At 45.2% G+C, this 115,343-nt stretch carries 79 protein-coding genes (1 of these 79 running past the window's edge); 63 read left to right on the top strand and 16 right to left on the bottom strand.

What is annotated here, in order from left to right; translation table 11 throughout:
- The 5 genes from JZY04_RS06460 to JZY04_RS06480 all read left to right on the top strand — a co-directional run.
- Positions 1–3,103: TonB-dependent receptor (locus JZY04_RS06460; RefSeq protein ID WP_220577421.1), on the top strand; the 3,103-nt coding region annotated here is incomplete at its 5' end.
- A gap of 21 nt (positions 3,104–3,124) precedes the next feature.
- Positions 3,125–4,762, top strand: a complete 1,638-nt coding sequence (locus JZY04_RS06465) for a RagB/SusD family nutrient uptake outer membrane protein (RefSeq protein WP_005810142.1) — start codon at positions 3,125–3,127, stop codon at positions 4,760–4,762.
- Between the two features lie 75 nt (positions 4,763–4,837).
- Positions 4,838–6,313, top strand: coding sequence for a DUF6057 family protein (locus JZY04_RS06470; protein ID WP_122141673.1), 1,476 nt, complete (start codon positions 4,838–4,840; stop codon positions 6,311–6,313).
- Positions 6,314–6,324: 11 nt separating this feature from the next.
- Positions 6,325–7,761, top strand: a complete 1,437-nt coding sequence (locus JZY04_RS06475; protein WP_122141672.1) for a PD40 domain-containing protein — start codon at positions 6,325–6,327, stop codon at positions 7,759–7,761.
- Between the two features lie 106 nt (positions 7,762–7,867).
- Positions 7,868–10,519: a glycoside hydrolase family 3 protein gene (locus JZY04_RS06480; protein ID WP_122141671.1), complete on the top strand. Its 2,652-nt coding sequence runs from the start codon at positions 7,868–7,870 to the stop codon at positions 10,517–10,519.
- A 58-nt stretch (positions 10,520–10,577) separates the two neighbouring features.
- Here the strand turns inward: JZY04_RS06480 and JZY04_RS06485 are convergent, their stop codons facing one another.
- Complete coding sequence (locus JZY04_RS06485) at positions 10,578–11,474, bottom strand: AraC family transcriptional regulator (protein WP_005810151.1); 897 nt, start codon at positions 11,472–11,474, stop codon at positions 10,578–10,580.
- A gap of 137 nt (positions 11,475–11,611) precedes the next feature.
- Between JZY04_RS06485 and JZY04_RS06490 the strand changes: the two genes are divergently transcribed.
- From JZY04_RS06490 to JZY04_RS06525, 8 genes are all read left to right on the top strand, one after another.
- Positions 11,612–12,991 (top strand): sugar porter family MFS transporter, encoded by a 1,380-nt coding sequence (locus JZY04_RS06490; RefSeq protein ID WP_005810153.1) that lies wholly within the window; start codon positions 11,612–11,614, stop codon positions 12,989–12,991.
- 13 nt (positions 12,992–13,004) lie between these two features.
- Positions 13,005–16,298, top strand: coding sequence for a DUF5107 domain-containing protein (locus JZY04_RS06495; protein ID WP_122141670.1), 3,294 nt, complete (start codon positions 13,005–13,007; stop codon positions 16,296–16,298).
- Positions 16,299–16,424: 126 nt separating this feature from the next.
- A complete protein-coding gene (locus tag JZY04_RS06500; protein ID WP_220577422.1) occupies positions 16,425–19,196 on the top strand; it encodes a glycoside hydrolase family 2 protein in 2,772 nt (923 codons plus the stop codon).
- Between the two features lie 181 nt (positions 19,197–19,377).
- The gene (locus JZY04_RS06505; protein WP_122141668.1) at positions 19,378–21,645 is read left to right on the top strand and encodes a glycoside hydrolase family 95-like protein; all 2,268 of its coding nucleotides are present in this window, start codon (positions 19,378–19,380) and stop codon (positions 21,643–21,645) included.
- Between the two features lie 1,102 nt (positions 21,646–22,747).
- Positions 22,748–24,142 (top strand): Gfo/Idh/MocA family protein, encoded by a 1,395-nt coding sequence (locus tag JZY04_RS06510; protein WP_122141666.1) that lies wholly within the window; start codon positions 22,748–22,750, stop codon positions 24,140–24,142.
- Between the two features lie 111 nt (positions 24,143–24,253).
- Complete coding sequence (locus JZY04_RS06515) at positions 24,254–25,144, top strand: YitT family protein (protein WP_122141665.1); 891 nt, start codon at positions 24,254–24,256, stop codon at positions 25,142–25,144.
- A 25-nt stretch (positions 25,145–25,169) separates the two neighbouring features.
- On the top strand, positions 25,170–28,505 hold the full coding sequence (locus JZY04_RS06520; protein ID WP_122141664.1) for a glycoside hydrolase family 2 TIM barrel-domain containing protein: 3,336 nt from the start codon (positions 25,170–25,172) through the stop codon (positions 28,503–28,505).
- Positions 28,506–28,526: 21 nt separating this feature from the next.
- Entirely contained in the window at positions 28,527–29,612 is a 1,086-nt protein-coding gene (locus JZY04_RS06525; protein ID WP_122141663.1) for a phosphotransferase enzyme family protein, read from the top strand.
- Here JZY04_RS06525 and JZY04_RS06530 read toward each other — a convergent pair.
- The 5 genes from JZY04_RS06530 to glaB all read right to left on the bottom strand — a co-directional run bounded on the left by JZY04_RS06530 (position 29,593) and on the right by glaB (position 35,009).
- The gene (locus JZY04_RS06530; RefSeq protein ID WP_005775655.1) at positions 29,593–30,246 is read right to left on the bottom strand and encodes a DUF3256 family protein; all 654 of its coding nucleotides are present in this window, start codon (positions 30,244–30,246) and stop codon (positions 29,593–29,595) included. The two genes, JZY04_RS06525 and JZY04_RS06530, sit on opposite strands and share 20 nt — an antisense overlap.
- A gap of 27 nt (positions 30,247–30,273) precedes the next feature.
- Positions 30,274–31,173, bottom strand: coding sequence for a DMT family transporter (locus JZY04_RS06535; RefSeq protein WP_005775654.1), 900 nt, complete (start codon positions 31,171–31,173; stop codon positions 30,274–30,276).
- A gap of 23 nt (positions 31,174–31,196) precedes the next feature.
- Positions 31,197–31,955 carry a tRNA pseudouridine(38-40) synthase TruA gene (gene truA / locus JZY04_RS06540; RefSeq protein ID WP_122141662.1) on the bottom strand — a complete coding sequence of 253 codons (759 nt, stop codon included), beginning with the start codon at positions 31,953–31,955 and terminating at the stop codon, positions 31,197–31,199.
- An 80-nt stretch (positions 31,956–32,035) separates the two neighbouring features.
- Positions 32,036–33,190, bottom strand: coding sequence for a DUF4468 domain-containing protein (locus JZY04_RS06545; protein ID WP_122141661.1), 1,155 nt, complete (start codon positions 33,188–33,190; stop codon positions 32,036–32,038).
- A gap of 31 nt (positions 33,191–33,221) precedes the next feature.
- Positions 33,222–35,009: an alpha-1,3-galactosidase gene (gene glaB / locus JZY04_RS06550; RefSeq protein WP_122141660.1), complete on the bottom strand. Its 1,788-nt coding sequence runs from the start codon at positions 35,007–35,009 to the stop codon at positions 33,222–33,224.
- A 153-nt stretch (positions 35,010–35,162) separates the two neighbouring features.
- Between glaB and JZY04_RS06555 the strand changes: the two genes are divergently transcribed.
- Together JZY04_RS06555 and JZY04_RS06560 are read left to right on the top strand one after the other, a co-directional pair.
- A complete protein-coding gene (locus JZY04_RS06555) occupies positions 35,163–35,660 on the top strand; it encodes a hypothetical protein (protein WP_005810180.1) in 498 nt (165 codons plus the stop codon).
- A gap of 23 nt (positions 35,661–35,683) precedes the next feature.
- Complete coding sequence (locus JZY04_RS06560; RefSeq protein WP_005810181.1) at positions 35,684–37,321, top strand: flotillin family protein; 1,638 nt, start codon at positions 35,684–35,686, stop codon at positions 37,319–37,321.
- A gap of 75 nt (positions 37,322–37,396) precedes the next feature.
- On the opposite strand, the gene JZY04_RS06565 is transcribed toward JZY04_RS06560, so the two are convergent.
- Positions 37,397–38,077 (bottom strand): DUF5715 family protein, encoded by a 681-nt coding sequence (locus JZY04_RS06565; RefSeq protein WP_044300028.1) that lies wholly within the window; start codon positions 38,075–38,077, stop codon positions 37,397–37,399.
- A 163-nt stretch (positions 38,078–38,240) separates the two neighbouring features.
- On the opposite strand from JZY04_RS06565, the gene JZY04_RS06570 reads away from it, so the two are divergent.
- From JZY04_RS06570 to JZY04_RS06600, 7 genes are all read left to right on the top strand, one after another.
- Entirely contained in the window at positions 38,241–39,254 is a 1,014-nt protein-coding gene (locus JZY04_RS06570; protein ID WP_005810185.1) for a PhoH family protein, read from the top strand.
- A gap of 19 nt (positions 39,255–39,273) precedes the next feature.
- Complete coding sequence (locus tag JZY04_RS06575; RefSeq protein ID WP_122141659.1) at positions 39,274–40,215, top strand: phosphoribosylaminoimidazolesuccinocarboxamide synthase; 942 nt, start codon at positions 39,274–39,276, stop codon at positions 40,213–40,215.
- Between the two features lie 122 nt (positions 40,216–40,337).
- Positions 40,338–41,075 (top strand): bifunctional demethylmenaquinone methyltransferase/2-methoxy-6-polyprenyl-1,4-benzoquinol methylase UbiE, encoded by a 738-nt coding sequence (gene ubiE / locus JZY04_RS06580; protein WP_122141658.1) that lies wholly within the window; start codon positions 40,338–40,340, stop codon positions 41,073–41,075.
- Positions 41,076–41,101: 26 nt separating this feature from the next.
- Entirely contained in the window at positions 41,102–41,845 is a 744-nt protein-coding gene (locus JZY04_RS06585; protein ID WP_005775642.1) for a shikimate dehydrogenase, read from the top strand.
- Entirely contained in the window at positions 41,845–42,795 is a 951-nt protein-coding gene (locus JZY04_RS06590; RefSeq protein WP_122141657.1) for an alpha/beta hydrolase, read from the top strand. The genes JZY04_RS06585 and JZY04_RS06590 overlap by 1 nt, the downstream gene beginning before the upstream one ends.
- A 1-nt stretch (position 42,796) precedes the next feature.
- On the top strand, positions 42,797–43,720 hold the full coding sequence (locus JZY04_RS06595; protein WP_122141656.1) for a TPM domain-containing protein: 924 nt from the start codon (positions 42,797–42,799) through the stop codon (positions 43,718–43,720).
- Positions 43,721–43,770: 50 nt separating this feature from the next.
- Positions 43,771–44,352 (top strand): LemA family protein, encoded by a 582-nt coding sequence (locus tag JZY04_RS06600; RefSeq protein ID WP_122141655.1) that lies wholly within the window; start codon positions 43,771–43,773, stop codon positions 44,350–44,352.
- 334 nt (positions 44,353–44,686) lie between these two features.
- Here the strand turns inward: JZY04_RS06600 and JZY04_RS06605 are convergent, their stop codons facing one another.
- Complete coding sequence (locus tag JZY04_RS06605) at positions 44,687–44,992, bottom strand: hypothetical protein (RefSeq protein WP_181996245.1); 306 nt, start codon at positions 44,990–44,992, stop codon at positions 44,687–44,689.
- A gap of 7 nt (positions 44,993–44,999) precedes the next feature.
- Between JZY04_RS06605 and JZY04_RS06610 the strand changes: the two genes are divergently transcribed.
- From JZY04_RS06610 to JZY04_RS06660, 11 genes are all read left to right on the top strand, one after another.
- Complete coding sequence (locus JZY04_RS06610; RefSeq protein WP_122141654.1) at positions 45,000–46,166, top strand: AIR synthase related protein; 1,167 nt, start codon at positions 45,000–45,002, stop codon at positions 46,164–46,166.
- Positions 46,167–46,287: 121 nt separating this feature from the next.
- Positions 46,288–47,400, top strand: a complete 1,113-nt coding sequence (gene prfA, locus JZY04_RS06615; RefSeq protein WP_005775635.1) for a peptide chain release factor 1 — start codon at positions 46,288–46,290, stop codon at positions 47,398–47,400.
- 48 nt (positions 47,401–47,448) lie between these two features.
- Positions 47,449–48,273 (top strand): orotidine-5'-phosphate decarboxylase, encoded by an 825-nt coding sequence (gene pyrF, locus JZY04_RS06620; RefSeq protein WP_005775634.1) that lies wholly within the window; start codon positions 47,449–47,451, stop codon positions 48,271–48,273.
- Entirely contained in the window at positions 48,273–49,502 is a 1,230-nt protein-coding gene (locus JZY04_RS06625) for an HD domain-containing protein (protein WP_005775632.1), read from the top strand. Before pyrF ends, JZY04_RS06625 begins: the two co-directional genes overlap by 1 nt.
- Positions 49,503–49,584: 82 nt before the next feature.
- A complete protein-coding gene (gene lpxD / locus JZY04_RS06630) occupies positions 49,585–50,625 on the top strand; it encodes a UDP-3-O-(3-hydroxymyristoyl)glucosamine N-acyltransferase (protein ID WP_005775631.1) in 1,041 nt (346 codons plus the stop codon).
- Between the two features lie 3 nt (positions 50,626–50,628).
- Positions 50,629–52,014, top strand: coding sequence for a bifunctional UDP-3-O-[3-hydroxymyristoyl] N-acetylglucosamine deacetylase/3-hydroxyacyl-ACP dehydratase (locus JZY04_RS06635; RefSeq protein ID WP_005775630.1), 1,386 nt, complete (start codon positions 50,629–50,631; stop codon positions 52,012–52,014).
- 9 nt (positions 52,015–52,023) lie between these two features.
- Positions 52,024–52,791, top strand: a complete 768-nt coding sequence (lpxA, locus tag JZY04_RS06640; protein ID WP_005775629.1) for an acyl-ACP--UDP-N-acetylglucosamine O-acyltransferase — start codon at positions 52,024–52,026, stop codon at positions 52,789–52,791.
- Positions 52,792–52,925: 134 nt separating this feature from the next.
- The gene (locus JZY04_RS06645) at positions 52,926–53,489 is read left to right on the top strand and encodes a hypothetical protein (RefSeq protein WP_005775628.1); all 564 of its coding nucleotides are present in this window, start codon (positions 52,926–52,928) and stop codon (positions 53,487–53,489) included.
- Positions 53,490–53,589: 100 nt separating this feature from the next.
- Positions 53,590–54,504, top strand: a complete 915-nt coding sequence (gene miaA, locus JZY04_RS06650) for a tRNA (adenosine(37)-N6)-dimethylallyltransferase MiaA (protein WP_122141653.1) — start codon at positions 53,590–53,592, stop codon at positions 54,502–54,504.
- A 135-nt stretch (positions 54,505–54,639) separates the two neighbouring features.
- Positions 54,640–54,966: a hypothetical protein gene (locus JZY04_RS06655; RefSeq protein ID WP_032540845.1), complete on the top strand. Its 327-nt coding sequence runs from the start codon at positions 54,640–54,642 to the stop codon at positions 54,964–54,966.
- Positions 54,929–56,104: a 6-bladed beta-propeller gene (locus tag JZY04_RS06660; RefSeq protein WP_181996243.1), complete on the top strand. Its 1,176-nt coding sequence runs from the start codon at positions 54,929–54,931 to the stop codon at positions 56,102–56,104. The genes JZY04_RS06655 and JZY04_RS06660 overlap by 38 nt, the downstream gene beginning before the upstream one ends.
- A 91-nt stretch (positions 56,105–56,195) precedes the next feature.
- Here the strand turns inward: JZY04_RS06660 and JZY04_RS06665 are convergent, their stop codons facing one another.
- The 3 genes from JZY04_RS06665 to JZY04_RS06675 all read right to left on the bottom strand — a co-directional run bounded on the left by JZY04_RS06665 (position 56,196) and on the right by JZY04_RS06675 (position 60,427).
- The gene (locus tag JZY04_RS06665; protein ID WP_122141651.1) at positions 56,196–58,238 is read right to left on the bottom strand and encodes a sensor histidine kinase; all 2,043 of its coding nucleotides are present in this window, start codon (positions 58,236–58,238) and stop codon (positions 56,196–56,198) included.
- A gap of 225 nt (positions 58,239–58,463) precedes the next feature.
- Positions 58,464–60,026, bottom strand: a complete 1,563-nt coding sequence (locus tag JZY04_RS06670) for a carboxypeptidase-like regulatory domain-containing protein (protein ID WP_122141650.1) — start codon at positions 60,024–60,026, stop codon at positions 58,464–58,466.
- 35 nt (positions 60,027–60,061) lie between these two features.
- Positions 60,062–60,427: a BlaI/MecI/CopY family transcriptional regulator gene (locus tag JZY04_RS06675; RefSeq protein ID WP_005775621.1), complete on the bottom strand. Its 366-nt coding sequence runs from the start codon at positions 60,425–60,427 to the stop codon at positions 60,062–60,064.
- 423 nt (positions 60,428–60,850) lie between these two features.
- Here JZY04_RS06675 and JZY04_RS06680 point away from each other — a divergent pair, with 423 nt between their 5' ends.
- The 5 genes from JZY04_RS06680 to JZY04_RS06700 all read left to right on the top strand — a co-directional run bounded on the left by JZY04_RS06680 (position 60,851) and on the right by JZY04_RS06700 (position 69,272).
- A complete protein-coding gene (locus JZY04_RS06680; protein ID WP_122141649.1) occupies positions 60,851–61,837 on the top strand; it encodes a GSCFA domain-containing protein in 987 nt (328 codons plus the stop codon).
- A 29-nt stretch (positions 61,838–61,866) separates the two neighbouring features.
- Complete coding sequence (locus tag JZY04_RS06685; RefSeq protein ID WP_181996241.1) at positions 61,867–64,362, top strand: bifunctional UDP-N-acetylmuramoyl-tripeptide:D-alanyl-D-alanine ligase/alanine racemase; 2,496 nt, start codon at positions 61,867–61,869, stop codon at positions 64,360–64,362.
- A 299-nt stretch (positions 64,363–64,661) separates the two neighbouring features.
- The gene (locus tag JZY04_RS06690) at positions 64,662–64,889 is read left to right on the top strand and encodes a twin-arginine translocase TatA/TatE family subunit (protein WP_005775616.1); all 228 of its coding nucleotides are present in this window, start codon (positions 64,662–64,664) and stop codon (positions 64,887–64,889) included.
- Between the two features lie 33 nt (positions 64,890–64,922).
- Positions 64,923–65,723, top strand: a complete 801-nt coding sequence (tatC, locus tag JZY04_RS06695) for a twin-arginine translocase subunit TatC (protein ID WP_005775615.1) — start codon at positions 64,923–64,925, stop codon at positions 65,721–65,723.
- Between the two features lie 81 nt (positions 65,724–65,804).
- Entirely contained in the window at positions 65,805–69,272 is a 3,468-nt protein-coding gene (locus tag JZY04_RS06700) for an AAA domain-containing protein (protein WP_122141647.1), read from the top strand.
- A 392-nt stretch (positions 69,273–69,664) separates the two neighbouring features.
- Here the strand turns inward: JZY04_RS06700 and JZY04_RS06705 are convergent, their stop codons facing one another.
- Together JZY04_RS06705 and JZY04_RS06710 are read right to left on the bottom strand one after the other, a co-directional pair.
- Positions 69,665–70,912, bottom strand: a complete 1,248-nt coding sequence (locus JZY04_RS06705; RefSeq protein WP_122141646.1) for a PNGase F N-terminal domain-containing protein — start codon at positions 70,910–70,912, stop codon at positions 69,665–69,667.
- A 13-nt stretch (positions 70,913–70,925) separates the two neighbouring features.
- Positions 70,926–72,275 carry an alpha-L-fucosidase gene (locus tag JZY04_RS06710; protein ID WP_044300043.1) on the bottom strand — a complete coding sequence of 450 codons (1,350 nt, stop codon included), beginning with the start codon at positions 72,273–72,275 and terminating at the stop codon, positions 70,926–70,928.
- Between the two features lie 456 nt (positions 72,276–72,731).
- On the opposite strand from JZY04_RS06710, the gene JZY04_RS06715 reads away from it, so the two are divergent.
- Positions 72,732–74,177 carry an MFS transporter gene (locus tag JZY04_RS06715; RefSeq protein ID WP_122141645.1) on the top strand — a complete coding sequence of 482 codons (1,446 nt, stop codon included), beginning with the start codon at positions 72,732–72,734 and terminating at the stop codon, positions 74,175–74,177.
- A gap of 75 nt (positions 74,178–74,252) precedes the next feature.
- Here JZY04_RS06715 and JZY04_RS06720 read toward each other — a convergent pair whose 3' ends face one another.
- Positions 74,253–78,338: a two-component regulator propeller domain-containing protein gene (locus JZY04_RS06720; protein WP_181996253.1), complete on the bottom strand. Its 4,086-nt coding sequence runs from the start codon at positions 78,336–78,338 to the stop codon at positions 74,253–74,255.
- Between the two features lie 184 nt (positions 78,339–78,522).
- Between JZY04_RS06720 and JZY04_RS06725 the strand changes: the two genes are divergently transcribed.
- The 6 genes from JZY04_RS06725 (at position 78,523) to JZY04_RS06750 (ending at position 90,318) form a co-directional block, all read left to right on the top strand.
- Positions 78,523–81,708, top strand: coding sequence for a TonB-dependent receptor (locus JZY04_RS06725; protein WP_122141644.1), 3,186 nt, complete (start codon positions 78,523–78,525; stop codon positions 81,706–81,708).
- Positions 81,709–81,720: 12 nt separating this feature from the next.
- Positions 81,721–83,703, top strand: a complete 1,983-nt coding sequence (locus JZY04_RS06730) for a RagB/SusD family nutrient uptake outer membrane protein (RefSeq protein ID WP_005775605.1) — start codon at positions 81,721–81,723, stop codon at positions 83,701–83,703.
- A gap of 117 nt (positions 83,704–83,820) precedes the next feature.
- Entirely contained in the window at positions 83,821–85,266 is a 1,446-nt protein-coding gene (locus JZY04_RS06735; RefSeq protein WP_122141643.1) for a sulfatase, read from the top strand.
- 5 nt (positions 85,267–85,271) lie between these two features.
- Positions 85,272–86,654 (top strand): alpha-L-fucosidase, encoded by a 1,383-nt coding sequence (locus JZY04_RS06740; protein ID WP_122141642.1) that lies wholly within the window; start codon positions 85,272–85,274, stop codon positions 86,652–86,654.
- A gap of 8 nt (positions 86,655–86,662) precedes the next feature.
- Positions 86,663–88,741: a Sip1-related alpha-galactosidase gene (locus JZY04_RS06745; RefSeq protein WP_122141641.1), complete on the top strand. Its 2,079-nt coding sequence runs from the start codon at positions 86,663–86,665 to the stop codon at positions 88,739–88,741.
- A gap of 20 nt (positions 88,742–88,761) precedes the next feature.
- Positions 88,762–90,318 carry a sulfatase gene (locus JZY04_RS06750; protein ID WP_122141640.1) on the top strand — a complete coding sequence of 519 codons (1,557 nt, stop codon included), beginning with the start codon at positions 88,762–88,764 and terminating at the stop codon, positions 90,316–90,318.
- 75 nt (positions 90,319–90,393) lie between these two features.
- Here JZY04_RS06750 and JZY04_RS06755 read toward each other — a convergent pair whose 3' ends face one another.
- A complete protein-coding gene (locus JZY04_RS06755) occupies positions 90,394–91,041 on the bottom strand; it encodes an HAD family hydrolase (RefSeq protein WP_032543494.1) in 648 nt (215 codons plus the stop codon).
- Positions 91,042–91,245: 204 nt separating this feature from the next.
- Here JZY04_RS06755 and JZY04_RS06760 point away from each other — a divergent pair, with 204 nt between their 5' ends.
- From JZY04_RS06760 to JZY04_RS06835, 16 genes are all read left to right on the top strand, one after another.
- Positions 91,246–91,542 (top strand): hypothetical protein, encoded by a 297-nt coding sequence (locus tag JZY04_RS06760; RefSeq protein ID WP_032531193.1) that lies wholly within the window; start codon positions 91,246–91,248, stop codon positions 91,540–91,542.
- Positions 91,539–92,879: an alpha/beta fold hydrolase gene (locus JZY04_RS06765; protein WP_122141639.1), complete on the top strand. Its 1,341-nt coding sequence runs from the start codon at positions 91,539–91,541 to the stop codon at positions 92,877–92,879. Before JZY04_RS06760 ends, JZY04_RS06765 begins: the two co-directional genes overlap by 4 nt.
- Positions 92,880–93,528: 649 nt before the next feature.
- The gene (gene dxs / locus JZY04_RS06770; RefSeq protein WP_122141686.1) at positions 93,529–95,475 is read left to right on the top strand and encodes a 1-deoxy-D-xylulose-5-phosphate synthase; all 1,947 of its coding nucleotides are present in this window, start codon (positions 93,529–93,531) and stop codon (positions 95,473–95,475) included.
- Positions 95,476–95,515: 40 nt separating this feature from the next.
- Positions 95,516–96,856, top strand: a complete 1,341-nt coding sequence (gene trkA, locus JZY04_RS06775; protein ID WP_122141638.1) for a Trk system potassium transporter TrkA — start codon at positions 95,516–95,518, stop codon at positions 96,854–96,856.
- Positions 96,857–96,860: 4 nt separating this feature from the next.
- Positions 96,861–98,312, top strand: coding sequence for a TrkH family potassium uptake protein (locus JZY04_RS06780; protein WP_122141637.1), 1,452 nt, complete (start codon positions 96,861–96,863; stop codon positions 98,310–98,312).
- A 133-nt stretch (positions 98,313–98,445) separates the two neighbouring features.
- Positions 98,446–98,823 (top strand): hypothetical protein, encoded by a 378-nt coding sequence (locus JZY04_RS06785; protein ID WP_005775587.1) that lies wholly within the window; start codon positions 98,446–98,448, stop codon positions 98,821–98,823.
- A gap of 151 nt (positions 98,824–98,974) precedes the next feature.
- Positions 98,975–99,325, top strand: a complete 351-nt coding sequence (locus JZY04_RS06790) for an NADH-quinone oxidoreductase subunit A (protein ID WP_005775585.1) — start codon at positions 98,975–98,977, stop codon at positions 99,323–99,325.
- The gene (locus JZY04_RS06795; RefSeq protein ID WP_032531159.1) at positions 99,316–99,906 is read left to right on the top strand and encodes an NADH-quinone oxidoreductase subunit B; all 591 of its coding nucleotides are present in this window, start codon (positions 99,316–99,318) and stop codon (positions 99,904–99,906) included. Before JZY04_RS06790 ends, JZY04_RS06795 begins: the two co-directional genes overlap by 10 nt.
- Before the next feature lie 38 nt (positions 99,907–99,944).
- The gene (locus JZY04_RS06800) at positions 99,945–101,537 is read left to right on the top strand and encodes an NADH-quinone oxidoreductase subunit D (protein WP_122141636.1); all 1,593 of its coding nucleotides are present in this window, start codon (positions 99,945–99,947) and stop codon (positions 101,535–101,537) included.
- A gap of 35 nt (positions 101,538–101,572) precedes the next feature.
- Positions 101,573–102,649: an NADH-quinone oxidoreductase subunit NuoH gene (gene nuoH / locus JZY04_RS06805; protein WP_122141635.1), complete on the top strand. Its 1,077-nt coding sequence runs from the start codon at positions 101,573–101,575 to the stop codon at positions 102,647–102,649.
- A 16-nt stretch (positions 102,650–102,665) separates the two neighbouring features.
- Positions 102,666–103,145 carry an NADH-quinone oxidoreductase subunit I gene (locus JZY04_RS06810; protein ID WP_005775581.1) on the top strand — a complete coding sequence of 160 codons (480 nt, stop codon included), beginning with the start codon at positions 102,666–102,668 and terminating at the stop codon, positions 103,143–103,145.
- 6 nt (positions 103,146–103,151) lie between these two features.
- Positions 103,152–103,664 (top strand): NADH-quinone oxidoreductase subunit J, encoded by a 513-nt coding sequence (locus JZY04_RS06815; protein WP_005775580.1) that lies wholly within the window; start codon positions 103,152–103,154, stop codon positions 103,662–103,664.
- 9 nt (positions 103,665–103,673) lie between these two features.
- The gene (gene nuoK / locus JZY04_RS06820; protein WP_005775579.1) at positions 103,674–103,982 is read left to right on the top strand and encodes an NADH-quinone oxidoreductase subunit NuoK; all 309 of its coding nucleotides are present in this window, start codon (positions 103,674–103,676) and stop codon (positions 103,980–103,982) included.
- A gap of 56 nt (positions 103,983–104,038) precedes the next feature.
- Positions 104,039–105,949 carry an NADH-quinone oxidoreductase subunit L gene (gene nuoL, locus JZY04_RS06825; protein ID WP_122141634.1) on the top strand — a complete coding sequence of 637 codons (1,911 nt, stop codon included), beginning with the start codon at positions 104,039–104,041 and terminating at the stop codon, positions 105,947–105,949.
- A 12-nt stretch (positions 105,950–105,961) separates the two neighbouring features.
- Entirely contained in the window at positions 105,962–107,446 is a 1,485-nt protein-coding gene (locus tag JZY04_RS06830) for a NuoM family protein (protein WP_122141633.1), read from the top strand.
- Positions 107,447–107,453: 7 nt separating this feature from the next.
- A complete protein-coding gene (locus tag JZY04_RS06835; RefSeq protein WP_122141632.1) occupies positions 107,454–108,890 on the top strand; it encodes an NADH-quinone oxidoreductase subunit N in 1,437 nt (478 codons plus the stop codon).
- Positions 108,891–109,028: 138 nt separating this feature from the next.
- Here the strand turns inward: JZY04_RS06835 and JZY04_RS06840 are convergent, their stop codons facing one another.
- A complete protein-coding gene (locus JZY04_RS06840; RefSeq protein ID WP_122141631.1) occupies positions 109,029–111,788 on the bottom strand; it encodes an ATP-binding protein in 2,760 nt (919 codons plus the stop codon).
- Between the two features lie 238 nt (positions 111,789–112,026).
- Between JZY04_RS06840 and JZY04_RS06845 the strand changes: the two genes are divergently transcribed.
- Both JZY04_RS06845 and JZY04_RS06850 read left to right on the top strand, forming a co-directional pair.
- Positions 112,027–114,726, top strand: a complete 2,700-nt coding sequence (locus JZY04_RS06845) for a TonB-dependent receptor (protein ID WP_122141630.1) — start codon at positions 112,027–112,029, stop codon at positions 114,724–114,726.
- A gap of 78 nt (positions 114,727–114,804) precedes the next feature.
- On the top strand, positions 114,805–115,343 hold the 5' portion of the coding sequence (locus tag JZY04_RS06850) for a hypothetical protein (RefSeq protein WP_032540833.1). 736 nt of this gene lie beyond the right edge of the window; only the first 539 of its 1,275 coding nucleotides appear in the window; its start codon is at positions 114,805–114,807; its stop codon lies off the right edge, out of view.

A 115,343-nucleotide genomic window follows, 5' to 3' on the forward strand; every position in this document is an offset into this window, starting at 1 on the left:
AAAGCTGAACAAGAAAGTATCCATCAATGTGTCGGATGCCCCGATCGAAACTGTACTGAACGAAGTATTCAAGAATTCGGGATACACTTATAAGATCGTGGATAATCAGATCGTAGTATCTGCGACGAAAGAAGCGACAAAAGACGTACAGACAACTCAGCAACAAAAGCAGAGAAAAGTTTCGGGAGTTGTAAAAGATGCAATGGGTGAAGCCATCATTGGAGCATCAGTAGTAGAAAAAGGAGCTCCTTCTAATGGTACTATAACAGATATTAACGGACAATTCAGTCTGACAGTAGGCGGCAACGAATTACAAATTACCTATATCGGTTATATGCCTGAAACAGTATCGTTGAAACCAGGTGTTACTTCTTACAATGTTACCATGAAAGAAGATACAAAGACCCTTGACGAGGTAGTTGTAGTAGGTTACGGCGTACAGAAAAAAGCAAATTTAACAGGTGCAGTATCATCCATTAATGCTGAAGCACTGGAATCTCGTTCTGTATCAAGTGTCTCTGCAGCAATGGCCGGAACAATGCCGGGTGTAACAGCTATCCAATCTTCCGGTGCTCCGGGATTACAAACCGGAACAATTACCGTACGTGGTAAAAACTCGGTGAATGCGGCCAATCCGTTAGTCATCGTAGACGGTGTACCGGGTAGTATGAATACCATTGACCCACAGGATATCGAAAGTTTGACAGTATTGAAAGATGCTGCTTCTGCCGCAATCTACGGTGTACAGGCTGCCAACGGTGTAATCTTGATTACAACTAAAAAAGGTAAGAAAGGACAAGATGCCAAAGTATCCTATTCGGGTAGTGTAGCATGGGCAACTCCTACGACAAAACTAAACTTCCTTGGTTCGGCAGACTATGCTATGCTGTACAATGAAGCTGTAAAAAATGAAAATCCCAATGCCGCCCTTCCGTATAGCGATGAAGATATCGAGCTTTTCCGGAATGGAACTGATCCAATCGGACACCCCAATACAGACTGGTATAAAGAGACATTTAAAAATTTTGCATTTGAACAACAACACAATTTCTCAATCAATGGTGGCTCTGAAAAAACAAATTACAGTGCATCGGTTGGTTATCTCTATCAAGGTGGTTTAACAAACGAAAATGATTATAATCGTTTCACCGGTCGTATCAACGTTGAATCAGAAATCAGCAAATGGTTTTCTGCCGGACTGAATGTATCCGGATATAGAGGAACACGTGAAGATGGAGCTGTCGGATTTGCTACACTGATGAGTGAAGTGACCCGTAACAGCCCGACACTACCGGTTTACAATGAAGATGGTACATTTAATTATAGTGGAAAAGCCAATCCGGTAGCAGAATTAGGAAGAACCGGTTTTTATCGTCAGATGGACCAGCAGTTGAATGCTATCCTACATGCAACCGTACACATTTTACCGGAATTGAGCGTTAAGGGATTATTCTCTGTACGTAATGATATTCGTAACATCGATTACTTCAAGAAACATTATTCATATGGTACCGGATCAAATATTTCTGATTCCGGTTTGAGAGAAGGATACGATAAATATTATATCTGGAACGAATATACATCTCAGCTATTGGTGAACTATAACAAAACGTTCAAGCAACATACTATCGGTGCATTGTTTGGCTTTGAGCAGTGGGAACAACTTTATAAATATACAGAAGCCACACGTAAGGGTGGTGGTAGCGATGAACTAACAGAGTCATTGAATACACTGGATAAATCATCTCAAACCAATTCTGATGGTGGCACGGAGTTAGCCCGTCGTTCATACTTTGGGCGTATCCAATACGATTACGCTGACAAATATTTATTTGAAGCGAATCTGCGTGCAGATGCTTCTTCACGTTTCCCGAAAGATAATCGTTGGGGTGTATTCCCTGCATTCTCTGCCGGATGGAGAATCTCAGAGGAAAACTTTATTAAAGACAATCTGAACTGGATGAGTAACTTGAAGTTACGTTTAGGTTGGGGGCATACCGGTAACGAAGAATTGAGCGATATCTACCCTGCAGTAGCGACTTATGCTTATGGTTCTTATATGTTTGGTAATACATTGAACACAACTGCCTATGAAGCGAGATATGTAAACAGTGCACTTCAGTGGGCCACAGTTACTAATTACGAAGTTGGATTAGACGCAGGATTCTTAGATAATAAACTTGGATTTGAACTGTCTGTATACAAGAAAAAAACAGATGACATGCTATTGAAACTTCCGGTACAGGGCATTTTAGGTATGTCAGCACCGGTTCAGAATGCAGGTAGTGTAGAAAATACAGGTTTCGATTTGAACATTTTCCACAATAACCGTATCAATAAAGATTTCAGCTATGCTGTAAATTTAAATCTGGCTTATGTAAAAAACCGTATCACAAACCTTGAAGGTACTGAAGGAGAAGATCCTGACAACAATAAATTATGGCGTTTAGAAGGTTATCCCATCGGTTCATTCTATGGTTACAAAGCAATCGGTTATTTCAATACTGAAGAGGAACTGGCCAACGAACCGAAACGTACAGGAACAGAAAAATTGGGTGATATCAAATATGCTGATTTGAATGGTGATGGTAAAATTGATGCTGCGAATGACCGTACAGTGATCGGTCAAAACTTCCCGAGCTGGACAGGTGGTTTAAGCATTAACCTGTATTGGAAAGACTTCGACTTCTCTGCTCTGTTCCAAGGTGCATTCGATGTCGATAAATACTGTGAAGCCGAATCTTCATACGCATTCTATAATGGTGGTAAAGTGCTGAAAAAACACTTAGATCGATGGACTCCGGAAAATCATAATGCCAGCTATCCTCGTATCACAAAAGATTCACAAACTAACTTCGTAACTTCTTCTTTCTGGTTGGAAGACGCGTCTTATGTACGTTTGAAGAATGTGTCATTAGGCTACAATCTGCCTAAGAGTTGGCTGAACAGAATTGGCGTTAGCAGAATCAAAGTCTATGTAGCTGGTGAAAACTTACTGACATTCTGTGGTCTTGAAGACATTGACCCGGAAGAATCAAGTACACGCGGATGGTCATATACCAACGTGAAGAAAGTTTCATTAGGCCTAAAAGTTTCATTCTAAATCCCTCAATACTATAAAAATATGAAAAAGAATTACTTATATATATTTGCAACAGCCCTTATAGTAGGGTTCAGCTCTTGTAGCGACTTTCTGGATCGCTATCCTCAGGAAGAGCTTTCTGATGGTAGCTTCTGGAAAACGCCGGATGACGCAAACAAAGTAGTCTCAGACCTCTATGGCTATCTGTCTACATGGGATCAAGACAACGACATTAATTCAGACAATGCCACAATGGGTATCAAATGGGCTGCAGGTAATATTTCCAAAGGAATTTATGACCCGGCAGACCAAGGTTGGAGCGGTGATTATGCAAATGTCCGTCAGTGTAACCTGATTCTTTCAAAAATAGATGAGATTCCTGATTATCCTGAAGCAGATAAAACCAAAGCACTCGGACAGGTATATTTCTTCAGAGCGTATATTTACTTTAATCTGATCCGTTCATTCGGAGACGTTCCATACATTGATAAACCTCTGGACTTAAAAGACATGGAAGGAATCACACGTATGCCAAGAGCAGAAGTATATGAGAAAGTCATGGCTGATTTTGACAGAGCAATTGCTGCCCTTCCAACAGAATGGCCTGCTTCTGACTATGGACGAATTACTAAAGGAGCCGCTATGGCAATGAAAGCAAGAGCTGCTTTATACTACGGAAATTGGGATGTAGCTGCCAAAGAAGCCAAAAATGTAATGGATTTAGGCTTGTATGAACTTTATGATAAAGACAATACAGGCAAATATGCTGAACTTTTCTGGGAAAAAGCCGATGGTTGTGACGAATTCATACTTGTTACCCAATTTAACTACCCGGACAAAACTCACTACCTGATGGGTTGGGAATGTTTCCCTACAAAAGGTTGGGGTGGCATGAACCCCACTCAAAGTCTGGTGGACGCATTCGAAGATAGTGAAGGCGCTCCGATCAGTAAATCTAAAATATACGATTCAACAGATCCATTCAAAAACCGTGACCCACGTTTGGAGGTAGACATTTTGCACGATGGTGAGGAAATGTATGGCGTAACAATAAAAGTCGCTCCTTTGGCTTCAAGCGGTAGCACAGGCATCAACCAACATAATGATGCTACAGAAACCGGATATTATGGTCAGAAATGGCTGGACCCAAGTTTAGATCCTCAGTCTGATGGCTGGAACATGGGTAAGGACTGGGTACATATCCGTTATGCTGAAGTACTCTTAACTTATGCTGAAGCCATGAACGAACTTAAGGGGTTGGATCCGGCTGCATTTGATGCTGTCAACCAGGTAAGACGTCGTGTAGGTATGCCTGAACTTCAGAATACGGATGCCAGCAAGCCTACTTATTGTGCTACTCAGGATGATCTCCGTCAACGTATCCGTAACGAATGGCGTGTAGAATTTTGTCTGGAAGGCGGAAAACGTATGTGGGATATCCGTCGTTGGGGAATTGCCAAAGACGTATTGAATGCACCATTCGAAGGATTGAAATATAAGATTGTAGACAACCCGAATGATCCCGACAAAAAAGTAGATGGTGGAAAAATGTGTATCCTTTATCAGGGAGAACCGATTAAGTTGGTAGGAAGCAGATACTCGGACAATAACTATTTGTTCCCTGTACCGCAAAGCGAAATTGACTTGAATCCTGCTCTGACACAGAATCCGGGTTATTAATAATAGTGTTTAGACAATGGGGGCATTCCAATCAGGGAGTGCCCTCATTTCTCTTATTATCTTGCATCTATACTTATGAAGCGGTTACCATACCTACTGTTTTTACTACTTTTCATTACCTATTTCCTTTGTTACCAAGGGGTACTTTCACATGTGATTTATTATCACGAACAACACCATTTGTTCCTGTTCTCTAAAGAATACTTCTTCAAACAAATTCATACGGAAGGGTTGATCGCATATCTGAATGATTTCATCGTTCAATTCTTTTATATACCCATATTGGGGAGTGCTATATTATCCGGGATATTGGCGGGAATATATCTGTTGACGCACTATTCTTTCAAAAAAATAACAGGACAAACAGACCTGTTACAATTATCCTTAATTCCCTCTATATGTCTTTTCATTTATACAATGCCTGTAGATCATTCATTAACACCTGTCGTGGGAGTTTTCTTGGGGCTTTTGTTACTTGCCGGAATTAATCTCTTCATAACCAAACAATGGAAATGTTTCATCCGCATTCCATGGATTAATGTTCATGGAAATAAAAAGAATATGGCAATTTCCACAATTTCTACAATCATATATGCCATTGCCGCATGTTATATATTCGTACAATCATATAATATGCCGGAACGCATCATGTTGATGGCTGAGAAAAGCGTAAAAGAGAGAAATTGGGAAAACACATTGACACAAACAGAAAAATATATAAATTCAGGGAGAACCAATCAACTGATCTCCTATTTTCACAACCTGGCTTTATATCACACAGGAAAACTACCTTACCACCTATTCGATTATCCACAAAAATTAGGAGTCAAAAGTCTGTACTTCCCATGGAACAGTGACAGCCGTGAAAGCGAATATGGACATTTCATTTATGAAGACCTGGGATATATCAACGAGGCACAACGGTGGGAATTCGAATCGATGGTTGTCTGGGGAGAGACCGCTCCGCACCTGATTAACTTGGCACGGTATAACATAGCCAATAAACGTCCCAAAGTGGCACAGAGGTTTATCAACCTGCTTAAACAATCTCTTTTCTACAAGAAAGAGGCCGAAGCATTGGAGAAATGGCTACCGACAGGAAATGTTCCCGGGTTGAAAGTATCACCCGGCAAGACCTCCAACACACCTGTACGATTCGCGAATGTTATAAATATAGGACCGGAACTGCAATATCTGTGCGAACAAGACTCAACAAACCGGATGGCTTTCGAATATCTGATGGGTAACTTACTGTTGAGCAACAATGTCATACGTTTTGTGAATAACCTGAAGTTCATACATAATTTCGATTATCCTCAAATGCCACCCGCCTACGAAGAGGCACTCTATATCTATAAATTAGGAGTAGGCGAAGAAACTTTTTCAAAATCAGGTTTCACTGTAAGCGAACAAACCGAAAAACGATTCCAACAATATTATGGCTTATATAAAAACAGAGAAATGCAAAGGTTGAAATCCGAGTTTGGAAACACCTATTGGTACTATCTGAACTTCATCAGTCCCTATGGAGATAAAATCATTAAGAATTAATCTGCACTGATATGAAAACTACCTATATTCTTTTTATGATGGCTCTTGCCTGGATACTACAAGCCTGCACAGAGCAATGTCAAAGGCCGGACTTATATACAGATAGTATTCCCTGTATATACCCGGATTATACAGGAGTCACCTTCCCGGTTAATATTGCTCCGCCAAATTTCATTATCAAAGAAGAAGCTGATGTTTTTCAAACAGAAATTGGTGTAGAAAAAGTGACAGATATCCTATATACCAGCAAGCAACCGGAAGTGATTATCCCATCCAAAGCCTGGAAAAAACTTCTCCAAAAGGCAGCCGGAAAGGAAATCTTTATTCGAATCACTCTCCTGAAAGATGGAAAATGGACACGCTTCGCAGATATTACAGATACCGTTTCTAATGAAATGATAGATCCATACCTCGCCTACCGGCTACTCTACCCGGGATATGAACTCTGGAACGAGATGGGAATCTATCAACGAAACCTGACTAATTATGAGGAAACTCCCATAGCGGAGAATAAAGCATTTGAAAAACAATGCATAAATTGCCATACGTTCAACCGGAACTCACCCGAAACCATGATGATACATGTACGTGGAAAATCGGGAGGAACACTGATATCAAAAAATGGAAAAGTAGAAAAAGTTAATACAAAACCGGAAGGGGCCAAGAATGGGGGAACCTATGCGGCCTGGCATCCTTCAGGAAGATATATCGCATTCTCAATGAATGAGATACAGCAATTCTTCCATTCATCGGGACAGAAGCCCATCGAGGTGTCAGACCTGGCCGCCGACTTGATGGTATATGACACACAAAAGAAAACGTTCCTCACGGACTCCCTGATTTATGGGGATAAATACATGGAGACATTTCCGAACTGGACACCGGACGGGAAGACGCTGTACTTCTGCCGTGGAAACGCTTATAAAGAAAAGATGCCGCTGGACAGTATTCGTTATGACCTATGCCGGATTGGATTCGATCCCGAATCAGGTAAGTTCGGGAACTTGGAGTGTGTATATAAAGCTTCGGAACAGGGGAAGAGCGTGTCTTTTCCAAGAGTTTCTCCGGATGGCAGATACCTGATGTTCACTCTATCTGATTATGGTAACTTTTCTATCTGGCATCCGGAAAGCGAGCTTTGCCTTTTAACGACAGATACCGGAGAGATACGGCTTTTAAACGAGGTGAACAGTGATGACGTGGAAAGTTTCCATACCTGGTCGTCATCCGGAAAGTGGTTCGTATTCAGCAGCAAACGACTGGACGGACTTTGGGCACGACCATTCTTCGCCAGTTTCAATCCGGAAACAGGAAAAGCGGGAAAACCGTTTTTATTGCCGCAGAAAGATCCGAGTTTCTATGATACGTTTACTAAAACGTATAATTTACCGGAGCTGATTAAAGAACCGGTGAGTAACGGAAATGAACTGATAAAAGCTATACATTAATTTAACACACTTTACCCCGAAAGAGAGGGCTTTCCATTTTGCAGTAAGCCCTCTTTTTTAGAACTTTGCGACATCACTCAATAAACATTTAATTCAAAGAAAACACATGAAAAACATTTTCCTTACCTTAAGTTTGGCTATCGGATTGCTTTTACCTTGCAATCTGCATGCTCAAAGCCAGTATCCGTTCCAAAACACGACATTATCTACCGAAGAAAGAGTAAATGACCTTATCGGACGTATGACCCTTGAAGAGAAAATAGATTTGCTTGCCGGATACAACGATTTCTATCTGCACCCGTGCGAACGATTGGGAATACCGGCATTCAAACTGGCTGACGGTCCGCTGGGCGTTGCCTCCTGGGGATTGTTCGGACGTGCCACCGCATTTCCATCGGCACTTTCTCTGGCTGCCTCATGGAACAAAAATCTGGCAGAAAAGACAGGAGCCATGTATGCCCAGGAATGGCGTGCGAGAGGTATTCATTTTCTTTTAGCTCCGGGAGTAAACAACTACAGAGCTTCCAAAGGAGCCCGTAATTTCGAGTATTTCGGCGAAGATCCCTACCTGACATCCGAAATGGTAGTCCCTTTTATTAAAGCGGTACAAGACGGAGGAGTAATCGCCACCATAAAACACTTCGCAGCCAACGATCAGGAGTTTGACCGCTATACAGTCAGTACGGAAGTATCCGAACGCGCCCTGCAGGAAATTTACCTTCCACCTTTTAAAGCTGCCGTACAAAAAGCAGGTGTCAAAGCCGTCATGACAGGTTACAACCTGGTAAATGGAGTATATTGCACTGAAAACAAACATTTGATCGATATTTTGAAGAAGGACTGGGGATTCAAAGGCATGTTGATGTCAGACTGGGCTTGTACCTACTCTGCCGAAAATGCTGCAAACTACGGTTTGGATCTTGAAATGGGCAGCAACGACTGGTTCACCCGCAAAGAACTTCTCCCACTCATTAAAGAAGGAAAGGTTACAGAGGAAGTGATCAACGATAAAGTACGCCGTATTTACGGAGCCTGCATCTCAATGGGATTTTTTGATCGGCCTCAGCAAGACACCCATATCCCGACTTTCAACCCACAAGCCAATCAAATGGCATTGAATGCCGCCTGTGAAGGTATCATCCTGTTAAAGAACGAACAAAACACATTACCCATCCGCCAACCTAAAGTAATTGCCGTAATCGGTCCTACAGCCAATCCGGCAATTGTTTCGGACAGAATATACAATGTCAACAGCATTGTGTATGGCGGAGGTGGAAGTTCTAAAGTTCACCCCTGGTATGTCGTTTCAGCATTAGAGGGTATCTGCCAGGAATTTCCGGCAGCAACAGTATATTACACCGAAGGAATATCCAACCAGTTCAAACCCCGGTTGTTCCGTAACAGTAAGTTCCGTACCAAAGATGGCAAACCCGGACTGGAAGCCAGTTATTATGCATTGTCATCTGACAGTTCTGCTATACTCTCCGACAAAATGATCCAGCAACAGGCAGTAGCTGCCGGAAGAACAGTAAACAGCAATCAACCGGGCAACACAGCATCCGGAAACGGTAAAGATGAAAACAGACTGATCATTCGCCGTATCGACCGCACAGTAAATTACGAATGGTGGGGATACCCTTTCAACGAGAGCAAATTGGGAAGTGACTACCGGATATGTTGGGAAGGATACGTGGATGCCGAGAAGACAGACAGCCTCCGGTTCTTTGTCGATGCACAGGGAGCGTATCGCCTGTGGATAGACGGAACATTGGCATTGGACGCTTCCCGGTCTCAATCGTTCGACGTACGCAATATTGCCGTTTCAGTACGGAAAGGAGATACCAAACACGTTCAACTGGAATTCTGTAACCAACGCAGCACCCCGGCAGAGATCCGGATGGGATATGCTTATCAAAGCGATATTGACTTTTCTGAAGCAAAGCGACTGGCCGAGAAAGCCGATCTCGTGGTGTTCTGTGCCGGATTGGACGGAAGCATCGAACTGGAGGGGCGCGACCGACCGTTCGATTTGCCTTATGGACAAGACCTGCTAATCGAGGAATTGATTAAAGTAAACCCCAAACTGATAGTAGCTATTCATGCCGGAGGCGGAGTAAACATGACCCGGTGGATCAATCAGGTACCCGCTGTAGTACATGCCCTCTATCCCGGGCAGGAGGGTGGACACGCATTAGCCCACATTCTTTCGGGCAAAGTAAATCCGTCAGCCAAACTCCCGTTCACAATCGAAAAAAAATGGGAAGATTCGCCGGCATACGGGCACTATGATGAAACCCGAAAAGAAAAGAAGGTATATTATACAGAAGGAATCTTCACCGGTTACCGAGGATACGACGAAAAAGGTATCGAACCTCTTTTCCCATTTGGATTCGGACTCTCGTATACCACTTTTGATTATACGGACCTCAATATCCGTATTACAGATAAAAAACAGAAGAAAGTCACAGTTTCATTTACCATAACCAATACCGGGCAGCAAGACGGATACGAAATTGCCCAACTTTATGTACATGATATACAGTCTAAAGAGCCTCGTCCACAGAAAGAATTAAAAGGCTTTGACAAGATATATCTGAAGGCAGGAGAAAGCAAACAGGTAGAGATCGAACTGGATGAAGACGCATTCCGGTATTTCAATGCCCGACAAAACCGTTGGGTATTTGAGAAAGGAGAGTTTGAAATCCTGGTAGGTGCCTCTTCCAGAGACATCAAACTGACAGGAAAGATCAAGATATAATCTTTATCAGTTGACGGGGAAAAGCGATAACCGGCTTTTCCCGTCAGCCTGATCTCTTCTATCCTTTTTTCACCTTCTTATATTCTCTGGGAGACATACCCATTATCTGGCTAAACAGCCGTGAAAAGTAATAAGCATCTTCAATACCTACCCGATAGCATACCTGATTCACTTTCATATCCGTAAAATCGAGAAACTGACAGGCTTTCTGAATCTTGATCTGATTGAAATAACTCAATGGTGCATAGCCCGTACGTTTCAAAAATAAATTAGAGAAATACGAAGGCGAATATCCTGTATAATCTGCCAACTCGGCTAAAGTCAGCTTCTTACCCAAATTCTCCTTCATATAATGAATGGCTGCACTAACGGGATCCTCCTCACCCATCAGGCGGTGTTCTGAAAAAGCCTCCCGATACTCCCTGAGATAACGTAAGGAACCCAGATAATGATGAAATACAGAACTGGCATACGAAAGATTCTCCAGACTGTACCCCATTTTCAGTACCCGAAATATTTCCTCAAACAATTCTGTCCGGTAACTGATTCGCGAATGCATTCCCGGCTTTATTTCCGTGAGCCGGCAAGTTCGGTGCGTACAATAGAGTGAAGCCAGTGTTCCCCCGAAGTGAATCCAATAAATTGTCCATGGTTCTTTTTCATCGGCGCCATAGGCATGAGGGAGTCCTGCCGGAAGTATGAAGTATTGATTGGGAGCTACTGGGTGCTTCTGCCCATCCAGGCTGAACCACCCCCTACCCTCCGTACAATAGATAAATACATATTGGTCAATCGGAGCATCCCGTTCCCGAAAATGATTATAAGCCTTTGGATAATAGCCTATATCGGTAATATACAGTACAGAGGTCGCAGGCTCTGTCTTCATACGTTGTACAATGGCCGGAGGCAATACCAATGCCTGTTCGCCCAGAAAACCGTCTTTTTGTTTTGCCATACTAACAGATTCATAGATTCACGTCACAAATATACATATAAAAAAGAAAGATAGTCCATCTTTTTAGCTGGTTTCTCTATTTATTTTCACCTCTAAACCCGCTTACTTTGCATTAATCATTTAAACCATTTAATAACATGAAACAGACACAAGGCTATTTACTACTAATCTGCATCGTCTCAGCTATGGGCGGGCTGTTGTTCGGCTATGATTGGGTTGTCATCGGTGGAGCTAAAATCTTCTACGAACCTTTCTTCGGAATTGAAAATTCAGCAGTTCTACGCGGCTGGGCCATGAGCAGCGCATTGATAGGCTGCTTGGTAGGGGCTTTGCTATCGGGTGTCTGGAGTGACAAGTACGGACGTAAAAAGATGCTCATCATAGCCTCCTTCCTGTTTGCGCTTTCAGCTTTAGGTACGGGAATAGTCGATAGTTTTTCCTATTTTATCTTCTATCGCATTGTAGGAGGACTGGGTATCGGCATCGCATCCAACGTTTCCCCCGTCTATATCGCAGAAGTTTCCCCTGCCCATGTACGCGGTAAATTCGTATCACTCAACCAGCTTACCATCGTATTAGGCATTTTACTGGCGCAACTGGCAAACTGGCAGATAGGAGAATACTATACACACGGTTCCGACGTACTGAGTGACACCAGTATAGAGTGGGCCTGGCGATGGATGTTCTGGGCAGAACTGATTCCGGCAGGAATCTTCTTTCTATTATCATTCGTCATCCCTGAAAGTCCCCGCTGGCTGGCTACTGTCCATCAACAGGAGAAAGCACGGAAAACACTGATGCGCATCGGAGGAGAAACCTATGCCCGGCAGACCCTGGAAGAACTGACACAAGTAACCCGGGGGCAAGACGGAAAACAAGATTACGAATGGAAAGCTGTCTTTCGCCCGGAAATGCGCAAAGTGCTGATCATCGGCATCGTCCTGGCTATATTCCAACAATGGTGTGGCATCAATGTAATCTTCAATTATGCACACGAAATCTTTTCATCGGCCGGTTATGCCGTTTCCGATGTGTTGATGAACATTGTAGTGACCGGAATCACCAATGTGATATTTACCTTCGTAGCCATCTATACAGTGGATAAATGGGGACGTCGCACCCTGATGCTTATCGGTTCTGCCGGATTGGCACTGATTTACCTGACACTGGGAACTTGCTACTTTCTGGATGTAAGCGGTCTGCCCATGCTCCTGCTGGTAGTGCTTGCCATTGCCTGCTATGCCATGTCACTCGCTCCGGTAGTCTGGGTGGTTTTATCCGAAATTTTCCCCGTGAAAATACGAGGTATGGCCATGGCCCTCTCCACCTTCTTCCTTTGGGTAGCTTGCTTTGTACTGACCTATACCTTCCCCGTTTTGAATGAAAGTATAGGTGCCGAAGGTACTTTCTGGCTGTATGGTGGCATCTGTCTGGCCGGATTCCTGTTCATACGCCGGAAGCTGCCAGAAACCAAAGGGAAAACACTGGAAGAAATAGAAAAAGAATTAATCAAATAATCCATAAAATAAAATGAAAGAGAATGTAAAAGTATGGGAGGAGGACATCCTGCTCCCTACCTATGGCATCGGACGTCCCGAAAAGAACCCGATGTTTCTGGAAAAGCGTGTCTATCAAGGCAGCAGCGGAGTAGTATACCCGTATCCGGTCATCGAGAAGATTGAAGACACTTGTGAAGAGAAAAGCTATCATGCCGTATGGTTGGAAAATGAATACCTCAAAGTCATGATTCTGCCCGAATTAGGAGGACGCATCCAGATGGCTTTCGATAAAATAAAGCAACGGCATTTTATTTATTACAACCACGTGATAAAACCGGCTTTGGTAGGATTGACCGGTCCCTGGATTTCAGGGGGCATTGAGTTCAACTGGCCTCAACACCACCGCCCCAGCACATTCCTGCCGGTAGATTACAGCATTGAACAATGCAAAGACGGAAGTGTCATTGTATGGGTAAGCGAACGGGAACGGATGTTCGGCCAGAAAGGAACAGCCGGATTCACACTCCGCCCCGGCCGGGCTGTACTCGAGATACAGGGAAAAGTTTCTAACCCGACTCCTCTGCCACAGACTTTCCTGTGGTGGGCCAATCCGGCAGTAGCAGTCAACGCAGACTATCAGTCTGTATTCCCCTCGGATGTTAACGCCGTATTCGACCATGGAAAGCGGGATGTATCCCGTTATCCTATCGCTACCGGAACCTACTACAAGATGGACTATTCCGCCGGAGTGGACATTTCAAGATATAAAAACATCCCTGTACCGACTTCCTACATGGCAATCCGGTCCGAATACAACTTTGTGGGCGGATACGAAAACGACACCCAGGCAGGTGTTCTGCATGTTGCCAATCATCACATATCTCCCGGAAAGAAACAATGGACGTGGGGAAACGGAGATTTCGGACAAGCATGGGACCGCAATCTGACGGATGCCGACGGACCGTATATAGAGCTGATGACAGGAGTCTATACAGACAATCAACCGGATTTCAGCTGGCTGCAACCCTATGAAGAGAAGACTTTTACACAATACTTCATGCCCTACCGGGAACTGGGAGTTGTGAAAAACGCCTCCTCGGAACTCCTGATGAATCTGGAGCCCGAAGGAACAGAGAGCAGGTTAAAGCTCTTTGCTACCTCTGCCCAACAGGGATTACACATCGTAGTCCGGAAAGCAGGAAACATCTGTTTTGAACAAACCTGCGACCTCTCTCCGGAACAAGTGTTCGACAGACTGGTCCCCGTCAACGACCTTAGTGAAACAGAAGTCATCATCTACGGTACCAACGGACGGGAGAAGCTCAGTTGGAGGGCTGAACCGGAAACTATCAAAGAGGTTCCGGAAGCAGCCCGACCCGCCCTCGCACCGGAAGAAATTAAAACAAATGAGGAACTCTACCTGACCGGACTGCATCTGGAACAATACCGACATGCAACTTATTGTCCGACCGATTATTATTTGGAAGCACTCCGCCGTGACAATGAAGACGCCCGTTGTAACAATGCCATGGGGCTGTGGCTTATACGCAAAGGACAGTTCGCGCAAGCAGAGCCCTACCTGCGGAAAGCGATTTCCCGATTGACCGAGAAGAATCCTAATCCGTATGATGGTGAAGCTTTCTACAACCTTGGGCTTGCGCTGAAATTCCAGGGAAAAAACGATGAAGCATACAATTCATTCTATAAATCGTGCTGGAACGCGGCATGGCAGGATGCAGGCTATTATTCACTGGCTCAAATCTCCGTTTCACGCGGCAACTGGGAAGAAGCTCTCGGAGAAATTGAAAAATCCTTATTACGCAATTGGCACAACCTGCGCGGTCGCCATCTGAAAGCAATGATCCTCCGCCATCTTGAACGTCCGGAGGAAGCTCTTGCCTGGATAGAAGACTCCCTGAAAATCGACGCATTCAACTTTGGCTGCCTGTTCGAAAAATATCTGATAACCCGGGAAGAAACCGTACTGTCCCAACTCCGACACCTGATAAAACGCGGCGCACCCGACTACGAGGCATTAGTGCTCGACTATACCTCTGCAGGACGATTTGAAGAAGCACTGGCCGTTGCCGAGTCGGCTATCGGCCAACCCATCGGCGAACAGACTCTGCTGCACTATTACAAGAGTTGGTGCCTGATTCGTTTAGGAGAAACAGACAAGGCGCGAACAGCCATCAGGCTTGCTGAAAAAGAACCGGCCGACTACTGCTTTCCCAATGCCCTGGAAGCGATAGAAGCTCTTCAGTGTGTGGCTGACTTTATGGGAGAAGCCCCGAAAGCCCTCTATTATTTGGGAAATCTTTGGTATGACAAACGCCAGTATACCCCTGCCATCGCAGCTTGGGAACGTTCTTCGCGTGAGGACGAAACATTTCCTACCGTATGGCGTAACCTGGCTCTGGCCTACTTCAACAAATTGAATCGCCCAGAAGAAGCCGTCCTCTTGCTGGAAAAAGCATTCCGCCTGGATCCGACCGACGCCCGCGTACTGATGGAACTAGATCAGCTGTATAAACGGCTGAACCGCCCGCACACAGAAAGAATGGCTTTTCTGGAACAATATATGGATATCGTAACAACTCGTGACGATTTATATCTGGAATATGTCACTTTGCTGAACCAGACCGGACAATACAGGGAAGCCATCCGCCGGATCGATCAGCGAAAATTCCATCCGTGGGAAGGCGGTGAGGGAAAAGTTCCCGCACAATATCAGATAGCCCGCCTGGAACTGGCAAAGGAACTGATCGGGCGTAAAGAATACGATGAGGCACTCATCCGGATAGAAGAGTGCTACACATACCCGCCACATCTGGGTGAAGGCAAACTCCCGGGAGCACAGGAGAATGACTTCAATTATTACAAAGCCTGCATCCTGCAACAACTGGGCAAACAGAAAGAGGCACACGACCTGTTCCTCAAAGCCAGCATGGGAGACAGCCAGCCAGCCGCTGCCATGTATTACAACGACCAAAAACCGGACAAGATCTTCTATCAAGGACTTGCATTCCGAAAACTGGGACAAGAGAAAGAGGCACGCAGCCGCTTCAACAAATTAATCACTTATGGAGAAGAACATCTCTTCGACATATTCCGGATGGATTATTTTGCCGTATCTTTACCCGACCTTCTGATCTGGGAAGACGATATGGACAAGAAGAACCGCATCCACTGTAACTATCTGATGGCTCTGGGACATCTGGGACTGGGGAATACGGCAAAAGCCGAACACTTCTTTGAAGTAGCCGCTTCGATGGATAACAATCATCAGGGGATACAGATTCACCGGAAATTAATGAATACATAAAAGAAATGAGGCCTCACCACAGAATACACAGATTAGTACAGAACATTTAATCTTAGCAATCAAAAAGAAATAAACGATTAATCTGTGAAAATCCGTGTAATCTGTGGTGAATAAAACCATACAATCATGAAAAAACCAAATCAAAACACCCGACATCGAGCCATCCTGATCCTGACCGGATGCCTGCTCGCCATGGCCGTTATGGCACAATCGACAAAAAATGATGTCCTCGACCTGTCAGGTATGTGGCGCTTTCAACTGGACCCAATGGGATTCGGCAAGACTCCCGGCTCCGAGGTCTATCTGGACAAACTCTCGGAAACCATCATGCTGCCCGGATCGACGGACCAGGGTGGCAAAGGAATCAAAAACACCGCACGTTATGTAGACCGCCTGAGTCGAAAATTCGAGTATCAGGGGGCTGCCTGGTACCAACGGGAAGTAGTGATCCCCGAGGACTGGTCCGGCCGTGAGATTTACCTGAAGCTGGAGCGTTGTCATTGGGAAACAACTGTCTACGTAGACGATAAGGAAGTAGGTGTCATGGAGCACCTGAGTACTCCAAACACATTCGTACTGACTCCGGTGCTCAGCCCCGGCATCCATACGCTGACCATCTGCGTAAACAATACGCTCAAATATCCAATGGATCAGTGGAACCACGGAACTACCGAATATACACAAACCAACTGGAATGGAATAGTCGGTGACATTTCACTGTATGCCAAAGAAAAAGCGCACATCCGCCGGATTAATGTATATCCCGATGTGACAGCAAAAGAAGTGGAAATAGCAGTACAGCCCGCCCCCCTGAAGCACGGGCAAACGGGAACGCTGGAGCTATGTATCCGGGAGAAAGGGGGCAAAGTGATAGTTCGCCAGAGCATGAGTGCAGATAGCCTGCAGGCACATGCCGGCATTCGGCAAACCCTTCCGATGGGTAAACAGGTGAAACTCTGGGATGAATTTACACCTTATTTGTATGAGCTTGAGGCCAGCTGGAACGTAGATGGCAAGACAGACACCCAAACCCGGACTTTCGGCATGCGAAATGTGGAACAAGGCAAGCATCACATCCGTCTGAACGGAAGAGACATTCACTTGCGCGGAGTGCTGGACTGCGCGGTTTTCCCTCTGACCGGCTATCCGTCGACAAACGTCGATGACTGGAAGCGTATCTTCAACACCATCAAGGAATATGGAATGAACCACGTACGTTTCCACTCCTGGTGTCCGCCGGAAGCCGCATTCGAGGCGGGCGACGAAACAGGCATGTACCTCCAGGCCGAACTCCCCATGTGGATCAAAGACGTGGGCAAATATCCTGCCCGACGCGATTTCTTCGAAAAAGAGATGTATGCCATTCTCGACGCTTATGGCAATCATCCCTCTTTCATCCTGATGTGTAACGGAAACGAAAATGAAGGTGATTTTGCCGTATTGGAAGATCTGGTGAAAAAAGCACAGGCTTATGACAACCGACGTCTTTACAGCGCCTCAACCGCCCGCACACACACTCCCTCGGATCAATATTATGTGTCGCACGTCACTTCAAAAGGATGGATCACCGTATACGAAGGGAAACCCTCGACTGACTGGGATCGTTGCAAGGAGTCGGACATCGATGTTCCGGTGATTGCCCACGAAACGGGACAGCGCTGCATGTACCCCAACTTCGAAGAAATAAAGAAATATACAGGCGTAGTCGAAGCACGCAACTTTGAAGTGTTTCGCGAACGACTTGCCAGAAACGGCATGTTGCATCAAGCCGATGATTTCTTCAAAGCAACCGGAGCACACACAGTGCTGCAATATAAAGAGGTGAACGAATCGTTGCTGCGCACTCGCAATTCCGGTGGTTTCCAATTATTGGGACTGGCCGATTTCCCGGGACAGGGCAGCGCTTTTGTCGGTATCCTCGATGCCTTTTGGGAAAGTAAAGGCCTCGTATCCCCCGAAAAGTTCAGAGAATCGTGTGCCCCTACCGTGCTTCTGGCACGCCTGCCCCAACGTACTTTCAAGACCGGAGAGAATCTGAAAGCAAAGATGGAGATTTACCATTACGGCAAGAATGCCCTGAAAGACCGGAAACTGAACTGGACATTGACAGGAGAAGATGGAACCGTGTACCGTAAGGGAAGCCTGAAAGTAAAAGAAATACAACCCGCCACGGTAGATTCGCTTGGGATCATCGAATTATCTCTGAATGGTGTGGAGAGTGCCCATAAGCTGACACTGAAGGCTGAATTGGGAAGTTGTCGCAATGAATGGGACGTATGGGTATACCCCGAACAGCCAAAAGTTGAAGAGACTAACTTTATCTACACCCGTACCTGGAATGACAAGACCAAACAGTGGCTCGACGAAGGAAAGAGCGTACTGTTGATCCCCGAAAAGTGCCAAGGACGCAAAGCACACTTCGCCAGCCACTTCTGGAATCCGATTATGTTCAACTGGAACCCGATGATCGTAGGTACACTGATCGATAACGAGCACCCCGCTTTCCGCGATTTCCCCACGGGAAGCTATGCTGACTGGCAATGGTGGGATATCCTTAACTATTCGACAGCTCTGGAACTGGACGAACTGAAAGAAATCACTCCACTGATACAAAGCATCGACTCTTATGAAACCAACCAAAAGCTGGGAATCTCGTTTGAGGCGAATGTAGGAAAAGGAAAATTGTTCGTGCTCTGCGCCGATCCTGAAAAGAAAATCGGTGAAAGGCTTGCCATGCAGCAGTTGCTCACCTCTGTCCGGAATTACGTTTCATCCGATCGTTTCAAACCGGAAAGAAGTTTGCCTGTTTATCAGTTAGACGCACTCTTCGCTCCGGCAGCCGAAGAGAAATCCGGAAATAAAGGAAGCAAAGCGATCGAACTGTTGTTGAATAAATAATACCGACCGACAGCTGCCGGACCCGTTTATATCCGGAGAGTGTTCGCCGCATAGCCGGAGCATAGACTAAAATTTATTAAAAGAATAGCAGCCTCCCTATGGTGACTGCTATTCTCTTTGTATTCATTATAATAGCACAAGTCTGAAAGTAAATCATCATAAACCATTCTTTTTTAATATTATGAAAATCAAACTACTATTGCTACTTTGTTGTGGTCTGTGGGGCAGTTGCAGCTCGTACGACTACTGCCCGGTCACTCCTTCGGAGAGTGACCTTGTATTCACCGGACTTGCCCGATCGTGGGACGAAGCGATGCCTCTGGGCAACGCCACCGTCGGCGCACTGGTATGGCAACGCGACTCCTCCCTGCGTCTGTCACTGGACCGGACCGATCTATGGGACTTGCGCCCGGTAGACAGCCTGTCGGGAGATAACTTCCGCTTCTCCTGGGTAAAAGAGCACATCCGCACAAAAGACTATCTGCCCGTACAGAAAAAGCTGGACTGGCCTTATAACATGAACCCTGCCCCATCCAAAATCCCCGGAGCCGCAATCGAGTTTCCATTGGAAAAGATAGGCGCTCCCACCCAAGTACGACTTTATCTGAATAATGCTCTGTGCGAAGCGAACTGGGCAGACGGAACACAAATGCAGACTTTTGTTCATGCCACCGAACCGGTCGGATGGTTTGTATTCCGTAACCTGAAAACTCCGATAGAGCCGTCTATCCTTACCCCCGTATACAATAAAACGAAACCGGATGGCAGCCTCGATCCGGTTTCGGGACAGGATCTCCACCGACTGGGCTACCAGCAAGGAGAGACAGTCCGCGAAGGCAATCGGATCACCTATCACCAGAAAGGCTACGGAGACTTCTGGTATGACGTAGTAGTGTGTTGGAAACAGGAAGGCGAAACCCTGTACGGTACTTGGAGCGTCACCTCTTCCCTATCCGGCGAAAAAGCAGCCGAAAAAGCAGAAGCAGCCCTGCAACGTGGATTAAAACAGGATTATCAGGCACATCTGGAATATTGGGACAAGTACTGGGCACAATCATCCGTTACTCTGCCCGACTCCATTTTACAAAAACAATACCAGAACGAGATGTATAAATTCGCCTCTACCACCCGCGAACACTCCTATCCCATCTCCCTGCAAGCCGTATGGACAGCCGACAACGGAAAACTCCCTCCCTGGAAAGGGGACTATCACCACGACCTCAACACACAGCTGAGCTATTGGCCCGCCTATACGGGCAATCACCTGACGGAAGGCATGGGATACCTGAACACCTTATGGAACCAGCGGGATACATACAAGCGCTACACCCGCCAGTATTTCGGAACCGAAGGTATGAACATACCGGGCGTCTGCACCCTGACAGGAGAACCGATGGGGGGATGGATACAGTACTCCATGTCGCAGACAGTGGCTGCCTGGCTGGCACAGCACTTCTATCTGCACTGGAAATATTCGGCAGACCGCACCTTCCTCAAAGAACGTGCTTACCCCTTCCTTAAAGATGTGGCAATCTACCTGGAACAAGTCTCCGAAGTCACCCCCGAAGGAGTACGCAAACTGGAATTCAGTTCAAGTCCCGAAGTATTCGACAACTCCCTGCAAGCATGGTTCAGCGACATGACCAACTACGACCTGGCAATGATGCACTTCCTCTTTAAAGCAGCCGCCGAACTGGCTCACGAACTGAATCTGACAGACGAGTCGTCCCACTGGGCAGCTTTAGAAGCCCAATTGCCGGACTACGATGTGGATGAAGAAGGTTGCCTCACCTTTGCCAAAGGATATCCTTACAATGAATCGCACCGCCACTTCTCCCATGCCATGGCCATTCACCCGATGGGACTGATAGACTGGAGCGACGGAGAAAAGTCACAACACATCATACGGGCCACCCTGAAGCGGCTCGACGAAGTGGGGCCGGACTACTGGACAGGCTATTCGTACAGTTGGCTTGCCAATATGAAAGCCCGGGCATTCGACGGCAAAGGTGCGGCACAGGCCCTGAGAACCTTTGCTGAATGTTTCTGCCTGAAAAACACCTTCCACGCCAACGGTGACCAGACCAAAAGCGGCAAATCCCGTTTCACTTACCGCCCCTTCACGCTCGAGGGTAACTTTGCTTTCGCATCGGGCATCCAGGAGATGCTGTTGCAAAGCCATACGGGCACGATACGCATCTTCCCCGCACTGCCCGAAGAGTGGAAAGATGTATCGTTCGGAGGACTGCGTGCGATGGGTGCATTCCTTGTCTATGCACAGATGGAAGGCGGAGAAATCACCCGTGTACGTATCTATTCGGAGAAAGGCGGCATGTTGAAAATAGCCCGCCCCGGCACACTGAAACCGGATAAAAACTATACGTTGTCCGGTCCGGATATTCTCAACATAGATACTCAGGCAGGCGAATGGATTGAGTTGAAGCCCTGATACATTCTGACAAGAAGGCAGCAATGTATATTTATTATCATTTTGTATTTTCTACCCGGTGTAGCCTGCGCTATATCCGGGTAGTCTTCTTTCCGATGAATAATATCACCCTCTCCGGCGATTACATTTTTTCAGGTTATCACCCTTTCGGCTGATTTCGGATCAGGGCACTATCCTTTCTGGTCCAAACATTACATTATTTCTTGCTATGCCCTCGAACAGGAACATTCTGACACTCTAACGGCGGTAGCCTGCACCAGGCTAAAAAATAAAAAGAAAGCCAAATCAGGATAACGATTGCTCTCTTCCTCCCCAATGCCGCCTCGGTTTTAATGAAACGGAGCCTTGGTTTTAAACCAATGCCGCCTTTCTTTATTAGAAACGGAGCCTTAGTTTAAAAGCCTCAATGCATATATATAGAAGAATCCACGCCATCTACGCATACTTTTGCGGTTCATATTCATTTTATATGCAGTTCTGCTCTCCGGTTCAACTATTTCACACCGATTGCAAGTCAACAAAAAACAGGATATACTATCAGAATCATACTATTCAGAACATTCTGCTTTCAAAAGTAAAAAGCGGCTTTAAGGTTTATCATTTATTAAAATATTATAAAATTAAGCTATAACACAGAGGGTCACTCCCCAATGATGTGTATTTATAGCGTATATCAAAAAGTAAATTATTGCTCGAGCGACCAAACGAAAGAAAAGAATCTCATAACAAAGAAACAGAAGAATGAATAAAAGAGTTGCAACCCACAACACACTACACGCTGCATTATATACCCCGGAAAAACATTGCACTACCGGGTTCAAACAACTTGTAAAAGATGACATTACCAGGATTTTGCAGAAAGCAAAACCAGCCCGCTGCAGAGATGGTATCTTCCATTCAACAACGGAAGTGACCGTCTCTGCAGGCTGACAGGATTTATCCTGTTATAATAACAACCGGAATATCTATGAATTAAAGATGTAACAGAGAACGTTTTAATCGTATAAAAGATAAGAGTTGTGAAAAGTATTCTTATCTTTGCACGAGAAATGAAACACTATTATTAACAACAATTTTATTAACTAATCAAATCTTATCAAACATGTTTAAACATCTAAATGCCCTGTTTATCGGACTTGCATTGTTTGCTTGCACTTCGAGTGCAGTAGCACAAACCATCAAGCCTATCGAGACTCCAGTGCCTGTACGTCCCGCCGGACAAAAAGACGTAGTCGGACTGACTGCTCCTAAACTCGACGTGGTACGTGTCGGATTCATTGGCTTGGGTATGCGTGGACCGGGTGCAGTAGAACGCTTCACTCACATCCCCGGAACACAGATCGTAGCCCTTTGCGACCTTATCCCCGAACGCGTAGCCGGTGCACAGAAAATCCTGACCAACGCAAGCCTGCCTGAAGCAGCTTCTTACTCCGGTAGCGAAGATGCCTGGAAAAAACTTTGCGAACGTAACGATATCGACCTCGTTTACATCGCGACTGACTGGAAACATCATGCACAGATGGCTATCTACGCCATGGAACACGGCAAGCACGTTGCCATCGAAGTTCCTTCGGCAATGACCATGGACGAAATCTGGGCGCTGATCAATACCTCTGAAAAAACTCGTAAACACTGTATGCAGCTTGAAAACTGTGTATATGACTTCTTCGAACTGACTACACTGAACATGGCTCAGCAAGGCGTATTCGGTGAAGTGCTTCACACAGAAGGTGCTTACATCCACAACCTCGAAGACTTCTGGCCATACTACTGGAACAACTGGCGTATGGATTACAATCAGAATCATCGTGGCGATGTATATGCCACTCACGGTATGGGCCCGGCTTGCCAGCTGCTCGACATTCACCGTGGTGACAAAATGAACTACCTCGTATCTATGGATACAAAGGCTGTCAACGGTCCGGCATACATCAAAAAAACAACCGGCAAAGAAGTAAAAGATTTCCAGAACGGTGACCAGACTTCTACACTGATCCGTACGGAAAAAGGTAAAACGATCCTGATTCAGCACAACGTAATGACTCCGCGTCCTTACAGCCGTATGTATCAGGTAGTAGGTGCCGACGGTTATGCAAGCAAATATCCTATCGAAGAATACTGCATGCGTCCGACTCAGATCGCTTCAAACGACGTACCTAACCACGAAAAGCTGAACGCACACGGCTCTGTACCCGCTGACGTTAAAAAAGCCCTGATGGATAAATACAAACACCCGATCCACAAAGAACTGGAAGAAACAGCTAAAAAAGTAGGTGGACACGGTGGTATGGACTACATCATGGATTACCGTCTGGTTTACTGTCTGCGCAACGGTCTTCCTTTGGATATGGACGTTTATGATCTTGCAGAATGGTGCTGCATGGCCGACCTGACCAAGCTTTCTATCGAAAACAGCTCTGCACCGGTAGCTATCCCTGACTTCACTCGTGGAGCATGGAACAAGGTGAAAGGTTACAGACACGCTTTCGCAAAATAATAAAACCTCTTTTTGACACGGGTTTCACGAGTCCTCCGGCAAGTAGTTCGCTACGCAATGCCGGCCGGTTCATGAAATCCGTGTCCGATTATAAGACTACACAACCCATCCATGAAGATGAAAATATCAAAGCCCTCTAAACAGGGAGTAATCAGAGAAACGAAAGACTACTTAATGATTGCCTTGGGAATGATCCTTTACGGCATCGGTTGGACTCTCTTCCTGCTTCCTAACGACATCACCACCGGTGGAGTGCCGGGCATTGCCTCTATTGTTTATTTCGCTACCGGATTTCCGGTTCAATACACTTACTTCGCCATCAATGCTGTATTGCTGATGGTATCCCTCAAAGTGCTGGGATTTCGATTCAGTCTCAAAACCATATTCGGTGTATTCATTTTAACCTTCTTCCTTTCTATCATCCAAAAACTAACGGCGAACGTAACCTTACTACACGACCAGCCGTTCATGGCTTGTGTGTTGGGTGCCTCTTTTTGCGGAAGTGGCATCGGTATTGCTTTCTCGGCCAACGGAAGTACCGGAGGAACAGATATCATTGCGGCTGTTATCAACAAATACCGCGACATCACTCTGGGAAGAGTCATGCTGATCTGTGACCTGATCATCATCTCCTCCAGCTACTTCGTATTGAAAGACTGGGAAAAGGTAGTTTACGGATATGTGACTCTTTATGTTTGCAGCTTTGTGCTGGACCAGGTGGTGAACAGTGCACGACAATCCGTACAATTCTTCATTATCTCCAACAAGTACGAAGAAATAGGCAAACGCATCAACGAATATCCACACCGGGGAGTAACCGTCATCAATGCAACCGGGTTCTATACCGGCAAAGAGCAGAAGATGATGTTCGTCCTGGCCAAGAAACGGGAATCAACCATTATCTTCCGGTTGATAAAAGACTGTGATCCGACTGCTTTTGTTTCGCAAAGCGCAGTGATCGGTGTATACGGAGAAGGCTTTGATCATATAAAAGTTAAATAAATTATCATTCTAATACCCTCGAAACATGAAATTAAGACTATCTCATACCTTAAATAGCCTTATGCTGGGTGGCCTCCTGATGGCCTCCGCTTTTGCTTCGGCCGGCAATGAACCGAAGAAGCCTTACTGGCAAGACGTACAGGTAGTAGCCGTAAATAAAGAATACCCCCGTTCTTCATTTATGACCTACGAAAACCGTGCAAACGCCTTGACCGGAAAGTTCGAAAAAAGCAAATATTATCAACTTCTGAACGGAACCTGGAAGTTCTACTTTGTAGATTCATACAAGAATCTGCCGGCTAACATCACCGACCCTTCGGTGAGCACAGCCGACTGGACAGATATAAAAGTACCGGGCAACTGGGAAGTACAGGGCCATGGTGTGGCTATCTATACCAATCACGGTTATGAATTCCAGCCCCGTAACCCACAACCTCCGACTCTACCGGAGGCCAATCCGGTAGGTGTGTACCGTCGTGACATCGATATCCCCGCCGATTGGGACGGACGTGATATTTATCTTCACCTGGCCGGTGCCAAATCGGGTGTATACGTGTACATCAACGGGCAGGAAGTGGGTTATAGCGAAGATTCCAAAAACTCTGCGGAGTTCCTGATCAACAAATTCGTGAAACCCGGCAAAAATGTACTTACTTTAAAGATTTACCGTTGGAGTACCGGATCTTATCTGGAATGCCAGGACTTCTGGCGTATCAGCGGCATCGAACGTGATGTTTTCCTCTATTCACAACCTAAAGCCGCGTTGAAAGACTTCCGCGTGACATCCACCCTGGACGATACATACAAAGACGGTATCTTCAAACTGGGTGCAGACCTGAGAAATAACGGTTCGGCTGCCAGCAACATGGCTCTGGTATACGAATTGCTCGATGCCAAAGGTAACGTAGTAGCCACCGGAGAAAAAACTGCTGATGTAGCTGCCGGAGAAACCCGCACAGTATCTTTCGACCAGACACTCCCGGGAGTCAAAACCTGGACTTCGGAAGCTCCTAATCTTTACAAACTGGTGATGACCGTGAAAGAAAACGGTAAAGTGAACGAAATCATTCCGTTTAACGTGGGTTTCCGCCGTATCGAAATCAAACCGATCGAGCAACTGGCGGGTAACGGAAAGCCTTATGTATGCCTCTTTATCAATGGCCAGCCGCTGAAACTGAAGGGAGTAAACATCCACGAACACAATCCGGCTACCGGTCACTATATGACCGAAGAGCTGATGCGCAAAGATTTCGAATTGATGAAACAACATAACCTGAATACGGTCCGCCTATGCCATTATCCGCAGGACCGCCGCTTCTATGAGTTATGCGACGAATACGGACTTTATGTATATGATGAAGCAAACATCGAAAGCCACGGTATGTACTACGACCTGAAAAAAGGCGGTACGTTAGGAAACAACCCCGAATGGCTGAAAGCACATATGGACCGCACGATCAACATGTTCGAACGTAACAAGAACTATCCGAGTCTGACTTTCTGGTCACTGGGTAATGAAGCCGGTAACGGTTACAACTTCTATCAGACCTACCTTTGGTTGAAGGATGCCGATAAAAACATCATGGACCGCCCGGTAAACTACGAACGTGCCCAGTGGGAATGGAACTCCGATATGTACGTTCCGCAATATCCGGGAGCACAGTGGCTGGAAGCCATGGGTAAACGCGGCAGCGACCGTCCGATAGCCCCTTCCGAATATTCACACGCAATGGGTAACTCGAACGGTAACCTCTGGGATCAATGGAAAGCAATCTATAAATATCCGAACTTGCAGGGTGGATACATCTGGGACTGGGTGGACCAGGGCATTGACGCAGTAGACGAGAACGGACGTCACTTCTGGACATACGGTGGTGACTATGGTGTAAATACGCCGAACGACGGTAACTTCTGCTGCAATGGTATCGTTAGTCCGGACCGTACACCGCATCCGGCAATGGCTGAAGTGAAGTATGTTCATCAGAACGTAGCTTTCGAACCGGTGGATCCGGCCAATGGAAAATTCCTGGTTAAGAATCGTTTCTACTTCACAAACCTGCAGAAGTATATGATCTCGTATACCATTAAAGCAAACGGAAAAACGGTGAAAGGTGGTAAAATGTCAGTCAATGTAGAGCCACAGGGAAGTAAAGAAATTACTATTCCGGTAAGCGGACTGAAATCGAAACCGGGAACCGAATACTTCATATACTTCAACGTAACTACGACTGAACCGGAGCCGTTGATTCCGGTTGGACACGAAATTGCATACGAACAGTTCCGCCTGCCGGTTGAACCGGGTGAACGTACTTTCGCTACCGGTGGTCCAACTCTGAAAGTATCGGCAGAAGGCAACGAACTGAGTGCTTCCTCTTCAAAGGTAAGCTTCGTATTTGATAAGAAAACCGGCTTGGTTTCTTCATATAAAGTAGGCGGAACCGAATACTTTAAAGATGGTTTCGGACTTCAGCCTAACTTCTGGCGTGCACCGAACGATAACGACTATGGCAACGGTAACCCCAAACGCCTGCAAGTATGGAAACAATCGAGCAAAAATTTCAATGTAGTAGACGCCAACATAGTAATGGACGGCAAAGATGCCGTATTGACCGCCAACTATCTGCTGGCTGCCGGTAACCTTTACATTGTTACATACCGCATCCATCCTTCGGGTGTAGTAAAGGCTGATTTCACTTTCACTTCTACCGATATGGAAGCTGCTAAGACCGAAGCCTCCGAGGCAACGCTGATGGCTACTTTCACTCCGGGAAGCGATGCGGCGCGCAAGGCTGCTTCTAAACTGGAAGTACCCCGTATCGGTGTACGCTTCCGTCTGCCTGCAGAAATGAACCAGGTAGAATACTTCGGACGCGGACCGGAGGAAAACTATGTGGACCGTAATGCCGGTACTCTGATCGACCTCTATAAAACAACCGCCGACAATATGTACTTCCCGTACGTACGTCCGCAGGAAAACGGCCATCATACCGACACCCGTTGGCTGACCCTGAATAAAAAAGGCGGTAAGGGACTGACGATCTATGCAGACAAAACAATCGGCTTCAATGCACTGCGCAATTCGGTAGAGGATTTTGACGGAGAAGAAACCGTATCACGTCCGTATCAATGGCTGAACCGTGATGCCGGTGAACTGGTTCACGATGAAAGCAAAGCCAAAGATCAGTTGCCGAGAAAGACACATATCAACGATATCTCACCGAGAAACTTCGTTGAGGTATGTGTGGATATGAAGCAGCAGGGTGTGGCCGGATATAACAGCTGGGGTGCACGTCCCGAACCGGGCTACAACATTCCGGCAAACCAGGAATACAAATGGGGATTTACAATCGTACCAAGATAAACTAACTTAAAAATAGAAACCATGAAAGATTTACTGAACATCGTATCTAAATTCAAAGTACAAGGCACTGTAAGCGAAATCAAACCACTCGGCGCCGGACTGATTAACGACACTTATAAGGTAAACACTACCGAAACAGATGCTCCCGACTATGTGTTGCAACGTATCAACCACGCCATTTTCCAGAATGTGGAAATGCTTCAGGACAACATCGCTGCTGTAACCGGACACATCCGCAAAAAACTGACGGAATCCGGAGAAACAGATATTGACCGCAAGGTACTGACTTTCCTCCCGACAGAAGAAGGCAAAACATACTGGTTCGACGGTGACAGCTACTGGCGTGTGATGGTATTCATCCCCCGTGCCAAAACTTATGAAACAGTAAACCCGGAATATTCATATTATGCCGGAGCTGCTTTCGGTAACTTCCAGGCAATGCTGGCTGACATCCCGACAACACTGGGTGAGACTATCCCTGATTTCCATAACATGGAATTCCGCCTGAAGCAACTTCGTGAAGCTGTAGCAGCCAATGCAGCCGGACGAGTAGCCGAAGTACAGTATTATCTGGACGAAATAGAGAAGCGTGCAGACGAAATGTGCAAGGCCGAACGCCTGTATCGTGAAGGCAAACTGCCGAAACGCGTATGCCACTGCGATACGAAAGTGAACAATATGATGTTCGACGAAGATGGCAAAGTGCTTTGTGTAATCGACCTCGATACAGTAATGCCAAGCTTTATCTTCTCTGACTACGGTGATTTCCTGCGTACAGGAGCCAATACCGGAGACGAAGACGATAAGAACCTGGATAATGTCAACTTCAACATGGAGATATTCAAAGCATTCACCAAGGGATATCTGGAAGGAGCCGGTTCATTCCTCACTCCGATTGAGATTGAGAATCTGCCTTATGCAGCAGCTCTCTTCCCTTATATGCAATGTGTACGCTTCTTGGCAGACTACATCAACGGAGACACTTACTACAAGATTAAGTATCCCGAACATAACCTGGTTCGTACAAAAGCACAATTCAAGCTATTGCAAAGCGTAGAAGAACATACTCCCGAAATGGAGGCATACATCAAAGAGTGTCTGGGATAAACTTCCCACCTTTCCAGGTGTAAACAATTGAACGGCGGAGAAACGGTTTCAGTTTTTCCGCCGTTTCTTTTTCCATATACTCCGGAGTAGTCAGAGTAAAAGTCAACGTCTCATCCTCTTTAGAAAGCTCCGCCTTCATCAAAGTCATATCGGCTTGCAGACGGGCATCGATAAAATCGTAATCAGTAGAGTCGGAAGAAGTAAAGAAATTATCTATATGAGGCTCTGAAGGCAGAAACCCATCGGCAGGAAGTTCTTTCCAATCGGTGGTATAGAAGCGGATATGACTGTCGCATGCCGGAGCACAAACTGTAGAAACAGCACAGACCACTTTTACACTATCGTTCAGCGGTAACAGTTTCATCTGCCAACTGCTCGCATCAGACATTTTAAGAGATATATAATCGGGACTTAATTCCGTCATTTCCGACTTACCCCCGAAACGGTTGGTCACCTGGGCCTTCATCTTACTTTCGATGAAATCGATACAATCTGCACGGTTCACCGATGTCAGCAACGGACACAGTGAGTCAGGTATATTCACAAACACCGTTTTGGCCTCCTGCGCCTTGACAGCAAAGGAAGAAAAAATACCCAGAATAAATACCAGGAGGGTAAGAGTAGAATTTTTCATATCTGATAATCTTGTTTCTTTACGTTCTTATTTAGTTCCCAAATATAGGAATATCATTCCGATTAACACCAGAATAAGGTCAATCGCCTTGCTTTTTAAATTCTTTTCACGGAACATCATAGCACCGAAAAGGAAAGATACGATGACGCTTCCTCTCCGAACCATCGAGACAATCGAAATCATCGAATCTTCGTAACTCAATGCATAGAAGTAAACAAAGTCCGCAGCGCAGAGGAAAATGGAAATAAAGATGATGGCCCAGTCCCAGCGGAAGGGTGTGGACGACTTACGTTTGGGCCACCAGAGCAAGGCAAGGATAGGACACATGATGAACACCTGATAGACATTATACCACGACTGTACCACCATCGGGGGCAACTGCTTCATCAGATACTTATCATACAATCCGCTTACCGCACCTGCTACGGCTGCCAACACAATAAAAAGAATCCACTTGTTATGTTTAAAGTCAATCCCTTCTTTCTTCCCCGAACGGCTTAGCATAAAGAAAGAAACTACAGCCAGCAACACACCGATCCACTGATAGAGATTCAGACGCTCGCCAAAAACCAGCATGGCTCCCACAAGCACCATTACAGGGCGGGTTGCATTAATGGGACCTACAATCGTAATAGGCAGGTGTTTCATCCCGAAATAGCCGAGTATCCACGAAGAAAGTACGATAAAAGACTTGATAATGATAAATTTGTGTACTTCCCACCCGACGACGGGAACATCAAACATAGTACCCTCCAGCACTCCGGGGACAAATGCCGACAACAAGATGAAAGGTAGGAATATAAGACTGGAAAAGAGCGTATTGAGGAACAAGACAGGCAGAACCGCATTGTCCTTTAACGACTTCTTTTTAAACACATCATAAAAGCCCAGCAAGGTCGCTGAAAGAAAAGCAAGGAGTAACCACATAACAGAGTTTATTTAAAAAGAACTCATTCAAATATATTCTGAGGATATTCTACATTCACCAGGAAAAGCGCATTGCCGGGAGCAGAGGTTCCGGCTTTACAACGGTCTTGTTGCTCGATTATTCTACGGAAGTCATCTACGGACAACTTACCTCTGCCTACTTCCAATAAAGTACCGACGATGGCACGCACCATGTTGCGCAGGAAACGGTCGGCCTGAATGGTAAACACCCAGGTATATTCATCCTCCTGTGTCCATTCGGCATGCATAATCTTGCAGATGTTGGTCTTTACATCCGTATGCAATTTACTGAAACTGGTAAAATCCGTATAATGAAACAAGGTCAGAGCGGCCTCGTTCATCTTCTGAAAGTCGAGCAGATTGTGTATCCGGTAACGATACTGGCGATTAAAAGGATACTTTACGGTAGTGATATAATATTTATAAGTACGGGCTGTCGCATCAAACCGCGCATGTGCGTCCGGCCTTACCCGGCAAACTTTATAGACTGAAATATCCTGAGGTAAAAGACGATTCAACTTCTCGGCTACCTTATCCGTATCCAGCACCTCTCCTTCGTAATCGAAGTGGGCAACCATCAGCGAAGCATGTACCCCGGCATCTGTCCGTCCCGCCCCAATCACTTCCGTATCTCTCCGTAAAAAAGTGGCAAGTGCCTTCATCAGGCATTCCTGTATACTGATACCGTTAGGCTGAATCTGCCATCCATGATAATGGGTGCCATCATAGGCCAAATAAATAAAATATCTTTGCACGCTCATTCCGTTCACTTGGTTTTTGCGTGCAAAGATACTGCTTTAATTGATAAGTAGGGATTGATACTTATCAATAATTAATTGCTTTACTTGATCCACACATTGATTATCTCACCGATATACATCTTGTGCAAAGGTTTATCCTTCCATTCTCCTTTCAATTCCGGACTATCAAAAGCACCGGAAGCAATCGGCTGGGAGAGCATTTTTTTGCATTCTATAATCATCCATGCTTCCGAGAAAGCTTTACTGCCCGAAGGAGTAGTGAGAGGAGTCAGTCCGGCACCTTTCACCTTATCAGCATCTCCTCCACTATGGCTTCCGCAATATTTCAGAGCATCCCGATAAGCTTCCGTATAAAAGCTGATAGTATATGTGTCATTCTTTTCCATCAACTGATAAGTATAACGCGTAGGATAAATGAAACAAAACGAAACCGGTTTATTATAAAGATATCCCAATCCGCCCCAACTTGCCGTCATCATGTTATATTTTTCTTCCGTACCGGCTGTAATCAGCATCCAGTCCTCAGAAAGCATCTTAATGATATTGCCCGGGATCTTATCCGCAGAGATGCGTTTGTAGCCTGCCATGGAACCGTCCGCAGCAACCCCCGGAATTTCCCGGCTAAACTCTCCCGGAACAACTTTCGGTTCTTTGGCTATGAGGGGAACCAGCACCTCCGTTCCTCCCAACGCCTTCGCTGCCTTTTCCGTCAGGTCATCAAACAGATCGATTGTTTTGATACGGAGTTTTCCATACTTGGCAACCACTTTTGTTTTGGCTTTATTCAATCCCGCCTCATCTGTTATCCAGTCTTCGGCCTCCATTTCTTTATTGTCACCATGAAAATAAGAAATGTTGTACATCTCCATCTTGCAAGATCCATCCAGACAGTTCATCACCAATCGATATTTGATGGTAGCACGATCCAAAAAGAAACTGTTGGTTGCAGATAGTTGAAGATATTCTTCACCCAGACATGCAATCTGCCCTCTTTCCTTATCAAAATAGGCAACTCTGCCCTTTTGTCCTTTTGAAGGTGCAAAACGTTTCTCGGCCCACTTCAACAGGACATCATAAACTTGTTGTTTTGATAACCCGGGAGCCTGAATATGTTCTGTAAAGATGACCTTTCCATTAACAACCGGCACTGCACCAGCCAAATATTTACTATTGTCTTCCTGCGCCCAAAGGAATATAGGGAAACAGATTAAAAGGGATAATAAAATTCTCTTCATACGTTTATAAGTATTTTACAGAGTCCCGACTTCACTCTGAAATCTTCACGTTTGTCACCCGTTCAAGCAAGAAACGGTTTTTATTCCAGTGGAAAGGCTTAAATTCTGTATTGGTTTTAATCACATTGTTGCGAAATATCAACCCGTCTACTGACTTTGCATAAAGAATCGGTGCATCAAATGTATCGAATTCATTGTCCTCAATCACAATACCTCCGTCTTTACCACCATGAAAATACTTCTGTTGATCTTTCAAATTAGGTATTTCAGGATAAATAGAGATAATTGCATTGGTAAACTGGAACATGTTGGTAAGCGCATTGATAAAACGATTGCGGCGAATGGTAACATCACGACAAGCACCTGTCTCGAACCAGCCATTGCAATCGCCACACAATAAAATAGCCGTACCGGAGGTATGATCAAACAGATTGTCTTCTACCACTGTTTTTTTAGGAGTGCTGAACAGTGTACCGCGAGCACGGTTATTGCGAATCGTATTGCCGGCAAACAGCACTTCAGGAGTCCATGTCAGGTTTTCAATCCCAAAACCACTTTTTTCATTGATAGTCGGATCAATAGGATCTTTAAAAGTAATGCTGAACTCACGGGCTCCCGATATTTCATTTTTATCATAAGGACGAATTGCAGTAACCTGGTTTTGATTGCCAATCAGCTCCATCGTTTCAGAACGTACAAACTGAACATCATCCCCCGGACGTCCCCATTCGAAACCCCAGGACTGATCGTGCATATAGCGTCCTATCAACGTATGATCATCTACCCGCTTGATTACTTTCAGATAAGTTCCGTGTACATTAATGGCATCATCCATCATTCCTTCGTACAGGCCATTCTTCGAAATAATCTTTCCCTTACATCCGGAGAAGTGAGTGGCATCTGCCTGCGTTGTGAAATAACGAGGATCATTATCGCCTTTCAGACAAACCCCGAAACCATCGAGTGTAATATCTTCGCAAAGCTGTGCCAAAAGTCCCATGCCTTCGGCATAATGCACTTTAACATTAAGCAAAGAAGTATTAATGTCATGTGACATGAAAATACCGGGAGTAGGACGTCCCCATCCACGCATGGCTACTACCGTGCCAGGCACCAGACGCGCATCTTTCCATTTCGGAGAACAGATACGGCGGGGAGCCACTTCGAAAGCTCCTTTGGTAGGACAACCGATATCACTGGTGTTGTATACGACATGTTTTGTTTTACCATCGAAAGCAATTCCCCAAGAGTATCGCATTGTCCAGTCTTCACCCAGTCCTTCAAATACAGAATCGTTACTTATACGATAATCCACCCATGATGCAGGTTCAAAAGTGATTCCTTTTTCCGGATCATTCTCTATCACTTGCACCTGAGCAATATGAGGCTGTTCAAAATCAATACTGAAGTTCTTCAGTACACAATTCTCCGAACGGAGCAAAGAAACCGGAATCATCCTTCCATAAAATACAAACTCGGAACCTTGTCCGTCAATAGTCAGGTTCTTCATATCTTCCAAGGCAATGCCCACCTTTTTGGGATTGTCCTGATCGTGATTGGATATATAATATTCGCGTACATCCGAACCGTTTTCATGGAAATTGTAGCGTCCGGCAGGAAAACGAAGTACCACTTCTTCACCATTACGGCATTCAGCTTTAATCTTAGCTATGGCCTTACGTACAACAGGTGATGCGTTTTTCTTACTATTGGCTTTCAAGCCAAACTGGGAAATGTCGTAAACACGTTCTTGTGCACAAACATCCGACACGGATAAAGAGAGCAGCAGACTCAGAGTAAAGAGTAGGATTGTCTTCATAGTTTTTTCAATTTCTGTTTAATAATTAGGGTACAAATATACATTCATTTTCCGATTCTTCCATTTTTTTGTTAGTTTACCTTTGCATATAAAAACCAAAGATGTATATTTGGGGACTATATCTATAAAATGATCCATTAAACACCTATTGCCATGAGTAGTAATATTTTCCTAACCATTGCTATTGTCACGACAGGCATTTTTGCAGTACAATTCATCCTATCCGTTTTTTTTGGTGATTTCGACGCAGATACGGACATCGACACTGATATCAGCAGTGTGGTTTCCTTTAAAGGATTGACCCACTTCGGTATCGGATTCGGTTGGTATATGTATCTGCAGCACAACACCGAAATACAGACTTACCTGACTGGATTTGTCATCGGACTGATATTTGTGTTTGCCGTCTGGTTTTTATATAAGAAAGCCTACCAGCTGCAACAGACCAATCACTCGGAGAAAACAGAACAATTAGTAGGAAGAGAATGTACCATTTACTTCAAACAGAACGAAAAAAAGTATACCGTACAAGTCAGCCGGGATGGGGCCATGAGAGAAATTGATGTTATCACGGAATCAGGTAAACCCTATCAAACCGGAGATAAAGCAACGATCACCTCCTACAAGGACGGAACTTTATATATCCAATAATTAAAAACTCAAAAAAGAGAACTATGACCCAGGAAATGATGATTATGGCTGCCATACTCGTGGCGGTAATCTTAATTACATTTATCGGTATCCTTTCACGCTACCGGAAATGTAAAAGTGACGAAGTATTAGTAGTATATGGTAAAACAGGCGGAGATAAAAAGTCTGCAAAACTATATCACGGTGGTGCCGCTTTCGTATGGCCTATCGTACAGGGATACGAGTTCCTGTCGATGAAACCGATGCAGATAGACTGTAAACTGACAGGAGCACTTTCCGCCCAAAATATTCGTGTGGATGTACCGACTACCATTACAGTAGCTATCAGTACGGATCCCGAAGTCATGCAAAATGCTGCCGAACGTATGCTGGGGCTGACCATGGACGATAAGCAAAATCTGATAACAGATGTGGTTTACGGACAGATGCGTCTGGTTATTGCCGACATGACAATTGAGGAGTTGAACTCCGACCGTGATAAATTCCTCTCTAAAGTAAAAGATAACATTGATACAGAACTCCGCAAATTCGGTTTGTACCTGATGAATATTAACATCAGCGATATTCGCGATGCTGCCAATTATATCGTCAATTTAGGAAAAGAAGCGGAAAGTAAAGCTCAAAACGAGGCACAAGCCAATATTGAAGAACAGGAAAAACTGGGTGCTATCAAGATTGCCAACCAGATTAAAGAACGTGAAACCAAAGTGGCCGAGACTCGTAAAGACCAAGATATCGCCATTGCGGAAACCAAAAAGCTGCAAGAAATCTCCGTAGCCAATGCCGATAAAGACCGTATCTCCCAAGTAGCTATCGCCAATGCGGAAAAAGAATCGCAAGTGGCTAAAGCAGAAGCAGAAAAGAATATCCGGATAGAGCAGGCCAATACCGAAAAGGAAAGCCGCATTGCAGAGTTGAACTCCGACATGGAGATCAAACAAGCTGAAGCACAAAAGAAAGCTGCCATCGGACGAAACGAAGCACAAAAAGAAATCGCGTTGTCTAACTCCGAACTGGCCGTAACCCAAGCCAATGCCGACAAACAAGCCGGTGAAGCTGCGGCCAAATCGGAAGCAGCCGTACAGACAGCTAAAGAAATCGCTCAAAAAGAAGTGGAAGAGGCAAAAGCACGAAAAGTAGAATCATCTCTGAAAGCAGAAAAAATAGTACCGGCAGAAGTTGCCCGCCAAGAAGCTATTCTGCAAGCAGAAGCCGTAGCCGAAAAAATCACCCGTGAAGCAGAAGCCCGTGCCAAAGCAACACTGGCACAGGCAGAGGCAGAGGCAAAAGCGATTCAACTGAAACTCGAAGCAGAAGCAGAAGGTAAAAAACGCTCGTTACTGGCAGAAGCAGAAGGTTTCGAAGCCATGGTGAAAGCTGCCGAATCAAACCCGGCTATTGCTATTCAATACAAGATGGTAGATCAGTGGAAAGAAATAGCAGGCGAACAGGTAAAAGCCTTCGAACATATGAACTTAGGCAATATCACTGTATTCGACGGAGGTAATGGAGGCACAAGCAATTTCTTGAACACATTGGTAAAAACTGTCGCGCCAAGTTTAGGAGTATTGGACAAACTGCCTATCGGAGAAACTGTTAAAAACATTATTCACCCGGAAGAAAAAGACAAGAAGGAGGAAAAAGAAGATAAAAAACAGTAAACAACAATAAACTATAAACGATGAACAGGCTGCGCTACTTCTGCGAGTCTTTGTTCATCGTTTATAGTTTACCGTTTATCTCGTTGTTATATGAAAACATCCTTGTTTCAGTTCATACTTTATATAACATTTATCAGCCTTGCGAACATCACGCAACACTTCAGCCAACACTAACTTCAAGGTATCGGCACTTACATCCTGAAGAGGACGTCCCTCCTCATCTTCTACTTTCTTAAACCGCTTCCAGCTTACATCGAATGTTGTTCCGTAGAAATGACATGAGTTTTTTGACGCATTGCCATTCCGGCGACGTAAACGTTTTACATCATTCTCTGTCCGAAGCACAGATGTAACAATGATCTTATTCGGATTGAGTCCTTTGGCAGTCAATGAATCTAAAAAATTCGCTCCAATCGTATCAAGTAATGCACTGGCACGCGGTACTAAATAAGGAATGGAATGAGTAAGTGAATCCACTGCATAAAATTCATTATCAGTAATGTGAACCAGTTTTCCATCCATATTTTCCGCTTCTTCACGCGAGGCTAACGGAGTAATTCCCCAAGTATGGGCCGCTTTTAGCTGCACATCATTCAAATCCCCGAATGAGCGTTTATAACTTACTACTCCCCTGATGTTACGCGGTTCGTTAAGTTTAAGAGACATATCTTTCTTTTTGCAACCTGCCAGAAAAGCCGGGGTAAAACATAAAAATACAGAAATAGTAAATAGATACCTGTAGTTGGATAAATCCATAATTAGCCTTTTTATAAGTTCCGAGGGCACAAATATACTGGAATTGTCTTTCTCAGGAAAGAGCATCGCAAATTAATTCGGCAAGAATCGGCAAAGTATGAGAACGATTCATTAAATTTGCAGTCCATTTCACAGCGTATGCGTGAACCTTTAAATTGATTCAATGATAGAAAAGCTGATAGTTCTTGAGGATATCGATCCAGTTATCTTTTATGGCGTAAACAACGCTAACATACAATTAATAAAAGCTTTGTATCCAAAGCTGCGCATTGTTGCCCGAGGCAATGTCATTAAAGTACTGGGCGACGAGGAAGAAATGTGCGCTTTCGAAGAAAACATCACCAAGCTTGAAAAATATTGCGCCGAATACAATTCACTGAAAGAAGAAGTCATTATCGACATTATAAAAGGGAATGCGCCGCAAGCCGAAAAAGCAGGCAATGTGATTGTATTCAGTGTCACGGGAAAACCCATTATTCCACGCAGCGAAAATCAATTGAAGCTGGTAGAAGGATTTGCCAAGAACGATATGGTATTTGCCATCGGACCTGCAGGTTCGGGCAAGACCTATACGGCCATAGCCTTAGCGGTTCGTGCACTGAAAAACAAAGAAATAAAGAAGATTATCCTCAGCCGCCCTGCGGTAGAAGCCGGTGAAAAGTTAGGTTTTCTGCCCGGAGATATGAAAGATAAAATAGACCCGTATCTGCAACCTCTTTATGATGCTTTGCAGGACATGATTCCAGCTGCCAAACTAAAGGAATACATGGAACTGAACATCATCCAGATTGCCCCATTAGCCTTTATGCGCGGACGTACGCTAAATGATGCAGTCGTAATCCTGGACGAGGCTCAGAATACTACCACGCAGCAAATTAAAATGTTCCTCACCCGTATGGGAATGAATACCAAGATGATCATCACCGGAGATATGACCCAGATAGACCTTCCGGCTTCACAAACATCAGGGTTGGTGCAGGCATTGCGCATTCTAAAAGGAGTCAAAGGAATCAGTTTTGTTGAACTGAATAAAAAAGACATAGTGCGCCATAAGCTGGTAGAACGGATTGTAGACGCTTACGAAAAGTTTGACAAAGAAAAGAAAATCGAACGGGAAAAGTTAAACGGCGAGCGGCTCACCATAAGCAAAGAACGGCAAAACGTTGGTAATTTGTAATTCATAATTATATAGAAGTATGAAAGCATTAACAAAAACAGATTTCAACTTTCCGGGACAGAAAAGCGTGTACCACGGAAAAGTACGTGATGTGTACAACATCAATGGCGAACAACTCGTAATGGTAGCTACCGACCGTATCTCGGCCTTTGATGTAGTATTACCCGAAGGCATCCCTTATAAAGGACAAATGCTGAATCAGATTGCAGCTAAGTTTCTGGATGCAACAACAAACATCTGTCCGAACTGGAAAGTCGCAACTCCGGATCCAATGGTTACAGTAGGAGTGCTTTGTGAAGGTTTCCCGGTAGAAATGATCGTGCGCGGTTATCTTTGCGGAAGCGCATGGCGTGCCTACAAAAGCGGTGTACGCGAAATCTGTGGTGTAAAACTTCCTGAAGGCATGAAAGAAAACCAGAAGTTCCCCGAACCCATCGTGACTCCAACCACAAAAGCAGAAATGGGACTGCACGATGAAGACATCTCCAAAGAAGAGATTCTGGCCCAGGGACTGGCTACTCCGGAAGAATATGCTACACTTGAAAAATATACATTGGCCCTGTTCAAACGTGGAACTGAAATTGCAGCAGAACGCGGTTTGATTTTGGTAGACACCAAATATGAATTTGGTAAACACAACGGTACCATCTACCTGATGGACGAAATCCACACTCCGGACTCAAGCCGTTACTTCTATGCCGACGGTTACCAGGAACGTTTCGAAAAAGGTGAAGCCCAAAAGCAACTCTCCAAAGAATTTGTGCGTGAGTGGTTAATGGAAAACGGATTCCAGGGTAAAGAAGGACAGAAAGTTCCTGAAATGACTCCTGCCATCGTAGAAAGTATCAGCGAGCGTTATATTGAATTATTCGAAAACATCACTGGTGAGAAATTCGTTAAAGAAGATACCAGCAACATCGCTGAACGTATCGAGAAGAACGTAATGGCATTTCTAAAATAAGAAGCCCGAATCAGAAACGAATAAGATTCACCACAGGGTATACAGAGTACACAAACATGGTTTTGAAACCCAAAACCGTCCACTTTTGTAAACCCTGTGGTGAATAAAACTCTGAATGAAAAATGAACTACCCACAAGAACAAATCAAACCTTATAGCAATGACGGGAAAAAGAGCGAACAGGTAGAACAGATGTTCGACAACATTGCCCCTGCATACGACCAACTGAATCATACCCTTTCATTAGGGATTGACCGGAGTTGGCGACGCAAGGCAATCAATTGGCTCAAACCTTTCCGCCCGCAACAGATAATGGATGTGGCAACCGGTACCGGTGACTTTGCCATTCTGGCATGCCGCGAACTGCAACCCGACCAGCTGATCGGAACAGACATTTCTGAAGGAATGATGAATGTGGGACGTGAAAAAGTGAAAAAGGAAGGTCTTTCCGAAAAGATATCTTTTGCAAAGGAAGACTGTACCTCCCTCTCGTTTGCCGACAACCGTTTTGACGCTATCACTGTCGCTTTTGGTATCCGCAACTTTGAAGATTTGGATAAAGGACTTGCTGAAATGTGCCGTGTCCTCAAACCGGGCGGGCATCTGGTAATCCTTGAGCTGACAACTCCGGATCGATTTCCGATGAAACAATTATTTTCCATTTACTCAAAAATAGTCATTCCAACCCTCGGCAAACTCTTATCGAAAGACAACAGTGCTTACAGCTACCTGCCTCAAACAATCAAAGCATTTCCCCAAGGAGAGGTTATGAAAAACGTTATCTCGCAGGTTGGCTTCAGCCAGGTACAATTCCGACGGCTGACATTCGGCATCTGTACACTTTATACGGCTACGAAATAAATATTAATTTAACATCCTCCCCCTTTATGCAAAAGTATGGTTTAATTGGCTATCCACTGAAACATTCGTTTTCTATCGGCTTTTTCAATGAAAAGTTTAAGTCTGAAGGCATAGACGCCGAATATGTCAACTTTGAGATTCCTGAAATCAACGATTTTATGGAAGTGATCGAAGAAAACCCCAATCTGTGCGGACTGAACGTAACAATCCCTTATAAAGAGCAAGTCATCCCTTTCCTTGACGAGTTGGATAAAGACACTGCCCAAATAGGCGCAGTCAATGTTATTAAAATTGTTCGTGGGCCTAAAGGAAAAGTAAAACTGACAGGATATAATTCTGACATTATAGGATTCAGCCAGTCCATTCAGCCATTGTTGCAACCTTATCATAAAAAAGCATTAATCCTGGGTACAGGCGGTTCGTCCAAAGCAATCTATCATGGCCTGAAGAATCTGGGAATCGATAGCATATTCGTGTCCCGTACCCAAAAAGAAGGCATGCTGACCTACGAAGAACTGACTCCGGAAATCATGGCAGAACATACAGTGATTGTAAACTGTACACCGGTAGGTATGTATCCGAAAGTAGACTTTTGTCCTGCCATTCCCTACGAATTACTGACACCAAACCATTTATTGTACGATTTGTTATATAATCCAAACACCACTCTTTTCATGAAAAAGGGAGAGGAGCATGGGGCCGTAACCAAAAACGGTCTCGAAATGTTATTGCTGCAGGCATTTGCCGCATGGGAAATATGGAATAAATAATGAAAAAAGGAATCAAGATAAGCGTCGTTATATTATTGCTGCTGCTTACCGGATGTACGATAGGCGGAAGTTTCTTCATGCTCAACTATTCGCTCCGCCCGGAAGCGAAGATACGTGCCAAGAATGCCGATTCTTATCCTTTCATGTACGAAAACTATCCGTTTTTACGTCCTTGGGTGGATAGCCTCAATCAGGCTCATGCACTTCGGGACACTTTTGTTTTAAATCCGGAAGGCATCCGCCTGCATGCTTATTACATCGCAGCCCCGCAGCCGACCAAAAAGACAGCGGTCATTGTACATGGCTATACGGACAATGCAATCCGCATGTTCATGATAGGCTATCTATACAATCGCGACCTGCAATACAATGTGCTTTTGCCCGACCTGCAACATCAGGGAGAGAGCGGTGGACCGGCCATTCAGATGGGATGGAAAGACCGTCTGGACGTAATGCAATGGATGCACATCGCCAATGAGCTTTATGGTGACAGTACTCAAATGGTTGTACATGGCATTTCAATGGGAGGGGCCACCACAATGATGGTATCCGGCGAAGTACAGCCCTACTTCGTGAAATGTTTCGTTGAAGATTGTGGTTACACCAGTGTCTGGGATGAATTCTCGCACGAACTGAAAGCAAGTTTCCACCTTCCTTCATACCCATTAATGAATACCACCAGCCTGCTGTGCCAGAAAAAATACGGATGGAACTTCGAAGAGGCTTCATCATTGAACCAGATTAAAAAAAGCCGCCTGCCGATGTTCTTCATTCATGGGGACAAAGATACGTACGTGCCCACATGGATGGTTTATCCCCTTTATGAAGCCAAACCGGCTCCCAAGCAGCTTTGGATTGTACCGGGAGCCGCACATGCCTTATCTTATAAAGAGAATAAGGAAGAATATACCCGGAAAGTAAAAGAATTCACAGACCGCTACATTCATTGATATGAAACAGATACTCACTTATTTGCTTTTCGTGTGGATATTCCTCCCACTGAAAGCACAGGAAAAGATATACACCGTAGAGAATATCCCCAAAGTACATTTGCAGAACAAGATGCAATATGTCTGTAACCCTGCCGGCATTCTGTCACAACAGGCTTGTGACGAAATGGACTCGATGCTGTATGCTCTGGAACAAAAAACAGGTATCGAGACTGTAGTTGCCGTAGTACCTTCCATCGGAGATAAAGACTGCTTTGAGTTCTCCCATCAATTGCTGAACCAATGGGGAGTGGGCAAGAAAGGAAAAGATAACGGACTGGTCATCTTACTGGTCACCGATCAGCGATGTATACAGTTCTATACCGGCTACGGACTGGAAGGTGACCTGCCGGACGCAATCTGCAAACGCATACAAACCAAGGACATGATCCCTTATCTCAAAAAGGGAGACTGGAACCGGGGAATGGTAGCAGGAGTACAAGCAGTATGCCGGCGTCTGGATGGCTCGATGGTAAATGATGATAAAGATACCGGAGAAAAGGGGATATCCGCCTCCATGCTTCTCTTTGCTATTTTAGGTTTCATTGTGGTGGCCGGAGTGGTAGGTATACTGGCTGCACGGGCAAGTACCCGTTGCCCTAAATGTGGAAAACATCAACTTCAACGGAGCGGCACGAACTTAATATCGAACCGCAGCGGAGTAAAGACCGAGGATATTATTTATACTTGCCGCAATTGCGGACACACCGTAGTCCGGCGTCAACAATCATACGATGACAATTACAGGGGACGTGGCGGAAGAGGCGGAGGTCCTTTCATCGGAGGCTTCGGAGGGGGAAGTTTCGGAGGCGGCGGAGGCGGCTTCGGTGGTGGAAGCTTCGGAGGAGGTTCGGGCGGAGGCGGAGGTGCCGGCTCACGTTTCTAAGCAACCCAATCATTCTATTAGTCATTAATCAGTAATCAAAAAGAAACAATATGAAAAAGTCAGTTATTATCCTTATTGCCGTAGTGGCAGTTATCGTCATCTGGGCCATCAGTGCCTACAACGGACTGGTATCCATGGACGAGAATGTAAGCAGCCAATGGGCTAACGTAGAGACACAGTATCAACGTCGTGCCGATCTGATTCCTAACCTGGTCAACACTGTCAAGGGATATGCCTCACATGAAAAGGAAACACTTGAAGGCGTAGTGGAAGCCCGCAGCAAAGCGACTCAAATCAAAGTAGACGCTAATAACCTCACTCCGGAAAAGTTAGCCGAGTATCAGAAGGCGCAAGGAGCAGTCACTTCTGCATTGGGCAAGCTGCTTGCCATCACCGAAAACTACCCGGACCTGAAAGCCAACCAAAACTTCCTTGAATTGCAGGCACAACTGGAAGGTACGGAAAACCGCATCAACGTTGCCCGCAAAAATTTTAATGACGCTGCGCAGGCATACAATACCTCTATCCGTCGGTTCCCGAAAAGCATCTTTGCTTCCATATTCGGTTTCGAAAAACGTACTTATTTCGAAGCAGCCGAAGGCACGGAAAAGGCACCGGAAGTAAAATTCTGATAAGTCACGCAAATCCTTTTCACCAGAAAAGATTGCCGATACACAATACCCGATGAATAAAGTGGAAAATAACCCTCAACAGGGTATATTTCCCACTTTATTCATTCATATAATCTGCTCCGCAGTCACCCTCTCTCCATCCCGCTCTCACCTCCCCCACTCTTTTCTCAAACCCTGTTCCAAAGTTCTTCAAATACAAAATGATATTATTCCGTTTAAAGTACTAAAGAACTAAAAGGAAACTCGTTTCAAACAATAATTAAAGTTCATCTCAGGTGCTACGATGTATATCTTAGCGGGCAAGATACATATCTTAGCCGCCAAGATGTCTATCTTAGCAGCTAAGATAAAGAATTTCATATGAAAAAGCTCTTTTTACTAAAGGTCCGGCAAAACTTTCACCAAAACTTTTTCGTGCTTTGGGCTTTAACTTCGCAGCGAGTGTATGTAAGTCCATTTGCCTGATCTGCACTAACAACAGATTGAAGGGCAGATTGCAAAGCGCTTTTGAACTTTTCATTTCAAACTTCCAAATTAAAAACGGACTCTCTCCCTGTCGTATTACTCCATCGTTATATCCGCCAATTTGTTGGCTATAAGGAAAAAAAGCAGTACTTTTGCCGTTGTATACAAAATCCAAATAACTCATGAGTAATCAACGATACATGATGCGAGGCGTCAGCGCATCAAAAGAAGATGTGCACAATGCCATCAAGAACATCGACAAAGGAATTTTTCCACAAGCATTCTGTAAAATAATCCCTGATATTCTGGGTGGAGATCCGGAGTATTGCAATATTATGCATGCTGATGGTGCAGGAACCAAATCGAGCCTGGCCTATATGTACTGGAAAGAAACAGGGGACCTCTCCGTATGGAAAGGGATTGCCCAGGATGCACTGATCATGAACATAGACGACTTGCTTTGTGTGGGCGCAGTCGACAATATTCTGGTATCTTCAACCATCGGACGCAATAAACTTCTTATTCCCGGAGAAGTAATTTCCGCCATCATCAACGGAACAGACGAACTGTTGGCCGAACTCCGTGAAATGGGAGTAGGTGTGTATGCCACCGGTGGTGAAACAGCCGATGTGGGTGATCTCGTCCGTACCATTATCGTAGACAGCACGGTAACCTGCCGTATGAAACGGGCAGACGTTATCAACAATGCCAACATCCGCCCAGGAGACGTTATTGTAGGCCTTGCCTCACACGGACAAGCCACTTATGAAAAAGAATACAATGGTGGTATGGGCAGCAATGGGCTGACTTCTGCCCGCCATGACGTTTTTGCCAAATATCTGGCAGAGAAATATCCCGAAAGCTATGATGCAGCAGTGCCCGAAGAACTGGTTTATTCGGGCGGACTGAAGCTGACAGACGCAGTAGAAGGTTCTCCGATCGACGCGGGAAAACTCGTCCTCTCTCCCACCCGCACTTACGCACCGGTAGTGAAAAAGTTGCTCGATGCGCTACGTCCTGAAATTCACGGAATGGTGCACTGCTCGGGTGGTGCACAAACCAAAGTGCTGCATTTCGTAGGCGATGTACGCGTGGTAAAAGACAACCTCTTCCCCGTGTCCCCATTGTTCAGAACCATTCAGGAACAAAGCGGAACCGATTGGGCAGAAATGTATAAGGTATTCAACATGGGCCATCGCCTTGAAGTATACCTTTCACCCGAACACGCGGCCGAAGTTATCAAGATCAGCGAATCTTTCGGTATCCCTGCACAAATCGTGGGACGCATCGAAGAAAGCGATAAGAAAGAACTGATTATCAAGAGTGAGTTCGGAGAATTCACTTATTAAAAAACGAACAAGATCCATCACAGAGGACACAGAGAGCTTGCAGAGGCACTACACGCACTTACGAAAACCTCTGTATCTTCCGTGACGGATAAAATTCGCAGCTCATTTAACTCCTAAATTTATGGCAGACAACAATAGTATATTAGAAAAACTCGACGGTCTTGTTGCCCGTTTCGAAGAGGTGTCTACCCTTATTACCGACCCGGCAGTGATTGCCGACCAGAAACGATACGTAAAATTAACCAAAGAATACAAGGATCTGGACGATTTGATGAAAGCCCGTAAAGAGTACATGCAACTGCTGGCCAACATTGAAGAAGCTAAAGACATTCTCTCAAACGAGTCGGATACCGATATGAGAGAAATGGCCAAAGAGGAAATGGACAACAGCCAGGAACGCCTTCCGGTATTGGAAGAGGAAATCAAGCTGTTGCTGGTACCGGCCGATCCTCAGGACGGTAAAAATGCCATTCTTGAAATTCGCGGAGGTACAGGTGGAGACGAAGCCGCCATCTTTGCAGGCGACCTTTTCCGGATGTACGCCAAATTTTGTGAAACAAAAGGTTGGAAGATGGAAGTATCCAGCGCCAATGAAGGTGCTGCCGGCGGATATAAGGAAATCATTTGCAGTGTTACCGGCGATAATGTATATGGCACATTAAAATACGAATCGGGTGTACACCGTGTTCAACGCGTGCCGGCAACAGAAACCCAGGGACGCGTACATACCTCGGCAGCCTCGGTAGCTGTACTTCCCGAAGCGGAAGAGTTTGATGTAGTGATCAACGAAGGTGAAATCAAATGGGATACTTTCCGTTCGGGAGGTGCCGGCGGACAAAACGTAAACAAGGTTGAATCGGGCGTCCGCTTACGTTACATCTGGAAGAATCCCAATACGGGAGTAGCAGAGGAAATCCTGATCGAATGTACTGAAACCCGCGACCAACCTAAAAATAAAGAACGTGCTTTGGCGCGCCTTCGTACGTTTATCTACGACAAGGAACATCAGAAGTATATCGACGACATCGCATCCAAACGTAAGACAATGGTTTCGACGGGCGACCGTTCGGCCAAAATCCGTACTTATAACTATCCCCAAGGACGTATAACCGACCATCGCATCAATTATACCATCTATAACCTGGCCGCCTTCATGGACGGAGATATTCAGGAATGCATCGATAAGTTGACTGTGGCCGAAAATGCTGAACGTCTGAAAGAGAGTGAATTGTAACGAGAAGGCAACTTCAATCGTAAATCGTAAATTTGTAAATAAAGAAAGATGAACAAGCAACAATTATTTGAAAACATCAAACGCAAAAAATCATTTCTTTGCGTAGGACTCGACACAGATATTAAAAAGATACCCGATCATCTGTTGGATGATCCGGATCCCATCTTCGCTTTCAATAAAGCAATCGTTGATGCAACAGCAGACTATTGCATCGCTTATAAACCTAATCTGGCTTTCTATGAGAGCATGGGCGTAAAAGGATGGATTGCTTTCGAAAAAACTGTAAATTACATCAAAGAAAATTATCCCGACCAGTTTATCATTGCTGACGCCAAACGCGGTGATATCGGAAATACATCAGCAATGTACGCCCGCACCTTCTTCGAAGAACTCGACATCGACTCTGTCACTGTAGCTCCTTATATGGGAGAGGACAGCGTTACTCCGTTCTTATCTTACGAAGGGAAATGGGTAATTCTGCTGGCTCTGACTTCAAACAAAGGCTCACACGACTTCCAACTGACGGAAGATGCCAACGGCGAACGCCTTTTCGAGAAAGTATTAAAAAAATCACAGAAATGGGCCAATGATGAACAGATGATGTATGTTGTGGGCGCTACTCAGGGACGCGCTTTCGAAGACATCCGTAAGATTGTCCCCAATCACTTCCTTCTGGTTCCGGGTATCGGCGCTCAGGGAGGTTCTCTTGAAGAAGTATGCAAATATGGCATGAACAGTACCTGTGGACTCATTGTGAATTCCTCCCGCGGAATTATTTATGTAGATAAGACCGAAAATTTTGCCGCTGCCGCCCGTGCCGCTGCCAAAGAAGTGCAAGAGCAAATGGCAGAACAGCTGAAAGCTATCTTATAATGCCTCACGAACGGAAGATAATCAACGATCCGGTATTCGGGTTCATCAACATACCAAAGGGGTTGCTGTACGACATCGTACGGCATCCCCTTTTGCAGCGTTTAAACCGCATCAAGCAAGTAGGGCTTTCATCCGTAGTCTATCCCGGTGCACAGCACACCCGGTTCCAGCACTCTCTGGGAGCTTTCCACCTGATGAGCGAAGCTATCACGCAACTGGCCTCCAAAGGGAACTTCATATTCGACAGTGAAGCCGAAGCCGTACAGGCAGCCATCCTTCTGCACGACATCGGCCACGGGCCTTTTTCGCATGTTCTTGAAGACACCATTGTCAAAGGAGTATCCCATGAAGAAATCTCCCTGATGCTGATGGAACGGATGAACAAGGAGCTGAACGGACAACTTAGTTTAGCCATTCAGATATTCAAAGACGAATATCCCAAACGCTTCTTGCACCAATTAGTCAGCGGCCAACTGGATATGGACCGTCTGGATTACTTGCGCCGTGACAGTTTCTATACCGGAGTTTCGGAAGGCAATATAGGTTCTGCACGCATCATCAAAATGCTCGACGTAGCAGACGACCATCTGGTAGTGGAGTCCAAAGGAATCTATTCCATAGAAAACTTCCTTACAGCACGGCGACTGATGTACTGGCAGGTTTACCTGCACAAAACGTCAGTGGCCTATGAACGGATGCTGATCAGTGCCCTGTTACGTGCCAAGGAACTGGCTTCGCAAGGAGTGGAACTGTTTGCCTCGCCGGCGCTGAAATTCTTCCTGTACAACCACATCGACCCGGAAGTATTTTACAATAACCCTGACTGTCTGGAAAACTTCATTCAGTTGGACGATAATGATATCTGGACGGCTCTTAAAGTATGGAGCACCCATACGGATAAGGTTTTATCAACATTAAGCCTGGGTATGATTAATCGTAACATATTCAAGGTTGAGATATGCGCTGAACCTATCAGTGAAGAGCGAAAAAAAGAATTGACTTTGCAGATCAGCCAACAATTAGGCATCACTCTTTCCGAAGCAGACTATTTTGTCTCTACCCCCAGTATCGAAAAGAACATGTACGATTCGGCAGATGACAGCATTGATATTATTTACAAAGACGGAACAATAAAAAATATTGCAGAAGCATCGGACATGCTAAACATTTCATTGCTTTCTAAAAAGGTAAAGAAATACTATATCTGCTACTTGCGTTGGGATAGATAAGTATAAAATATTCATCAAAGAGTAAGGATATATAAAAAAAAAGTCCGTTATTTGCGTACTAATTAAATTTTAAAGTAAGATTATGGAGTTCTCGGCTAAGCAAATTGCAGCATTTATCCAAGGGGAAATTATAGGTGACGAAAACGCTACTGTACATACATTCGCAAAGATAGAAGAAGGAATACCGGGCGCTATCTCTTTCCTTTCTAATCCGAAATATACACCTTATATATATGAGACTGAAGCTAGCATTGTATTGGTGAACAAAGATTTTACTCCCGAACAAGAAGTAAAAGCAACATTAATCAAAGTAGACAATGCTTACGAGAGCCTTGCCAAACTGCTCAATCTATATGAGATGAGCAAACCCAAAAGAACCGGTATCGACCCACGTGCCTATGTAGCGGAAACCGCTAAAATAGGAAAAGACGTATATATAGCTCCTTTCGCCTGCATAGGCGACCATGCGGAAGTAGGAGATAATACGGTTATTCATCCGCATGCCACTGTAGGCGGTGGTGCCAAAATAGGCAGTAATTGTATCCTATATGCCAATGCAACAGTATATCATGATTGCCGGGTAGGAAACAACTGTATCCTGCACGCAGGATGTGTGATCGGAGCAGACGGCTTCGGTTTCGCTCCTACCCCGCAAGGATACGAAAAAATTCCTCAAATCGGTATCGTCATTCTTGAAGATAATGTAGAAGTCGGAGCCAATACCTGCATAGACCGCGCAACCATGGGAGCGACCGTGATTCATAGCGGAGTGAAATTAGATAATCTGATCCAGATAGCTCACAACGACGAAATAGGTTCGCATACCGTAATGGCTGCCCAAGTGGGTATCGCAGGTTCTACCAAGGTAGGCGAATGGTGTATGTTCGGCGGACAAGTAGGTATTGCAGGACATCTCAAAATAGGCAACCAAGTAAATCTGGGAGCTCAATCGGGTGTACCGGGGAATATAAAATCCGGTAGCCAACTTATCGGAACTCCTCCTATGGAGCTAAAACAATACTTCAAAGCATCCATCGCACAAAAAAGCCTTCCGGAGATGCAGATCGAATTACGCAATCTCCGCAAAGAAATAGAAGAATTAAAACAACAATTAAATAAGTAACCAATGCTGAAACAAAAAACTCTGAAAGATAGCTTTTCACTGAGAGGAAAAGGTCTTCACACTGGACTTGACCTGACTGTTACGTTTAACCCTGCCCCGGATAACCATGGCTACAAAATACAGCGCACGGATCTGGAAGGGCAACCCATTATCGATGCCGTAGCTGATAATGTAGTTGAAACGACAAGAGGAACCGTGCTGTCAAAAAATGGAGTAAAAGTAAGCACAGTTGAACATGGAATGGCAGCCCTCTATGCTTTGGGCATCGACAACTGCCTGATCCAGGTTAACGGACCGGAATTTCCGATTCTGGACGGAAGTGCACAATATTATGTACAAGAAATAGAGAGAGTAGGAACCGAGGAGCAAAATGCTGTTAAGGATTTCTATATCATTAAATCAAAAATAGAGTTTCGTGACGAGGAGACAGGTTCATCCATCATTGTATTACCCGATGAGAATTTCAGCCTGAACGTACTGGTTTCTTACGATTCGACCATCATCCCGAACCAGTTTGCAACACTGGAGGATATGAAGAAATTCAAAGAAGAGATCGCCCCCAGCCGTACCTTTGTATTTGTACGTGAAATCGAACCTCTGTTATCAGCCGGACTTATCAAAGGAGGCGATCTGGACAATGCCATCGTTATTTACGAACGCGAAATGTCGCAAGAGAACTATGATAAGTTAGCCGATATTATGGGTGTTCCCCATATGGATGCCAAACTATTGGGGTATATCAACCATAAACCGTTGGTATGGCCCAACGAGTGTGCCCGCCATAAGTTACTGGACGTAATCGGAGACCTTGCTTTGATTGGTAAACCGATTAAAGGAAGAATCATCGCTACACGCCCGGGACATACCATCAATAACAAATTCGCACGTCAGATGCGTAAAGAAATCCGCCTGCATGAGATACAGGCACCGACCTATGACTGTAACCGAGCTCCGATTATGGACGTAAACCGTATCCGTGAGCTACTTCCTCATCGCTATCCGTTCCAGTTGGTGGATAAGGTGATCGAAATTGGTGCCAACTACATCGTAGGTGTTAAAAACGTAACCTCCAACGAGCCCTTCTTTCAGGGACATTTTCCTCAGGAACCTGTAATGCCCGGTGTATTGCAAATAGAAGCAATGGCCCAAATCGGCGGACTACTCGTTTTAAACTCAGTAGACGAACCGGAGCGTTATTCTACTTATTTCATGAAAATCGATGGAGTGAAGTTCCGTCAGAAAGTAGTACCGGGTGACACCCTGATCTTCCGCGTAGAGTTGTTGGCTCCTATCCGCCGAGGAATCTCGACGATGAAAGGCTATGCTTTCGTTGGCGAAAAAGTAGTCTGTGAATGCGAATTCATGGCACAAATAGTAAAAAACAAATAATTTATAAGCATGATAAGTCCCTTAGCGTATATTCATCCCGAAGCAAAAATCGGTGAAAACGTAGAGATTGCTCCGTTTGTTTACATTGATAGAAATGTAGTCATCGGAGATAACAATAAAATTATGGCTAATGCCAACATCCTGTACGGTTCACGTATCGGAAACGGAAATACAATCTTCCCGGGAGCCGTTATCGGAGCAATCCCCCAGGATTTGAAATTCAAGGGTGAAGAGAGCACAGCCGAAATAGGTGATAATAACCTGATTCGTGAAAATGTGACCATTAACCGGGGTACAGCTGCCAAAGGCAGAACCATTGTAGGCAATAATAACCTGCTGATGGAAGGTGTCCATGTAGCTCACGACGCATTGATCGGTAACGGCTGTATCATTGGTAATTCTACCAAAATGGCCGGTGAAATCGTTATTGACGATAATGCCATCATCAGTGCAAATGTATTGATGCACCAGTTTTGCCGGGTAGGCGGATACGTGATGATCCAGGGAGGTTGTCGTTTCAGCAAAGATATTCCCCCATACATCATAGCCGGTCGCGAACCCATCGCTTATAGTGGAATCAACATCATCGGACTCCGTCGTCGTGGTTTTTCAAATGAAGTTATTGAGAATATTCATAATGCATACCGCATCATTTACCAAAGCGGACTCAACACATCGGACGCCCTTGCAAAGGTTGAATCAGAAATACCCGCCAGTCCCGAAATAGAATATATCGTTGATTTTATTCGTAACTCGGACCGGGGAATCATCAGGTAAATAAATAGAAATCAATAAGAAAAAGGAGGATGCCCGGAAAGCATCCTCCTTTTTTGTGGAATAAACCCAGCCATCTTATTTGCAATCTTTCGGTTTTTTATTACTTTTACGCCATCAATAAAACAGTAACAACTATGATATACAGATTTACCATTATATCTGATGAGGTTGACGATTTCGTCAGAGAGATACAGATTGACCCGGAAGCTACTTTCTTCGATTTTCACGAAGCTATCTTGAAAGCAGCGGGTTACACGAATGACCAGATGACTTCTTTCTTTATCTGCGATGACGATTGGGAAAAAGAGAAAGAAATTACTCTGGAGGAAATGGACAATAATCCGGAAATGGACAGCTGGATAATGAAAGAAACCCGCCTCAACGAACTGATTGAAGACGAAAAACAAAAACTGCTCTATGTATTCGACTACATGACGGAACGTTGTTTCTTTATTGAATTATCCGAAATCATCACCGGAAAAGAAATAAAAGGTGCCAAATGTACCAAAAAGTCAGGTGAAGCTCCTAAGCAAACAGTAGATTTCGAAGAGATGGCTGCCGCAGGAGGCTCACTCGACTTAGATGAGAATTTCTATGGTGATCAGGACTTCGACATGGAAGATTTTGATGCAGAAGGATTTGATGTTAACGATGGTGCATCCGGTGGTGGAGGTTCATACGACGAAGATAAATTTTGAATAATATGCCCATGTGACAATACACCTGCCGACCACGTTATCATATTGCATAGCAGCCGACATATTGTCACATGGACACATTATCACATTACTAATCGTTATGACTCCCAAAACTTTAATCGTACTTATAGGGCCTACAGGCGTAGGAAAAACGGAGTTAAGCCTCCGTATAGCAGAACATTTCAAGACGAGTATCATTTCGTCTGATTCCCGGCAGTTATACGCCGAACTTAAGATAGGAACAGCAGCTCCAACCCCGGAGCAATTAAAACGGGTTCCACATTATTTTGTAGGTACTTTGCAACTCACCGATTATTACAGTGCCGCCCAATATGAGATGGAGGTAATGTCTCTCCTTGAACTTTTATTCAAACAGCATGATGTCGTTCTCCTCACAGGAGGTTCTATGATGTATGTAGATGCCATCTGTAAAGGTATTGACGATATACCGACCGTGGATACGGAAACCCGCGAACTTCTGCTACATAAATACGAAACAGAAGGACTGGATAATCTCTGTGCCGAACTGAAATTGCTGGACCCGGAATATTATAAAATTGTAGATTTAAAGAATCCCAAACGAGTCATTCACGCATTGGAAATCTGCTACATGACAGGAAAGACTTATACCTCCTTCCGCACCCAACAAAAAAAAGAACGTCCTTTTCATATTCTGAAAATAGGATTGACTCGGGATCGTGCCGAACTGTATGACCGTATCAACCGTCGCGTAGACCAAATGATGGAAGAAGGCTTACTGGAAGAAGCACGTTCTGTCTATACCCACCGAAATCTAAACTCTTTGAATACTGTTGGTTATAAAGAGATATTCAAATATCTGGATGGAGAATGGGAACTACCTTTTGCCATTGAAAAGATAAAGCAAAACTCACGTATCTATTCACGCAAACAAATGACTTGGTTTAAGCGGGATAAAGAAATCCAATGGTTCCATCCTGAACAAGAGATAGAAATACTATCGTACCTCCACTCTCAATTAGATACTTATAAATAGCAGATATATTCTTAAAGAATAGAGAAAAAGAAGCCGAATAAAATAAAAAAAACAGCAAAGTAAGTGTTATTATAAAAAAAATATTAATATCTTCACCCATATAGATAATAATATTAATCTTTTAAAGTTAACACTATGCAAAAACGACTATTTTTCTTAACCGGTATCACAGCTACTGCTTTGTGCGCAATCACTATAATTGAGTTTAATCTTAAAAACCAAAAGCAGGATATAATTTTAGCCAATATTGAGGCACTGGCACAAACTGAATTTGATTATAATAATGGTGCAGCAGAAAAAATAACAGATACCACCCAAAGTCAACCAACCTACCAAGTAGCTCCAGATGGAACAAAAATTATAGAAACAGTTTTTGTTTATACGGAAACAAGTTGTTATGGCAGCGGTATAATCGCATGCGAATATGATTTTAGTGCAGACATTAGTCAAAGACCTCTTTAATATGAAAAAAAAGATATTTTTCTCCGGCTTCCTATTGATGATAATGTTCTGTGGATGTATGACCCAGAATGAAATAACAAGCTCGATTGCAGAGTTAGAAACAGTAGAAAAATCAGTGAATGACACTCTTTTTCTACAAAATCCGCAGGTCTTCTGCCTGGAAACAAAAGACAATGCATTGATAAAACGCATTAATCGGGTAATAGAGTGGAAAAACACCTATTATATTTTAGATAAATCCATGAAGCAAGTGTTGGCTTTCAATGACAAAGGCAAACATCTATTTACCATACACCGTGTAGGAGCAGGTAAAGGAGAATATGGAAGCATACTGGATATAGCCATAGACAGGCAAAATGAAAATTTAGTATTCTTAGCCGACCCGACCTCACTGATATATTATGACTTGCAAGGGAACTTTATCAGAACTACAAAACTACCAGGACACTATCATTCAATAGCTATTGATAACAGAATGATATACTTAGAAAATGCCACACTTATTAATAATCAGTTATCCACATCATCCATCACAGTAATAGCCCCGAACGATCAAAAGACTGAATTATTAAAACCACTCCGAGAAGTAGCTCCTTATTGTTTTATCGGAGGACATCAACTGGGCGGAACAGCTCCTGTTGTATTTACCAGAAAGTTCGATGATACGATCTATCAACTGGAAGACGGGAAAATAAGTCCTTACTACTCCTTCAATTTTATGAATGAAAGCTTTCCGGAAGCAGCCAAAGACAAAGAATACACCTGCCGCGAACTTAATAAGTTCACATGGAACCGATATGTATATTTAATGACTAACGTGACAAACGCCCCCCAATACTTATTATTCAGTACGAATCTATTCGGTATATATGTATTTGATAAAAATCAAAACAAGTTATTGAAATACAACAAGATATACAATACGGAATACCAAGCAGACTTGCACCAATACATACCGGTAGAAGGAGCCAATAACCGAGTATTCTTTACGGTTTCTCCCACGACCCTGCTCAGCCTCAAAGCTATAGTTGACAATCATCCGTCTTTCAAAAACAAAATGTCCGATAAACTATATAAATTGACAGAATCATTGGATAGTGACTCTAATCCGGTGATTTTTAGCTATCAGGTAAAATAAACCGCATCCCCAAACCCCACCGATTGAGGGTGTGTCGAAACTTTTATTCACCACACTCTCAATCGGTGGCAGCAAAAATTCTATCTTTCTTTTATTTCTCCAGACCGTCTAAATCAATCTCTACGATCACATCCGTTCCTTTGCCCGGAACAGAACTTAGAGTCAGAACTCCTTTCAGATTTTCCACACGCTCCTTTATGATAACCAGACCAATTCCCGACTTTCCGGTTTGTAGTTCAAAACCTTTGCCATTGTCAGCTATTGTCAGCTTTATCCTGTTTCCCTCCCGAACAAGAATAATCTTAATATGAGTGGCCTGCGCATGTTTCAATGCATTGCCTGTAGCTTCCTGTACAATTCGATAAATCTCCAATGCTACTTTCTGCGATAAATGATCGAATCCCTCCTCCGGTTCAAGCACCAAAGTCAGTTCGGTCTGTCCCGATTGATTACGCTGATAGACATAATCCTGAAGAATCTCAGACAGGGAAGCATATTTAAAGACAGGCGGCATCAAATCATGTGAAATTCCCCGCACTTCGGTTTGCAAAGCTTGTAATGTATCCAAAACCTCTTCCCGACTACTCGTCCCGTCAGCAATTTTCATTTTAATGGCCAGCAACTCGTTCGAAACATTATCATGGAGTTCTTTAGCCAGACGGTTTCGCTCTACCTCCAGGCCCTCAAGATAATACTGCACTTTACGCTGTTGTGCCTCATGCACCAAGGCTTGAAATTCGCGTTCTCTCTCTTCCAGTTTTGCCTTCTGCAATTCAACCGTCAATTCCGTTTCCTGTTGTTTCAGCTTGGCAATCTGCAACATCCCCTCATGAATACGCTGACGGGAACGATAACGTATCAGCAACAGAACAATCGTAATCAGCGCCAATACAATCAAGGTAACAGAAAGAATATTAATCCACTTGTTCTTTTCATTGATGGCCGTAAGTTGCTTCACCACCCTCTCTTTTTCGTCCAGACTATATTGTGCCCGTAACTTCTGAATAGTCTTACTACTATTTTTATCAAACAACCGGGTTTCATACTTCAATGAATTGCGGGCAGCCTCCAGAGCTTTATTATAAAGTTCCTGTTTTTCGTACACTTTGGCCAATAAGGTATAGAAATCAATCAAAGAATGATAATAATCCACCTCCTGTTCTTCATTCATTTTTTTCAGCTCATGCAATCCATCCTGCAGATGTTGCTCGGCCAATTCATAATCCGCCTGATAATAGGCAATCACCCCCGAAACATAGCTAAGTGACACGTTTGCATCGATCTTTTTAGGATTCATCAGTTTTTTACCCGTTTCAAAACATTGTTCCGCTTCCTTTATCTTACCGGCCTCACTATAGACAACTGCCTGATGCAAATAATTATCGGATATAACGTAGCCCACGTCATATGGATTCTCGGTTGATGTGTATACCTCAAAGGCTTCCTGATTGTATTTTGTCACAGAATCCAACAGATTCATCCGATGTTCATTTTGATATAAAGCATAAAAATACTTTGCTTTTATGGTCAATTTCAATATCTGCTGAAAAGGGAAATCCACCGGCAGATCTTTCATCGCTTCGGACAGATCATTCAACCCCTCATCATCTTGCCACATGGAATAAATAATAGAAAGATCATAATATATTTCCGTCAGAATTGCCGGCTTCACCGCATTACGATTAAAATAATCAGCAGCCTGATAATAATTTTCATGCGCTTTCTCCATTTGATTTTTATCAGAATAATAGATACCGGCAATATAATGCATCATACCGGCAATATTATTGTTTTCAAACTTCCCTTTGTTCATAAAAGCACTATCCAGATAGTTTTTAGCTTCAGCCATGTCTCCGAGCTGATTCTCAAACATCGCAACAATTGAATAAAGACGGGTAACAACCGCTTTATCTTCCACCTCTTTGGCTTCGGGAATCAATTGCTTCAGTACGGCAACCTGATGTTCCCGCGAAAGATATGCGATATCTCCGGTCATATAATAACGTTCCATCAAAGGAATCGTTTTATCTTTCATCAGATTCATAATTGAATCATACTGTACAGTATCGTCTTGTGCATTGACGGCTACAACGTAGCAAAATAAAAACAAGAAAACAGATAGTAGTTTCTTCATAAATAAATAATAGTTAAAGTGTAATCCTCTGACATTTTCTTTTGTCACTCTGCCAACCGAAGGTTAAGCCTTGTGTTAGTCACAAAAGTACAAATAATATAGTTGGAGCAAATTAAAATCAAACATAATTTCAATAAACAGATATGCCGATGGAGCCTGCACATATCTCTTTGCAGTCCCCATCGGCATATCTGTTTAGTTGGAATTATACCAATAACTATTATTTTAGTCTTCCGGATTCAATATCACATTTACTTCCGACGACACAGCTGTTTTAACCGGTTTCATACCCAAGCACGAAATGTGAAGCATCGCACTTCTGGGAGCCGAAATAACAAAATGTCCGTAAGCGTCAGAAACGGTTCCCAAAGTAGTACCTGAAATAGATACAGATGCCCCCACTATCGGGTTATTCAAATGATCCTTGATCGTTCCTGTTACTTTTACCAGTTCATCCGAGTTCATGGTAGAAAAAGAAAGTTTATTTAAATCATTCGCATTTTCTCCTTTCAACGTAATCAAAATAACACCATGTTCGGCTTTATCTCCATAGATCCTTACCGACTCTTTATCTTTCAGCACACTGATGGACTCAATCATATCCGGATTGATCGCCTCCATTTGTTCGCCGGTTATCTCTTTTCCATCCACCATTATCAACGGTTGAGGCTGAAAATCGACCCGTCGGGTTGCAAACGGAGACAAGCCATTTCTTTTCAATCCATCCGAGATAGTAACTTTACTTGAAATTGATACTGTATCCAACTGTGACACTTCAATGACCACCTTCTCCAGAGCATTCTTTTTCACCGTGTCCACTGCTACCTCGATCGTTTTTTCCGGTACTTTTTTCTCCACTATTTGCTTTAAATCATTAACTTTGACGGCAGAAATCTCTTCCATCTTACCGGAGATTTCCGGACGTGCAAATGCAGTCACAGCAATGGCGGCCAAAGGAAGTACATACAAATACTTCAATCGTGCCCAGGGATTTGATTTTTCTTTTAACATCATAGTGATACGTTTTTTAAGTTTACTGTGATTAAAGCTGTTGGCCATAGAGTAGAGCCTTGTGCCAACAGCTTTCTTTATCAGTAATAACTGATATTGCTTAGCATTGACACCCTCCCTTATCACCGTTTCATCAGCCTCGTATTCATGTATATTCTGCAGTTCCTGCTTCAACAGCCAGGAAGCCGGATTAAACCATTGAAAGAAAATACAAATGTCCGCAATCAGCAAATCGACAGAATGCCGGTTACAGATATGAGCCGTTTCATGGATTAGTATTTCTCTACCGTCTTCTTCTAAATCTTTCTTAGAAATAACAATGTATTTCATCCAGCTAAAAGGAGAAATTTTGCACTGATGAACCACTAAAGTTATTCCATTTCCCATCCTTTCTTTCTTGCCCGACCTCAATAATGCCAGCAAACGGATCAGGGAATAAAGATGACGGCACACAAAAAAAAGAATACCTGATAAATAGATTATCAAAATGATCTGAATACCCGATACAGATGTCCCTTCTGCCTGTGTCACCTCAGATGCCGGCATATCTGCCATCATCAATAACTGTTCGATAGTAAGCATCGTCTGATGCATTTCCGTCTGTTGGGTAGTAGTCAGCTGAATCAGAGGCAGCAGCAGTGACAGCAACAAAAGAGCCAACAGAGCAATTCGGTTAAACCGGTGAAACGTCTCCTTACTCAGCAGTAAACGATAAAACAGATAAAAACCCGCCAAACAAGCAGATGACTTCAGTATATAGACAAAAAAGACTCCCATATATTCATTATTTAAGATACGGTTCCAACTTCATTTTACTCATCATTTCCCTGCTCCACCTCCTGAATCAGTTTTTTGAGATCATCGAGTGAAATATCTTCTTCCTTCACCAGTGACGAAACGGCACTGAGATATGAATTATTGAAATATTTACTAATCACACTCTTCAACGTACGTTTACTGAAGTCGGACTCACTGACAACCGCATAATACTGGTAAGTATTGCCATAAGTATGGTGTGCCAGAAAACCTTTCTCTTCCAGTCCACGCACAATAGTAGACAATGTATTAAAATGTGGCTTCGGCTCATCATAGAATGCTAACATTTCTTTCACAAACAAAGGACCTTTCTCCCAGAAAAATCCCATAATTTCCTCTTCTTTTGCTGTTAATCCTTTCATAACTTTTCTTCTTTTGCATGCAAATAACGAAAAGATTTAGTTCAAAAACTAATTTTAGCAGTTAATTAAAACTAAAGGATTACCCGATAAATGCGTAACTGAACCAGCATTTAAATGGAATTGATAATCAAAAGATTATATTTACCTGAATTTCGCTCCCGATGTAAAGCCATTTACCCGGGCATGTAAAAGCGTTTACCTCAGCATGTAAAGCCATTTACCTCGGCATGTAAAAGCATTTACCCCGGCTGGTAAACGGAACCGGCATTCAAGGTTACGGATGTCCACACTTGGAGTTAGCGTCAAGACAACGCGTTCTTCGGATAAACCAGATTTTGGCAATGCATGAGAAAAACCACGCATTTGCCGGATGAACCGAAATTATCATGTACCTTTGTACCTCTGTTATAGAATTACTTGATTATGAACCTGAATACTCCGGTAGAAATTCCATCTGGATTCATCCCCATTCACCATGCACAGCGACTGCTGATAATGGGTTCCTGTTTTGCAGAAAACATCGGAACCTTACTTGCTGAAAATAAGTTCCAAGTAGATATCAATCCTTTCGGTATCCTATACAACCCATTGTCCATCTCAATGGCCTTGCGTGAAATCATTCGTAAAAGGCTGTATGAAGAATCCGACCTTTTCTCGTATCGTGAGTACTGGCACAGTCCAATGCATCACGGCTCTTTCTCCGCAGCCACTCCGGAAGAAGTTGTACGGAACATACGGGTCCGCCTGGAGCAAGCACACAAAGAACTGAAACAACTTGACTGGCTCATGCTGACCTTCGGCACCGCATACGTATATGAACAAAAAAAGACGGGGAAGGTAGTAGCCAACTGTCACAAATTGCCTGAAAAGGATTTCGTACGCCGTCGTCTGGAGACCGATGAGATAACAGAAGACTATATCCTGTTACTGGACGAACTGATTTCACTGAATCCAAAGATCAAAATATTGTTCACAGTCAGCCCCATCCGTCACGTACGCGACGGAATGCACGCCAATCAACTCAGCAAAAGTGTATTGCTCCTTGCCATCGACCGGCTGATGCAACGTTACCCACAAGCCACTTTTTACTTCCCTTCTTACGAAATAATATTGGACGAGCTTCGGGATTACCGTTTCTACGCAGATGACATGGTACATCCATCGTCATTGGCCGTCAATTACCTCTGGGAACGCTTCTCAGAAACATTTTTCTGTCCCGAAACGCAAGCACTGATTAAGGAGTGCGCAACCATACGGAAAGCCATTGCACATAAACCTTTCCATCCCGAGTCAGAAGAGTATAAAAGATTTTTAGGACAAATTGTGTTAAAAATAGAACGACTTAACGGAAAATACCCGTACTTAGATTTCGAAAAAGAAACAAACATGTGCCGACTGGCGCTTCGATAAATGTGCAAATATGCCAATGCTTTATTATTATGTCATATACAATTGAATCAATCGTTGAAAAAATAGGTGCACGGCGTCTGGGAAACAAGCCTGCTACCATCGACTGGCTACTGACAGACAGCCGTTCGTTATGCTTTCCGGAAGAGACCCTCTTTTTTGCCATTCCTACCAAAAGGAATAACGGCGCACGCTATATCCCTGATCTCTATGAACGGGGAGTCCGCAACTTTGTAGTAACAAGCGAGGATTTCAAGGGGCTCACCATGGATAGTGAACAGCTGAAAGTGACAATGGCTCAGGAATGCAATTTCCTTATTGTCTCCAATACTTTAAAGGCACTTCAGAAACTGTCCGAACAACATCGCGGCTCTTTCCAGATACCTGTAATCGGCATCACGGGCAGCAATGGAAAAACCATCGTCAAAGAATGGCTGCACCAGCTGCTCAGTCCCGACCGGGTAATCGTACGTTCGCCACGCAGCTACAATTCACAGATCGGCGTACCGCTGTCTGTCTGGCAGATGAACGAAGAGTCCGAATTAGGTATCTTTGAAGCCGGTATTTCGGAAATGGGAGAGATGCGTCCATTACAGAATATGATCAAACCGACTATCGGTATCCTGACTAACATTGGCGGGGCACACCAGGAAAATTTCTTTTCATTGCAGGAGAAGTGCATGGAGAAACTGAGTTTGTTTAAAGACTGCGACGTCGTCATTTACAATGGTGACAACGAAATGATAAGCAATTGTGTCGGAAAGTCGATGCTGACCGCCCGTGAAATCGCATGGAGCATGAAGGACATCGAGCGTCCGCTCTACATCAGCAGGGTGGAGAAGAGAGAAGACCATACCGTCATCTCCTATCGCTATCTGGAGATGGACAATACATTCTGCATCCCCTTTATCGATGATGCTTCCATAGAGAACTCCCTGAATTGTCTGGCCGCATGCCTGTACCTGATGGTACCCGCCGACCAAATCACCGAACGTATGGCACGTCTTGAACCCGTAGCCATGCGCCTGGAAGTAAAAGACGGCAAGAACAACTGCATCCTGATCAATGACAGCTACAACTCAGATCTTGCTTCACTGGATATTGCTCTCGACTTCCTTTACCGCCGTTCACAATCAAAAGGTTTGAAACGTACTCTAATTCTCTCAGACATTCTGGAGACCGGGCAAAGCACCACAACACTCTATCGCAAAGTAGCACAACTGGTTCATAGCCGGGGCATCGAAAAGATTATCGGCGTAGGAGCTGAAATCTCCTCGTGTGCATCGAAGTTTGATATAGAGAAATATTTCTTTCCCGACACAAAGGCACTTTTAGCATCAGATGTCATAAAGAAGCTCAAAAATGAAATCATCCTGATAAAGGGTTCCCGCAACTTCAGTTTCGACCTCGTATCGGAGGAACTGGAACTGAAAGTGCACGAAACCATCCTGGAAGTCAATCTGGGTGCAATGGTAGCCAATCTGAATCATTATCGTTCGATGCTCAAACCGGAAACCAAAATGGTATGCATGGTGAAAGCATCGGCATATGGAGCCGGTTCATACGAAATAGCCAAAACCCTTCAGGAACATCACGCCGACTATCTGGCAGTAGCAGTAGCCGACGAAGGTTCCGATCTCCGCAAAGCCGGTATCACAGCTTCCATCATTATCATGGACCCGGAACTGACAGCGTTCAAAACCATGTTCGACTATAAACTGGAACCGGAAGTATATAACTTCCACCTGCTCGACGCACTGATTAAAGCTGCAGAAAAAGAAGGCATCACCAACTTCCCGATCCACGTAAAACTGGATACGGGCATGCACCGGCTCGGATTCGAAGAAAAAGATATCCCGCAACTGATTCGCCGGCTGAAGAATCAGAATGCCGTGATACCCCGTTCGGTCTTCTCACATTTCGTGGGAGGCGATTCGCCCCAATTCGACGCATTCACCCGTCAGCAAATCGAACGATACGAACATATGTCGACTGAGCTGCAAGAAGCATTTCCACATAAGATACTGCGCCATATCTGCAATACGGCCGGTATCGAACGCTTTCCCGGAGCACAATTCGATATGGTGCGGCTGGGCATCGGATTGTATGGTATCAGCCCCATTGACAATTCAGTCATCAACAACGTAAGTACACTGAAAACAACCATTCTCCAGATACGTGATGTAGCGGAGGAAGATACGGTAGGATATAGCCGCAAAGGACATCTGGTTCGTCCTTCGCGCATCGCGGCAATCCCCATCGGATATGCTGACGGTCTGAACCGCCATCTGGGATGCGGGCACGGTTATTGCCTCGTCAATGGTAAAAAAGCTCCATATGTGGGTAATATCTGCATGGATGTATGTATGATAGATGTGACGGATATCGATTGCAGAGAAGGTGACCAAGCCGTGATTTTCGGTGACGAACTGCCCATTACCGTTCTTTCGGATACCCTTGACACCATTCCTTACGAGGTACTGACAGGTATCTCAACCCGGGTAAAGAGGGTATATTATCAGGATTAAACTCTTCCACGGATTCCTCTGGACACCACAAGTCCCCGGAATCCGGTAATTAAAAAGGGATAAACTATCAGGGGGCGCATTGAAAGTCTTTCCACCACAGGGGATACAGAGTAGCACAGAATATTCATATTGATAATCTATGATTTAAAATTTATTCTGCGCTACTATGTGTCCTTATGGCAAGTTTTGACATAGCCCCTCTTTTCGTTTTTATCGCTTCCGTTTTCGCTTTTATGATTCCGCTCCTTCTATTTTCATTCAAAAAAATCTATCTTTGCACAAACTAATACAATGATGTTATGACAAACCTGTTATTATTGGGATTTATGCCCAGCGGCTCCGAATGGATTATCATTTTGCTGGTTATTCTCCTGCTCTTTGGCGGAAAAAAAATTCCCGAACTGATGCGAGGTCTCGGCAAAGGAGTGAAAAGTTTTAAAGAAGGCGTAAATGAAGCCAAAGAAGAGATAAACAAAGCTAAGAACGAAATAGACGAACCTTCAGATACGGAGAAGAAAGATAAATAATTCTTTTGCTCTCTCCATCTTTATCTTTGCATAATGGCAGAAAACAAAGAGCTGACTTTTTGGGACCACCTGGACGAACTGCGCCGGGTACTTTTTCGGATGATTGCCGTTTGGTTTGTACTGGCTGTGGGATACTTCATAGCCATGCCTTATCTGTTCGACTCTGTGATTCTGGCACCCTGCCATAACAATTTTATCTTTTATGACCTTCTCCGCGAAATAGGGCGTACATTCAATCTGACAGACGAATTCTTTACCCAAGACTTTAAAGTCAAATTGGTCAATATCAACCTGGCTGCCCCCTTCTTCATTCATATGTCCACTGCTTTCTGGATGTCGGTGGTCACTGCTATGCCCTATCTGTTCTTTGAAATCTGGCGTTTTATCAGTCCCGCTTTATATCCCAACGAACGAAAAGGAGTGCAAAAAGCACTTACCATCGGTACGGTTATGTTCTTTATCGGAGTCCTGCTGGGCTACTTCATGGTCTATCCTCTCACTCTACGCTTCTTATCCACTTACCAACTCAGTGCTGAAATCGAAAACCAGATTTCTCTGAATTCCTATATTGACAACTTTATGATGTTGGTATTATGTATGGGATTGGCTTTTGAACTTCCGCTATTGACATGGTTACTCTCTCTGTTAGGGTTGGTCAACAAATCGTTCCTTCGGAAATACAGGAGGCATGCCATCGTTGTAATTGTAATTGCCGCAGCTGTAATCACTCCTACCGGCGACCCTTTCACACTCAGTGTTGTCGCCATCCCGCTCTATTTGCTCTATGAAATGAGTATATTGATGATTAAAGACAAAAAAGCGGCCAGTTCATAGAGCTCTACGTTTTATTGCCAACCATCATCAGATGTTTCCATCTACATTTTTGTCCATCCGCATGAGATTCCGGGAATTATCATGTATTTTTGCTGTATGGAAAATGAAGTGAACGAATCTTTTGAGATCCTGCTTGCAGCTTGCCAGACCACAAACGACAATCTGGCAATGGCTTACAAACAGTTACGTGACCTGCTTGAACGATTGTGCCGGGCGCAAATGCAGGATGAAAGCCTTCAGATGACTGACCTCTCAGCACGCATCAGTTTCGTATCTGCACGAGCCGGCCTGACGGTTGTCGAACAAAACCGGCTGCACACTTTCCGGCTGACCTCGAATGCCATTCTTAACCGCAAGGAAGAACCGGTACGCGAAAAACTGCTGCGAGATATCAAGACACTTGCTTTCTTTATACGCAAACTTTATGAAATTGAGATTCCCAGTACGCTCTATCGCCTACTGCCTCGTACCGATGCAACTTATATCGTGGCTCCTCCGGCTAAGAAACAGGTAAAACGAATGCGTGTATGCTATCAATACGCAGACGAACAGTATCTTTATGTTATTCCGGTCGATGCGCTTGCCGATGAGTTTCTCCGGGTACGCTATAACGTTCCTCAAATCAACGAGGAATTTGCGCAGACTTGTGAAATTCTATGGCACCATGCCCAACTCAATCTGCTCGACGTAGCTATTGACGAAGCCGGCATTCTGACCCCTTCGTTCATTGTACTTGAACCGGACTATCTGATCGATATCAGTTCGTTAGCCGAATGCTTCCGCGATTACGGACATCATCCTGCCAACTATGTATTGGCACGCCTCCAGCCCATTGAGAACGCCCGTCCGCTACTTCTGGGAAACATTGCCAACCTTTTTCTTGACGAATGGATTCATGCTGAAGAGGAACCGGACTATAGAGAATGTATGCAGAAAGCTTTCCGCCGTTACCCGATTGAGCTGGCAGCCTGTGCCGACTTACGCGATAAGGAGAAAGAGCGTCAGTTCTTTGACGATTGCAAACTACACTTCGAACATATCCGGGAAGTGGTAAACGACACTTTCCATGCTCCGGGTTACGAATTGGACAAGAGGGACGCTGTGCTTGAACCTTCTTACATCTGTGAAGCACTCGGTCTGCAAGGACGACTGGATTATATGCAACGGGACATGTCGTCCTTCATCGAAATGAAATCCGGAAAAGCAGACGAATACTCTATCCGCAACAAAGTAGAACCGAAAGAAAACAATAAAGTACAGATGCTGCTTTACCAGGCAGTGCTGCAATATTCGATGGGGATGGATCATCACCGGGTAAAGGCTTACCTACTCTATACACGCTATCCCTTACTCTATCCGGCACGCCCGTCGTGGGCAATGGTACGCCGCGTCATCAATCTGCGCAACCGGATCGTATCCGATGAATACGGAATCCAGCTACGAAACAGCGTGGAGTATACTGCTTTAAAACTCCAGGCCATACAGTCCGACGTACTTAATGAACGAGGATTATCCGGCCGTTTCTGGGAACAATATCTCCGCCCTTCCATCGACAACCTATCGCAGAAACTGGGTTCACTCACCTCGTTGGAACGGTCGTACTTCTTCGTACTCTATAATTTCATAACCAAGGAGTTATACACTTCCAAATCTGGAGATGTCGATTATGAAGGCCGCACCGGTGCAGCTGCCTTGTGGCTCTCTACTTTAGCAGAGAAATGCGAAGCCGGAGAAATTCTTTATGACCTGCACATCAAAGAAAACCATGCAGCGGACAAACATAAAGCACATATTCTTCTTTCACAAAAGAAGAGAGAACCTTCGTCTGAAGAAACGAAAACATCCCCGGAAAAAAACGAAATATCATCTCCGGAAAAAAACGAACCACAAGCCCTGCCTAATTTCCGCCAGGGAGATGCCATTGTTCTCTACGAGCGTAACGGAAATGAGGATAACGCTACTAACAAAATGGTATTCAAAGGCAATATCGAATTCATCACAGAAGAAGAGATAGGTATCCGCCTGCGCTCCACTCAGCGAAACAGTTCCGTACTTCCTCCGGACAGCCTTTACGCAATCGAACACGATACCATAGATACCACTTTCCGAAGCATGTATCAGGGACTGTCAGCTTTTGCTTCAGCAACAAAAGAACGGCGTGATCTATTGTTGGGACAACGTCCGCCCGAGTTTGACTCCGGACTGGACGGACACATTCTTTCCGCCACCGATGACTTCTCCCGGGTGGCTCTGAAAGCACAGGCTGCCAAAGACTATTTCTTACTGGTAGGTCCTCCGGGAACCGGCAAAACTTCGTGTGCCCTGAAGAAAATGGTAGAAACCTTTCATAGGGAAGAACAGGCGCAAATACTTCTACTTTCATATACTAACCGGGCTGTAGATGAAATCTGCAAAGCCCTTTCGTCTATCCACCCGAAAGTCGATTTTATCCGTGTGGGCAGCGAACTTTCATGTGACGAAGCCTATCGCGACCACTTGATTGAAAATGAACTATCACACTGCTTCCGCCGGTCCGAAGTAACCGAGCGCATCAGTCACTGCCGTATCTTTGTAGGGACAGTAGCCTCCATTTCCGGTAAGCCCGAACTCTTTCGCCTGAAAAAGTTCGATGTAGCCATCGTGGATGAAGCCACTCAAATTCTGGAGCCTCAACTGTTGGGCATCCTCTGTGCCCGCAGTGAAGATGGAGAAAATGCCATTGGCAAATTTATTCTGATCGGTGACCATAAGCAGCTACCTGCTGTCGTATTGCAAAACACCGGACAATCGGAGATTTATGATGAGGAGCTACGTGCCATCGGACTGAAAAACCTCAAAGATTCTCTCTTTGAGCGCCTCTATCGTACCGCACGTACATCATCAACCGATCTTCTCCCTTCTGTTTCCTCTTCATCACCCGAAGGACATCGCTCCTTCGATATGCTTTGCAAGCAGGGACGGATGCACCCCGAAGTAGCCCTTTTTGCCAACCGTGCTTTTTACGAAGGGCGGTTGATCCCAGTGGGACTTCCCCATCAGGTTGAAACCATAGAAGGAATGTCAAGAATAGTCTTCCTTCCTTCGGAAGCAGAACCACAAGGAGCTTCGGCAAAAGTCAACCACTCGGAAGCGTGTATCACAGCCCGGCTTGCAGCAGACATTTACCGGCAATATGCCGGGACTTTTGAAAGTACACGCACCTTGGGGATCATTACCCCTTACCGAAGCCAGATCGCTTTGATTAAAAAAGAAATTGCCATGTTGGGAATCCCGGAACTGAACTCAATTCTGGTAGATACCGTAGAACGTTTTCAGGGAAGCGAACGAGATGTCATCATCTATTCATTTTGTGTAAACTACCCCTACCAACTTCGCTTCCTCTCTAATCTGACAGAAGAAAATGGAGTCCTTATAGACCGGAAACTAAATGTCGCGCTGACCCGCGCACGCAAGCAAATGTTCATTACAGGAGTGCCCCGACTGCTTGAACAGAATCCAATTTATGACAGTTTGATAAAATTAATAAAACAGCGAGAGGCATTATCTTAATTTTGCAGTCCTTAGCTTTTATTCTTTCTTTCTGAACTTCGTTAACACCTCAGTATATCGCAAACCGCTATATTTGCACTACGTTTTTTTCATAGAGATTTAGATTTAAGGTTAGAAGAATTGTGGAAGTCGTGAGACTTCCCTTTTTTTCATCTTAAAGTTTGCTTTCTTTTTGAGCTAAAGCATAAAAAGAAAGTAAACCCAAAAAGCCGCTTCGTGAGAAGAGGCTTTTTTTATATCCTATCGTCAGAAATCACCACAGAGGACACGGAGGACACAGAGAATATTTTCTTTAATATACTAAGCAAGAAATTAAAACTCTGTGTCCTCTGTGGTGAATCAAATTCAAAGCAGTATAGAATTATACACTTACGGGATGAACCCTAACGCAATCATTCCTCCCATACCAGATAAGCTGAAACCAGCCAATGGTTCAGTTTATTCCCATCTACAACCTGAGCCTCAGGAATACTGACCGTAAAAGTGTGCTTGCCGGGAGTAAGCGTACCAATAATTACCTCTTCGGGCACAACGTCCGAACCGGGACACCAATTGGAACGGGAAAGATCCGAAGAAGCCAGCGGCTCTTCCACTTCTTTCTCTGTATACCCCTTTTCACCGATATAAGAGGCCAAACGTTTGATCAGCCAAACACCGGTCGCCGGATTGAAACGCCGGAAAGAAGCACAATCATCACGCCAAGGAACAAAGTTGAGCACCTCTTTCCCATCAACAGAAATAATGTTACGCTTTTGCACAAATTCGTCCCCACCGCTATGGCCACCATGTCCGGTCACTATATATTTAAGACGGATATTTTTTGCTCCTTTGGGAACTGTAAAATCAGTAGATACATCCCGACGGGCAAAAATATCAGGATAGCTCTGTCCCATATAATAAACGGTATTCATCAACGGTTCTACATGGCGTTTCGGAAGAGCGTCACAAGTAAGGCTACTTTCTTTCACGTCAATATCCGCACTTACCAAATAACCTTCAGAAGTCCAGGTATCAATATAAATACCGACATAAGCCTCTCCTTCAAGCAAAGGATAAAGATCGGTAATATCTTGTTGCCAGGTAACATTGCTTTCCCACTTGGGGATATAAACCGGACGGCGTTTGCTGCTCAGTGAATCATTGTTATTACTATAGTACCCCACACCGAATGGAGTCATAAAACGCATCAACTCTACTGTAGGCAAATAGTCTTTTCCGGAAACGATACCTACCATTTTTTCCAGCTTCAAGCTATCTACTGGAGGAAACTTCGCACCATCACGAGCGATTGTCAGCAGATTGACAGCTGATGACTTGGGCAACACAAAACAAGAACCCGACTTATCCCAGCGATCACCGTTGGAAGCAAGGGTAATCTTTAGGTTCACCGACACATTTCGTTTGTATGCAGGAAGAGTTATCTTCTTCAGGATGATACGCCCATTGACCAGATGGTATACACCTGACTCATCCGCCCCGTTATAATTATTAGGATACGTATCAGGAGAGAAACGTACATTCACATTTTCAAATACCGGAACGTGAAGGTCGCCTTTGGCAGGCAGGTTCTTATGTCCTCCCGCCCAAAGCTGAACAGAAAGGAATAGAAAAACGAATAAAGAAGTTAATCTGAAATTCATAAAGGTTTATTTTTTAATTACTTTCAATCACTTGCCCCACTCCACGATAAAGCTTGATAGGACCATCGAGTAACACAGCAATCACAGTGATCTGTTCATCCTGCACACGTTCGGGAATATCGATATAGAGGTTTCCCGGCACCTCACTCCAATAGTTCTTGTTATAAACCTTGTATGGCAACATAGCTCCGTTGCCCACTACCCATACACGGTTCACCTTATTGACAAGCCCTTTCACCTCAATCGGGCCGTTTGGCTTATAAGGTAAGTAAAGGTAAAGAATATCGCCTGCTTTATTCAGTGTGGTATACCCTTGAAAATGCTCACATGGAATACCGGCACGCGTCTCGTAGATAGCTTCCTTATGCTTCTTCGTCCAACGTCCGAACTCTTTCAGAACAGCAATCTGTTCAGCAGGAATAGTTCCATCTTCTTTCGGTCCTATATCCAGAAGCAGATTACCACCCATGCTGAGGCAATCGACAAAAGTACGCAGCAGCATGAACGGAGTTTTATAATTGGTATCAGCATGTTGATAGCCCCACGAATCGTTCATGGTCATGCAAAGTTCCCAATATTTATCGGCAGGGCGAACCACAGGAACTCCTTGCTCGGGTGTGGCATAATCACCATATCCCTGAATACGGGAGTTTACTATAACATTCGGATTAGTGGAACGCAGCAAATTGATGATCCCTTTCGAATCCCAGGCTTCAGCGGTTTGTTCCCAGTCTCCATCGAACCAATAAAGATCGGGCTTCCAGGTTTTATTCAGTTCAGAAAGCTGTCCGAAATTGAAGTTAACAAACTTAGCCCAACGATCCGGATCGTTTTTGTAACGTACTTCCGTGCGGGTTTTATTAGGATAATCGGGATGCGACCAGTCGAGCAGCGAATAGTAAAATCCAAGTTTTAATCCTTGTTTGCGCACCTCCTTCACAAAAGGAGCAATCAAGTCGCGCCCGGCAGGAGTGCTTTTCACGGTACTCAAGTCACCCACCTTCGTATCCCAAAGAGCTACACCATCATGATGCTTGGTAGTGATGACGGTGTAACGCGCACCACTTTCCTTAATCAGTTTCACCCATTCCTGAGGATTGTAGGCCGATGCCGTAAATCCTTTCTCCTGAGCCATGTACTCTTCATAAGGAAGGTAATTGTTGAAAAATGACCAGCTCTCAGATACTCCATTCACAGCATAGATTCCCCAATGAATAAAGATTCCTAACTTGGCCTGGGAGAACCATTCCATTCTTTTCTCTTTCTGAGCAGCCGTTTCCTCAGTAGGAGCCGTTTGGGCGTTCAGCCCAAACCCTAAAATAAACAAGGCAATAAGGGTAATGATCAATCGGTTGTTTTTCATTTTATTTTAATTATGTTTTGTCTCAATTAAGGCAAAGATAAAATTTCTATCTTGAAATACAAAATAAAAGGAAAAACATAAAAATCGAACCGCACATCCTCTGCCTATACCACAATCCGGACCGAATCCGGAATCAGCGCCCTGAAGTTTTCATATATTATTTACATTTCAAGCTTCATTAAAGTCTATTTCGTATTGGAAGTACTCTAACGCATCCCAAGAAAGTAAGTCCGGTCTATTTTCAATTCAAACGTAGTTCCTATTTTTTAGTAAGACAAACCGTGTGCGAAAACAATATTTATTGTGTTCGATAACGCATTTATTCTTCCTTTTTATAAATATATCATAAAATAATCTCTGAAAGTATGAAAATAAGTAGCCAATATCATTGGATAACATCAAATAATGCGTATTTTTGGCTCCGAAACAAAACCGGAAAATTTTAAATCAAATAGTATGAATACACTCCAAAACACTGTGGGGAAAATGACAAACTACAGATGGACAATTTGCGCCATGTTATTTTTCGCGACAACAATAAACTACCTCGACCGCCAGGTGCTATCGTTGACCTGGGATGAATTTATCAAGCCCGAGTTTCATTGGGACGAATCACATTACGGCATTATAACTTCTGTGTTTTCCATTGTATATGCCATTTGTATGCTTTTTGCCGGTCGGTTTATCGACTGGATGGGTACTAAGAAAGGCTATCTCTGGGCTATCGGTGTATGGTCGGTAGGTGCCTGCATGCATGCATTTTGTGGAGTTGTGACCGAAGAGTATGTAGGTATGCATAGTGCAGCCGAACTGATAGCGGCGACAGGCGATGTAGTGGTAATACTCGCCACTATAAGCATGTATTGTTTTCTGGTTGCACGCTGCATCCTGGCACTTGGTGAGGCGGGTAACTTTCCGGCTGCCATTAAAGTAACGGCCGAATATTTCCCGAAAAAGGATCGAGCGTATGCCACTTCCATTTTCAATGCCGGTGCCTCTATCGGCGCTCTGATTGCTCCTTTAAGCATTCCATTACTGGCCAAAGCCTGGGGATGGGAAATGGCGTTTGTTATCATCGGTGCCCTCGGTTTCATATGGATGGGGTTCTGGATATTCATGTATACAGCTCCTTCTAAAAGCAAATTCGTAAACAAAACAGAACTCGAATATATCGAACAAGACAAACAGGAGAACGGAACAATACCCGCAAAAGAAGATAAGGAAAAGAAAGGCATGACTTTCCGGCAATGTTTTATGTATAAACAAACCTGGGCTTTTGCATTCGGCAAGTTCATGACGGATGGAGTATGGTGGTTTTTCCTCTTCTGGACACCCTCCTACCTGAGCACTCAATTTGATATAAAAACCTCCGAAGGATTGGGTCGGGCACTGATTTTCACTCTTTACGCAATTACAATGCTGTCCATCTATGGTGGAAAGATTCCCACGATTATCATTAATAAAACGGGACTAAACCCGTATGCAGCCCGCATGAGAGCTATGCTGATTTTCGCCTTCTTCCCTCTGTTGGTACTACTCGCCCAACCACTGGGAACCATCTCCCCCTGGCTTCCGGTTATCATGATCGGTATCGGAGGTGCTGCCCATCAATCCTGGTCCGCCAATATATTTTCTACTGTAGGTGATATGTTCCCCAAAAGCGCTATCGCCAGCATTACCGGTATCGGCGGCATGGCAGGTGGAGTGGGTTCTATGATTCTCCAGTATTCAGCCGGTAAGCTGTTTGTACATGCAGATATAACCCAAATGGTATTTATGGGCTTCATCGGTAAACCGGCCGGGTACTTTATAATTTTCTGCATCTGTTCGGTAGCCTACCTCGTTGGATGGATTGTGATGAAGGCATTGGTTCCCAAGTATAAACCCATCATATTGGATTAAAAACAAGCACATAGCAGACTGAAATAAAGAGTTAATTCTTCCCCCCTGTTCAGGAACGAAGAATTAACTCTTTATTTATTTACTTTCCATGTATTTTGAAGGAGGTACACCAAACTGTTCCGTAAAGTGCTTTCTCAACGTCCGGGCATCGCTGAATCCTACCATTTCGGAGATTTCCTGAATGGAATAACGATTCTCCATAATCAATGAAGCAGCTTTACTTACCCGTATACTTCGAATCATATCGACTACAGATAACTCACTACGCTGCTTTACCTTCCGGTACAAAGTAGGCTGGCTCATGTGAAGTTGCTCGGCCAGCATCTTGACATTAAAATTATCATCAGACAGATTCTTCTCAATCACATTAATAAGTTTCTGCATAAATACGTCATCTGCCTCTTCATCTTCAGCCGGCTCCTGCTTCAGCATCAAAGCTTTGGTATAAATCCGTTTCAAGCGTTCGCGTTGAAGAATCAGATTCTCCACTTTCGCTTTCAACACTTCTGGATTGAAAGGCTTCATCATATAGTCGTCCGCCCCGCTACGAGAACCTTGCAGTACATCTGCATCTTCTGCCCTGGCTGTCAACATCAGGATAGGAATATGGGCTGTCTCTTGTCGTTCGCGTATCTCCCGGCAACAAGCAAATCCGTCTTTGACTGGCATCATCACGTCCGAAATAATTAAATCGGGAATTTCTTTTGTGGCAACTTGAATACCTTCTTCACCATCGGCAGCCTCAAGTACCGTGTATTTTGCTACAAACAAGGAACGGATATACTGACGTACATCTACATTGTCTTCAATAATCAGAAGCGTTTTTTTAGTGACCGGAACCTCCCCTTCTGTGTTTTCCTGTACGGACAAGGGTTGAAATTGCGGCTCCATTTCATGTTTATGATAATCCACCACTTCGTATAAGTCACCGATAAAATGAGATTTACCTTCCGGTATCAATAGAACAAACGTAGAACCTTTCCCAGGTTCACTATCAAGAGTGACTTGTCCATGATGCAGATCCATCGTATTTTTCACAATCCGCAATCCAATACCGACTTTGGTCGAAAAAGCCGGTGAATTATCGCCGGTGATGAAAGAATCAAAAATACGTTTTTGCAATTCATCCGGAATTCCCGTTCCCGTATCTGATACTGTTATCCGGCAAAAGCCCTTTCCATCCCGCTCCATGCGGGTCAGAGAAAGCAAAACTTCTCCGTTTGGCGAAGTATATTTAAAAGCATTGGATAACAGGTTACTGACTGATGAAGTTATTTTCTCCGTATCAATCCACAGATAAACAGGATCATCCGGGAGCTGTACATTGAACGTAAGTCCCTTCACTCCTGCCATTTGGCGGAATGACTCGGCTACCTCCTTTACTAATCCTACAATATCCGCCTCTGATAAACGGAGTTTCACCATTCCGGCTTCTATTTTCTGCACATAGAGTAATTGATCGACCAGCGTATGCAGCGAAGCTCCGTTTTTATACATGGTATATAGTTTGCTATATAACGGATCGGAGGCTTTAATATACTGCAACAGCTCTTGTAGAGGTGAGAGAATCAAAGTCAATGGAGTACGCAATTCATGTGCGGCACTTGTAAAAAAGTTCTCGCGCTCCATCCGGATCTGCCGCTCCTTTTCACGCTCCAGATTTACTGTCAAGAGTTCATGCTCCATTCGCATCTCATGTTCCATGCGCCTCTGACGAAGTTTAACCAAACGGATCAAATAAGCCACTATTCCAACCAATAACAAGAGAATAAATAATCGGAAAGGCAATGTACGACTCCAATGTGGCAAAATATGTATCTGAAGCGAAGTCACCTTTCCATTCCTTCCGTCAGGATAGATACTTTTCACCTCAAATGTATAATCTCCCTCTGGCAAATTTGTATAAGCCGCTTTCTCTCCATCGTTAGAAACCAACCAATGCGTTTGATAAGGTAACAAACGGTAATTATATTTTTGTTGTTCATCAGCATAAGAAAGATTATTGAAGGTCAAAGCGAAATCCCGGTTTTCATTGTTCAAAGTAACCGAACCTGTATATGAAATACCCGCTGCCAATATCATTTGCCCGTTTATCTTATCACCGATCCCAATAGGACGGCTGTCCACCTCAAGTCCGGTAATTAGAACCTGATCATCGGCCAGATGAACATCCACATCATCCGGATTAAAATAGGTAAGCGACTTATTATTACCAAAAAATAACGTTTTATCGGCGAGCAACGCAGAACGGTTACTACCACTGATATAATAATTATAGAAAAGATGTTGATGCCGGCTGTAACGAGAAACACCCGAATTACTTCCCAGCCAAATATGTCCTCGGTGGTCTTCGACCAGACATCCGATGAAATTACTGCACAATCCATTTCGAGTCGTATAGTATTCTCGTATCGCATCTGTCTTAGGTGAAAGAATGGCAAAACCATCCATATAGCCCACATATATATTACCATCGGAAGAAACCAATAAAGAACGAACTGAGCTATTTTGTATATTCGCAGCCTTTTCATAACCAGTCTTTATACTTATCTCACCTTTCGAATCAACTCTCAGTTTACAGACTCCCACGTTGCTTGTGCCCAACCAGATCACTCCATCCTTCGTCCCAACAATAGCCCGCACATAAACTTGGGTAGATTCTTTAAAGGCCCTTGCAATCGGGACTTTTTGGGAGACTCCGGAATCAGTGTCTAACTTCCAGACTCCATTATTGGTACCTATCCATAAACATCGGTCAGCGTCCATATACAATGCCCATACAGCGGCCGTATTAACCCTCCCCTTGTCTTGTAAAAACTGCAACCGAAACTCTCCGGTCGCTTCATCATAAAGAGTCAATGTTCCATCACTGTTCCCAAACCAGAGCGAGTTTTTATCGTCCTTCATAGCACAAAGGACAGTGTTTCTTTTCCGGACATCAGGAGTGCCAACAGTAGTAAAGTTCATTCGTCTTGCCGATTGAAAAGGCTGCTCACTTTTCATAATACCCTGATGGAAAGTAGCCATCCAAACGTATTTTCTGCCATCCATAACAATACCACAAACTTCATTATGCCTTTCCTGATGAAACTGGTTGTAAAACTGTGACCGCAAATCAGAATACATCACTCCACCCCCATTCGTACCTATCCAGACAATGCCATTGGGATCATAATACGCTGATATCATTCTTGTTTCCAAACTCCGGTGAAGTTGCGAAACTGTATTATTGTATATTTCAGTAGTTATCTTTTCCGGGTTATCTTTATCTTGTAATAATAAGGTATACCCATTCCAAGTTACAGCTAAATAACGATCGTTTTTAATGGGAATAACCCGAAAAACATCAGTATGTGAAAGACTGTTATCCCTATTGTTTTCCTGATAGGTAATCCTGTCTGTATGTCCGGAAGCAACATGATAACGTAAGATGCCCTGCCCGACAGTAGAAATCCAGACGACTCCTTTATCATATAATACGGAAGTTACATCCCAAACTTTATTTTCCCATAAAGACACCTTTTTAGACTGCTCCAAAGATTCAGGGCGAAACAAAATTAAAGTTCCCCGTCCCGTAATTAAGCATAGAGTTTTATGGTTATCAGCATAACACATTGCATAAAAACCATCAGTAGAATCAATCAGGTCTTTATATTGTTTCTCACATTCCAATTTTATCTGGACGACTTCTCCCTTCTCATTCTTAACCTCTTTTTTTGTATATAAATATAATGTATGCCCTGAAAACGCCCAAAAAGAGTTGTCATCTGCAGGCATGATGTGAGGGATACATACACGACTATAATCTGCTGCGTAAACAACCGGTATAAATGTCTCTGTTGTCCGGTTAAAACAATATAAAATATTTCCGGCAATAATACCCAAATATTGATCGGACATTTCTACGATCTCGGAAACATGCATATATGCTTGTGAAGGAGAGAAATTCTTTATTGACTTACCATCATAACGGCTCAAACCATTATTAGTCCCGAACCACATAAACCCATCCCCATCTTTATAAATCGAGGAAATGGTATTATCTGCCAATCCATCTTGCATAGTTAGCAGACGAATATCTTTATCAAAAAAAGCATAACCGGAAGTAATCGGGTAACTACATACAAACAGAATCAGTAAAAAGAGATTTAGCTGCTTCATCATAATATCAATTTACTGCAAATAAACAAAATAAAGACTAAACATACAAAAGAGATTTGAAAAAAACACGCCATTGAATTAAACGTGTATGCTGAATGATATAAGCGTGTCCCCCCGCAATCTGGCAATCCCAGTAAATTTGCCATGTAATTAAACCTTATGTATAACTTTAAATAAGAAACGAATGAAAAAAATTTCAATCTTATTCATGTTGCTGCTCGGCATCACTTCATTGTATGCACAGCAATTCAACATTACGGGTACTGTGATTGACAAAAAGCTCAATGAGCCAATCATCGGTGCCACTGTTCAAGTAAAAGGGACAAACAACGGAACCGTTACAAATCTGGATGGTGAGTTCGCCCTAAAAAATGTTGCAAAAGGAAGTGTATTAAACGTGTCTTATATAGGATACGTAACTCAGTCAATTTCCCTCAATGGTGCCCAAACATCTTTCAGGATTGAATTAAGTGAGGATTCAAAAACACTTGATGAAGTAGTGGTAGTCGGTTTTGGTACCCAAAAGAAAGTAAACTTAACCGGAGCCGTTGCCAGTGTAGATACCAAAGCACTGGCTTCACGCCCGGTATCACAGGTGGGACAAGCTCTGCAAGGAGTAGTTCCAGGATTAAACCTGTCCACCCCTGATTTAGGAGGACAGTTGGGACAAACAATGAACGTAAACATCCGTGGAACAGGTACTATTGGTAAAGGATCAAGTGCCTCACCACTTATCTTGATCGACGGAATGGAAGGTAACATGAACAATCTGAATCCGGAAGACATTGAAAACATCTCTGTACTAAAAGATGCCGCTTCTTCTTCCATTTATGGATCACGTGCCGCATTCGGTGTTATCCTGATCACTACTAAAAAGGGTAAAGCGGGTAAAATGCAGGTAAACTACAACAACAGTTTCCGCTATTCGGGACCAACTAATCTTCCTAACCAAATCGATTCGTATCGTTTTGCCAATTATTTCAATGAAGCATCTATCAACCAAGGTGGTAGTGCAATATTTGATGAAGAGACCATAGACCGTATCCAGAAGTATATGGCAGGTGAAATTACAACAACTACCATAGCTAACGGCAACAATTGGCATTTCCACGAGAAAGCCAATGATAACGTAAACTGGTGGAAAAAGCATTTTCAATGGGCCTGGTCAAATGAACACAACATCAGCCTGAACGGAGGTACAGAAAAATTGCAATACTACGTTTCGGGCAGTTACCTAAATCAGGACGGTAACCTCCGTTACGGTAACGATAATTACAAACGCTATAATGCAACAGCAAAAGTAAATGCGCAAATTAATAAATACGTAGACTTCAACATAAACACCAAATTCGTCCGTTTTGATCTTGACAATCCTATTTACCTTGAAGAAGGTGGACTCCTTTATCATGATATTGCCCGCATGTGGCCTATGATGCCTTTTAAAGACCCGAACGGCTATTATATGAGGAATGGTAAACTCAGCCAATTGACTGACGGCGGACGTGCCAAAACACACAATGACAATATTTACCTTCAGGGACAATTGGTGATTCACCCTATGAAAGGTTGGAATATCTATGCAGAAGCAGGAATGCGGGTTATCAACCAGAATAAACAAACAAACCTAAACCCCATCTACGAGCACGATGTAAACGGCAACCCGTTGGCATTGGCTTTCAGCGGTAGTTATTCTCCAGGATCCTCTTTTGCACGCTCAGCCTACCAAAACAGTAATTTTTACACAACAAGTGTATATACTGATTACACATTGCAAATAAAAGACCATTACTTCAAGGCATTGGTCGGAATGAATACCGAAGAATATATTTATCGCGAACTTGCAGCCCAGCGTCCTGATGTAATCAGCAGTCTTGTTCCGGAAATCAGTGCAGCGACAGGAGAAGACAAAATTAATAGTTCCAAATACAATGACTGGTCCACAGCCGGATTCTTCGGACGCCTCAACTATGCTTATAAAGACCGTTATATGGCTGAAGTGAATGTTCGTTACGACGGCTCTTCCCGCTTCTTGAAAGATCAGCGCTGGAATGTATTCCCTTCTTTCTCTTTAGGATGGAATGTAGCCCGTGAATCATTCTTTGAACCGATCAACGATATTATTGGCACACTGAAACCTCGTGTTTCATGGGGTATGTTAGGTAACCAGAACACAGACTCTTACTATCCGTTCTATCTGACACAAAGTGTAACAGCCAACGGTGGCAACTGGCTAATGGACGGCAGCAGGCCAACAACAGCCGGAGTTCCCGGAATGGTCAGTAGTACACTTACATGGGAGAAAATCTATAATACCAATTTCGGTATCGATCTCGGCATGTTCAACAATCGTCTGAACATGACTTTTGAATACTTCATCCGCAGAACCAAAGATATGGTAGGACCGGCAGCCGAAGTAGGTGCTATTTTAGGAACTTCACTACCCAACACCAACAATGCTGAATTAAAAAATAAAGGATGGGAACTACAGGTTAACTGGAGAGATAATATCGGAAAAGTAAACTATAATGTAGGATTCAACCTTTCTGACAACCGTGCCAAAGTCATTTCATATCCTAACGCTTCTAAAGCTCTGTGGGATGCAAACGGCAACGCCCTTTATTACAATGGAATGACTATCGGAGAAATATGGGGATACGAAACCGAAGGTATTGCCCATACAGATGCTCAAATGACGGAATGGCTGGCTAACAATGACCAAAGTAAGATAGGTTCTGCCTGGGGAGCAGGTGATATTATGTATCGGGATCTCAATGGCGATGGTGTAGTAGACAAAGGAAATAGTACAGCAACAGATCATGGTGATTTAAAGAAAATCGGAAACAGTACTCCCCGCTTTCGTTTCGGATTGAGCTTAGGAGCTGACTGGAAAGGCTTTGATGTCCAGATGTTCTTCCAAGGTGTCATGAAACGTGATCTTTGGTTGAGCGGTCCGATGTTCTGGGGAGCAGACGGTGGCGAGTGGCAATCTGTAGGTTTCGACGAACATCTCGATTATTTCCGTCCTGAAAACACAACTTCTATATTCGGAGCAAATGTCGATTCATACTATCCCAAAGCATATCTGGGTGATAAAGGAAACAAAAACAAGCAGACTCAAACACGCTATTTGCAGAACGGTGCTTATATGCGTATGAAAAATCTGCAAATCGGATATACATTCCCCAAAGCCTGGATGAATAAAGCAAAGATTGAAAAACTCCGTGTTTATGTCAGCGGTGAGAACTTATTTACAATTAGTGGTATCGCCGATATGTTCGACCCTGAAGCAACTGCCGGTAACGGATTCAGTAACGGAAAGACCTACCCATTGTCAAAGACTATTTCATTTGGTTTAAATATAACTCTTTAAAAAGCAAGTATAATGAAAAAGAATCTATTATATATTTTTAGTTTAGCAAGTGTTTTATGCTCTTGCAATGATTTTCTCGATAAAGAGCCATTGGATGCCGTACCTACCGACAAATATCTGTTGGCAGAAAGTGATTTGGCGGCTTATTCGGCTAATTTGTATGACCAACTTCCATCCCACACTCCGGGACAATACAGTATGGGAGTATTTGCTACTGATAACAACAGTGATAACCAAGCTGCAAGTAACCCCAACAGTTCGTTTGTAAAAGGAGAAACTCGTGTAGCTCAAAGTGGTGGCGCCTGGGATTTCGGTAAAATTCGAAATGTAAATTACTTCATCAACAAAGTACGCCCTCGCCTGGAAGCTGGCGAACTAAGTGGAACGGAAGCTAATAACATGCATTATCTGGGAGAGATGTATTTCTTCCGTGCTTACATTTATTACACCAAGTTAGTTGCTCTCGGAGACTTCCCTATCCTAAAACAATGGATTTCGGAAGACTATGAAACGGTCAGGGAAGCAAGTAAACGTCGCCCACGTAATGAAGTGGCACGCTTCATTTTACAAGATCTGGATTCTGCTTACTACTACATGAAAACAACTGCTCCTATGAGTAACCGTCTAAACAAAGATTGTGCTGCTTTATTGAAAAGCCGTGTAGCTCTCTTCGAAGGCACTTGGGAAAAGTATCATAAAGGAACTGCCCGCGTTCCGGGAGGCCCAGGATGGCCAGGAGCAGAAAAGGATTATCTGAAGGATTTCACGATTGACATCGATTCTGAAATCAAATTCTTCTTGACAGAGGCAAAAGAAGCCGCCCAAATTGTTGCAGATAAGTATCCGTTGTTCAACGATTATCCGTCACTATTCAACAGCCAATCATTAAGCAATGCTTCGGAAGTATTACTGTGGAGAGCTTATGATGCCAGCCTGACTCCTTCTGTGAATCACTTCGTAGTAGGATATATTCAGCGTAATGGAGGAGGTAACACAGGATGGACACGCAGTATGATGCAAACTTACCTGATGGAAAACGGATTACCTATTTATGCTGGCAATTCCGGTTATCAAGGAGATAAATCTTATGAAGCAGTTGCAACCGACCGTGACCCACGTCTGACATACAATACTTTATTACCTGGTGATCTATTATCAGAAGGAGGCAGCAATATCGAATATCTGGTCAAAGGATATGGCTATTATTACCGTGCACCAATTGTACTTGGACAGAATGAAAACAAATGTCCTACCGGCTATTCTGTAAAAAAAGGACTGACAACAGATGCTGCACAAGGTCCGACTCTGCCTTCAACTACAGCATGCGTTGTATTCCGGGCTGCAGAAGCATACCTGAATTATATGGAAGCAGATTATGAACTGAATAACTCACTCGATGCCAACAGTGATAAATACTGGAAAGCCCTCCGCAGCCGCGCAGGAATGGATACCGATTATCAGAAAACAATCAATGCGACAGATTTGAGTAAGGAACTGGACTTTGCCCGCTATTCCGGTTCAGAGTTCGTATCAAACACTCTGTATAACATCCGTCGGGAACGCCGTATTGAGTTTGCAGCCGAAGGGCTTCGTCTGAACGATTTGAAACGCTGGCGCGCACTGGATATGATGCAAAATTATCATATTGAAGGATTCGATTTGTGGAGCGAAAACTATCAACGCTACACAACTCCCAATCCGGCACCAACAGCAGACGTCACTCTCTCTGTTATTAACCTGATAGAATCAGGGAACGCCAATGCCAATGTATCAGCAAAATCAGAAAGCCAGTACCTGCGTCCTTACCGGATCAATACAAATAACATAGCCTATAACGGCTATAACTGGAACCAGAATAAATACCTGAATCCGATAGCCTTCGATCACTTCCGTTTGACAACAGCAGAAGAAGGGTCTACAGACTATACCACCTCCACAATTTATCAAAATCCGGGATGGAAGATAGAAACCAGCAGTCTCCCCGATGGAGATTAGTTTTCAGTAGATTAGATATCCGATAACCAACAGGACCTCCTCAAAAAAGTGCGGGGAGGTCTTGTTTCTTTCACCAAAAATTGTATTTTTATAGAAAAGATGTAACTTTACAGCATTATGAAAAAGATTATCCCTCAAACACTGCTTACCTTGCCTATCTTGGCCACAGGACTACAGGCACAGGAAAAGCAAACTCCCCCCAATCTGGTCTTCATTATGGCCGATCAATATCGAGGAGACGCAATGGGATGCATAGGCAAAGAGCCTGTACAAACCCCCAGTTTAGACCAACTTGCTGCCGAAGGTATCAATTTCACCAATGCTGTCAGTAGCTATCCGGTGTCATCGCCTGCGAGAGGAATGTTGATGACCGGTATGTACCCCATCTCCAGCAAGGTAACCGGTAACTGTAATTCTGCCACAGCCCCGTACGGAGTGGAACTCCCACAAGACGCCAGGTGCTGGAGTGATGTACTTAAAGATCAGGGATACAACACCGGATATATCGGAAAGTGGCACCTGGACGCCCCTTACAAACCCTACGTAGACACTTACAACAACCGCGGAAAAGTGGCATGGAATGAATGGTGTCCGCCCGAACGTCGCCACGGTTTTGAACATTGGATAGCATACGGAACGTACGACTATCACCTTAAACCCATGTACTGGAATACAACTGCTCCACGGGACAGCTTCTACTACGTCAACCAATGGGGACCGGAATATGAAGCAGATAAAGCCATCGAGTACATCAACGAACAAAAGAACAAGAAACAGCCGTTTGCACTGGTTGTATCAATGAATCCGCCCCACACGGGATACGAACTGGTACCGGACCGATACAAAGAGATATATAAAAATCTGGATGTAGAAGCTCTCTGCAAAGACCGTCCGGATATTCCGGCAAAAGGCACGGAAATGGGAGACTACTTCCGTAACAACATCCGCAATTACTATGCCTGCATCACAGGGGTAGACGAAAATGTAGGACGCATTATCGAAGCATTGAAACAAAATCATCTGTTCGATAATACCATCGTGGTCTTCACTTCCGACCATGGCATCTGCATGGGTGCTCACGAAAATGCCGGAAAAGATATTTTCTACGAAGAATCAATGCGCATTCCGATGATCATCTCCTGGTCGGATCAAATCAAACCCCGCCGGGATGATAAACTGATGATTGCCTTTGCCGACCTATACCCTTCTCTACTTTCTATGATGGGATTTCAAAAAGAAATACCCTCTACCGTACAGACATTTGATTTGGGCAACGCAATAATAACCGGAGAACCGAAAGAGATTGTCCAGCCTTACTACTTCGTGAAATATGACAATCACGCAACCGGCTACCGCGGGCTACGTACCGACCGATATACTTACGTGGTTCATGCCACCGATGGTAAAATCGATAAAGTGATCCTTTTCGACCGTAACAACGATCCGTATGAAATGGACAACATAGCCAACCAACAACCCGAACTGATACGGAAATTCAGCCGGCAGTTGCAAGCATGGCTTGCCCAAACCAATGATCCATTTGCAAATTATATAACCCCTTAACCACCATGAACAAACTTAATTACACCCTACTCTTACTCTTTTTTTCTACCTATTGTGTGGCTCAACAAAGTAACATTCCCGTGCCCAAACCTCTTCAAATGAAATGGCACGAGGCTGAAATGGGAGCTGTGTTCCACTATGACCTTCATGTATTCGACGGAATACGTTATGGACAAGGCAACAACCGTATCAACCCGATAGAAGACTACAACATCTTTAACCCGACCGAATTGAACACTGACCAGTGGGTACAAGCAGCCAAAGCCGCCGGATGCAAATTTGCCGTACTTACCGCAACCCACGAAACCGGTTTCGGGCTATGGCAAAGTGACGTAAACCCATATTGCCTCAAAGCTGTGAAATGGAGAGACGGAAAAGGAGACATTGTCCGTGATTTCGTAAACTCCTGCCGCAAATATGGATTACAACCCGGAATTTATATCGGTATCCGTTGGAACTCTCTGCTGGGTATTCATAACTTTAAAGCCGAAGGAGAAGGTGAATTCGCCCATAACCGCCAGGCCTGGTACAAACGCTTGTGCGAAAAGATGGTGACAGAACTTTGCACCCGATACGGTGACCTTTATATGATCTGGTTTGACGGTGGAGCAGATGATCCCCGGGGAGACGGTCCGGATGTAGAGCCGATAGTCAATAAATATCAGCCCAATTGCCTCTTTTACCATAACATAGACCGTGCTGACTTCCGTTGGGGAGGTTCTGAATCGGGGACAGTGGGATATCCTTGTTGGTCTACCTTCCCGGCTCCCTGCTCACATCACAAAAGGATAGAAAGCAATGTCAACCAACTTGAGTTGCTGAAGCATGGCGACAAAGACGGAAAATATTGGGTACCCGCCATGGCCGATACTCCCCTGCGAGGAGCTAACGGACGTCATGAATGGTTCTGGGAACCGGATGACGAAAATAACATTTATTCGCTGGATGTGTTGATGAATATGTACGAGAAGTCCGTCGGACGTAATGCGACCCTGATTGTCGGACTGACTCCCGATCCGACCGGCCTGATTCCCGCAGGTGACGAACAACGCCTCAAAGAGTGGGGCGAAGAAATCAACCGCCGTTTTACTTCACCTCTGGCACAGACTTCAGGACAAAAGAAGAGCTTGACTCTGAACCTGAAATCCAAGCAACCGGTCAATTACTGCATTATTCAGGAAAACATAAAAAACGGAGAACGCATCCGCCAATATAAAATCGAAGCTAAAGTAGACGGGAAATGGAAAACAGTATGTACCGGAGAATCCGTAGGGTACAAGCGGATCGAGAAATTCGATCCCATTGAAGCAACGGCATTACGGCTGACAGTGCTGCAATCCATTGCCCTGCCCGATATTACAAACTTCAGTGCTTTCTCCGTAAATTAACCACAAGAATGAAGAAACATTTCATCATGAGTTTGCTTGCTTTAGCGGGTATGGTCTTCTCCGGAACGACCATACTCGCACAAAGCACGTTTATCTATGAAAAAGGGAAATCATTCAAAGATGTAAATGCCTGTCAGATTCCGGAACCTCTCCGGATTGACGGGACATCTGCGCCGATCATGTACACAGAAACAGTTCCCGACAATCAATCTACTCTTTGCTACAACATTCAGCTGCCTGCTTATGTACGAGGTGCATTTTTCAGCAGAGACTCCCGTCCCGGCGACTTCGAGTGGCCTAATAACACCAACCGGCTCTTGCCCTGGATGTTCGGTCGGTTGAAAGACCTTACACAGGAAAACTACCCCGGTATTCCTTCAAATGCACGTCCTTCCACTTTAGGAGACGCATTGTTACTACAACTCGCCGATGGCAATTACCTCTTCGTAAAAGCTCTGTCCGGAGATAATAGTCTCAGTTGGTTCCAGATAAACAAAGACGGTTCCCTGAACCTCTATGTATCCACACTCGGATGCGACCGCCTCTCGGGTAAAGTGCCGGTAGCATTAACTCAAAATGCCGGCAGCATTTATCAGGTACTCCGTCAGGCTTACGAAACACTGATAGCAGACCATAAAACTTCCGCACTGCAAAAGCGTACGGACAAAGAGTATTTCGAAGCACTGAATTACCTCGGATGGTGTACGTGGGAACATTATCACTACGATATTGACGAAACTAAAATACTGAATGATCTCGATGCCATCGAAGCGTCCGGCATCCCCGTACGCTATGTGCTGATCGATGACGGGCACATAGCCAACAGACAACGCCAACTGATGAGCTTTGTTCCCGATCCGAAGCGTTTCCCTAACGGATGGAATAAAATCATGGCTCGCAAGAACAAAGACAGAATCCGCTGGATGGGATTATGGTACGCCCTTTCAGGATACTGGGCAGGAATATCTTCCGACAATGACTTCCCGGCAGATATAAAGCAAAGCCTCTACACGTTCAACGGGAGCCTGTTACCCGGCAAAAGCCCCCGGAACATCGATAATTTTTACCGGTACTACGTACGTTCGCTAAAGAACAACGGATTCGATTTTCTCAAAATAGACAATCAGGCGTTCACCTTACCCCTCTATATGGGTGGGACAGAAGTTGTCCGGCAGGCTAAAGAATGCAATCTGGCACTGGAAAAGCAGACACACGACCAACAGGTAGGGCTGATGAACTGCATGGCACAAAACACTCTCAATACTGACCATACATTGTATAGCGGAGTAACCCGCGTCAGCATCGATTACAAAAAGTATGATGAAGACATGGCTAAATCCCATCTTTTCCAATCGTACACCAATACCCTGTTGCAAGGACAGACAGTGTGGCCGGACCATGACATGTTTCATTCCAGCGACACGATCTGCGGCAGCCTGATGGCACGATCGAAAGCCATCTCCGGCGGACCGGTTTATCTTTCGGATTCACCGAAAGAATTTGTCAGTGAAAACATCTTCCCACTGATTGATAACAACGGAAAGATATTCCGTCCGGCAGCACCTGCCATACCGACTCCCGAATCAATCCTTACCAACCCGTTACAGGATGGAAAGGCATATCGGGTATTTGCTCCCACGGGAGATGAAGCAGTAAGCATCATCTGCTACAATCTGAACACTTCTCCCAAATACCGGGAAGTGACAGCCGGAATTGTCAAAGAAGATTATCTGTTACGAGAAACCCTTACCGGAAAACCGGACATGACCTCCTACGGACGGATACTCCTATTCGACTGGAAGGCCCGGACAGCCACCGAACTGACTTCGGCATATCCCGTGAAACTTGAGGGATTTACAGACGAGCTGTTCCATTTATGCCCCATCCGCAACGGTTGGGCCGTAATCGGCATACAAGAGAAGTATCTGTCTCCTGCAACCGTAGAGATCCTCTCCTCCACACCGGACCAACTGACCCTCAATGTACTTTGCCCCGGAACCTTAAAAGTATGGGCAGAGACTTCCGGAGGACAGGAACTAAGAAGTATCCGAATCAAAACTCCCGGAGAAATAACCCTCAAAAAGTAATACTCTAAATATATATCACGATGAATAAGAAACTAATCATTCCCCTCGCACTGGCTCCATTGGCTGCCCCAGCTCTGCAAGCACAGAGCCAACAGTCCGACGGACGCACGGACACACGTCCCAACATCATCCTTTTCATGGTGGATGACATGGGGTGGCAGGATACCTCGCTACCTTTCTGGACACAAAAAACGCACTATAATGAAGTGTACGAAACCCCTAACATGGAACGTCTTGCCAAACAAGGCGTAATGTTCACGCAGGCCTATGCCAGCAGTATCAGTTCGCCTACCCGCTGCAGCCTGATTACGGGAACGAATGCCGCCCGTCACCGGGTGACAAACTGGACCTACCCCAAAGGCCAGCAAACAGACCGTCCGAGCGATGTATTCAACGTAGCGGACTGGAACGTTAACGGTGTTTGTCAGGCCCCCAACATCGACCATACTTTCCAGGCGACCTCGTTGGCAGAAATTCTGAAGGACAATGGCTACCACACGATTCATTGCGGAAAAGCACACTTCGGCGCAGTGAATACTCCGGGAGAGAGCCCTTATCACATGGGATTTGAAGTGAACATTGCAGGACATGCAGGAGGAGGACTGGCCAGTTATCTGGGTGAAAACAATTACGGAAACCGGACGGACGGAAAGCCGAATCCTTGGTTTGCCGTTCCGGGACTGGATAAATACTGGGGAACAGACACTTTTGTAAGTGAAGCACTGACTCTGGAAGCCATAAAAGCACTGAACCACGCCAAAGAGTACAATCAGCCTTTCTTCCTTTACATGGCACACTACGCCATTCATGTTCCCATCGATAAAGACAAACGTTTCTACCAAAAGTACATCGACAAAGGACTGACTCCTAAAGAAGCCGCTTACGCCGCCCTGATTGAGGGTATGGACAAGAGTTTAGGCGACCTGATGGACTGGTTGGATAAAAACGGAGAAGCAGACAATACCATCGTCATCTTTATGAGTGACAACGGAGGATTGTCCAGTGAACCGGGATGGCGTGACGGCAAATTACATACGCAAAACTCTCCACTCAACAGCGGCAAAGGTTCTGCTTACGAAGGCGGTGTGCGCGAACCGATGATCGTACGTTGGCCCGGTGTAGTGAAACCGGATACCAAATGTGACAAGTATCTGATTATCGAGGATTTCTATCCTTCCATTCTTGAGATGGCACAAGTGAAGCATTACAAAACTGTTCAGCCGATTGATGGTATCAGCTTTATCCCGCTATTAAAGCAGACAGGCGACCCTTCGAAAGGACGCAGCCTGTACTGGAACTTCCCGAACCATTGGGGTAACGACGGTCCGGGTATAGGCCCGACTTGTACGGTACGTAAAGGAGACTGGAAGTTGATTTATTATTATGACAGCGGCAAGAAAGAGCTGTTCAACATTCCGCAAGATATAGGTGAAAAGAATAATCTGGCAGCCCAGCATCCGGATATCGTAAAACACCTGTCAAAAGATCTGGGTAACTATCTGCGTAAAGTCGGCGGACAACGCCCATCGTTCAAAGCCACCGGAAAACCATGCCCCTGGCCGGACGAAATCAAATAACCGCGCGAATAGACGCAACTTTATAAAAGAGGAAAACTGAAGCCCCGTAGAACCTTCAGTTTTCCTCTTTACTTATTAAACAATAGACAAAACAGCTTCCGCCTTATCCACTATAAAATCAGGACAGAACGATTCAAGCTCCGTACGGGGGCGGAATCCCCACGTGACTCCACAGGAAGTAACCCCGCTATTGATAGCCGTCTGCATATCTACTCCCGAATCGCCGATATACAATACTTCTTCTTTCGGCACATCGGCTATCTGCAGGATATCATATACCACAGTGGGATCCGGCTTTACCTTCACACCTTCACGCTGGCCAAATACGGCAACGAACCGTATCCCGGGGAAATAATGTGCAATCAGTTTCTCGGTGGCTGCCTGATATTTGTTGGAAGCCACGGCCAATTTGTGACCTTTATTCTGCAATGCTTCCAGTAATTCCGGAATTCCCGGGTAAGGACGACTCTCGTCAGCATTATGCCGATCGTAGTGCAAAAGAAATTCTTTACGGACACGGAGCACATTCTCTTCCGTCTTCTCTCCTTCGGGCAATGCACGCTCAAACAACTTATTGATACCGTTGCCCACCATAAAGTTATAGGAAGTAACTTCGTGAGTAGGGTATCCCAAAACTTGCAAAGCATGATTCGTACTATGTGCCAGATCGGCGATGGTATTCAATAAAGTACCATCCAAATCGAATATTATCAGTTTTTTCATCTCTTTATATCTCTATGTTTACGACAAAGATACGGATAATTCAGCGGTAACTTAACAGCGATTCTACCGGTTAGCTTTATAATAATTGTTAATGAAAAGGCAGAATCAGTTCGGAAAACTTCTTTTTCAAAGAAAATATTTTAAGTTTGTGAAATAGCAACCCAAAGGGAAGAATATGAACTTAAAAAAGGAAAGGAGATGCCTATGGGATCAAAGAAAACTGACTTAATGCGTATTTCATATTTTGTAGTCATCGTGATACTGGTATGCCTGATAGGTAACCTCAAAGATCTCTGGCTGCAATCATGGACCGACCTGATCATCTATTTGATAGTTCTGTTTGCCGCCGCCGAATGTTTGTTCAGTACGTTCGCACGTATCCGTGCCGCCGGAGAGCGGAAACAACCCCGTTGGCTGACTTCTGTCTCCTTGCTGATTTACGGAATCTTTTTCTTCGGAACTCTATTTTTTATCGGAGATTTCTTAATAAACAAGTTATGATAAAAAACAATCTATTCAAAGGGATGTGCCTGTTATGGTTACTGCTGGCGGCAACCCCTGTATTGCAAGCACAGGATCGTATGCAACAGGCATCCGAACTGCTCGACCGGCTGATTGCAGGTAAAGGAGACAGTGTCTATGTGCATCTGGACGATAACGCCCGGAAAGTGCTTTCCGTTGAAATGCTGAACGGACTGTTCAAGCAATTGGAACAACAAGTCGGTAAGTACCAGTCGCACGGAGAGTGGAAAACCGAACAAATAAACGGTATGACGATTTATTACTGCGATGCCAAATTCGAACGTATTCCACTACGTTTTCTCACAGCATTCAATCCGGATGGAAAGGTGAATACCATTCGTTTCGTACCTGTTCCGGCTACAAATGCCACTCCCCCGACAGCATCGGTACAAGATAAAATAAAAGAAACAGACATACAAGTTTGTACGGGAAGCTTTAAGCTTCCCGGCACACTGACTCTTCCTAAAAACGGCAAAAACCTGCCGGTAGTCATTTTAGTACATGGCTCGGGTCCCAACGACCGCGACGAAACGGTAGGAGTCAACAAACCTTTCCGGGACTTAGCGTACGGATTGGCCGAGCGCGGAATAGCCGTGATCCGTTACGATAAGCGCACCAAAGTGTATGGAGCCGATAGCGCGCCTGCGGGCAAAGAAATTACTTTCGATGAAGAATCGGTAGATGACGCCCTTTCGGCAGTAAAGCTTGCCGAATCAATACCGACTATAGATCCCGGACGAATTTACATCCTCGGACATAGTCTGGGGGGAACTCTGGCTCCCCGCATCGCCCAATGTAGCGATAAAACTCCGGCAGGAATTATTTTACTCGCAGGCGCCGCCCGTCCGCTTGAAGATCTGTTCATAAGTCAAGTAAAATATCTCGCCTCTGCACTCCCATCCACAAACGATATTCAAAAAGACATAGCTCAGTTACAAAAACAAGTGGACAATGTGAAAAAGCTGGATACAGATACGTTCGATATCACCATTCCTTTACCCATGAATCTTCCACACGCTTACTGGGCATTTGCCAATCAATATAAACCTTTGGAAGTAGTTCGCAAACTGGCTCTCCCCATACTCGTCCTTCAAGGCGAACGTGATTACCAGGTCACCATGCAAGATTTCGATTTATGGCACACCGCTCTGGCAGCGAATCCCAAGGCAATGTTTAAAACCTATCCCCGACTCAATCATTTATTCCAGGAAGGAGAAGGTCAGTCAGTCCCCCTTGAATACAGCCGTCCCGCCCCTATTCCCGCTTATGTAATGGATGACATCGCAGCTTTCATCAACCACCCCCAAAAACGATAGTTACCGGATTCCTCTGTATCACCCGCATGTCACGCACATACAGTGGCTAATCAGGGATAGGGGAATGAATAATCATCTCACCATTCTTTCAGAAACAGATGATAGTAGAAACAAGGATATTTCGTTTATCCGTATAAGTACCTCTATACCTCATCCTTGCAGGACAACCCTCCAATCATTTTAAACCGGCTTCAGAGTCCCCGGTGCAACATTGCAACACAAAACCGGTGTCCGTTAGCAGAGCCTTAATATCATTGTGACTTTGCAAGTATCGTCTATAATTTCAAGCGGATAAATTAGAGTACAGAAAAACGAAGGAACGTATTATCCCTCTCGATATCAACAATTTCAAGACCTTCATTCTTTAGTAAGCAAAAGGTTTGATTTAACATTATGTTAAAACAAGTCTTTTGTCTGCAAAGAACAAGCCTTTTAAATGCAAAACACTTGTTCTATGCAAACAGGAAGAAAACATTTTTGAAATGGCATTAACAATGTTAACGAAAGAGGATACCACATTATAAGCCATCCCACCATCCGCAAGTTTATCGGTCCGCCTCTCTTTCCGCCCTTACCCATTAAATTTCCAATCAAAAAGATGCTCCTTCCGCTTTCTTTTACTAAATTTGCATTTAAATTTGCCCGAATCATGAAGAATGAACCAACATATAGCTTGCTAAACACTATCAATTACCCCGAAGACCTGCGCCAACTCAGTGTAGATCAGCTGCCGGAGGTATGCGATGAATTGAGGCAAGACATCATCAAGGAACTATCGTGCAACCCGGGACACTTCGCGGCCAGTCTCGGTGTAGTGGAACTGACCGTAGCACTGCATTATGTGTACAATACTCCTTACGACCGTATTGTATGGGATGTAGGCCATCAGGCTTATGGACATAAAATACTGACCGGACGACGGGAAGCCTTCTCTACCAACCGTAAACTGGGCGGAATCCGCCCTTTTCCCTCACCCGAAGAAAGCGAATATGATACATTCACTTGCGGACATGCCTCCAACTCCATCTCGGCAGCGCTCGGCATGGCAGTGGCAGCTGAACGAAAGGGAGAACGGGACCGCCATGTAGTAGCGGTAATCGGCGACGGATCCATGAGCGGCGGACTGGCTTTCGAGGGTCTGAACAATGCTTCGTCTACCGCAAACAATCTGCTGATTATACTCAACGATAACGATATGGCCATCGACCGCAGTGTAGGTGGCATGAAACAATACTTATTTAACCTCACTACCTCGAACCGCTACAATCAGTTGCGTTTCAAGACATCACGGTTGTTGTTTAAAATGGGTCTGCTCAACGAAGAGCGACGGAAAGCCCTGATACGGCTGGGCAACAGCCTGAAGTCACTGGCAGCCCAGCAACAGAACATTTTCGAGGGAATGAATATCCGTTACTTCGGCCCTATCGACGGGCACGACGTAAAGAACATAGCCCGCATCCTGCATGACATCAAAGATATGCAGGGACCCAAAATCCTGCATCTACACACCATCAAAGGAAAAGGGTTCGGCCCGGCAGAGAGACAGGCTACCATATGGCATGCTCCGGGTAAATTTGACCCTGTAACGGGAAAACGGATTGTAGCCAATACGGACGGAATGCCACCGCTTTTCCAGGATGTGTTCGGTCATACACTGGCGGAACTTGCAGAAAAGAATAAACTGATTATGGGGGTCACTCCCGCCATGCCAAGCGGTTGCTCAATGAACATACTGATGGACCGCATGCCGGACCGCGCTTTCGACGTAGGCATCGCCGAAGGACATGCCGTAACTTTCTCAGGAGGTATGGCCAAAGACGGCCTGTTACCTTTCTGCAACATCTATTCATCGTTCATGCAACGGGCATACGATAATATCATTCACGACGTAGCGATACAAAAACTGAACGTAGTGTTCTGCCTCGACCGCGCCGGACTGGTAGGTGAAGACGGACCGACACATCACGGTGTGTTCGATATGGCCTATCTGCGCCCTATACCCAACCTGACCATCTCGTCACCAATGGACGAGCACGAGTTACGCCGCCTGATGTATACCGCCCAATTGCCCGACAAAGGACCTTTCGCCATCCGCTACCCTCGTGGACGGGGTTCACTCGTAGATTGGGAATGCCCGCTGGAAGAGATTCCCGTAGGAAAAGGACGCAAACTGAAGGACGGAGATGATCTGGCGGTAATCACGATTGGTCCTATCGGCAAGTTGGCTGCCCGTGCCATTGAACGTGCCGAAGCCGAAACAGGTATTTCTGTGGCACATTATGACCTGCGTTTCCTTAAGCCGCTCGATGAAGAGCTACTGCACGAAGTAGGTAAAAAGTTCCGCCACGTCATAACAGTGGAAGACGGCATTATAAAAGGCGGTATGGGATGTGCCGTACTGGAGTTCATGGCCGACAACGGATATTATCCCGAAATCAGGCGTATCGGTGTACCGGACAAGTTTATTGAACACGGATCGGTACAGCAACTCTATCACTTGTGCGGGATGGATGAAGAAGGCATTTACAAGGCAATTACTAAAAACGAATTACGAATGGACGCTCCTGTGGAAAGTTGCATGACTGCCCATTCTTAATCTCCGAGAATACGCAATAGAACCGCAATTTGCAATCAAAATGAAGATAATTATTGCTGGTGCCGGAGCTGTAGGCACACACTTGGCTAAATTACTCTCACGCGAGAAACAGGATATTATCCTGATGGATGACGACGAAGAAAAACTAAGCACACTCAGTTCGAACTTTGACCTGATGACTGTCACGGCCTCTCCTTCATCCATCTCCGGACTGAAAGAGGTAGGCATCAAAGAGGCAGATCTCTTTATCGCCGTCACCCCCGACGAGAGCCGGAACATGACAGCATGTATGCTTGCCACCAATCTGGGAGCCGAAAAGACAGTAGCCCGCATCGACAACTACGAGTACTTGTTGCCGAAGAACAAAGAGTTTTTCCAGAAATTGGGCGTCGACTCACTGATTTACCCGGAGATGCTGGCTGCCAAGGAGATCGTATCGTCCATGCGCATGAGCTGGGTACGCCAATGGTGGGAATTCTGCGGAGGCTCACTGATCCTGATCGGTACAAAGATGCGTGAAAAAGCGGAGATACTGGACGTTACACTGGCCGAGCTGGGTGCACCGGACATCCCCTACCACGTGGTAGCCATCAAACGAGGTACTGAAACCATCATTCCCCGGGGAGACGATACCATCAAGTTACACGATATCGTTTACTTCACCACAACCCGGAAATACATCCCTTACATCCGAAAAATAGCCGGAAAGGAAGAATATGCCGATGTACGCAACGTCATGATCATGGGTGGCAGCCGCATTGCCGTCCGTACGGCGCAGTATGTACCGGATTACATGCAAGTGAAAATCGTAGATAATGATATTAACCGTTGCAATCGCCTGACGGAATTACTGGATGACAAGACAATGATCATCAACGGAGACGGACGGGACATGGACTTGCTCATTGAAGAAGGGCTAAAGAATACGGAAGCTTTCGTAGCCTTGACCGGCAACTCGGAAACAAACATCCTGGCCTGCCTTGCCGCCAAACGCATGGGAGTGAGCAAAACTGTGGCCGAAGTCGAAAATATCGACTACATCGGTATGGCCGAAAGTCTGGATATCGGTACGGTAATCAACAAGAAAATGATTGCTGCCAGCCACATCTACCAGATGATGCTGGATGCGGACGTGTCGAACGTGAAATGCCTGACCTTTGCCAATGCGGACGTAGCGGAATTCACTGTACCCGAAAACGCAAAAATCACCAAAAACAAAGTGAAAGACCTGGGACTGCCCAAGGGGACTACCATCGGCGGCCTGATCCGCAATGGTGAAGGTGTATTGGTTACGGGCGACACCCTTATCCAGGCAGGCGACCACGTCGTCGTATTCTGCCTGAACATGATGATCAAGAAGATAGAAAAGTACTTTAATTGATGGTATGATAAACTCCAAAATGATATACCGCATTACAGGTTTTCTCTTGCTGATAGAGACCGGCCTGTTACTCTGCTGTGCGGGCGTTTCGCTGATTTACGGTGAAGACGACCTGAACAGTTTCCTATTGTCGGCAGGATTGACCACTCTGGTCGGTATCCTCCTGCTTGCCGTCGGAAAAGGAGCTGAAAAACAACTCAACCGACGCGACGGATATGTCATTGTCAGTGTGGCATGGGTCGCATTCTCCCTCTTCGGAATGCTCCCGTTCTACCTTAGCCATTACATACCAAGCATTACCAATGCCTTCTTTGAGACAATGTCAGGATTCAGCAGTACCGGAGCCACCATTCTTGACGACATAGAGGCACTGCCCCACGGACTCCTTTTCTGGCGGAGCATGACACAATGGATAGGCGGACTGGGTATTGTCTTTTTTACCATTGCCGTACTGCCCATTTTCGGAGTGAGCGGTGTACAGCTTTTCGCAGCCGAAGCCAGCGGACCGACTTACGATAAAGTGCACCCCCGCATCGGCGTGACAGCCAAATGGATATGGACGATTTATGCCGGACTGACAGCCATCGAAGTGATTCTATTGTTATTCGGCGGTATGGGATTGTTTGACAGTATCTGCCATTCGTTCGCCACCACAGGTACAGGAGGCTATTCCACTAAACAAGACAGCATAGCTTACTACAACTCACCTTATATAGAATATGTAATAGGCATTTTTATGTTCCTGTCCGGAATCAACTTTACGCTGCTTCTATTATTATTTACCGGCAAGTTGAAGAAGGTATCCCAGAATGCTGAGCTGAAATGGTACGTCATGTCAGTGATTATCTTTACCGGATTCATCGCAGCGGTACTTTACCGTACTACTTCAATGGGCGCAGAAGAATCATTCCGTAAAGCTTTCTTCCAGGTAGCTTCGCTCCATACTTCCACCGGATTTGTAACGGCCGACTATATGCAATGGGTACCTGTACTCTGGGGAACCCTGACTGTCATTATGCTGATAGGTGCCTGTGCCGGAAGTACCACAGGTGGTATGAAATGCATCCGGATGGTGATTCTCACCAAGGTATCACGGAATGAGTTTAAACACATCGTACATCCGAATGCAGTGCTCCCGGTCCGGGTGAACAAACAGGTCATCTCCCCTTCCATACTCTCGACGGTACTGGCCTTCTCGTTTCTATATGCCGTTATCATCATCATCAGTGTACTATTAATGATGGCAATGGGAGTAGGCTTTACCGAATCCATCGGTACGGTGATCTCAAGTATCGGCAATATGGGCCCCGGACTGGGTAGCTGCGGCCCCGCTTATTCATGGAACGGACTTCCCGAACTGGCAAAATGGTTGTTGTCATTCCTCATGTTGCTGGGACGTCTCGAGCTGTTTACCGTACTGCTTTTATTCAGTTCAGATTTTTGGAAAAGGAATTAGAAACAAGAGGATAACCTCATTTGTTGTATAATATAGAACAATATATGATTTATTAAAAAACCTTTTTTGTCACATGGAGTTTGCAAAAGAGATGAAATTAAATTCTATATTTGCAACCGTTTAAGGAATAGAAATGAAACAAAGTTTAAAATATTATATACTGATAGCGCTTGCCGTGCTGCTTCATTCGGTAACGATGAAGGCGGCAAATACCTCTTATATAATAGAAGATCCGGATCAGGACGAATGTTTTATTTCACAAGCCGCTCCTGCAAACCGGAACATTCTGGAGCGATTCCATTTTTATTGTACCATCATGCCCTGCGAAATGGGTCATGCAGATATTTCTCATGTACCAACGGATAAAAGCTTTATCCGTCCCGAAACGGTCTTCCATAAATACAGAATGAGAAATAATCCCTTATCAGATCATTCAATCTATTCACATACATACAATCCATCGGATCCACTGACCTACTATGTCTACGGATTAAGGAAAATCATTATTTAGGAAAGCTACAAGCTACGAACAGCGATGTCATTTGTGAACAGATTCACTTATGTCCTGTAGCTATCAACCCTTTTTTCAATCAGTTGTCACTCAGAGGTGTGACGATTTATTGCATCTTTCAGATTATTCAATCTAAACATACTATTGGATTATGAATTTTACATTGTTAGTTGTCGTTCTGCTGACCGCAATTGCCTTTGTCGGTGTGGTGATAGCCCTTTCAAACGCTATCTCACCACGATCGTATAATGCGCAAAAGTTCGAAGCGTATGAATGTGGTATCCCTACACGCGGTAAATCATGGATGCAGTTCCGCGTAGGTTACTACCTGTTTGCTATCCTGTTTCTGATGTTCGACGTCGAAACGGTATTCCTGTTTCCCTGGGCAGTGATTGCCCGCGATCTGGGACCCCAAGGATTAATTAGTATTCTCTTCTTTTTAGTTGTGTTGGTTCTGGGCCTTGCCTATGCCTGGAAGAAAGGAGCACTGGAATGGAAATAATGAAAAAGCCCAAAATAAAGTCTATCCCTTATGAAGACTTCATCGACAACGAATCGTTGGAAAAGATGGTCAAAGAACTCAATGAAGGCGGAGCCAACGTCTTCGTGGGAGTGCTTGACGATCTTATCAACTGGGGACGCAGCAACTCGCTGTGGCCGCTTACTTTCGCAACCAGCTGTTGCGGTATCGAATTCATGGCACTGGGTGCCGCGCGTTATGACATGGCCCGTTTCGGGTTTGAAGTAGCCCGTGCCAGCCCGCGACAGGCCGACATGATTATGGTATGCGGAACCATCACCAATAAAATGGCCCCGGTGCTGAAGCGTCTATATGATCAGATGGCAGATCCCAAATATGTGATTGCCGTAGGAGGATGTGCAGTGAGCGGCGGTCCGTTCCGCAAGTCCTATCATGTAGTAAACGGAGTAGACAAGATTCTTCCGGTCGATGTATACATTCCCGGATGTCCGCCCCGTCCCGAAGCATTCTATTACGGCATGATGCAACTGCAACGCAAAGTGAAGATAGAAAAATTCTTCGGAGGAGTAAACCGGAAAGAGAAGAAACCTGAGAAGGAATAAACCCAGATGCATCACAGATTCGCATTAATCATTAAAATATGGAAGAAATAAAATACATAGAACCCGCAGCACTACACGACGAGATGCTGCGTCTGCGTAACGAAAAGCAGATGGACTTTCTCGAAAGCCTGACAGGCATGGACTGGGGAGTGGCAGAGGAAGGCGACGCACCGAACGTAACCCGGGGACTTGGAGTAGTCTACCATCTGGAATCGACCGTAACCGGCGAACGCATCGCTGTAAAAACATCCACAGATAACCGCGAAACTCCGGAAATCCCTTCCGTCAGTGACATCTGGAAAGCGGCCGACTTCAACGAACGTGAAGTATTCGACTATTATGGTATTGTATTCATCGGACATCCCGACATGAGGCGCCTTTATCTGCGTAACGACTGGGTAGGATATCCGATGCGTAAAGATAATAATCCGGAAAAGGATAACCCGTTGCGTATGGATAATGAAGAGACCTATGACACTACGCAGGAAATAGGGCTGAACCCGGACGGAACTTACCAAACCCAGGAGAATGTCATCTTTGATGACCGTGAATATGTAGTCAATATCGGACCACAACACCCGGCCACCCACGGAGTAATGCGTTTCCGCGTATCGCTTGAAGGCGAAACCATCAGGAAACTCGATGCCAACTGCGGCTACATCCACCGGGGAATCGAGAAGATGAACGAAAGCCTCACCTACCCGCAAACCCTTGCACTGACCGACCGGCTCGATTATTTAGGAGCACACCAGAACCGCCATGCCCTTTGCATGTGCATCGAAAAGGCAATGGGAATCGAAGTCAGCGAACGTGTGAAGTACATCCGTACCATTATGGACGAACTTCAGCGTATCGACTCCCACCTGCTGTTCTATTCGTGCCTCGCGATGGACTTGGGAGCACTGACCGCTTTCTTCTACGGTTTCCGTGACCGTGAGATGATTCTGGACATGTTCGAAGAGACCTGTGGCGGACGTCTGATTATGAACTATAATACTATTGGTGGGGTACAGGCGGATCTACACCCGAACTTCATCCCGAGAGTGAAAAAATTCATCCCCTACATGCGTGGTATCATTCACGAATATCACGACGTATTTACCGGCAACGTCATTGCCCGGCAGCGCCTGAAAGGTGTAGGCGTACTGAGCCGCGAAGATGCTATCTCCTTCGGATGCACCGGTGGTACAGGCCGTGCCAGCGGATGGGCATGCGATGTGCGCAAACGTATGCCTTATGGTGTATATGACAAGGTGGATTTTAAAGAGATCGTTTACACCGAAGGTGACTCTTTTGCCCGCTACATGGTACGTATGGATGAAATTATGGAAAGTCTGAACATCATCGAACAGTTGATAGACAACATTCCGGAAGGACCGATACAGGAGAAGATGAAACCTATCATCCGGGTGCCGGAGGGAAGTTACTACACTGCTGTCGAAGGCAGCCGAGGTGAATTCGGGGTATTCCTCGAGAGCCACGGAGACAAGACCCCCTACCGCCTGCATTACCGTTCGACGGGACTGCCGTTGGTTTCGGCTGTCGATACCATCTGCCGGGGAGCCAAGATTGCCGACCTGATCGCCATTGGCGGAACGCTGGACTATGTGGTGCCGGATATCGACAGATAAGTAAATAGTAAATCGTCTAATCGTAAATATAGCATATGTTTGACTTTAGTATAATAACAAGCTGGATACACCAGACTCTGACCTCCGTCATGCCGGAGGGGCTGGCTGTATTCATTGAATGTGTCGTAATCGGGGTGTGCATTGTGGCCCTGTACGCCATACTTGCCATTCTCCTTATTTATATGGAGCGTAAGGTGTGCGGTTTCTTCCAGTGCCGTCTGGGACCGAACCGTGTAGGAAAGTGGGGAAGCATCCAGGTGCTCTGTGACGTGCTTAAGATGATGACCAAAGAAATCATCGAGCTGAAACACTCGGATAAATTCCTTTATAACCTGGCTCCGTTCATGGTGATTATCGCTTCGTTTCTCACCTTCTCCTGCCTGCCCATCAGCAAGGGGCTGGAAGTGCTGGACTTCAACGTGGGTGTATTCTTCCTGTTGGCGGCTTCGAGCATCGGTGTGGTAGGTATCCTGCTGGCCGGATGGGGCTCGAACAACAAGTTCTCACTGATCGGTGCCATGCGAAGCGGTGCACAGATCATCAGTTACGAACTGTCCGTGGGACTCAGTATCCTGACGATGGTGGTACTGATGGGTACCATGCAGTTCTCTGAAATCGTAGAGAGCCAGGCCAACGGATGGTTTATATTCAAGGGACACATCCCGGCGGTGATCGCCTTCATTATCTACCTGATAGCCGGAAACGCAGAATGTAACCGCGGCCCGTTCGACCTTCCCGAAGCGGAAAGTGAGTTGACAGCGGGCTACCATACCGAATATTCGGGTATGCACTTCGGATTCTTCTATCTGGCCGAATACCTGAATATGTTTATCGTAGCCGCCGTAGCTTCCACCATCTTCCTCGGAGGCTGGATGCCGTTGCATATCGTCGGTCTGGACGGATTCAATGCCGTAATGGATTACATCCCGGGCTTCATCTGGTTCTTTGGCAAGGCATTCTTCGTGGTATTCCTGCTGATGTGGATCAAGTGGACTTTTCCACGTCTGCGCATTGATCAGATATTGAATCTGGAATGGAAATATCTGGTGCCCATTTCGATGGTCAATCTGGTAATCATGGTATTAATCGTAGTCTTCGGACTGCACTTCTAACCCGGAGGACTGAAAAATGAAGAATGAAGAATATACATATTTAGGTGGCCTGATGCAAGGCATCGGCTCCCTGCTGACGGGTATGAAAACCACCATCAAGGTGTATTTCCGGAAGAAAGTAACCGAACAATACCCGGAAAACCGTGCAGAACTCAAGATGTTCGACCGTTTCCGCGGTACATTGACCATGCCTCACAACGAAAACAATGAGCATCGCTGCGTAGCCTGCGGACTATGCCAGATGGCATGTCCGAATGATACCATCAAAGTGACCAGTGAGACCGTTGAAACGGAAGAGGGTAAAAAGAAGAAAATACTGGCAAAGTATGAGTACGACCTCGGCTCGTGTATCTTCTGCCAGCTATGTGTCAATGCCTGCCCGCACGACGCAATCACCTTCGACCAGGTATTTGAGCATGCCGTATTCGACCGGAGCAAGCTCATCCTGCAGCTCAATCACGAAGGCAGTAAAGTAATCGAAAAGAAAAAAGAATAAAAGAATATGGGACTTACACTTGAAACAGTAGTATTCTACTTTCTGGCAGTGTTCATCATTGCCATGTCCATACTGACGGTGACTACACAACGCATCGTACGTTCGGCCACCTATCTGCTGTTTGTGCTTTTCGGCACAGCAGGCATCTACTTTCTGTTGGGGTATACTTTCCTCGGATCGGTACAGATCATGGTCTATGCCGGAGGTATTGTGGTGCTCTATGTATTCTCCATCCTGCTGACGAGTGGAGAAGGCGACCGGGCGGCTCACCTGAAACGGAGTAAATTCCTGGCGGGACTCGCCACGACCATAGTAGGCGCGGCACTGGTGCTCTTTATCACACTGACCCACAAATTCGTACCGACAAGCGATCCGGAACCGGTAGAAATCAGTATCAAGACCATCGGGCATGCACTGCTAAGCAGCGGCAAATATGGATATGTATTGCCTTTCGAAGCGGTCAGCATACTGTTGCTGGCTTGTATCGTAGGCGGATTATTAATTGCACGTAAAAGATAGAAAGATATGATGATACACATGGAATATTATCTGGTGGTTTCTACCATCATGATGTTTGCAGGAATATACGGGTTCTTCACCCGGCGCAACACACTTGCAATCCTGATCTCTGTGGAACTGATGCTGAATGCGACCGATATCAACTTTGCCGTATTCAACCGTTTCCTTTTCCCCGGAGAGCTGGAAGGATATTTCTTTGCCCTGTTCTCCATCGCCATCTCGGCTGCGGAAACGGCTATCGCCATTGCCATCATGATTAATATTTACCGCAATATACGCAGTATACAGGTAAAGAATCTCGATGAATTAAAATGGTAGGCAGAGCATACCTCTTGCAGTATAAACATAGTATAATATACAACAACAGATAGATTATGGAATATACAATTCTGATCCTTCTTCTCCCCTTCCTCTCCTTCCTGACAACAGGGATAGGAGGCAAGTGGATGAGCCACCGGACAGCGGGCACCATTGGCACGCTGGTATTGGCAGCGGTGACCGTACTTTCGTACATCACGGCCATACAATACTTTTCGGCTCCCCGCCTGGCGGACGGAACGTTCGCCACGCTCATTCCTTATAACTTCGAATGGCTTCCGTTTACGGAGACACTGACATTCAATCTGGGCATCCTGCTCGACCCTATTTCGGTAATGATGCTGATCGTGATCTCCACTGTCAGCCTGATGGTACATATCTACTCCTTCGGCTATATGAAAGGTGAACGGGGATTCCAGCGATACTACGCATTCCTGTCCTTGTTCACCATGTCGATGCTCGGACTGGTAGTGGCAACCAATATCTTCCAGATGTATTTGTTCTGGGAACTGGTAGGTGTATCTTCTTACCTGCTGATAGGCTTCTACTATACCCGCCCGGCAGCCATTGCCGCCAGCAAAAAGGCGTTCATCGTAACCCGCTTCGCCGACCTGGGATTCCTGATCGGTATCCTGCTATACGGATATTACGGAGGTACATTCGGCTTCACTCCCGACACAGTTTCGATGTTGAGCGGTGGCGCCAGCATGTTACCTCTGGCCCTCGGACTGATGTTTGTCGGCGGTGCCGGCAAGAGTGCCATGTTCCCGCTGCACATCTGGTTACCGGATGCCATGGAAGGTCCGACTCCTGTCAGTGCATTGATTCATGCCGCTACCATGGTGGTAGCCGGTGTCTATCTGGTGGCACGCATGTTCCCTCTCTTCATCGAATATGCACCGGACGTACTGCACCTGATCGGATGGGTGGGCGCTTTCACTGCATTTTATGCAGCCAGCGTGGCTTGCGTACAGAGTGATATCAAGCGTGTACTTGCTTTTTCCACCATCTCACAAATCGGCTTTATGATTGTGGCATTAGGTGTCTGCACCTCTTCCGACCCGCATCACGGAGGACTGGGCTATATGGCCGGCATGTTCCATCTTTTCACACATGCCATGTTCAAGGCATTGCTCTTCCTGGGTGCCGGCAGCATCATTCATGCCGTACATTCCAACGAGATGTCCGCCATGGGCGGACTCCGCAAGTACATGCCGATTACGCATATCACCTTCCTGATAGCCTGTCTTGCCATCGCGGGTATTCCCCCGTTCTCAGGTTTCTTCTCTAAAGATGAAATTCTGGCAGCTTGCTTCCAGTACAGCCCTGTGATGGGTTGGGTGATGACAATCATCGCGGCTATGACTGCCTTCTATATGTTCCGTCTCTACTACGGCATTTTCTGGGCCGGTGTAACGCCCGGACAAAAGTCGGCAAGCAATGGAGCAAGTGACGCACACACTCCACACGAGTCTCCCCTGACCATGACTGTTCCGTTAATCTTCCTGGCTGCCGTCACTTGTGTGGCCGGTTTCATTCCCTTCGGACATTTCATCAGTGCCAACGGTGAATCGTATACCATTCATCTGGAAACTTCAGTAGCCGTCACCAGCGTAGTGATTGCCGTGGGCTCCATCGTTCTGGCCACTTGTATGTACCTGCGTCCACAACAGCCATTGGCAGACAAACTTGCCAAACGGTTCGCCGGACTGCACCGGGCAGCCTACCACCGTTTCTATATCGACGAAGTATATCAGTTCATCACGCACCGCATCATCTTCCGTTGCATCTCTACGCCGATCGCTTGGTTCGACCGCCATGTAGTAGACGGATTCTTCAACTTCATAGCTTGGGGAACCCACGCCACAAGCGACGAGATACGGGGACTGCAAAGCGGACGTGTACAGCAATACGCTTACGTATTCTTGCTTGGAGCATTGATACTGATCTTAATATTAATCTTATAAAGCACAAAAGATATGAACTTTTTATCCTTATTCGTACTCATTCCTCTGCTGATGCTTGGCGGGTTATACCTTGCCAAAGGCATTAAAGCCATCCGTGGAGTGATGGTAGCGGGAAGTACAGCGTTGCTTATCCTGAGTATTGTGCTGACGTTCCTTTATTTAGGCGAGCGCCAGGCAGGAGCCACAGCCGAAATGCTGTTCCGTGCCGACACAGTATGGTATGCTCCCCTCCACATATCCTATTCAGTAGGAGTCGACGGAATATCGGTAGCCATGCTGCTGCTCAGTGCCGTCATTGTTTTCACCGGTACCTTCGCTTCCTGGAAACTGCAACCGCTGACCAAAGAATACTTCCTGTGGTTCACACTCCTGTCGATGGGAGTATTCGGATTCTTCATCTCCATCGATCTGTTCACCATGTTCATGTTCTACGAAATCGCGTTGATCCCGATGTATCTGCTGATCGGCGTATGGGGCTCGGGACGCAAGGAATACGCAGCCATGAAGCTGACCCTGATGTTGATGGGTGGTTCGGCTTTCTTGCTGATCGGTATTCTGGGCATCTTCTTCGGTGCCGGCGGAACGACAATGAATATCCTCGAAATAGCCCGGCTGCACAACATCCCGTTCGCACAACAGTGCATCTGGTTCCCGCTCACCTTCCTGGGATTCGGCGTACTGGGCGCACTCTTTCCTTTCCACACATGGAGCCCCGACGGTCATGCCTCGGCACCGACTGCCGTCTCCATGCTGCATGCCGGCGTACTGATGAAACTGGGAGGTTACGGATGTTTCCGCATCGCCATGTACCTGATGCCAGAAGCTGCCAACGAACTGAGCTGGATCTTCCTGATCCTGACAGGTATCTCGGTTGTATACGGTGCCTTCAGCGCTTGTGTGCAAACCGACCTGAAGTATATTAATGCCTACTCGTCAGTGAGCCACTGTGGTCTGGTGCTTTTCGCTATCCTGATGATGAACCAGACAGCCGCCACCGGTGCAGTGCTCCAGATGCTCAGCCACGGGTTAATGACAGCATTATTCTTCGCCCTCATCGGTATGATATACGGACGTACACATACCCGCGACGTACGCGAGTTGAACGGACTGATGAAAGTGATGCCGTTCCTCAGTGTCTGCTATGTAATTGCCGGACTTGCCAACCTGGGACTTCCGGGACTCAGCGGCTTCGTAGCCGAGATGACCATCTTTGTCGGTTCATTCCAGAACTTCGATGTGTTCCACCGCACGCTGACCATTATCGCTTGTTCATCCATTGTCATTACTGCGGTCTACATCCTCCGGCTGGTAGGCAAGATTCTGTATGGGACTTGTACCAACAAGCATCACCTGGCACTGACAGACGCAACCTGGGATGAACGCTTCGCCGTTATCTGTCTCATTATTTGTGTTGCCGGACTGGGTATGGCTCCTTTCTGGGTAAGCCACATGATCGGCGAAAGTGTATTGCCCGTTGTTTCACACTTAATACCATAAAAAGAAGATGGATTATTCACAATTTCTATATATGAAAGAGGAGCTATCGCTGATAGCGGTTATCCTCATCCTGTTTGTGGTCGACCTGTTTACCTGCCCGGACCATAAAGGCACGGCTCCCAAACTACCTACCAGGTCACTCACCTTGCCGGCTGTCATCCTGCTGACCATCCACACCGTAATCAACCTCTTCCCCGGAGCTCCGGCGGAGGCTTTCGGCGGAATGTATCAGTATGCACCGATGCAAACCATCATCAAAGCAGTGCTCAACGTCGGTACTCTCATCGTGATACTGATGGCCCACGAGTGGCTGAAGCGTGAAGACACCAGCATCAAGCAGGGAGAGTTTTATGTCCTGACACTCTCCACCCTGTTAGGTATGTATTTCATGATCTCTGCCGGACACTTCCTGATGTTCTTCATCGGGTTGGAAATGGCGAGTATCCCTATGGCCGCACTGGTGGCATTCGACAAATACCGCCACCACTCCGCAGAAGCAGGTGCCAAGTATATCCTGACAGCTCTGTTCTCAAGTGCCTTGCTGCTGTTCGGTCTTTCGATGATTTACGGAACGTCAGGCACTCTCTACTTCGATGACCTGCCCGGGCACATTACAGGTAACATGCTTCAGGTCATGGCTTTCGTGTTCTTCTTTGCCGGCATGGGATTCAAGATCTCCCTGGTTCCCTTCCATCTCTGGACCGCCGACGTATACGAAGGTGCACCTACGGCCGTGACCTCCTATTTAAGTGTGATCTCCAAAGGATCGGCAGCTTTCGTGCTGATGACCATCCTGACGAAAGTATTTGCACCGATGACGGCACAATGGCAGGAAGTACTGTTCTGGGTAACTATTGCCTCAATCACCATTGCCAATCTCTTTGCCATCCGCCAGCAGAACCTGAAACGTTTCATGGCATTCTCAGCCATCTCTCAGGCCGGATACATCATGCTGGGTGTCATAGGTGGCAGTGCGATGGGGATGACCGCCTTGGTTTATTATGTACTGGTTTACCTGGCAGCAAACTTAGGTGTATTCGCGGTTATCTCGATTGTGGAGCAACGTAGCAACAAGGTAGAAATAAACGACTATAACGGACTGTACCGGACAAACCCCAAACTGGCTTTCATCATGACACTTGGCCTGTTCTCACTGGCCGGTATCCCTCCGTTTGCGGGTTTCTTCTCCAAGTTCTTCATCTTCATGGCCGCATTCAACAGTGGGTTCCATTTACTGGTATTCATTGCCCTGATCAACACAGTAGTTTCACTCTACTACTACCTGCTGATCGTGAAAGCCATGTATATCAATCCCAACGAAGAACCCATCCCCGCTTTCCGCAGTGACGGTTATACCAAGTTAAGTCTCGCACTTTGTACATTGGGCATCATAGCCTTAGGTATCGCAAGCTGCATCTATCAGGGAATCGATAAGTTTGCCTAACCATATTTCACCACAGAGGACGCAGAGGACGCAGAGGGAAACCGAAGATATTATTATCCTAATGGATAACGTATCTTTATCTCCTTCTCTGTGTTCTCTGCGTCCTCTGTGGTGAAATGTCTTTTGCTATGAAAGCCCCTATTTCGGAATGGTGAACCAGAACCGGGAACCCTTTCCCTCTTCCGAATCCACTCCTATGACTCCGCCTAACTGCTCTACGATGCTTTTGCAAATAGAAAGCCCGAGGCCGGTTCCATGAATAAAGGTGTTCAACTTGACGAAGCGCTCAAAGATATGAGGCAGTTGCCCTGCGGGAATTCCAATTCCCGTATCCCGCACATAAAACTCCACGCACTCTTCTTTTTCTTCGTATCCCACGCGGATACTGCCCGATGAAGTAAACTTCAAAGCATTGTTCACGAAATTAGAGATAACCTGGTGCAGGCGATTCCGGTCACTCACCACACTGCATTCCGACGGATGCGGATCAAAAACCAACTCAACTCCTTGTGGTACCTTGATCTGGGAACTGCGGACAATATCTTCACAAAGCATATTCACATCCGTCTCGCCATAGGTGAATTCAAATGTCCCCGCCTCTATTTTCGACAGGTCTAAAATATCAGAGATCAGCTGTAACAGCAAGTCGTTATTCTCTTGTACAATCTTAATGTATTCACGACGTTCTTCCAGATCTTCCGTATCCACCAGCAACCCCGAGAAGCCGACAATCGCATTGAGCGGTGTACGTATCTCATGACTCATATTCGCAAGAAAAGCACTCTTCAGGCGGTCCATCGTTTCAGCTTTCTCTTTAGCCTCGATAAGCATGGCTTCCGTCTCTTTCAGTTCGGTAATGTCATAGTTAATGCCGATGATCTCTATCTCCCCGTTATCCGGTTCAAACTTGGTGACCACCACATTCATGCGCACCCAGTTCCACTCATCGGCAGTGCCGGGCTTCAACACACGCATTTCGCTACGGAAATCCTTCTCCTCACCCTTCAATACCTTTTCGTAGAAATCAACGACTTTCTGCCTGTCTTCCGGATGCATCTTATCATAGACTCCCACAACCGACGACAGCGGAATATCCTCAGGCTCGCCCATATTCTTATACCACTGCTTGATGGCATAACCACGTTTGGTAAGCAAGTTCAGTTTAGCATACCCCACCTTTGCATAGTCCGATATCAGCAGGAAGAAGTTCTCAAAATCACGGATACGGTTAATGGCGTCGATGCGCTCCGTATTATCGATATTAATCAATACATATCCGTTGAAGTTCCCCTGACTGTCAAACAGCTTACTGACCTTTGTATAGAGTTCAATCATCTTCTGTCTATCCGAGTGGAAATAGTCGCCTGCCCTCTCAAAAGAGTAATTCAGCCTGAAATCCACCAAATCCTCGTTCCGCACCCGTTCCCTGATTTCAAGAGGCACATTCGGGTTCTCAAAGAAGCTGACACCTATTACATCCGCTTTATCCTTCACCCCAAAGGTCTCCATGTCCCAGTTGTTCAAATCGAGCAGATAGCCATCCTTATCATAAAGCTCCACTCCGGCAGGAATATTGGCAAAGATACTCTTGAAAAGCTTTTCGCTGCGATCCAAAGCCCTGTGGGCACGTACTGTCTCCGTAGAGTCCAGAAACAAGGAAACCACCTCGTCTTTCTCCGGAGAATATATGATGCAATGGGAACTGCGCTGGGAGCGATGGAAGAAAACATCCGTCTCTTTATGCACATTATCTTCAATAACGTCCACCAGATAGTCTATTGGTGCTTTCGTATCCGCATACAGTTCACTGCCCAGACGCCCCACATAATCCGAAAGAGGCAATCCGATCAGTTCCGAACTCAGATCATTGGCGTCGGCTACCCGATAGTCGCAAGGTTTCCCGTCGACATCCCGGATGATAGACATACGCACATATCCCATCGGCATGAAGCGGAACAGGTTACGCAAGAAAGAACGTTCGCGGATGGCATCATCTTTTGCTTTGCGCAGTTCGATGCAGATACTGATTATATTGGCCAAAGACGACAACCACTGGAAATCTTCATTACTCCAGTTACGGTAATTATCCACAAGGTCGATTCCCATATATCCCCATACATGTTCGCCCGCTATCAGCGGAGTGACCATCAGCGACTTGATGTTCTGTCGGCTGAGGATGGCATATTCGGATTTCGCATGTTTCGGAAGCTGATCCAATGAATCCAGTATCACCGGCTTACCCGATAAGGTCTGACTCGTCCACCAGGGCAAACTGTCGGTAGCGATGCGTTGCAGGCTTTCAATCTCCGCCGGCACTCCCTCTGCCACCACTTCATAGGTACAGTCCTGATAACGGTAATATTCATCATACTCAAAGATATACACCCGTCCGCCATGAAAAAGGTCGAGGATATCTTTCAGTATTTCCATGATACAAAGGTCCACACTGTCATCTTTCAGGAAGCGCAACAGCGAATGGGAAATGGAGTTCTGACGATACAGCAAATCGTTGACACGCTCCAGGATACGTTCTGAGGTTTCATTGGGAGCCTCTACCCGTTGTATGGTACCGAAGGAAATGATCCCCCTGCCCGGCACTTCCTCCCGATTGCCCAAACGTGTGTGCAACCAGATGATTCCCTCTTTGGAATAAATGGGAAAGGTCTGTTCATAAAACTCCCGGTGTATAGAAGCGTTGAACTCCCGGACTATCTGTTCCTGATAGTCCTTCCGCACCCGTTCTCTGAAATCCATAAAAGAGATAGTATTACCTTCCAGTCCTAATAAATCACATAGATATTCTGAGCATAGATAATGTCCGGCTGTGAAGTCAGCTTCCCACCACCCGATCTGTGCCATGGAGGCCATTCGCCGAAACCGTTCGATATCGTTATCCATAAAAGTAGTTTACAGGGGTATATGTTTGTCTGCTGTAAGTATGCAAAATTAGAAAATTATCCATTTCTATCAAGAGAATGGATTAAATATTTGCGGTATCGGTGCTCTAAGAGTATTGCGGGAGATAAGGATACACAGGAATGTAACACAGATGTTAACGAATCGTATAGTGCATGTATCACCCCCGTAACCTGAATCCCGCAACTTTGCACCGACAGAAAAACGTAGATAAAAAGACATGAAACAACGAATCGGGAGACTTCTCTCCACCCTTCTTCTCACTACATTTTCCTTGGGAATCACAGCAGGTGTCATCAAGGGAACCATCATTGACAAACAAACCAAAGAACCGCTGACGGGAGCTACCGTACAGGTTACAGGTTCCGCCACCGGTGCCGTAGCCGATTTAAACGGTAATTACACCCTTACACTGAACAACGGCACCTATACCCTCGAGGTGAAATACATAGGATATAAAACGTTCCGGATGAATGAAGTGAAGATAAAAACCGATGCGACACTGAACTTCGAACTGGAAGTGGATGCACAAACGCTGGATGCCGTCACCGTAGTGGCCCGCAAGAACCTGGAAGGTGAAAAGGCTTTGTTGCAGGAAAGACAAAAAGCAACGCTTGCCATCGAGAACATGGGAGCCAAGGAGATGACTCTCAAAGGTATATCGAACGTACAGGATGGGGTTAAAAAAATAACGGGAATCTCCATTGCCAGTGCCGGACAACTGATTGTGCGCGGACTGGGAGACCGGTACAGCACCACCACCCTGAACGGGCTGCCCATCGCTTCGCCCAATCCGGACAACAAGCTGATCCCGCTCGACCTCTTTCCGGCCTCTACCGTAAAGAACATTACGGTCAGCAAAGTATATGCCGCCGGATCTTTCGCCGACTATTCGGGTGCACATATCGACATCAGCACCAAGGAGAATACCGGAAGTGACTTTTTCTCCATCGGCTTCAACGTAGGCGGACGCTTCAACACCATCGGAAAAGATTTCTATTACAGCGACCGGAAGGGGGGCCTCTTCAGTACAGGCAACCTAAAGAACAAAAACCGGATTCTGGCTATGGGTAAAAGCGAGTTCCGCGATTATGCCCGCAACAATGATCCGTTCGGTACAAACTTCGCCATCAGCAAGCACCGTTCGTTACCCGAGTTCGGCGGTAACCTCGGAGGAGGCAAGAGCTGGACTCTGCCCAACGGCAACCGCCTGAGCCTGCTCGCCTCGGTAGGCATCAGCAACGAAAACCAGATTCTGAAAGATGCCTACGTCACTACCATGACGGCACAAGGCACCCACCTCGATAAGTTTAATTACGACAGCTATTCCAGCGCATTGAAAATAGCGGGACTGGGCAGCATCGGATACTCGTTCCGGCAGGCCGACCACATCAACTTTACCCTGTTTTATGCCCGCAATGCCATCAACGACTACATGGCACGCGAAGGGATCGATGCAGAAAAGAACAACATTACGTCGAGCAACAGCGTATTTCATGCGTATTCACTGCTGAACAACCAGTTGATGGGACACCATGAGCTGACCTCTCAGTGGGATGTAAACTGGAGTGCTTCCTACGGGCTGACCAACAGCGATGAACCGGACCGCCGGCAGGTTGTCTTCTTCCGCAATGAAGGAAGCGACAAGCTGAACCTCTTTAAACTGAACCAGACCACCAACCGCTATTTCGGAGAATTGCAGGAAAAGGAGATTGTAGGTGACCTGCGCACTTCGTACAAATGGGGTGACGCGAACCTCATTCGTGTGGGAGGGACTTACAAAAGCAAAAAGCGCGACTTTGAAAGCGTGAACTTCTATTATGACATCAATGCCCTGAATGCCGATGTCACCAACATATACGATACCAACGGATACCTGAATCAGGAAAACATAGCCAACGGAACGATAAAAGCCAATATCGACGCACAACCCCGTTACAACTATTACGCCGGCATGGATGTATGGGCAGGGTTTGCCGAAATAGAATATTATCCGGTTGAATCTCTGCTGGTCAACGTGGGGCTGCGCTACGAGCAAGCCAAGCAATGGGTACGCTACTGGACAGACGGAGGGCAGGAGAAGAAGACGAACCTGGACAAAGGTGATTTCTTCCCGGCACTGAACCTGAAGTACACCATCGACGAGACCAACAGCCTGCGCCTCTCCGTATCACGCACCGTCACCCGGCCTTCATTCATCGAAATGGCTCCGTTCCTCTACCAGGAGTCCTACGGAAGTGCCTACATCCGTGGTAACAACGAGCTGAAGAATGCTTATAACTACAACATAGACCTGCGCTACGATTTCTTCCCGAAACGTAACAATGGCGACATGTTCTCCGTTACCGGTTACTTCAAGAAACTGAAGTCGCCCATTGAGCAGACCCAGGAGTCTTCGGGCGGAACAGTGATCCGTTCTTTCCGCAACGCCGAAGACGGAATAGCCACGGGAGTGGAAATCGAGTTCCGCAAAGAACTGTTCAAGAATCTCCGTATCGGTGCCAACGGCTCATATATGTATACAAACGTCATCCTTCCTGAAGGCGGGGTATATACCGACTCGGAACGCGCTCTGCAGGGAGCCTCCCCGTTCCTGATCAATGCCGATATCAGCTACACTCCCCAATTAAGGGGAGAAAGCGACCTGACACTGGCACTGGTTTATAATGTGCAAGGGCCACGCATCGAGACAGTAGGTATCTACGGAACAGGCAATATCAAGCAACAGACCCTGCACACGATGGACTTCATAGCAAGCTATGCCATCAACAAGCATCTAAATCTGCGCTTACAGATGAAAGATTTGCTGAACAGTACCATCCGCTTCAAGCAGGAACTACCGGCAACGGGACAAAAGGTGGAAGTAGAATCATTCCGTCCGGGAACCAATGCGGAGATAGGAGTCTCGTACAGATTCTAAGGCTCGCCACAGGGAGAGGCAGAATCACACAGAGTATTTATATTAATAATCAAACAGATAGTATAAACCATAAACAGTATGAAGATGAAAATGAATTATCTAAAACTCAACTCTTGGGCCGTAGCAGCCCTGATGGGAATGTGTTCGCTTGCAGCTTGTAGTGACGACAACAACGGCGCAGGTGGCGGAAACGGCGAAGGCGAAGAAGTGGTAGCCAACAACGGAACACTGAAAGGAAGCGTAGACGGATCAAAAACCGTGATCCTGACCAAAGGCTACAACTTCTCCCTCGATGGAGAATATATCATCAAAGCCGGTTCTACCCTGAAGATCGGTGAAGGTGTGACAATCAGCGCCAAGAGCGACGATGCCACCATCGACTACATCCTCGTGGAACAAGGGGCCAAGATCGAAGCGGTAGGTACTGCCTCTGCTCCGATTATCATGACCTCCGACACCAAAGAACCCGGAGCATGGGGCGGTATCCATATTTGCGGTAAAGCCCCGATCAATATCGGATCGACCGGTAAATCGGAAGTAGGAGACGCTACTTACGGTGGTTCCGATCCGGCAGACAACTCAGGTATCCTGAAGTACATCCGCCTGGAATACGCAGG

The sequence above is a fragment of the Bacteroides sp. 11BF genome, from assembly GCF_019633765.1.
GTDB classification, from domain to species: domain Bacteria; phylum Bacteroidota; class Bacteroidia; order Bacteroidales; family Bacteroidaceae; genus Bacteroides; species Bacteroides hominis.

Coding starts and splice junctions, on each gene's coding strand:
- JZY04_RS06465 (WP_005810142.1), top strand. CDS start 3,125: ATGAAAAAGAATTACTTATATATATTTGCAACAGCCCTTATAGTAGGG.
- JZY04_RS06470 (WP_122141673.1), top strand. CDS start 4,838: ATGAAGCGGTTACCATACCTACTGTTTTTACTACTTTTCATTACCTAT.
- JZY04_RS06475 (WP_122141672.1), top strand. CDS start 6,325: ATGAAAACTACCTATATTCTTTTTATGATGGCTCTTGCCTGGATACTA.
- JZY04_RS06480 (WP_122141671.1), top strand. CDS start 7,868: ATGAAAAACATTTTCCTTACCTTAAGTTTGGCTATCGGATTGCTTTTA.
- JZY04_RS06485 (WP_005810151.1), bottom strand. CDS start 11,474: ATGGCAAAACAAAAAGACGGTTTTCTGGGCGAACAGGCATTGGTATTG.
- JZY04_RS06490 (WP_005810153.1), top strand. CDS start 11,612: ATGAAACAGACACAAGGCTATTTACTACTAATCTGCATCGTCTCAGCT.
- JZY04_RS06495 (WP_122141670.1), top strand. CDS start 13,005: ATGAAAGAGAATGTAAAAGTATGGGAGGAGGACATCCTGCTCCCTACC.
- JZY04_RS06500 (WP_220577422.1), top strand. CDS start 16,425: ATGAAAAAACCAAATCAAAACACCCGACATCGAGCCATCCTGATCCTG.
- JZY04_RS06505 (WP_122141668.1), top strand. CDS start 19,378: ATGAAAATCAAACTACTATTGCTACTTTGTTGTGGTCTGTGGGGCAGT.
- JZY04_RS06510 (WP_122141666.1), top strand. CDS start 22,748: ATGTTTAAACATCTAAATGCCCTGTTTATCGGACTTGCATTGTTTGCT.
- JZY04_RS06515 (WP_122141665.1), top strand. CDS start 24,254: ATGAAGATGAAAATATCAAAGCCCTCTAAACAGGGAGTAATCAGAGAA.
- JZY04_RS06520 (WP_122141664.1), top strand. CDS start 25,170: ATGAAATTAAGACTATCTCATACCTTAAATAGCCTTATGCTGGGTGGC.
- JZY04_RS06525 (WP_122141663.1), top strand. CDS start 28,527: ATGAAAGATTTACTGAACATCGTATCTAAATTCAAAGTACAAGGCACT.
- JZY04_RS06530 (WP_005775655.1), bottom strand. CDS start 30,246: ATGAAAAATTCTACTCTTACCCTCCTGGTATTTATTCTGGGTATTTTT.
- JZY04_RS06535 (WP_005775654.1), bottom strand. CDS start 31,173: ATGTGGTTACTCCTTGCTTTTCTTTCAGCGACCTTGCTGGGCTTTTAT.
- truA (WP_122141662.1), bottom strand. CDS start 31,955: ATGAGCGTGCAAAGATATTTTATTTATTTGGCCTATGATGGCACCCAT.
- JZY04_RS06545 (WP_122141661.1), bottom strand. CDS start 33,190: ATGAAGAGAATTTTATTATCCCTTTTAATCTGTTTCCCTATATTCCTT.
- glaB (WP_122141660.1), bottom strand. CDS start 35,009: ATGAAGACAATCCTACTCTTTACTCTGAGTCTGCTGCTCTCTTTATCC.
- JZY04_RS06555 (WP_005810180.1), top strand. CDS start 35,163: ATGAGTAGTAATATTTTCCTAACCATTGCTATTGTCACGACAGGCATT.
- JZY04_RS06560 (WP_005810181.1), top strand. CDS start 35,684: ATGACCCAGGAAATGATGATTATGGCTGCCATACTCGTGGCGGTAATC.
- JZY04_RS06565 (WP_044300028.1), bottom strand. CDS start 38,077: ATGGATTTATCCAACTACAGGTATCTATTTACTATTTCTGTATTTTTA.
- JZY04_RS06570 (WP_005810185.1), top strand. CDS start 38,241: ATGATAGAAAAGCTGATAGTTCTTGAGGATATCGATCCAGTTATCTTT.
- JZY04_RS06575 (WP_122141659.1), top strand. CDS start 39,274: ATGAAAGCATTAACAAAAACAGATTTCAACTTTCCGGGACAGAAAAGC.
- ubiE (WP_122141658.1), top strand. CDS start 40,338: ATGAACTACCCACAAGAACAAATCAAACCTTATAGCAATGACGGGAAA.
- JZY04_RS06585 (WP_005775642.1), top strand. CDS start 41,102: ATGCAAAAGTATGGTTTAATTGGCTATCCACTGAAACATTCGTTTTCT.
- JZY04_RS06590 (WP_122141657.1), top strand. CDS start 41,845: ATGAAAAAAGGAATCAAGATAAGCGTCGTTATATTATTGCTGCTGCTT.
- JZY04_RS06595 (WP_122141656.1), top strand. CDS start 42,797: ATGAAACAGATACTCACTTATTTGCTTTTCGTGTGGATATTCCTCCCA.
- JZY04_RS06600 (WP_122141655.1), top strand. CDS start 43,771: ATGAAAAAGTCAGTTATTATCCTTATTGCCGTAGTGGCAGTTATCGTC.
- JZY04_RS06610 (WP_122141654.1), top strand. CDS start 45,000: ATGAGTAATCAACGATACATGATGCGAGGCGTCAGCGCATCAAAAGAA.
- prfA (WP_005775635.1), top strand. CDS start 46,288: ATGGCAGACAACAATAGTATATTAGAAAAACTCGACGGTCTTGTTGCC.
- pyrF (WP_005775634.1), top strand. CDS start 47,449: ATGAACAAGCAACAATTATTTGAAAACATCAAACGCAAAAAATCATTT.
- JZY04_RS06625 (WP_005775632.1), top strand. CDS start 48,273: ATGCCTCACGAACGGAAGATAATCAACGATCCGGTATTCGGGTTCATC.
- lpxD (WP_005775631.1), top strand. CDS start 49,585: ATGGAGTTCTCGGCTAAGCAAATTGCAGCATTTATCCAAGGGGAAATT.
- JZY04_RS06635 (WP_005775630.1), top strand. CDS start 50,629: ATGCTGAAACAAAAAACTCTGAAAGATAGCTTTTCACTGAGAGGAAAA.
- lpxA (WP_005775629.1), top strand. CDS start 52,024: ATGATAAGTCCCTTAGCGTATATTCATCCCGAAGCAAAAATCGGTGAA.
- JZY04_RS06645 (WP_005775628.1), top strand. CDS start 52,926: ATGATATACAGATTTACCATTATATCTGATGAGGTTGACGATTTCGTC.
- miaA (WP_122141653.1), top strand. CDS start 53,590: ATGACTCCCAAAACTTTAATCGTACTTATAGGGCCTACAGGCGTAGGA.
- JZY04_RS06655 (WP_032540845.1), top strand. CDS start 54,640: ATGCAAAAACGACTATTTTTCTTAACCGGTATCACAGCTACTGCTTTG.
- JZY04_RS06660 (WP_181996243.1), top strand. CDS start 54,929: ATGATTTTAGTGCAGACATTAGTCAAAGACCTCTTTAATATGAAAAAA.
- JZY04_RS06665 (WP_122141651.1), bottom strand. CDS start 58,238: ATGAAGAAACTACTATCTGTTTTCTTGTTTTTATTTTGCTACGTTGTA.
- JZY04_RS06670 (WP_122141650.1), bottom strand. CDS start 60,026: ATGGGAGTCTTTTTTGTCTATATACTGAAGTCATCTGCTTGTTTGGCG.
- JZY04_RS06675 (WP_005775621.1), bottom strand. CDS start 60,427: ATGAAAGGATTAACAGCAAAAGAAGAGGAAATTATGGGATTTTTCTGG.
- JZY04_RS06680 (WP_122141649.1), top strand. CDS start 60,851: ATGAACCTGAATACTCCGGTAGAAATTCCATCTGGATTCATCCCCATT.
- JZY04_RS06685 (WP_181996241.1), top strand. CDS start 61,867: ATGTCATATACAATTGAATCAATCGTTGAAAAAATAGGTGCACGGCGT.
- JZY04_RS06690 (WP_005775616.1), top strand. CDS start 64,662: ATGACAAACCTGTTATTATTGGGATTTATGCCCAGCGGCTCCGAATGG.
- tatC (WP_005775615.1), top strand. CDS start 64,923: ATGGCAGAAAACAAAGAGCTGACTTTTTGGGACCACCTGGACGAACTG.
- JZY04_RS06700 (WP_122141647.1), top strand. CDS start 65,805: ATGTATTTTTGCTGTATGGAAAATGAAGTGAACGAATCTTTTGAGATC.
- JZY04_RS06705 (WP_122141646.1), bottom strand. CDS start 70,912: ATGAATTTCAGATTAACTTCTTTATTCGTTTTTCTATTCCTTTCTGTT.
- JZY04_RS06710 (WP_044300043.1), bottom strand. CDS start 72,275: ATGAAAAACAACCGATTGATCATTACCCTTATTGCCTTGTTTATTTTA.
- JZY04_RS06715 (WP_122141645.1), top strand. CDS start 72,732: ATGAATACACTCCAAAACACTGTGGGGAAAATGACAAACTACAGATGG.
- JZY04_RS06720 (WP_181996253.1), bottom strand. CDS start 78,338: ATGAAGCAGCTAAATCTCTTTTTACTGATTCTGTTTGTATGTAGTTAC.
- JZY04_RS06725 (WP_122141644.1), top strand. CDS start 78,523: ATGAAAAAAATTTCAATCTTATTCATGTTGCTGCTCGGCATCACTTCA.
- JZY04_RS06730 (WP_005775605.1), top strand. CDS start 81,721: ATGAAAAAGAATCTATTATATATTTTTAGTTTAGCAAGTGTTTTATGC.
- JZY04_RS06735 (WP_122141643.1), top strand. CDS start 83,821: ATGAAAAAGATTATCCCTCAAACACTGCTTACCTTGCCTATCTTGGCC.
- JZY04_RS06740 (WP_122141642.1), top strand. CDS start 85,272: ATGAACAAACTTAATTACACCCTACTCTTACTCTTTTTTTCTACCTAT.
- JZY04_RS06745 (WP_122141641.1), top strand. CDS start 86,663: ATGAAGAAACATTTCATCATGAGTTTGCTTGCTTTAGCGGGTATGGTC.
- JZY04_RS06750 (WP_122141640.1), top strand. CDS start 88,762: ATGAATAAGAAACTAATCATTCCCCTCGCACTGGCTCCATTGGCTGCC.
- JZY04_RS06755 (WP_032543494.1), bottom strand. CDS start 91,041: ATGAAAAAACTGATAATATTCGATTTGGATGGTACTTTATTGAATACC.
- JZY04_RS06760 (WP_032531193.1), top strand. CDS start 91,246: ATGGGATCAAAGAAAACTGACTTAATGCGTATTTCATATTTTGTAGTC.
- JZY04_RS06765 (WP_122141639.1), top strand. CDS start 91,539: ATGATAAAAAACAATCTATTCAAAGGGATGTGCCTGTTATGGTTACTG.
- dxs (WP_122141686.1), top strand. CDS start 93,529: ATGAAGAATGAACCAACATATAGCTTGCTAAACACTATCAATTACCCC.
- trkA (WP_122141638.1), top strand. CDS start 95,516: ATGAAGATAATTATTGCTGGTGCCGGAGCTGTAGGCACACACTTGGCT.
- JZY04_RS06780 (WP_122141637.1), top strand. CDS start 96,861: ATGATAAACTCCAAAATGATATACCGCATTACAGGTTTTCTCTTGCTG.
- JZY04_RS06785 (WP_005775587.1), top strand. CDS start 98,446: ATGAAACAAAGTTTAAAATATTATATACTGATAGCGCTTGCCGTGCTG.
- JZY04_RS06790 (WP_005775585.1), top strand. CDS start 98,975: ATGAATTTTACATTGTTAGTTGTCGTTCTGCTGACCGCAATTGCCTTT.
- JZY04_RS06795 (WP_032531159.1), top strand. CDS start 99,316: ATGGAAATAATGAAAAAGCCCAAAATAAAGTCTATCCCTTATGAAGAC.
- JZY04_RS06800 (WP_122141636.1), top strand. CDS start 99,945: ATGGAAGAAATAAAATACATAGAACCCGCAGCACTACACGACGAGATG.
- nuoH (WP_122141635.1), top strand. CDS start 101,573: ATGTTTGACTTTAGTATAATAACAAGCTGGATACACCAGACTCTGACC.
- JZY04_RS06810 (WP_005775581.1), top strand. CDS start 102,666: ATGAAGAATGAAGAATATACATATTTAGGTGGCCTGATGCAAGGCATC.
- JZY04_RS06815 (WP_005775580.1), top strand. CDS start 103,152: ATGGGACTTACACTTGAAACAGTAGTATTCTACTTTCTGGCAGTGTTC.
- nuoK (WP_005775579.1), top strand. CDS start 103,674: ATGATACACATGGAATATTATCTGGTGGTTTCTACCATCATGATGTTT.
- nuoL (WP_122141634.1), top strand. CDS start 104,039: ATGGAATATACAATTCTGATCCTTCTTCTCCCCTTCCTCTCCTTCCTG.
- JZY04_RS06830 (WP_122141633.1), top strand. CDS start 105,962: ATGAACTTTTTATCCTTATTCGTACTCATTCCTCTGCTGATGCTTGGC.
- JZY04_RS06835 (WP_122141632.1), top strand. CDS start 107,454: ATGGATTATTCACAATTTCTATATATGAAAGAGGAGCTATCGCTGATA.
- JZY04_RS06840 (WP_122141631.1), bottom strand. CDS start 111,788: ATGGATAACGATATCGAACGGTTTCGGCGAATGGCCTCCATGGCACAG.
- JZY04_RS06845 (WP_122141630.1), top strand. CDS start 112,027: ATGAAACAACGAATCGGGAGACTTCTCTCCACCCTTCTTCTCACTACA.